Origin of the sequence: Paenibacillus sp. MABNR03 (genome assembly GCF_050455445.1) — a bacterium.
GTDB classification, from domain to species: Bacteria; Bacillota; Bacilli; order Paenibacillales; family Paenibacillaceae; genus Paenibacillus; species Paenibacillus xylanilyticus.
This window is the reverse complement of record NZ_JBCIYR010000004.1, coordinates 57,672-173,014: the sequence shown is the minus strand read 5'-3', so window position 1 is coordinate 173,014 and position 115,343 is coordinate 57,672. Positions and strand designations below refer to the sequence as shown.

Sequence of the window (115,343 nt, the reverse complement as noted above, 5' to 3'; positions counted from 1 at the left end):
GGCCGCAATGCTCATGCTGCCTGCAGATTCACCGAACACCGTAACGTTGCCCGGGTCACCTCCAAAGGCTCCGATGTTGTCCTTCACCCACTGCAGGGCAGCAACCTGATCCAGCAGACCCACATTGGTTGCAAAACCATCGCCCAGCGGTGCCATATGCATGAATCCGAGCGGCCCCAGACGGTAGTTCATTGTCACAACGATAACGTTCCCCCGGAGGACCAGTTGTGTACCATCATACAGGGGCTGGCTTCCCGCGCCCGAGGTGAATGATCCACCATGAATCCATACCATGACCGGGAGTGGATCGCTGCTTTCTTTTTCAGGTGCCCAGATGTTCAGGTAAAGACTGTCTTCCGATTCAACGGGAGGCTCTCCGGCCATCCCCTCCGCTTGGTGATTTCTTGGCTGTATATTTTCAGGACCGAATTTCCTGGCCTCTCGGATCCCGTCCCAGGACTCGGGCTGAACAGGGGCTTGGAAACGCAATTCACCCACGGGTGGTTTGGCATAAGGGATGCCTTTCCATACCCTTGTTCCATGCAGATGCTCACCCTGAACTATACCGTATCTCATGTTAACTTGAAGTTCTTCCATGTGGCGTATACATCCTCTCTTTTTTCAATTTTCTACTACTATTGAGTATAGAACTCCACAAGACCAATTTACAAGTTTACCCAAAAACAGCCCGGAGGATACGTTTCACGTGGAACTTTTACTTACACAGCGAAGACTCCGCTGCGAGTTTCGGCGAAGTCTTCTATGCCCAGCTAACATTTGAACATCGTATCCGCTGCATTCATCCATCTCAGATTGTTCACATGATTGGATGCTGTCTTACGAATCATTACCCTACATGTCGACCTTCACTTTCACTGGATACGGTATTGTATACTCTGCACCCTCGATCCAAGTCCCCGTCACATAATTCCGTCCCTTGACGACAACCCGATCAGCGTACACATCCACCTGCAAACCTTGACTTCCCTCCAGATGCTCATCCTCATCCGTCCACAAGTATGCTACGGAAGCGGCATTAAACATCGTTGGCAGCTGACCGCCGGCTTCAACCATGGTGCGGGGTGCCTCCAGTTGCCAATGGGTATGTCCTGAGAACAGAATCACCTGAGGATAGCGACTCAGAACAGACTTTACTTCGGCATCCTGGTTCACGCCATACCAGCCCTGATCTTTCATCGAACCGGCAACGGTATCCATCAGCGGCTGATGCAAAAAGACAAAAATCGGTCGGTCAGGAGAAGCCTGCTCGGACAATGTTGTTTCCAACCACGCTAGTTGTTCGGCAGACATATCACAATCCTTCGGATGGGGCTGCTCCGAACCCAGAAAGATATAATGATAACCATGGATCCAGTGGTCGTGATACGAACCCTTCATGCCTGTGGTGGCTGTGAAATCATTCAATCGTTTCTGCCAGATTCCCTCCGTTGTAATAGGAGCGTCACCAGTTGTATTATTTCCTTCACCCATACGCTCTGGATGACCCAGCACTTCACCAACCTCATACGGTGTCATCGTCGTGAGATTTAATGGAGGGTCCTGCCACAGAATGGCTCCGATATCATGATTGCCTACGGTATAACGTATCTCGGGCAGTGCATCCCGTTGAGTATCCAGGATACGCTGCAGCTCTTGGTATTCTTCCGGCAGACCGCGATCGGTCACATCGCCCACATGCATAATCCCACTGCTATCCTTCGCATACGATGTGATGTCAGCGAGCGCCTTCTCCAGATGACGATTGTAAATATGGTCAGCTTGATCTCTCACATGGGTGTCGGTGATAACCTGAAAGCTGACTAGTGGTTGTTCAAGATGATGTCCATTTTCCATTAGGAATCACTCCATTTCAGTCCGATAATACCAATCAGGATGAAGCCCATCCAGACCATTGACATTGCCTTCAGTCGTTCTCCCAGAAAGTAATGTCCCACAACCCCAATTAGCGTTATGCCTACCCCTGACCAGATCGCATAAGCGACACCAAGAGGCATATATTTCACTGCAAAATTCAATAGGGTAAAGCTTGCCCCATAACAGACAAACATAAAAATGGAAGGCCACAGGCGGGTAAAACCATCGGATACTCTCATCAGAATTGTGCCACTCAATTCCAGCCCTATGGCCAGTGCGAGCAATACCCATCCTGTGTAGGCATGGCTCGTCATCCAGTCACCCCAACTTCCAGCAGTTCATGAAATGAACGTACCGTACGGTCAGATAGTTGGATCTGTGCAGGGTCGCCTACAGCAATCTTCCATGCGGCTCTTGCAGCGCGTGCCATTTCCATATCACCATCGGTATCACCAATGACCACAGACCCGCTAACCGAGACACCCATACGCTCACAGGCCAGCATGAGCATGTCAGGAAACGGCTTGCCCCGTCCAACCTGATCTGTCCCCACGACCACGGTGAAAAAGGAGTCGATTCCCATCCACTGCAGATGGCGCAGAGCGCTCTCCGTCTCATCTGCAGTAACTACGCCCATCTTCAACCCCTTATCGCGACACTGCTCCAAAAATGCACGTACGCCGGGAAGCGGCTGAATGGGACGTGCCTTGTTCATGGCATATTCCGCCTGCAAAAGACACTCCCTCACGATGATTTTGGCTTCTGCCCAACTCAGTCCTGCACGGTACCCATGCCACGTCAGCACGGCATACACTTCCTCCATCGTACCCATGGCGAGGGGCCCCCGCACATCATATCCATTCATTCGGCCCTGCTCATCATGGAAGGTCCCCCAGATCTGGGGGACCTCTTCCTCAGCAAACAGAAGACCGCGGGCGGCAAGCTCTTCTCTGAAGTTTTCCATTATGCAATCTGTCCAGAAGCCCCACATAACCGTAAAATCCAGCAGGGTTCCATCCTTGTCAAACAGAATCGCCTCAATCGCGGTAGACGAAATCCCCAAATTCAATTCAGACATCGTTTAAGCTCCTTATTTCACCCGATCCAGTTCCTTCTGAGCCTTCTCTTTGGCTTCCTTGAGGGCCTGTTCAGCAGGCATATTGTTAATCTGCACCTGGTCTGCCGCATCCTTCAACGCTTCGTTGATCTTGCCGCCAGTCGGATCCTGGAATGGAGCGGAAGCATGCGCTGCTTGTTGAAGAGGGACCTTGATTTGTGGATTTTCTTCACTGAACGCTTTGAAATCCGGATCTTCCTGCGCAGACTGACGGACGGCAATGTATCCTGTGTTCATGGACCAAGCCGCTGTGTTGGCAGTCTCCGAGAAATACGTCAGCCATTGGTATGCCGCTTGCTGCTGTTCAGGACTTGCTTCAGCCGGGATGCCGGCCATGATTGCACTCGCTATCGGTTTGCCTTGTCCTACACCTTCCCAGCCTGGTTGCTCCATGGCTGCCACGATACTGAAGTCCAGGTCGCCCTGATCACCGCTGGAGCCGGTGTAGCCTGCTGCTTTATTTTTCATGACATCATCAATCGTTTTGTACCAATATTCCCAGCCCTGTCCGCCAAAGTGAATGCCCATAATCTTGTCCTCGTGAATCCATTTGCGGAACAGTTCCCACGTCTCTACCCACTCCGGTGAATCGATCATCACCGTCTTGCCGTCATCACTCAGAATCTGTCCGCCCTTCCCAAGCACGGCGTCGATCATGTTATCACTGCCCCACATCGGCTCCCAGCCGTAGAAGGTGGTTTTGCCATTCTCCTGCTTGGTCATCTTCGCGGCAGCATCCGCCAGCGCTTCCCATGTCGTCAGACTTGCAGGATCGATCCCATTCTCCTTCAGGGTATCCATACGGTAATACATCACTTGGGTGGTTCCGTACATCGGCAGGAAGTACTGCTTGCCATCCACTTTTCCCTGATCCAGGAACGTTTGGACATAGTCCTCTTTATTGAAGTCCTGATCCGCAGCAATCATCTCATCCATGGATGCATAATATCCTTTGCGGGCCCAGTCCATATTGGCACTAAGTACGGCTGCGGGTACCTTTTTGGAAGCAATCGCTGCCTGCAGCTTCTGTTCGGTTTCTGTATAATCCGCTTGCACAATACCTTTGACGACCACTTCGTTCTGGGAAGCATTGAAGGCGTCAATTGTTTTCTTCATGTTATCCCCCAGGTTACCCCCCAAGCCGTACCAGAATTCAATCTCTACCGGACCGCTGGACGCCGAATCCGCCCCGCTCGCCGCTGCATCTGATCCTGTGCCTGAGCCGCTGCCCGCTGTGGAACCACATGCTGTGATCAGAGCAAAGCTCGCCGCCAGAACCAGTGACATGCCTCCTTTCCACCTGAGTTTCCATTTTTTCTTCCACGCTGTACTCGCAAATTTCCAATTCATTTTGATTCCTCCTATATAGATATGTTGTGAAAATCAGTTTTTGTTCACGCCAGCTGTCATGTTTACACTTTGCATGATCGTTTTCTGGGTAAACAGGAAGAGAATGAGCAATGGTGCGATGGTAAACGCACTGGCTGCCATAATCTGCGGCCAAGCCAGTCCATAGGCTCCGCCCTCCACGAAAAAGCTGCGCAGCCCCGCTGAAACCAGCTGCAGATTCGGATCTTTTGTAATGAGCATCGGCCAGAAATAGTTGTTGTACTGGTCGATAAATGTAATCAATACCATCACGGCAAATGTTGAGCGAACCAGTGGGGCTATGATGGTCCACAAAATGCGGAAGTGAGACGCCCCATCCAGCTGCCCGGCTTCCACCAGCTCATGAGACACCTGCATGAACGCCTGACGAATCAGGAAAATGGAGAACACACTGACACAGTTGGATACAATCAAGCCTGTATAGGAATCCAGCAACCGAAGCTCGCTGAGTACCAGATAACTGGGCAGATAAACTGCCGTACTCGGAATCATATACCCGACCAGAATAAGTCCGGTGAGTACGCCCTTTATTCGAAAACGCATATGGGTCAAGGCGTAAGCCATCATGCTGGAGTTGATGATTTGGAACAGACAGATTGCAGCAGCTACACCTGTGCTGTTCAACATGTAACGGGCAAATGGCGCCGACTGCCATGCATCCACATAATTGTTCCAGCGGAACGTCTCCGGCCAGAAGGTCGGCGGGAACTGCCAGATCTCATCATTGGTCTTGAAGCCGCTGATCACCATCCAGTAAAAAGGGAAGGCCATGCCCAGGCTAATTAACGCGAGCAGCAGATAACGGATTGCGGTACCCCATAATTTCCCCGCACGGGGAACCTTCTTCTTTTGCGTCTTCTCACGACTCGAACCTCTACTTGTTTGTTGTTTACTTATTGCGGTCATGTCCATTAGTAGTGCACCAGGCGTCTGCTGAGCAGGAACGATATGCCCGACAGCAGTACGCAGATCAGAATAATGACAACAGCAATCGCCGATGCCTCGCCTACGTTGAAAGATTCAAACGCAGACTGATAATACATATAGAGCAGTGTTCTCGTTGATCCGGCGGGTCCCCCCTGCGTCATTACATTGATCTGATCATAGGCCTGAAGGGACTGGATTGTCAGAATGATAGACAGGAAGAACGTGGTTGGCGAGATCAATGGCAGTGTAATACTTCGAAACTTGTCCCAGCTCCCTGCCCCATCTATGGAAGCGGCTTCCAGCAGATCGGATGGCAGGTTGCGCAGGGCAACCAGATAGAACACCATGGACCAGCCAATGGACTTCCAAAGGGTGACGATGAGAACAGCCACAAGTGCCCAGTCCGCATCCCGAAGCCAGCCAATGGGGGATACGCCAACCCAACCCAGCATGAGGTTGGCAAGTCCAACCTCCGGTTCAAATATCCATGACCATGCAATGGATACGGCTACCGTTGGTGTCACCCAAGGGGAAAACAGCAGCGTCCTGAACACTCCGGATGATTTGATCCGGCTGTTCATGAGCAGTGCCAGCGCCAGTCCACCAACAATGGTTGGCACAACACTCCCTAATCCGAACAATAAGGTCACCTTCAGCGATTGGTAGAATTCGGAGTTGGTTAGCAGATAGCTGTAGTTCTCCAAACCAACGAACAGTTTGTCCGGACTCATGAAATCCCAATCCGTAAAACTCAGATAAACAATGTATCCCAGAGGCCCGAGCCAGAAAACGAGCAGCGGGACCAGAGCGGGAAGGGTGAACAGAATTGCCTCTGTTTCCCTCCATAATTTCACACGCAATTCACACACTCCTCATCGTTCAATTTTTATTTAACATTAAGGATAAACTCGTTTAAAATTGCTCTATATTCTCTTCCGTACAAAAATGATTGTATAATACATTTGAAAAAACAAATTCCGGGTTATGTTAAAATCTCGGGAAGTCATGTAAAATATGAAAACGTAAAAGGAAATCCCATCCATATACCAGAGGTGAGATTGTGGGAAAAGATGCAGCCGGGGACCAGGATCATGTTGCGATGTCCTATCGGCGTGAGCTGAGGGAGAAAGTCATCAACGCGATTGCCCATACCATGGATTTATACGGAGTGAATCATTCCTTTGGCCAATTGTATGGCATTATGTATTTCGAGGATCGACCCATGACACTGGAAGAAATGAAGAATTCCATGAACATGAGCAAGAGCAATATGAGCTATGCCGTACGTTCTCTTACAGAGTCACAGATGATTTACAAACTGGAGGAAAAGCGAGAGCGGCAGGATCTTTATTTGGCGGAAACAGACTTTTTCCGAACGTTCCAAAACTTCTTTGGAGCCAAACTCCAGCGGGAAATCGACGTCATGCAGGAAAGCCTTCAGGAGGTTATTCCGGAGTTATCCGAAATTATTCTCGCCAGAACGACGCTGCCTGAGGAGCGGGAGGAAGCTCTGCGGGATTTACACAAGCTTCAGCACGCGGAGCAGTATTATCAGTGGCTGCAGGGGTTTGTAAACCAGCTGCGGGATGGCGGTTTTTTTTGAAAATGCTCCACAAGAAAGCGGACAAAGCAGTTGAAATTGCAGAAACGTGCAAAAGTATACACAATGTGATGAATAAAGCACCTACAGTTCGTTGAAATGACGCACATGTAAAATTACCTCTATTCGTATGTGATAGTTCGTTAAAACCAAAAAAGGTCACCCCTTCGGGTGGCCCTTTTAGTGTTCACTTCTACTGACGCTTATTTGTGTGCTGCGGCTTCAATATCTGCATAAGCCCAGTGTGTTGCGGGTACATCGGTAAATGTAACACTGGACATTCCAGGTGCCGGTGTACGCTTGAACAGCACATTTAACACTTTTACTGCTTCAGCTCGAGTCAATTTGTTGTCCGGTTTGAACGTACCATCCGTGTATCCGGTCATCAAACCAGCAGATTGCACATACGCGATTGCTTCAGCAGCCCAGAAGTCTGTAGATACATCTGCAAAGGATGCGCCAGGTTCACTAGCTGCTGCAGCATTGGATTGCTGCTGCATCCAGCGGTAAGCAATGGCTGCCATTTGCGCACGAGTGATTGAACCTTCTGGCGCAAATAGAGTCGAACTCATACCATTCATGATGCCTGCAGCCTGGGTCTGTTCAATGTTGCTGGCAGCCCAGTGAGTTGCAGCTACATCCGTAAAGGTAACGGAGTTCGCTGTCTCTGTTCCCTCCGACAGGTTCCGCGCCAGCATGGCTGCCATTTGTGCACGGGTCACGAATGCATCTGGACGGAACTCATCCCCAAAGCCATTAATATATGGTTTGTGTGTATCTTGCGATGCTTTCAGACCATCCACAACAACCAGCGTGAACGTGCTGAATTTGCTTACTGTAAATTCAATGCCTTCGCTGCCATCATTCAGCTTGACCAGCTTGCCTTGAATCAGCTCTTTGGTACCGTCACTGTGCTCAATGTACACAGCCAGGTTGTCCAACGCCTGCTGACGTGCAGCTGCATCTGTCGGCAGACTATCGCGCAGCGGCAACGTCAGTGTGACTTCACGACTTTGCATATTCGTTTCAATCTCTACCGGACGAGCCAATACGTTTACGTCTGCATTAGGTTTAATTTGCTGAATCAGCTGCTCTTTCTTCGCGCGTTCTTCCACTTCTTGGCGCTGGGATTCCTGCTTCATCGGAACGATGCGGAAATACAAATCTTGGTCGAAGCCTGCGGTCGAACTCGTTGGAATCGAAATGATTGCATTCTCTGTTGAGATCTCCAGCTTAAGTCCGCCGTCATTCAGCAGTTTTACCGCTGCTTTTGGCAGTTCAATGCGAGTCTCGGATACGGAATCTTTGGCGTCCGGAATAACGATGCGCGCTGTATCCATGCCAAGCTGTTTCGCTTTTTCTACGGACTCTCTTGCAGTCGCTTCAGACATCGTTACAAGATCCTTCACCTTACCGTCTGTATTGGTTGTACGTGTAATCGTTGTTTTCACCAAATTGGTCCCATTGGTACCATTCACATCAACCGTAAGTGTTTCCTGGTTTGTTGCTGGCGCCGATGTTACAGGAGTGGATGAAGATCCGCCACCGGTGCTTCCACCACTGCTTGGCGGATTGGTAACCGGAGTTTTGGGTTCAAAAAACTCGTCAAATGCGGATTGAACCTCCGTATAGCTTACATAACCATTAGCCGGTCTCTTGTCCAGCATCCATTGTGCAAGCTTTTCGATCTTAGACTCATCGCTCGACAACTCTGTCAATCTCGAAAAGTTCAATGGGAAATCCTCAAATTTCCCCTCTCCTGCCTGGTTGTTGAATTCTTCAACCTCTTGTTGAATCATCAGAAGTGTAACCAAAGTCTGACTCATCTCGCCCGTAGTGTCTACATTAAAGGAAGGAGAAATGGTCAAGATCATAACCATGCCGAGCACAGCCTGATCCACTGACAACTCCTCTTGTTCCATCACAAGGCGGGCCAAATAAGCAATCATTTTCTGATCTACAACAGATCCATCCACATACTTTTTGCTGAGCATACGGAATTCTTCAAACTCTTCAATGGAGAAATAATCATCTACTTGAGAAAGCTTCAAATAGAAATTATCCAAGTGATTTTGCATCTCAGACTGACTGGTTGCCTTGTAGGCAAGCACGGCTTCATATGCAAGCTCAACTGTATACCTCACTTGTCCTTCAACATCATAATCATACTCATCTGGAAGCAAATCAATCACAGCTTGGGCTACAGCTAATTGCTCTTCAAGGGTAAGATCATTGAATCCCGCAGGAAGTGTTACAAGCTCAGGGCTGTTGCGGATAATAGATAGAACATCATATACATTTTCTGCATCCACCGCTTGGTTCAGTTGTTCCATTGGTGTCCGAAGCACATTTTCTGTAAAAGTTAACGTCGCCGATTCACCAGCAGGGACATTACCGTTAGCTTTAACCCGAACCAAGACGGTGTACGCCCCATCAATGCGCGGATTTTCTTCCGGCACGTAAGAGAACCACTGCGCACCACCATTCAATGAATATTCCATTGTAGAATCCGCACCGATTATAGTGTTATTGATATCATCCGCTTGAACATTAGGTGCAGGCGGTGAAACTGGTGGGGCAAAAAATGCATTAAAAGTTTCCTGGATTTCACTGTATCCGGTATATCCGCTTACGGGCCTTTTATCAATCATCCATTGGGCCAGTTCTTTGTATCTTGCAAATGTAATGCCATCTACTTTATCAAGATTGAGCGAGAATACTTCCATCAATTCTCCCGTAGATGCATCCAGGTTATACTGCGTTGATTCCTTCTGTAATAAACGTAGACGTACCAATGCATTGTACATTTTGGTTTGGTTCGTCAGAGTGTTGATTGGTCCATACGTCGATAATTCGGTAGATAGCTGCTCACTATACTGATATACAGGTATAGAACTGCGCATAATATCAAATTTAATGTTGTATGCTAAAATTTGCTTATCTACTGCTGACAAATCACGATACTTTTTCCCGATACTGTAGAAGCTCTGGATGCTGGAATCCATATTCGCACTAAATACCTCAGGCAGACCCATCAGCATGCCAAAATACGTTGTAACCTTCTGCTCTACGCTCAGTAAATCACGGGTTTGAAGAATACCGCGTGGGTAATTAACCAGATCAATCACATATTGTACTTGATCTTTACTTACATATTCCTTGCTTCCGTTCATATAAATTAAAAACTCAGCCATAGATTCTTTTTCGTTATTAGTCCAGCTGCTAAAATCGGCGGGGAGGTTAACTCCCAATTGGGGATTTTGAACTGCTGTGAGTACCCCAGCCACATTCTGAGCCGTTTTTGCCAGATTTATTGGCTCAAGTGGGTCTGTTCCACTGTTTTCTGTAAAATTCAAGGTTGCAGCAAGACCTGCCGGGGTATTCCCGTTCGTTTTCACACGTACTTTAACAGTTACATTACCGTTGAATACGGGTGGATTTGAGGAAATATATTCGCTCCAGTTCCCGTCATCATTCTGACTATACTCCATCGTACCGTCTGCACCCAAGATTACATTGGCTTCATCATCCGCAGTAACTAGTGGTGCGGCTGGTGCGAAGAATGTATCCAATGCAGTTTGTACTTCTGCTACAGTGTTATATCCACCAATTGGTCTTTGATCAATCATCCACTGTGCCAGCTCAGCTCTCTTTTGCGCATTATCTATCATGGCAGACATCATGCCCAGATGTACTGGGAGGGGCAGAGCGCCACTGTCTGGACTTGTTTCAATGAACTGATTAAACATAATCCCTGTGAGGTAGAGGTTAAATAGAACACTTTCCATCTCTACGGCATTAAGAGCTGCATTTATTCCATGATAATTTGACAGCTCACTTATCATGTAGTCAATCTGGGTTTCATAATTGATTGAATCCGCAGAACCTACCGTTGCATTTGAAAACTGCATCCAGCTTGCAAAGATCTGTTTATCGGCCCCCAATAACATGTCGTGCTTTACACCAGCATCATGCATCCGAATGGATAATTCACTTTGAAAGTTTTCTGTTGCTTGTCCAAATAAATGATACATATCGTTCAGCATTTGCTGCACAATGTTGTTATCTGTCTGTTTGGGATAAAGCACCAAGGAATTCAGTACGTTGAAGAAATATTGGGCCTGGCTAATACTATCGTAGCTATAATCTTGCGGAAGCAAGTAAACCATCCCTCTTGCGATTTCCCCTTTTTGATTCTCGTCCATGGATGTATATCCATCTGGTATCGTTAAAAAACCATTTTGATCAATAATGCGTTGGACCTCAGCAATGTCTGCGTTCCTCTTAGCTTCATTGAGATCCCCTAGTGGTGAAGCCGCATTCGCTACTCCTCCTACACTAAAAACCTGTAAAAACAGAACCGCAACTAATAAACAACTTACCAGCTTTCTATAAAGCATAAACCTGTATCCTCCCCTTCTCTATTCCATTCTAATGTCCTATAGTTTAGGCCTATTGTAGTACACAACTCTGAACGGATTCTGAACAATCAATCCAGTAAATGGAAAAAGATCCTTTCTGGAGGTAAAAATCAGGTCGAATCTTAAATATTTTTCGTCATTATTCATCATTTTTCGATTTATATGTAATGATAGAGACCTACATTGCCCTTCTTCCTTTGCATCCAATCAGCATCTTTCCACCTTGCAAAATCCACGTGCTGACAGATAAAAATAATGGTCAGTAATTACGTGAACGCAACCATTTGTGTAAGCCTTATCAATCATCTATAATTTCGTTCAGATGCACAATATTGAATAATTTTGGAACAGGTATAGGAAATTAGATGATCTACTCAGACTGAACGATGGAAAAGGAGGAACTGCATTGCTGCAGCTTACCGAGAAACAGGCACAGGAAATCGTCGACAAAATGATGCAGGACATCCCCTACAACATCAATATCATGAACGAGGAAGGCATTATTATAGGGAGCGGTCAGAAGGAGCGGGTCGGTACGGTTCATCAGGGGGCTGTTCGGGCACTAACTACAGGAAGTCGAATTGAGGTCTGGCAGGATGGTAGATTGGAGAAAATGGGCACCAATGAGCCGATTGGTATCAACAATCAGCATGTCGGTGTGATCGGAATTTCCGGCCATCCGGACGAAGTCCGTCCGTTCTGCAACATTGTGCGGACAACTGTTTCTCTCCTCATTGAACAACGGAATCAACTGGAGAACCTGGCCCATGAGGCCTCCCGCAAAAAGGCTTTCCTGGAACGTCTGTTGAATCATTCCGGTTCCTACTCCATGAAGTTCAGGAAAGAAGCATGGCAATATAATCTCGATCTGCAATTGCCAACGGTTCTTCTATATATGAGGGCCCTCGTGAATTCACCTGAATTTAATGAAGAGTTCGGCAAAGTTTTGCTGAAATTCCCCTCCTTCTCTATTGAGGACGAAGGCAATGCACACATCGTCATGATTCAGAGCGAATCAGACCTTGATCCCCTGGTTCAGCAATTACAACTGGAACAACCTCACTGCTTTATTTCTGTTAGCCGGAGAGAACCCAACATTGCCGTATGTTATGAACAGGCAAGGTCCGCCATGAATATTTTGTTGGCACTTCAGCCGGCTGCAACTCTTATCCGTTACGATGAGGTGCAATTTCTGGTGCAGTTCAGCAAAGCCCGCCTAACTTCTCAGGCCAATATCGTCAGCAGGCTGGAAGATCATGCGGATCTGCTGGACACTCTCCGCAGCTTTATCCATCATAATGGCAGCATGACCATAACAGCCACCGATCTTAATATTCATCGAAACACCCTGCAATATCGCCTCAAACGCATACAGAGCGTTACGGGCAGGGATCCACGAAACCTGCTTGAACTGATTGAACTTACCCATGGACTGCTCGCGTTCTATCAGTAGCACCAGCTCTAAACAGCAAAGAGACGGGCACACGATACCTGCACTCCTGCAGGAACCATCCCCCGTCTCAATCATTTTTTTCTTCAATTACAACATTTAGATCTAGAAACACAAGCCCAACTTCAGTACCCTCGCAATATTCTCCATGGTGCGCTCCACATTCTCCGGCCCTTCACAAAGCAGCTTACCCAGATCGGCTGCTCCCGGGACAATACCGAACACGGCATCGATCCCCTCACTATACAGTGTATCGATTCCTTCACCAACACATCCTGCGATGGCAATAACCGGTTTGCCTGCTTCCTTGGCTGCCTTTGCAACGCCGTATGGTGTTTTGCCGAATTTTGTTTGAAAATCGATTCCACCCTCGCCTGTAAACACCACATCTGCATGGTTCAGCTTACCCTGCAAACCTGTATATTCGATGACAATCTCAATGCCTTTACGCAGAACAGCCTGGGTGAAAATCAGCAATCCTGCACCCAGTCCACCTGCTGCTCCTGCGCCTGGAACATCCCGAATATCTTTATCCAGCTGCTGCTTCACCACCTCCGCATAATGGGAGAGGTTGGCATCCAGCAGCTGTACCATTTCCGGTGTAGCCCCCTTCTGCGGTCCAAACACCCTTGAAGCACCATGCTCCCCGTACAGCGGATTGGTCACATCACAAGCGACAATGAGCTCCACTTCCTGCAGACGTGGGTCCAAGCCGGATACATCGATATGGGCTAACTGGTTCAGAGCACCGCCACCACGGGCAAGCGGCTGACCTTGAGCATCCAGAAACTTCGCCCCCAGCGCTTCGGCCATGCCAGTACCGCCATCGTTGGTGGCACTGCCGCCGATTCCGATAATAATTTTGCGAATTCCGAGGTTCAGACATTCCCGAATGAGCTCTCCTGTTCCATATGTCGTCGTACGGAGCGGATCTCGGGTGTCCTTGGTTACCAGATGAATCCCACTGGCCGAAGCCATCTCGATGGCTGCCGTTTTACCGTCACCCAGAATGCCGTACTGTGCAATGACCGGCTGACCAAGCGGCCCACTCACCTCTTTACGGTGAATGGCACCACTGGAGGCATCTACCAGCGATTGCACCGTCCCTTCGCCGCCATCCGCCATAGGCACATGGACGTAACTCGCTGCCGGATAGATTTTACGCAATCCTTTTTCCATCGCGATACAGACTTCCTTCGCCGTCATGCTCTCCTTAAATGAATCCGGTGCCAGTACAAATGTCTTCTCTCCCATTCTTCTCACCCCATCCTAGTTATTAGAGAATAAATCCGTATAATAATGTGGCTAAAATCGCCATCGTTCCACCTACAATTGCTTCATATGGAATGACGCCCATCCGCTGCCGAATGGTCATCTTCATGCTGTCTGCCGAAACATGGAAGTAGTTACCCTCCCATGCACTTGTTGAATACGCTCTCATTATAGACGCTGGAACATTTAATAAATATTGATTAAAGGACGAAATTCATTATGCAAACGCACAACACCGGAGATATAGGGCAATATCGAGGCTGATTTTGACCAGTCGGCGAAAACCTTCCCGTGAAATACAGAAACAGCCTGTTGCCCAATATCTGCGGCAGCAGGCTGTTCAGCATTTATGCACCCGGCTTATAGTCACTTAATTTTCCTTCATAAACCAGCTTCAATCGATCACTCTGCCGGAAATCATCCGGGGTTACGAGCGCGGGCAGCTTGTTCCACAGCTTGATGCCAGAACGCTGGAGAATTTCAGCCACGAACTGGGAGCAGAAGTAGGAGTTGCTGAATTCCACGGGTTCCTTCAAGGTAATGCCGATCACACCCAGCAGATTGTACATGTATTTCTGCCGGCTGCGAATAAAGATCTGCAGCACCCGCTTCATCTTTTCCACTTCACGATCCGTAACCTGAAGCTCGTAAATGACACATGTCGTATTCGGATATTTGCTATATGTACCTGTCTGTATGTCTTCCTTCACGAAACCACCATTCAGTGGATTGTTCGGGTGCTTGCGGCCGAAGCTGTACAGCTCGGATAATTCCCGGTTAAAGGAAATCGAGGCATGATTATATGGTGCTCTCGTGTAGCTTTGAATGACTTTGGTAAACAATGTCCCTGTATTCGTAAGCAGGATATAGATCGAGTGTTCAGCTGTCATGACGAAATTTCCCCTTATCAAGTTGGCACTATTCCTTCATAATAACATAGGTACCCTATTATGGGATCTTACTTCTGGAATAAGCAGGTGATCGGTACGTGAGCAGTTCGCTCTTCACATTAACTCTCATTTTCACAGCACTACTCGTCATACATATCGTGTACAAAATCATTGCAAAGCTTCAGCCGGACAAGGATTATTCGGGCATCGGCAACAAAATCAAAACCTGGTGGGGCATGCTCGTCATTTTCTGTCTTGCCACCCTCTTCAATCCGATTGTCTCCCTAATCTCGCTGATGGTGCTCGCGTTCTTTGCGCTCAAGGAGTATTTCTCCATGATCCGCACCACACGCAAGGCGGATCGCAGACTTTTCCTGTGGGCGTATCTCGCCATACCGGTTCAGTTCTACTGGATCTATATTGGATGGTATGGAATGTTTATCGTCTTTATTCCACTGTACGTCTTCCTCGTATTGCCGCTGCCACGCCTGATTAACAAGGGAACGGTCGGCTTTCTGCGAAGCGTGAGTTCTACGCAGTGGGGGTTGATGCTGATGGTATTCGGGCTCAGCCATCTGGCCTACTTCCCGTTCGCAGCGCCGGAGTATGGGTCGAAGCTGGTGCTGTTTCTGGTTGTGTTAACACAGCTTAACGATGTGGTGCACTATCTGGTTTCTCTTTACCTGGGCAAACGAAAAGTGGTGCCAACAGCCAATCCCTTTTTGACGTGGGAAGGGTTCGCCTGTGCATTCATTGTAACCACCGCTGCCTCTTACTTCATTCACCCTTATCTGACTCCGTTTGATTGGCAATTCGGAATCTTCATCGGTGTGTTGATCAGCCTCGCCGGTTTCTTCGGAAGTCTGACGGTGTCTGTACTGAAGCGGGATTTGTTAATCGGGGACGACAACAAATTTGATGCACTCAAAAAAAGCTATTTGAGCCGGGTCGACAGCCTGACTTACACCTCTCCGGTCATGTTTCATGTGGTGCGTTATTTCTTTGACTTTATGTAGAACGACAAGGCTTATGATGTTAGGCACCTGTTTTGATATAACAAGAAAGCAGCCGTCTCCCGGCTGCTTGGACTTATTTTTTCAATTCAACTTCCTTCTCTGCCATGATCTCCTGACCCGCTTCGTTTTCGTATACAAGAGTGATTTTGCCCCGTTCACCCTTCATCTCATCCGTGTACTTAAATCCGGAGAATTGTCCGTTACCACTGATATAGAAGCCTTCTTTTCCATCTCCCCCGTGCTGAATGGCTTCTGCTGGCGTGTTCACAATGGTGATCTGGTTGGATGTCCACCGTAATTCAGATAGGGTGTACCCCTCAGGTACCTGATTCACGGAAAAATCAAAGCTCTTGTTGTTCTCCTTCGGCTTGTCCGACTGGTCAATGCTAATTGTAATGGGTTCGTCTGCGTTCGCAGATGAATCGGATTGAGCTGACAGTTTACCTTCATTCCCGTCAGCCGTATTCGCCGGGTCCTCTTTGCCCTGTTTGGCGTCCGAATTGGGAACCGAACTGTTCCCCGCTTCCTCAATAGGCTCCTTCGATTGCGGATAGGCGTGTTCCTGAACCGATTCATTGTTATTTTTCGCGCCACAGGCGCTGATCAGCAGCAGGATGCACAGCATCGACACCAATAGAGCAGATTTATTTATATTCTTTTTCATCACTGGAACTCCTTCCACCTTGGTCTAATAGATCGAAACAACACATGCCTTAATAATCACTACACCATATCGTCCCTCATGAAGCTCCATTATATGTAAATCATTAATAAATTCTTTACCGCACCTGCCTCGGCGAACCTAGAAATGGACATGTGTTACCTTAGTAAGGTCGGTCAAGAATTCAATTCCATGTATGTTCCTCAAATAAAAATATTAATGCCTGAATTTCGGCGATGCCTCATTCGTCGTTTTTTTATAATATCAAGGAAAGGTAGCCTTCTGAAGGAGTTACCTTCTGCCAACTGGAACAAAAATAGTAAGGACGTGCGATCAATGATCAATGCTGAACTGAAAGAACAATACTATCAGGCACTGGTGGCCAAAGATTCGGAATACGAAGGTTTATTTTATGTCGGCGTCAAAACGACGGGGGTGTTCTGTCGCCCAACCTGCCCTGCACGGAAGCCCAAATTCGAGAACTGTGAATTTTACGAAACCGCACAGCAGGCACTTCTTGCTTCATTTCGGCCTTGTCAGCGCTGTCGTCCCCTGTCCCATCCCAATCAGGTGTCTGATGTAGTACGTATATTGGTCGAAGCAGTCGAAAACAATCCGGAAAAGCGGTGGAAGGGCCAGGATTTCAGAAACCTGTCCATTGACGAGTCTACGGCCCGCCGGCAGTTCAAAAAGCGTTTCGGAATGACCTTTGTGGAATATGCCCGCGCACGTCGCATGGGGCTCGCCCTGAAGGACATCCGCTCTGGTCGCACGATCATTGATACTCAGTTATCCACTGGCTACGAATCCAGCAGCGGTTTCCGGGATGCCTTTTCCCGAATCATGGGTGCCGCCCCAACTCAAGTGGACGATGGGCAGGTGCTGAAGGCCTCCTGGATCGATACACGTCTTGGACCCATGATGGCCGTCGCAGATGATACTGCCCTATATCTGCTTGAATTTGTGGATCGAAGAGGCCTGGAACGGGAAGTCGAGCGGCTGCGAAAGCGAACCAAGTCAGCGATTGTGCCTGGTGTAACCGAACCCATTCGCTCCATAGAACGGGAACTGGAGCAGTATTTCGAAGGGACTCTATCTGCATTTCATACTCCGTTGTTCTGTTTAGGAACACCATTTCAAAAGAGCGTCTGGGAACAGCTTGTTGCGATTCCACCGGGCGAGACAAGGTCGTATCAGGATATCGCCGCAGCACTGGGCAAACCGTCCGCATGCCGTGCGGTAGCACAGGCGAATGGAGCCAATCAACTGGCCATTGTGATTCCGTGCCACAGGGTCATTAATGCAAGTGGTGATCTGGGTGGATACGGTGGTGGTCTAACTCGTAAGAACTGGCTGTTGATGCATGAGAAGTCTGGTTGTGACAGCAATCATTGAAACATGATCGGCAAAAGTAATTCAATTTGTAGAGATATAACGGAGGAGAGTCAACCTATGCAAACCCTTAAAGAGAAAGCAGAGCTGTTTCACCAGCTTCATGTAAAAGGTAATCCCCTTGTGTTGGTCAATGTTTGGGATGCCGGAAGCACACAAGCGATTGAGTCGACTGGAGCCAAAGCGATCGCTACCGGAAGCTGGTCCGTTGCCGCTGCCCACGGTGAACAGGATGGGGAAGAAATGCCCTTCTCATGGGTGCTTGCCAATCTGGCTCGCATCACATCAAGGACAAAACTGCCTGTTACAGTAGATATTGAGGGAGGACATGGAAGGTTTGCGTCAGAAGTGAAGGAAAATGTCCTTCGGGTAATCGAGCATGGAGCCATAGGCATCAACATTGAAGATCAACTCCCAGGGGGAACAGGTCTCTACTCGGTGGAAGAGCATGGTCAGCGTCTCAAAGCAGCTCGGGAAGCTGCAGAACTGGCAGACATTCCTTTGTTTATTAATGCCCGCACGGATATTTTTCTGCAAACTGCACCAGATCAGCATGCTCAATCCCACCTCGAAGAAGCAATCGTACGATCACTGGCTTATGCAGAAGCAGGAGCGAGCGGTCTATTCGTTCCAGGTCTGCAAAATCAACAACTGATTCAGGAGCTATGTGAGCGCTCCACGCTTCCAGTGAACGTGATGGTAACATCCGATGAGCCAACACCGAAACAACTCGCCAAACTGGGAGTATCCCGCGTAAGCTATGGACCTTATCCATATCAGCAAGCGATGGAATATTTGAAAGAACTAGGACGAAGCATCCTGCTTGAAACGAGCTGATAAGTTTCAGTGTCCTTAATGGTTTAAACACGCAGAAAAACACGAGGCACGGGTGCACTCGTGTTTGTTCGTATCCATATTACCCATAGAGTCTTCCTTACGAAAACCCTGATAACCCTCAATCTTTTCTGCCTTTCATCGTAAGGGGAGCATTCTTCATCATGGGATAGGTGCTTAAAATTAGTGCCCAACCAATCACTCCTGTGACAGTAAACAAAGCTAACCAGTTGACACTCGTGAACCACTGCACCCACACGCTGAGGTCAGATAGAACAATGGCCAATGTAAGGATCAAAGTCAACCCAAAGAACAAAATTAGAAAATTGCGCATTCCCAGCCTAATCCAGCAGACAGTTGAAAAGATGGACAATCCCAGCACGAGAAAGCCAGTCATCAGGTCAATCCACAGATAAGAGATAAAATGATACTCTTTGGAGTACAACGTGCCTAGTTGATAAAAGGTTACGCCGAGTGATCCATATGCCTGGAGAAGATGCATGATGAGATAGATCACATTCAGAATGACCATTGCCCCCACAACCATCCAGGCCGAGATAACATAAAAAGACTTCAGGAACTGAATTCGTGTACTGCCCAAACCGATCGCGACGGGATACAATGTGATGATTCCCGCTACGGCAAAAGCACAGATCCCTCCATACATGGGACCAAGCAATTGTGTGCTGTACGCAACATCAAATATGAATCCAATGGCCAGATATACTACAGTAAGCATAAGGGTGATGAATGAAAATATTTTTAAATACCAACCCATATCATCCAGAATCAGTCGATTTGTTCCTTTTACGGAGTTCATCCTTTAACCTCCTCGTGTTTCCGGGTCAAATTGACCAGATAATCCTGCAGTGTTGCTTTCTCGATGGAAAGACCATGTGCCTGCGCAATATCCTTCCATTCCCTGGAGTACGAAGCATCAATCATCACTTTCTTGGTTGACCCAAGTTGTGCAGATTCAATGATTTTCTCACCTTTGGTAACTAGATCAACGTCACTAATTAACCCTGTTAGCAGAACTCCTCTCTCGCGTATCTCTTCCATCTGCTGATGATACATGACATCACCCCGGTGGAGCACAATAAGTGACTCACATAAGGGCTGAATCTCCTCAATATGATGCGTAGAAATCAGAAACAAACGGGGATGATCTTCATAACTTTCCAATAAAGCATTGTAGAAATATTTGCGCTTCTCGGCATCAAGTCCGTTGGTCGGCTCATCCAGAATGGTAATATCAGCGTAACTTGCAAGGCCAAGAATCATCTGGGCGGCCGTTTTCATGCCTTTGGAAAATTTTACGATCTTTTTTTTGGACGGCAATTCAAACTGATCGATCAATCGCTCCGCGAATTCCTGATTCCACTGGGGATGGAAGTACTGCCCGAATCGTACCAAGTCATTCATGGTCCAGTTCCTGCCTAGAGGATGATTCTCCTGAATGTAGCAGAGATGTTTCTGAGCAGCCAGATTATTATACGGGTCTTCCCCCATCACTTGAATACGGCCGTCATCAGGACGGTTGTGCCCTGCAAGCAAGCTCATAAGTGTTGTTTTTCCGGCGCCATTCCTCCCCCAGATTGCACTAATAACCGGCTCATTTTCATGTAATGTAATGTTGTTCAAAACGGGCGTCTGATGATAACCATAGCTTACCTGATCAAAACGAATCATGAGTCACTCTCCTTATCTCTCTTGCCCTTAATCAGATCAATAATCATGTCTTCATTCATGTGAATCCGTCTGGCTTCCTCGAGCAATGGCTTAATATATTCTTCGTAAAAATGCTGTTTTCGCTCGATAAGCAGTGCATCTCTTGCCCCTTTGGCGACAAACATTCCAACACCTCGCTGTTTGTATATCATTCCTCTGTCCACAAGCTCCTGCAGCCCTTTGCGTGCTGTTGCAGGATTGATATTGTAGAACCGCGACAGCTCATTGGTCGATGGAACCTGCTCCTCCGCTTGTAATCTGCCTTCCACAATATCATCCATAATCATCATGGCAATCTGATGGAATATGGGCTGAGATTCATCCAAAGTCGATTTCATGCCAATCCAACTTTCATTATTTAGGTTAATTGGTTAGTTACTCGTGTAACTAACTATAGTACACAGAAATCCAAATGTAAATAGCCGAATAGCCTATAAATGCATTTTTTCTGGTTTGGTTTTCAAACACATGCAAAAAAACGCCTCTGAATGATTATTCAGAAGCGTTCTGATTTCTTATTGAACTAAGTACCAAATCCATGGTCAGCGGTTCTCATAATTGCGGGGTTTGGAGCGTCCGTACTTAAGTCAGGCTCACTTGCAGGAGTCAGTATGCTTACCACAATACTACATGTAGCTATCAGCAAAGCCAACGTTCTCTTCATTGAGTTTCTGCACCTCACTAATTATAATTTTGTACTGCTGCTTGGCAGCATCGGTCGCATAATCCCTATACTGTTCAAATAGTCCGATACCTCTAAGCATACCCCTGCCACTGCTAATTTCAATAGAAAACCTTAAACTATCGAGGACAAACCCCAACCCTTTATAATACTCGTCTTTCTTTAGATAATACGCTCCAAGATCAGCTAAAAGACGTAAATACCGATCATCTGTAACCTGCTTGCTTACCTTCCCGATCCGATTACTCTGCTCCTGATATGCGAAGTACGATTCATACTGTTCCAGCACATAATCAATATCTTCATCATAGCGATTAGCTGCAGTAACGATATCACAGAGCGCGGGAAATATTTCATTTTCTTTGGTGGATATATAATTTAAATATGAGGGCAGCACTTCAAACTGCCCAGCCATCAATTGATAGATATAACGATTCCCTTCAGCCCATTCCTGGAACTGATTAATCACTAGTATTTCATCCGGATTGGGATCTTTCACCCAACTGTTATCTGCATATAATGATACATATTTCAATGCATTATCATAGTCCTTGAGGTGATAACATGCACTCCCCGCAGCCAAATCTGAATAGAGAATATAGAAGACGATTGGCCGTTTCGTTTCTTCCTGTTTCCTTCTGCCATTCAATTCATAATGGATGGTTGCCTTCACCTTTAACTTTTCTGAAAGCTCTTGAACCTTGTTCCATCGGTGTAATGCGCCAAAAGCATTAATTAGCTCATTCAGAGCGTCCAGCTGATAACGCTCGTCCAGACGATCTACATAATATTCGAACTTGGCGGCGATGATCAGGTTTCTTTGCTGGTCATTGGTCAGCCCCAATTTGAAGAGACGATACTGACATAGAGCGAGACGCTCCGAATGCTGCATTTTCTCACTCTCAGCAATGGTTTCATATAAAAGAATGGCCGGTTTAAATCTACCTTCGTGATAGAACTCCTCAGCCAAATCAAATAACAAGGGAATATAAGATAGATTATCCATCATTAATTGGACAACCTCTTCAATACAGTTTAACTTATCTAGCTCAGCACAACGATGAAGGAAGGGGCCCAGTCTTCGCCAGTCAGGGGTAGCGTGGACGAAACACTCATCTATATACAATTCATAGAAGTAACCCTCTTCAAGTTTCATAGCTGAAGTGATTCGATCCAACTGCTGCATCGCGATCGGGCGGTTCTTGTTCAATATATTACTAAGCGTACCCGAATTAATTCCTGACGTTTCCGAAAAAAGACTAATGGACATCTGCTCGCGCTTCAAATAATTCTCTAAATGATCGCGTATCGTGGTTGTCGGCTCCAAACGAACACCACCCTCCAAAATAAAAGCCATATACAGGATTAACGGTATGCAAAAGTAATTATATGTAATCGGAAAGAATGGGTCAATATAATAAATTCAACTAATTTGTATTAATTACAATTTAATCCTTTTAAAAAATAAACCCCGTGTCCTTATTTTATACCGGGATTGAACGGGCAGCAAATCAGGAAAAAAACAAAAAACACGAGCCATATGGATGCTCGTGTTTTCATATATTACAGCAGATTCTGCTGCTCTACTTTGAAACTTAATTAAGGCAGGATGTTTCCAGCAGCACGATAGATCTCGTACCATTCCTGACGTGTAAGGTGAACATCACCGGCTTTGACACAATCTCTAAGACGCTCTATATTCATTGTGCCTGTCACAGGCTGCATATGGGCCGGGTGACGCAGCAGCCAGGCAATTGCGATGGTGGTGTTGCTCACTTCATATTTGGCTGCGATCTCATCGATCTTGGCATTCAGTTCAGGGAACTTGTCGCTGCCCAGGAATACGCCTTCGAAGAATCCATACTGGAACGGTGACCATGGCTGAATGGTGATATCGTGCAAACGGCAATAATCCAGAATACTGCCATCACGGTTCACGGCTGCATCGTTCTCCATGTTCACGTTGATTCCGCTGGAGATCATCGTTGTATTCGTAATACTCAGCTGCAGCTGGTTGGCTACCAGCGGCTGTTTTACGTATTTTTTCAACAGCTCAATCTGATTCGGATTCTGGTTGGATACCCCGAAGTGACGCACTTTACCTTCGCGCTCCAACTGATCAAACGCCTCAGCTACTTCTTCCGGTTCTACCAGTGCATCCGGACGGTGCAGCAGCAGAACATCAAGGTACTCGGTTTTCAGACGCTGCAGGATACCATCCACGGAGTTCAGGATATGCTCTTTGGAGAAATCAAACATGCCCTTGCGGATACCACATTTGGATTGAAGAATCATATTTTCACGAACCTGGGGATTCATCTGTACCGCCTCAGCAAAAATCTCTTCGCATGCCCCGTTTCCATAAATATCGGCATGGTCGAAGAAGTTTGCACCTACCTCCATAGCGGAACGAACAAATTGTTCTGCCTCTTTGCTGCTGAGTGAGTTGATGCGCATGCAGCCTACGGCTACAACTGGAACTTCGAGTGAGCTGCTGCCAAGTTTTATTGTTCTCAAGGTGATTTCCCTCCATATTCGAATAATTGGTATATACTTGTCTTCCAGCTTTGATTGTGACACAGATCTGCAATCGGTTTCAATGGATTTTTAGACATCTTATATGGAAAAATGGTCGTTTTTTTCAATCCTTCGATAATCTTACCGTTCTTCAGGCACAATGACTTCAATATGTTGAGGCAGGACACTGATCCGAATAGGCAATGCCGGGCCCTCTTCCCCATCCACATTGGTGCGAACGGATCCGCTGGAGCTTACACGAACCTCTTTTGCCGTAAAATAGTCGACGTCTTTATGGTCCTTCAGATGCCCGAACAACAAGGAGGTTCCCAGTGTCAAGCTGTTGAACACACTGATGTTGCGGATCACAAAACAATGAATCAGTCCATCATCCACCACTGCATCCGGAGACAGCTTCTCAAATCCTCCAACCGAGTTGGTCAGTGCCGCGAGAAACAAAGGGGAATCACCTTCCCACTTCAGCCCGTCATGTTCAATCTTCAGGGGATTGGCGGGTGAGTTCACAAGATCCTTCAAACCTTCCTTCAGATAGGCCAGCGAGCCCAGCTTCGACTTCTCTTCCGATGACACGGATGATAACGCTTCGGCCAAAGAGCCTGCTGCTACGACATTGGCGAAGAGACGATCATTGATTCTACCCAGATCCACCCGGCGTATCTGGTCTGAACCGAGCTGCTGTATGGCTTCTTGGGGATCGAGAGAAAGATGGAGCGCACGTGCAAAATCATTCACTGTGCCCAGTGGCACGATACCAAGCCTGGGACGATGATCCTGATCCATCATGCCATTAATGGTCTCATGCAGTGTGCCATCTCCGCCAATGGATATGACCAGATCACAGCCGCCTTGGCAGGCATCCAAACAATAGCTGGTTGCATCCCCTACCCCAGCTGTTTCATTAACTGTCACTTCAAACTGCTGTGATTCCAAAATGGCTTGAACTTGGGAAACGTACTGCTGTGCCTCTTCTTTTCCCGATGACGGATTGCTAATGATCATGGCTTGACGCATAACCGCCTCTCCCTCCACCTGCATATTTACTTCATTTATACCCCTTTCGGGGGGAAGTTGAATAAGGCACCAAGTAGACTCCGCATTTTTTTGGAAAATATCGCCTGAGGGAGTACAGATAGAGGCTTGTTTCATATAGAATAGATGTAGGGTTGTCAGCTTCCCCTTAATTTCTTGTTCCTTTTATCGGCTGACGGGTTAATAACTAGAGAAATGTTGATGATTCATTCCTGATCGTAACTGACCTTTACTATTCATTGATCTACATAGAAGCGAGAAGAATTTTGATTATCGGAGGGAATTCATGCAATGAGAAGAGTGACGCTATTATTACTAATATTCATTCTGAGTATCGGCGCGTCAGGCCAAGCCTTGGCCTACGCAACAGTGGACTCAGGCAAAGGCATCATTGAAGACCCTGCACTGGAGAACGGATTGAAACTGATCTTGAACAAACCGGTAGATCTACCCCTGACCTCCGCCGATCTGGAGCAGCTTACCGTTGTTGACCTGAGTAATGCAGGCATACAAAGTCTATCGGGACTGGAATATGCAACCAACCTGACCCACCTCCGCCTATACGGCAATGAGATTAGCGATCTGACACCGCTGCAGCACCTAAGCCAGCTTCGGGAAATCGACGTACGCAACAATTACATTACTTCCATCGATGCACTCGCTGAATTGAAAGAACTTGGACGGCTGTACATCAGCAACAACTCCATATCTTCCATAGAAGTGGTTCGTGGATTCACCCGTTTACATACGTTTCATGCTAGCGGCAATCAGATTAGCAGTCTCTCCGCTTTGTCTGATCTCGATGATCTGAAGTGGCTGGAGATCTCCAACAACGAGATTAGAGACCTGACTCCTGTAGCGAACCTATCCGGGCTGCAGAAGCTTAATGTAGCAAACAACCGGATTCAATCACTCGATGCGTTGACCGATCTGCCGAACACACTGTTGGAATTAAACATGGCAGGCAACGGGATTTCCGACCTGACCCCACTGGAGCATATGACGCGTCTTCGGGCACTTGACATCTCGGGTAACCAGATCCAGCACATTAAGTCGATTGAAGGACTGGTGAAGTTAGCCGAGCTCAATGCCGAATCCAATCAGATCTACGATCTGGAGCCACTACGTCAATTAAACAGGCTGGAAGTGCTGAAGCTCGCGAACAACCGGGTATGGGATCTGACACCGATTGCCGATATTACTTTCACGCAGGCTAATGCGATGAATACCGTACAGGACATCGGAGCTTCCACTTCTGTAGCTCCGAACGTGCAGACTCCAGTAACGGAGCCGGAATCTCCAGGATTGACTGTACAAAACAATTACCTCGACGTATCGGGTGGGAGCAGTACCATGGGTCTGCTTAACCAGATGAATGTGCGGGAGCAGAAGCGTACTCCGCAGGGCCGTTTCCAACGCCTGATTGAAGGGTCCACTACTGCTTATGTCGGTGATCGCACATATGCACTGGAAGCCGCACCTTTTATCCATGAAGGACGTACCTATGTACCCCTGCGGTTTGTGTCCGAGCAACTGGATGCCCGTGTAAACTGGGATCAGAGCAAAGAGGAAGCCGTGATCACACAAGGCGATAAAACCATCCGCTGGACCGTCCGCAACAAACAGGTGATTGTGGATGATGCACTCATGATGAATGATGCACCCTTGCTGATGGTAAACGGTACAGCATTCGTGCCTGTGCGCTTCGTTTCGGAGCAGCTTAACAGCACTGTCGGTTATATCGGAAGAAGCAAAACGATTCTGATTTTCGAAAATAGACAGATCGATAATAATGTACAGTCCTAGAGTTCAAAAAAAGCCTTCCTCATGTATTACTCGTACGAGATACATAAGGAAGGCTTTTTCTGTTTTGCTTTACATTGCGTTATATTAATATTCTTGATGCCCTAAAACAAGTTAATATAGTCATTCGGCTCAATCAAAAACTCAACAAGAAACCCTGAAATGGCTATCAGAACACCTATAAAAATATTAGTTTTTCGTTCACTTAATCCTGATTTCTCGCATAATAAAACAAACAATATTAGAAATAGTAAATACCATAAATTTTGCCTACCTACATTGCCTCCTAATATCTCCGAAAACCAGGTTGATAAGCTAAGTGCCAATAATATCAAAGGTATTCTTAATTTTATTTTTTTCAATGTTAACACTTCCTTTTTTTAAGCAATTACTTGGCTGTGTTAACGACCGGATTTACGAAGATTGAAGCAGTTTTACACGTGAACTAAGTCCTCTTTCCTGCTCCTTAATCCCGCCTTACATCCCAGTTTGCCAGCATACCTCTCGCCATTTCCATCGTCGATTCTTCCCCTGTGGTTAAAGCAAATTTGGCAACCAGTGCCGGGTAAGCAGCCCACTGTTCCCGAATATGCTCAAACATCTGAGGCCATGTCCTTCCCCCTGCCTTCTCGTATCGCTTCAGCAGATCGCGCAGCCCATCATCTTGGAAAAGTCCATATAGGATTACAAAATCCTTACCCGGATCAGCGATCTCCGCTTCCGTCCAGTCGATAAGTCCGGTTACCCGCTGTGTATCATTGACGATGATATGCGGTGGGTGCAGATCGCCATGATTAAACGTCGAGTGCTTCGGCCAATAGCTGCCTACAGACAGCCACACCGTCCAGCGTTCCGCCAGTTGGTCCGGTACCGTAAAATTCTTTTTAATCTCCTCTATATTTGCCGCAAATTCTTTGCGGGCCTCCATAGGGGTCTTGATCCGAACTCCGCCCTTGGCCGCCTCCTCAGGATCAATGTTGTGCAATGCGGCAAGTGCAGCAGCCAGTGAATCCAGGAACTCGTCAGACAAGGCCTCCTGCGGGAAGCGCCATGCGTATCCTGCGCCAGCAGGATCTACCACGGCAATCGGGTCACCATCCAGTAGTGGATAAGCGATCAGTTCGGGCGTGCAGATTCGCCAGTCCGGTACCTGTGCCGGAATACTCCCCCGGACCACGTCCAGCACTTTACGTTCATTCTGGGCTCGCTCCCATACGTCGTCACGCCGCGGCTGACGCAAAACCCACTTTTGTCCATCCTCATCTGTAGCGAAGGCAACCCTGAAATCCATCCCGGACTCGTTGATTTCCATCGATTCCTTACGGATTCGAAGCCCATTTTGTTCAGCCAGCAACCATATACTCTGTATAAAATCCACCTGTTCATATGACTTTGTCATATCCAAACCTCCCCTATTCCTTGGAAAAGTAAAAAACACAGACATTCCTGCCTGTGCCTTGATCTCGGATTAGGGGTACACCTAAATGTGTGCAGTCTCAGTAGTAGTACATCAAAGAACCACTCTCACGCAAAAGTGTCCACTACCATTAACGGCATACGTGTAAATAGGCAAACTTCTCCCGATGATCTGCACACAGGCAGTACAACAGCAAGCGCAAACAAGCGTTTCGCTACTATCTCAATCGGAAAAAATTTGCCACACGTATCCCTCCGTTCAGTAAGTTACTCCCATGGTAACACATTCCAATTCCTGGTTCCAGCATGTAATGGATTATTTTCGTTACATGAATTACAAGGAGCCTAATTGGGATGGTTCTAAGAACCCCCCCTCTTCCAAAGAATCCTATAAAAATCAATTGCTCCGTTAGCCTCCGTGCATATAGAGTATAATGAATAGGGTATACGATATATGTACGGTGCAATGCTTGTATATAAGCGTTTGTTTTCAATCCATCTCCCACTGATTGGGATACAATTCCGGGATTGATGCATTATGCTCCTGTATTCAAAACTAACGCAAAAGAGGTTAACGATGAGCAAGCAACAATTTAAAGATTATAAACTTAGTGAAGAAATTGTCAGAGCACTGGATAGCCTGGGCTATGAAACACCTACCGAGGTTCAGACTGAAGTTATTCCGGTAGCTCTGGAGAATAAGGACCTTGTAGTCAAATCCCAGACAGGTAGCGGTAAAACGGCCGCCTATGGCATTCCGATCTGTGAGCTGGTCGAATGGAATGAAAACAAACCCCAGGCTTTGATTCTCACACCAACCCGGGAACTAGCCTTGCAGGTAAACGAAGACATCACCAATATTGGGCGCTATAAGCGGATCAAATCCACTGCACTATACGGACAGTCTCCTTTCCATATCCAGAAGGCAGAGTTAAAACAAAGAACACATGTCGCCGTAGGAACACCGGGACGTGTGCTGGACCATATCGAACGCGGCACATTGCCGCTTGAACGCATTGCCTATCTCGTGATCGACGAGGCCGATGAAATGCTGAATATGGGCTTTATCGAGACAGTACAGGCCATTATTCAGGCCTTGCCTCGCGAGCGTGTGACGATGTTATTTTCCGCTACATTCCCTGAGGATGTTGCCCGTCTCTCACGCAAATACATGAATGATCCGGCAGAGATTGAGATCAAGGCAAGTGGTCTCACAACAGCAACAATAGAACATGAGGTTATTCGTGTGTCTGAAGTCAACAAAACCGCTGTACTGCAGGACCTGTTTATTGTGGAGAATCCGGACAGCTGCATTGTGTTCTGTCGTACGCAAGAGAACGTGGATAAACTGTTCCGGGTCATGGCTGACCTGGACTATCCAGCAGATCGGATCCATGGGGGCATGGAGCAGGATGAACGGATCGAAGTGATGAATGCGTTCCGAAGAGGACAGTTCCGTTATTTGGTCGCAACCGATGTAGCTGCGCGAGGGATTGATATCACGAATATCACCCATGTCATCAACTATGATATTCCGCTGGAAAAAGAGAGCTATGTGCATCGCACAGGCCGTACGGGACGTGCTGGCAAGACGGGTAAAGCCATTACGCTCGTTACCCCGAAGGATGGCAGACGCCTGACTGAGATTGAATCCTATATCGGATTCGAAATTCCGGTTGTTCCAGCGCCTTCCGAGGAGGCTGTCGATCGTTCCAGGGAAGAATTCGAGAAGCGCCTGAAAATTGTACCTGAACGCAAAAAGGACAAGCGCGAGCAGCTGAACCAGCAGATCATGAAGCTGAATTTCAATGGCGGCAAGAAGAAGAAGCTGCGTGCCGTGGACTTTGTAGGTACCATTGCCAAACTGGAAGGCGTCACCGCAGATGATATCGGGATTATTACGATTCTCGATAATGTAACCGATGTGGAGATTCTGAACGGCAAAGGCCCGCTTGTGCTGCAAATGATGCAAAATACAACGGTCAAGGGTAAACAGCTGAAGGTTCGTAAAGGTAAGCACGCGTAAGCTCGGCAAATATATCGACCGGAGTTTAAGAGGGAGTGCCATGTGGCACTCCCTCTTACTGATTTTTACTGTCCGGGATTGGTGACATTCGCCTGTACAAACGCTGCAATGTCATTTGAGTATTCATCCCACTGGCAGCCTATATTTCTGATCCACGGATATCGCTTCAATCGTACAGCCAACCCGGGTAACTACATCCGGCTTTGCATCGTACATCGTATCATGCTACTCTTTTACCTCATAAGCGATATTTTGCAGTTCTTTGATATTATAGGTGTCATCCTGAATGCGCCATTCGCCTTGGTCCTGTAAAAAGGTGATATCACCTGATAACGGTATGTTTTTCAACTGTTTGCCTTCACGATCTGCAAAGACCAGATTTAGTTTGTATTCTACAAGGATCCAATCGTTCTTGCTCTCTTTAATCTCAACCAGTATATTTTCCGGATGCAGTAGAGCCTTTTCCTTGTCTGCCACCAGTAAAGGTAACGTTGCATACCGATTAGCCATATAGGACTCATAGTTCTTCTCCGTCAAAAACGGCTTCATCGTCTCCCCTTTGGCCAAGAGCCCCTCCACAGTAAGTGTATCTTCATAATCCGCGTAATCCACAGTCAATTCCGTTTTTTTATACTCCAATGACATGTCCAGAGCCTTCTGTTCATCCTGGGCTGTAGCTTTCTGGTTCGTCTCCATACTCGGCTGATTGGTTGGAGGTGTAGTTTCTTGAGCATGATCGATCGTCTCGGATTCCGTACAACCCGTGATCATTGCCGATGAGAGCAGCACCGCACTCATAACACAGACTAACTTACGCATAGTTGATCAAACCCTTTCGCGTCTTCATTACTTCAATTATCACCTTTATTTGGTTAAAATGTCCAGTACTTTGGCACTTTCGAATGAATTACGCATCCGGTTGCATAAAGCTGGTTCTCCATATTAGGGTGTGTTATAGTCGACGTGAAGTGATTTGGAGGGGATAACTATGCTAAACACAATCATGACGTCTGGACCCATTTTTGAAGGATAGCGCCTGCTGGTCCAATAACTGCGTATTTCCTTCACCCGTGAAGGTGTGAATGCCATGTCAGCATATCAAATCGTTCCCATGATATATGATTCCAAGGAACAGATTCATTCAATTATTTTACTTGAACAACAATGTAAACAGCTCGATTCCATTCATCTGAAGGCAGACCTTGATCATATCAGCAAAAAAGATGGAGACCACGCTCTCCTATGTTATCGGGAAGGCAAACTGGTTGGACTCCTAAGTTGGTATCCCTCTGACGGTGTAACCGGAAACATCAATGCCATTGTGCATCCGCATAATCGCCGCAAAGGTGTGTTTCGCAGATTACTGATGCGTGCCATCGAAGATATGAAGCCACATGGAATTAACCGGCTCAGCTATCGCGTACCTCAGAGCTTACCCTCTGGGCTTCGTACCGCTCAGTCGCTTGGGGCTGTTCATGATCGTTCGGAGTATTCGATGCAGCTTGTGAACACATCCTTTCCGGGTGTCGGACGCGTTGAGCTCACCTTGTCTACTGCCGAAGCACAGGATTTTGAATTTATGGTCACCTGCTCAGCTCTAGCCTTTGGGGATTCGGAGGAATGGACACGTGACTATTTCACACAGACGGCAGAACCCAGCCGGGTAACCTATGTGGCCTGGAAAGATGGTTTGCCTGTTGGATTGATCCGAATCAATTCCATTAATGAGACAACCGCATTCATTCATAACTTCTGTATCCTGCCTGCATACCAAGGCCAGAAGCTGGGGCGTCAGGTTCTGACTCTGCTGGTGGAACTGCTTCTGAAGCAGAACTATACGGATATTCGCTTGTCCGTTGTAACTGAAAATGAACGTGCTCTGAATTTGTATCGCAGTGTTGGCTTCGAGGTGAATTCCGAGTATCAATATTTCATCGGCAGCTTCTAACGAGTGATGCAGCGAGACGGTTTTCCCACCAAGGGAAACGGTCTTTTTGCGCTGCTGTTCCTCAGCGATTTGTAAACTTGAAGATCAACTTATATCCATCAAACGTTTCTCCGTATAACTCTTCATGAATATATAAGGAACATTAATAATTGTTCTTTCCACAAAAAAAACCACATTAGACTTCTCTAATGTGGCTTGTCTTCCTTACCTTTTGGAATACACAATTTTCTTGATACTGTCGATGGATAAAAAGAACTTTTCGGTTAGTTCATCCATGGACACACCTGCAGCGAAAAGGCGGCGAATGTGCTCATTCCGCTTGTTTACAACGATTCTGCTGCCCGAGTTTTCGCCCCACTTTTTGTGCGCATCCTTGGGCTTCGGAATGTAGACCAATCCCCCTGGGATGTGTCGTTGTATTTCCTTCAATAATTCTTCTGGCAAAATGGCATCTGCATTTATATATTTCATGTTGCTCCGCTCCTTAAATTTGGTCTTTAAGGCAGCAGAGTCACACGATGCACTTATATACATTTTTTGCTGGCGGAAGAAAGATCAAGGCTCTATGCAAACAACCGCCGTTGTCCATCGCATGAACTCTGCATAGAGCGGATCGTAAAACCTCTTATGAATCGAATCATGGTAGCCCCCCATTCCGGCATTCCTGCATAGGTGCTGCTTCATCTGCACTCTTAACCATTCGATAAGTGCAATTGAATATCCTTTTAACGAAACTACCACCCTATAGGCATCATGAATACTGGTTCAAACTCTTCTCCAGCATCTCTCGGACAGCTTGCTGCAGTGCCGGTGGCGAGATTACCTTCACTTCGGGACCATAGGCAAGGAGCTTACGGGCTGTAAACGGGAATTCCTCTGGCGGAACCATCCCTCGCCATTCATTGCCTTGAATCGACTGGAACAGCACGTCTGAATGCGCAAGCCTCGTCCCAAACTCAGTGAAGTGCAGCACCACTTCTACAGCCTTCCTGTCATCTGAGGTCTTCAGCCACGCTTGAAGACTAGGAATTGACTCATCTATGGAGTCCAGCAATTTCAGCTGCTGCATACGGTCCACGCGATACAACAACACGCGCTCCTTATGACGAGCGGGCATGTACCAATATCCATCATCATAATAGATGCCAATGGGATAAGCCCCTGTTTTTTTATAACCGTTCCGGGAATGATACGTAAATTCAATCTCTCTTTTATCTATGGCTGCATTCAAGATCTCAGTCGTTAACGTCTCTGTATGCTCACCCGGATGCTGTACAAATGTCGCATGTTCCCTCATTCGCACAATCAGATCCTGTACATCCTGCGGCAGCGTGGAGAAATATTGTTCTGCCAGATGCTCGCGCATCGACCCATACGGAAAATCCGGCACCTGCTGCAAATATTCAATCATCATGAACAGACCCAGTGCCTCGTTCTGTGTAAGTTGCAGTGGTGGCAAAATTCGATTGGGCAGAACCTGGTAACCGCCATTGACACCCACCTCTGTATACAAAGGAAAACCCAGCGTCTGCAGCGCATCCAGGTCACGCTGAATGGTACGGATCGATACATCAAATCGCTCTGCCAGTTCACGGGCCGTAAATTTTTTTCTTGAATCCATCAATCTCATAATGGCGAGTTTCCGACTATTCATTATTCCAGCACCTAACTACGTCAATATTTGTCATAGTTCAAGTGTATCATATGAAACAGAAGGGAGCGATGAATAATGTCCAATAAAGTAGTGCTGTACATTGCGATGAGTCTGGATGGTTACATTGCAAGACGGGATGGTTCAGTGGATTGGCTGTTTGATGTGGAAGGCGATGGCGGAGATAACGGGTACGCTGCATTTTATCAAACGATCGGGACGGTAGTCATGGGGCGGACCACTTATGAAGAAGTGCTTACGCTGTCAGAGGATTTCCCTTATGCAGACCGGCCAACATATGTACTCTCCCGTTCGGAACAACCTCCCGCACCACATGTACAGTTTACGACCGAGTCCGTAGAAACCCTTATTCCCCGTTTAAAACAGGCGTCCGATGACGATCTATGGATTGTTGGCGGCGGTCTACTGGTTCAGGCTGTTCTGGAAAAGCAGCTGCTGGACGAGATTGAGGTTGCCATCATTCCCAAAATTCTTGGTGAAGGCATCCCCTTATTTCCAACGGGAACCGTACCGAGTCATCTGAAGATGATCGGGACTCAGACGTTGGGTCAGATCATATCCATCCGTTATCAAGTTCAGGTATAACAGAGATCCCGATAAGAAAAAGACCACGCTTTGCCGAAGGGCTTAAGGGTGGTCTTTGACTTATTGGAGCAATTTAGCATTCAGACTTCAGCCAGAATTCCTTGCAGGTAACCCACTAACGTCTCCGCCGCCCGTCGGTGGGACAATTCACCCGGATGCGTTCGAGCCCCTATGGTCTCTTCCGTTGTATCAGGAAGCTGTATAACAGAAACCTTCCGGTCACCTGTCCGCTTCGTATAGCAATCAACCGCACGATAGATGGCAGGCATCATGGGAAATCCAAGCATGCCATAGGCCCAGACAAGATGTGCCTTTGGATTGCTCTTTCGAAGTTTGACCAAAAAGGAGTCCACCGCATACTCAAAAGCTGTCAAATCCTCCTCATGATAGCTCCCGTCTTCATTCAAACGCTGCTTGTATACCTCACCCGTGACCGGATCTTTCCATTCAGGTGTATGGAAAGCTCCCCCATCGTTACTGCCGAGATTAATCACAACGACATCCGGCTGCCAGGACTCAAAATCATGCCTGTCTCCGGCACCGAGCGCCTGATTCTTCTCACCAGTGAGCAGACCACAGACTTGCTCATAATAAGCGGGAATATTTCCATTCGGGTTGTTATCCCAGCTCGTGAGTACGCCCCAACCACTCTGGGAGATCACCCTGTAGTCTGCGTCCAATGCCTCTGCTGTCTTAAATGTATAGTTATGTATGGCGCTGAACCACATCGGAATCCAGTCTTCTTCCGCTTTGGCGCCTATTGCGCCTTCTCCAGATGTAATACTGTCACCAATAAACTCAATCTTATATGGCTTCTCTGCCACTGGCAGGAATGCTCCATCCGATTTCACGGCATACATCTGCAACGAGCAGCCTGGGTCGGCACTCATCGCCTGCACATCTTTAACGATACGCACATTTTTCACTGTTCCTTCGCTCATGCCCCGAAACACACAGATCCAGTATCGTCCTTCCGTGAGCATCTGCCTGCTTACAGGGACACCATTGATCAGGATGCTGATCCAAGGTTCGTATATGTCGTACTCCGACTGCACCTCCACCCATAGCTCGGAGCCTGTGACCTGGAGTTCAATTGCACTGCCTGTCCAAAATAACGTTAAAGGCGCCCGTTGCCCTGTCGTTCTGCCATGCACTTTCAGATTCTCAATCTCTGACAGGGCATGCACCTGCAGCTTGTTATTTTCCTTCACCATGCATTCCTCCCTTATTCAGATTAATTCAGGGCATGCAAGATTTGAAGCGCTTCCTCTTTGGTTTTCACAAAGAAAACATGTTTGCCGTTATTGCATTCATAGATGAAATCCTTCAGGCTTTTGCTGTTGTATCCGTCGAAATCCCCAATGATGGCAAGCTTCACCTGATAGTTAACGTACTTTTGCAGAATATCACCCGCGAGCTTGGTCTTCAGATCGAAAAAAGCTTCCACAATGTTCGATTTGTCGATGATGAGCTTGTAAGCTTCATTCGAATAATTCACGGAGGCCATCAAATCCAGTGCATCTTGCACATTATTGATGACCATGTCATCGCTCTCGATTATTGCAACCTTGGAGGTACCCTGTTGATCCACCGTAATTTTCATTTCACACGCTCCTTCGTATCTGATTTCTCTATAATATCTCGCAATTCCCTCATGAAAAGCAATTCATTTTTAAGCGAGATTTATTCTTTTTGTGTCCAGCTTCCTTGGATTTTGTCCCTTATTTGTAATTATTCACTGGAATTCCTCTGCTATAATGGATTTATTTCCTATGCAGCTACCTATAGAAAGAGGGATCATAACATGGACATGAAGTGGTTGGAATGGGCGAAACAGATTCAGGCTATTGCACAGACCGGTTTAACCTATGGCAAAGATGTATACGATATCGAACGTTACGAGGAACTGAGACGGATCAGTATCGATATCCTGGCTAACTATACTTCTGTAAACAAGGAAAAGATATCACTCACCTTTGCAAGCGATTCCGGTTACGCCACACCCAAAGTAGATATTCGAGGTGTTGTTTTCAAGGAAAATAAAATCCTTTTGGTTCGGGAGAAAATCGATGGAGCGTGGGCTTTGCCAGGGGGATGGAGCGACATAGGCCTGTCACCTTCAGAAGTAGCTGTAAAAGAAATCAAGGAAGAATCCGGATTTGATGTTGCGCCCGTACGGCTTTTGGCTGTACTGGACAAAAAATTTCATGATCATCCGCCCGAACCTTATCATATATACAAGATGTTTATTCAATGCGAAATTACAGGAGGAAAAGCGGAAACGGGCGTGGAAACCAGCGCAGTCCAATTCTTCGAAAGGCATGATTTGCCTGAACTTTCGTTGGAAAGGAATACCCCTGAACAGGTAAAGACCATGTTTGAGTTTCTTGATCATCCGGCCAAAGAAGTCATACTAGACTGAACATGTCGATGCTAAAATAGCGATTCTTCCGTTGCAAGGAAAAGTCGCTATCTTAGCTTGCCTCATTCATCTCGGTGGAAAGAATCCTTCACTTCCGCGCCTTTAACCAGATTTCGTTTGGGAATAGAAACAACAAAGGTCGTCCCTTTTCCGCCTTGCTCTACAGATTCAATGGTAATATGACCTTCCAGAGATTGAACAATATCCCGCACATGGGATAAGCCGATGCCCGTCGCCGCAATGCCTACTTCATTAAATTTGGTGGTATAGCCAGGTTCGAAAATAATATTTCGTTTGGCTTCAGATACGCCTTGGCCGGAGTCCGTAACGACAAATTGCACATCCTCCTCCTGTTCCAGTACCTGTATCCGAATGGTCCCTTCGGACCCGATCGCCTCCACTGCATTAGCGATCAGGTTGTTCATCACGGTTAAAAGCGGAATGTAAAAAGGGGAATCGCAATCATACTGCTGCTCCAACTCGATCTCAATTCTTTTGTTCAGCATCTCGCTATATTTCCGGTTGCCTTTGGTTGCGAAGTTCAGAACCTCCGACAGGCTCATGTTGACCGCCTTTTCACTATCGTATAACTTCAGCAGTCCTGCCAAAATGCGCTGCGAGTCCTTCTTCACCTCATGGATCTGCTGGGCGATCCCCAGTGTCCGGTGGCTGTATTGATTCATGTCCTGTTCCCTGAGATCCCGATACAGGTCATAGCTGTCAGCCGTAATGCCTTCAATCGTCTTCATCGATTTCTTCAGATAAAAGACTTCGCCGTACAGGCCGGAGTTAACATTCAGCATCTGCTCCATCCGCTTCTCCTGCTCTGCATGCAGCACTCGCATCTGCCTTACCGCAAGGCTGTTATACAGGCCGCTGACAAAGTAGCTGCGAAGCCCGCCCACAACGAACAGATACAGCCATTCTTTCATATCAAGGATGCTTGTTCCATTCAACACGCCACGAATGAAAAGCTCAGCGAGATTGGAGGAAAAATCAACACACGTGATTAAGCCACCCAGAAGAAGCGGTTGTATCTCATGAAACCTGTCCTTAAACTTGCTAAGACCATAGGAGAACACGATATAATAAATACCCGCTCCAACATTGTCATGCAAACTTTCCAGAACCGACATGGAGTTCACATCGTACAGCAAATCTATAGATTGAACGATAAAGCTTGTAAAACCCGTCAGAATCCCCGTTTTAACATAAGACAGATGCGGCATGATCATGAGCAGAAACAAAAGGATGCTTACGCCCAAGCCAATTCGAAAATAATCTTCCTGGAAGGGATTAATCTTAAATTGTGCTCCTATGGCCGTAGCCAAAGCGATCGCTGTCATTTGCACATTTTCATTTTTAAACCAATTACGCATATCTTTCTCCTACCATGATCCCGATTAGCGCTGCTTCCACTCACCCTGCGCTTCTGATGCTCATTATACTAGCATTTATATTTTTTATTAATTCATAAGGAATGATCCACTTTGCAGTTGAGTTACAGGCCGTGATGCATCATCATCAGCCCATAAAAAAAGCAGCCCTTGGGGGCCGCTGGACATTCTTCATTTCAAAGTCTGCAGAATGTTTTTCATTTTGTTGTAATGTCCGCTTACCCGGTCAACCATGTAGTTATACATAAGCTGGTTCTCCGCAAGGTTCGCCATTTCAATATCAATGTCCACATTATTGCCATTGTTGTTCATCGTTGTCTCATTGTTTTCCACAATTCGGTATGGGACTACAGAAGAATTGAGATCCTTGGCAGGCAGGTGCTTCGGATGTGTCCGGTGCATGTCCAGCTCCCTGGTTGTACCGTTTTCAACGATACGTCTCAGCGCTTCCTCAAACTCCACCGATTTCTTTTTGTAATTGGGCGTGTCTGCATTGGCAATATTGTCAGTGGTGACCTTGTGCTGCACGTTCAGCACTTGCAAAAGAGATTCGTTGCGTCTTGACGTGTTGGTTTCAATCACGGCTCAGTCTCCTTCAGAGCATAATGATGCAGTCCCACTTATAATAAGAAAAAAAGTTGCCCTCTGTCAACATTCACTCAATTCTTACATATAAAACTCAACACAACATTAGCGATTCAGCTTCTCAAAAATCTCCGCTAACTTCTCACGGTCCTGTGCTGTTAACTTTTCAAATAACGCTCTGCGCAGCTTTTGTCCCTCCATGGATGCTCTGCCAAGTACTTCGGAGCCATCCTCGGTGATATCCAGGTAACTATTGCGGCGATCGGATTCATCAACGACCCTGACAGCCAATTTCTTCCCGACGAGCTTATCGGATAAATAACTGAGAGTCGGCGGGGTAAGCCCCAGTACTTTCGCAATATCCGATGGTCGACTTTTTCCGTTTTGCTTCAAATGGGAAAGCACAAGAACATGAGATACGCCGAGGTCCTCATTGAATGATTTGTTCCACTGTATAATCAACTTGTTGGTGAAGGTATCCATATTGTGTATGATTTCAAAAATTGTTTTCTCTTCCATAACTGCCTCCTCATCAAAAAGACAGCCCCTAATGAAAATTAAAGGCTGTCATTATTCTACACACTATTGTGCGGAGTATCCACCATCAATAACCAACTCGGAGCCGGTAATATAGGAGGAATCATCCGAAGCCAGGAACAGCGCCGCATTGGCAATATCAATAGCTTGTCCCAAACGCTGCAAAGGCGTTGCCTGGATCAGCCGACCCAGCAGTTCTTTGGACGTGTTCAAAGATTGGGTCATTGGTGTTTCTATAATCCCTGGGAACAGGGCATTCACACGAATTCCCTGACGACCAAAGGTCGTAGCAGCCGCTTTGGACAGCGCACGCACTGCACCCTTTGATGCAGAGTAGTGATTGAAGCCTTGTCCGATCATTGCAGTGTACGAAGAAATGTTGACGATTGAGCCTTTCTTTTGCGCTGCCATATAAGGAGTGACATGTTTGATACCTGCAAATGGACCAAAACCATTAATGGAGAGCATTTTCTCCCAATCTTGCGCATTGATATCCTCAAATGGTTTTTCGGATGAAATGCCGGCATTGTTGACCAGAATATCTATTTTGCCAAAGCGCTCGATGACTGCCTTCGCCAGTGCCTGCCAATTCTCATCCGAAGCCACGTTCAACTTCATCCCGTACACATTCTGCTTCTGACTGGCTGTCTCCAGCGCTGCATCATTAATATCCGCGGCAATAACGATAGCGCCTTCCTGTGCAAAAAGATCCACCATGCTTTCGCCTATTCCTGATGCTCCGCCTGTAATAATGGCTACTTTATTTTCTAATCTTCCCATGTCATTTGCTCCTCACTTTAATTGAATGAATTGGTGTTTAATAAGAAGCCTGCAGCGCACTTCAAATACTATTTAGATATAAAACTATTAGATGTCTAAATAATAGCACTGGATTACTCCTTATGCAACGTCCATGTCCCAATATACTTATATTGGAAGAGGCCGAAACTAAAAAATACCCACCCAACTCTCATTTCCATGAAAGGGTTGGATGGGTATTGGAATTAATTTATATTGAACCATCGATGTTGGGACGGTGATTGTCCTCAGCGACCAAACTACGGACAAAGGTGTCAAAGTCAGGAGCAAGCCAGGTGATTTTATAATTATCTTCCTTATCCACATGAACAACCTCGGGCTCACCCGCATTATCGGATGCACGGTAATCCAGCATGATGATTTCAGAATCCGATGGGCACTTGCATAGTACAACACCAATCTCCGGATATCCCCCCTGCTCAATGATGAACCTGCTGCCCTCTTCACCACACAGAGAATGCTTCTTCTCCTGGCCGATGCCGAGTATTCCCGAGATTTCAATGAGCCTCTGCTCTGCGGTTCCCGCTTCGCTAACAGGGATATACCGATAACGGGGTATCCCGCCATTATGTACTTTCATCATATCGACATAGGCTCTTGGCAATTTGAAGACCAGCCGCTCCTCTACCGACTCGATCTGCTCATCCGTAGGGGAAGGCAATACCCATTTCTCCAGTGCTTCGTTGTTATCGTCCCAAAAATCGGTGGATTCCGTATCGCTAATACTTAAGTGTAACTGTTCAACTGGGGATTCGGGAGCAGACGGAACTTCCTCCACAGCAGGCTTCTCAGCCGTTTTACTCTGGATCCAGCCAAGGAATTCCTGTGTATCTTCATCTCCCGGCTCCAGGCGGTCTGCCGTTTCAAAAGCTGTACGGGCATCCTCATATTGCTCCAAATAGTAGTAAGCCAGTCCGATGCGGTAATGCCACAGCGGGTCCTCCTTCCCTTCTTCCGCCACCGTCAAGAACTGCTCAACAGCCTCTTCATAACGTTCCAGATTGTTCAGCGCTCTCCCCAAATGATTGATCAGCACATAATCCCTGCTATCTGCAGGAATGTCTTGAACCGCATTCACGATCTCCAGGAATTCGTCCTCTTCATGCCACTCCTCCAGCTGTTCCAATAGCTCTTCTCTCATTCGGCTGCCTCCCGTTCATTCACTCTACATTACTTGTTGAAAATTATACCACTTATCCGATCACCTTCTCCAGCAATGTGCTGTCTACATATGCAGATCAAACAGGTGCCATTCAAGTCTTCTCAGTCGACTTGGATGGCACCTGTTTTTCCAGATGAATCATAGGAAGGATGGAACAACCGTTTATTGCTTCCGAATCGGTATCCATATCTCGCTTCTGTATTGCGGAGAAGTGGTATCCTTGTGCTCATTCCAAAGGATTTCCGGTCCCTCGCTCAGCTCATAGTCCGAGGAAGGAAACCACTCGGAGTAGATTCGTCCCCACACATCCTGAAGCGTCTCCGGAAAGGGACCGACAGAAGTAAACACGCCCCACGTCGAGGCAGGCACTTCCAGGCATGCCAGACCCTCAGGAGCGGCTTGAGTGGTCGCTGCACCGATATAATGATCCAGTTCCCCTTTCTCCTCCATCCGTCCTTCGCTAAAATGAGCCGAAGCACTAATGAGCCCAATCGGCTGGACATTGGATAGCCCTTTAATCGTCTCGATCAACTCCGGCGTAAGCAGCTGATACATCGCAGCGATGTCCGGGTTCACCCCGTTGAACACGATCGGCACCCTTTTGCTAATCCCTACAATCCGAAAGGCCTCTTTGTCTTCAATACGATAGTTCATTTCGCTTCCTCCTTGAATGGTCAATTGAAATGTCATCCGGGGGAAGGCCTTGAGCGATGGCCCATGATTCCGTGCTTCGGAGGGTGTGATACCATGCATGCCTTGAAACGCCCTGGCGAAAGAATCCGGCGAAGTATATCCATATTTAAGGGCAACATCAATGACCTTGCTGTCATTCCTGCTTAGTTCGAGTGCCGCCAGCGTCAAGCGCCGACGACGGATATATTCGGACAAGGTAATACCGCTAAGAAAGGAAAACATGCGTGTAAAATGATATTCCGAGCAGCAAGCGACTCGTGCTACCTCTTTCATATCCAGTGTTTCTGTCAGATTTGCCTCAATGTAGCTCAATCCCTCATTCAGTCGTGCCAGTGTATTCATGTCATTCCCTCCCCCGTTGATCCAAGCATAACAAAGCCTTTCTTCTCACATCCGACATTCCCTGCACCATTCTGCAGGCCTCGCTATTCATTGGCAGGCGTCCAAACAGGCGGCGAATTCTCCATTTTACAGTTATGCCGTTCCTCTTACTTGCCCTTCACATATTTTATAGAAAGATAGTTTTGAACATCACGGATAAGGAGAGCGATCGAATGGGAGCCAGTCTGAAAAACCTGATTAACAAGCAGGGCGTATCTATTATTGCCTGCACCAAACGCCAGAGCTATATCAAAAACCTGTTTCATAACTTCAGCCGACAGAAGCATCCCAAGAAAGAAATGATCATTATCGTTAACAACGATAACATCCCTCTTGCTCCCTATCAAAGCTTAGCCAAAAAAATTCGAAACGTACACGTTTCTCGTCTTCCGGAACGGACCTCTCTCGGTGCTTGCCTAAACTACGCGATCAAGAAAACAAAATTTAACTATATCGCCAAGTTTGATGATGACGATTATTATGCTCCTTATTATTTGACTGAAAGCCTGCAGACCTTTCAGCAAACCGATGCCGATGTCATTGGCAAGCGGTCACACTATCTGTATTTACGCGGCTCCAAGAATCTAATCCTTCGTTTTCCTCAGGATGAACATCGCCCTGTTACCCTGATCCCTGGCGCAACTCTTGTCTTCAAACGGGATGTACTCAGCCATGTGCAGTTTCCGAATCGAAACGTCGGTGAAGATGATCTGTTTTGCATAAGAAGTAAACGGAAGGGCTACAAAGTCTATTCGGCGGGGAGACATAACTTTGTTGCGATCCGCAGGAAAAACTCATCCGATCATACGTGGGTCATCAGCGATAAGGAGCTGCTCTCGCATAGCAAAAAAATTCGGACGGTTAAGCACTACAAGAAATTTGTACAGAAGAAACCAAAGGGCGTATTCTAATGGCTACTTCAGTTCGATCACATCGTCAGAATGCCGTTTCCATCTTGGTCTGTACCAAGCGGCGACAATGCATGCACAACCTTTTTCATAACTACAGCCGGCAAAATCACAAGAATAAGGAGCTTATCGTCATTTTAAATGATGACAAGCTGAAGATGAGCGAGTATATAAAGGCTGCCAATCAACATAAGAACGTAAGGGTACTTTCCTTGCCAGAAAATGTATCGCTGGGTCATTGCCTCAATCATGGGGCTGCACTGGCTAGACATGGCCTCATTGCCAAATTCGATGATGACGATTATTATGCGCCAGGTTATTTAACGGATAGTGTGCAGACCTTACTAAAGACCAACGCAGATATTGTAGGGAAACGGGCCCATTATATGTACCTAAACAGCAGGAAACTCCTTCTGCTTCGTTATCCTGCCAAGGCGAATCAATATGTTCCCCTAATTCAAGGTGCAACCCTTCTCGCCAAACGAGATGTAATCACCGATGTTGGTTTTCGTGATAAAAATCGAGGAGAATGCATAACATTTTGTTCCGACAGTCTGACAAAAGGCTACAAGATTTACGCGGGAAGTCCATCCAACTTCCTTGCGATCCGGAGGAGAAACTCCGCTGATCACACGTGGATTGTGAGTGATAGAAACCTTTTAACAAGAAATGTGAAGGTGCTGAAAGTGAAAAATCCGAGAAAGTTTGTATGTGAACGCTAGCTTGCATGAGCGGATAACAGGTTGGTTGCGGATCAAATAAAGAATAGAATGAAATCGCAAAAGAAGAGCAGCTAAGTGCTGCTCTTCTTCAACTTCTAATTTAATAAGCTATCTCTATTTTATTCATACCAGATACTCCGCCATAATCTGCTCCATATCAAAGGGTGTAACTCCTTGCCCTACGGAATAGACTGTATCAGCTTGATCCCGCGTATCCACCAATTCACCTCTTGCCTTGGCATGGAGCATAAAAAGGTCGTACAGATCTGGCTTGCGCAGTCCAGTCATGGCTTTGCCCATCAAGACCATTCCTTTTTCATTGCCTTCCACATTGTTGTAGTAATCCGGGTGTCTGGTTAGCGCCAGATCAGTCCAGATGACTGTACGGTCTACCAGATCAAGGATAACAGGAATCGCAATCTGCGTATCGGCAGTAATGTCGATTTTGTTAGCCACTGTAGAAGGCTCGAAAATCTCGCCCGATCCCGGCTTCTTGCGCATCATCCAGCCCACGAAGCACTCCGGAAGGTCACAATACGGATGACTGGTGAACGACAGCAACGAAGCAACTACATACCGGCCACCATAGTTAACGATCGACGGAATATGCAGATCAATGAACTCACATGCCCCCTTCGGTGCGGATACGATATCTCCGCTGTGGACCGCTTGGTACATGGCTGAACGCAGATTCGTATAGGATATGTGCTCGACGTAGTTCCAGTTCTCATCATACATCACTGCAGACAGGTCGATATCGACACGTCCCGTGTCCTGCCCGTTAACCTTGCCCTCTTTCCACCAGTTGAAGAAACGGATCGTATCTCCCTCTCCCATCGGTACCCGGCTCCCCCGAACAATAGTATGAAGAGCTTTGCTTGCTGATCTCTGGGAAAAGGGCACAAGGTAGTTGTGGAGCTGCGGATCGATATACGTTTTCCCTAAGGAAGGAAGGTCGGCAAAACGCTGAACCAGTGCCTGCTCACACAATAGCACAACCTCGCGACAGGTGGCCTCATCAATTACCTGAAGTTCATTCCGAATGGCGAAAGCTTTGGCGACATTTCCCTTCGGGAAGAACACTCGCATATCCTGCGGCTCATTACGCCGGGCAAAGTGATGTTTGACCTGTAACAAAACAGGGGTCGAGATGTTCTCCTGAACTTCAGCAAATGCCAGCAATACATATTCCTGCTCTTCCGTGGACCGCAACAAGTGATCGAGTCTTCTGGCGAACTCACCAGGGCGCTGGGACAACAGATCCATCAGACTCCAGATATTCTGATATTGAAAGGCAAGCTCCACACTCCCGTTAAAGGTCGAAAACGGCTTGTTATTGCGCAAAATATCAAAAGCTTCTTCACAGCGCGAATACCGGAGTTTATATTCGGAAGGGTGCAGAATCTCGCCCAAACGAATCCATCGGTCCTTATATCGCAGCATATCCTCGGTGATCTGTCCGCACTGCTCCAGCAGCCCAAGCAGCAGGCGTCTCTCACGCCGTTTGAACTTCCGGAAGGCAGTGGCTGCAGCCAGGCTGACATCCCCATCCGACCAGGCGACAGCCAGACGGAGCACGTCCGTTGCCGTTTTGAAATAGGGGCCAATTCGTTCTATCCCCGCCTTTTCATGCTTCAACAGAGCAGCCACCACAAATCCCACATTCTCCTTGAATGGAATTTCGGAAGGCAATATGGCATCCACTTCATCCGGGTCCGCTTGTTCCAGCACGGTATCAATATCTTCCTTGTCAGTTGGCGAAATGGAGCCCTTCGCTTCAATCAGTTGGCGGATCAAGGTTTGAAACTCCTCTTGGCTTCCCAGGCGGATTACTTTCAAGTCTTTCTTCTCGATGAAAGGCAATCGTTCCACAGGTTCACGATCGGGATAAACCAAGGTCAGATAGTGAATGATTGCGTTGAGATACAGATCCGCTTCATCTTCTTGCATCACCTGCATGGGGAATCCGGAATACATCGGTTTGTACTCCACATGTGCCCCAACCATAATTCTCAGATCAGCCACCAACTGCATATATAACGTTTCAAATTGTTCCTTGGATAGGCTTCGTACTGCTCGCATTAACTCATCCGAGAACGTATATCCGAGTGCTTCCATATTTTTAAGGGCAGTGGCCAGATAAGCCTTCGGCAGCTGTTTCTCCCCTTCTTGTTGTTCGATAATAAGTTTGTTCGCTCTTCGCAAATAAATGGTATTGTTCATGATAAAAGAGTCCAGGAAAGCCATACCCCTATTAAACATAATGGTTTTGGCTGAGAAGGAAGGAATATGATAGCCTGGACGCCTCCTCTCTGAAATGAAATCCTTCAGGGAAGCTGCGACCCTATTTCATCCAATTGAGTTAGAAGGAAGGATCGCAATAGCCTGAAGGCCAGAGGTCCGAAGTTCGTGACCCGAACCTTTGGTGAACCCATCATCTCAGATTCCACGATCTCCCAACAGGGTGAAAGTATTACGACTCCATAAATCCTTAGGCAATATAGCTTGTGAAGAGTACAGATCGCTTGATGAACTGCCGAATGTAGGAAAAGTCCGGTAGGCGTCGAATACCATTATGTAAGACTTAACGAGATAAGCGCACGAAGCGAGGTTATGACAGATGGAACTTCAAATCCTGTACAACGAGTATATGAATATCAAATTCAAACTTGGATTGCCGCCTGTAAGGACGGAGACCTTTGAATACGGCTTATATGAAGACAATAGTGCAGCACTATTCTTGGCGGGACATCCGGAGGAGACCTTTACTAGTTGGTTGTACGACTTACAACCGAGAGATCCCCATTATGTCCCTGAGCCAGATTGGGAGCCAGTTCTCGCAGATGTTTTTCACCAGATGGATGTATACGATGAATTGACCCTGTATTATCTGCTGTTTACCATGAATACCACGCTGTCCATCAACTCATACAACGCATACAGTGCGATGAATGATTTTATGAAAAGCTATAGCTACTTTCAGCTGTCTCAATTAAATGGGGTATCCAGCTTAAATGAGGGAGAGAAGCGCCAGTTAAGAGACTTTTTCTTCTTTTCCTACCTCTACGCGCATCCGGTTAATGAGAAGACTCTCCATGCTTGCTCATTCAGCGGGCAGGACTTGGTGCATACGAGAACCAATATTCAATTGGAGCCTTACTTCTCGGCATTTCATGACTACTATAGTGAAAACTATGATAAATACAGCAACCAGATCGTCATAGCGCCACATGAAATACAATCCTGTAAGCGCCTTACAGTGGAGCTCCTACGATCCATTGAAGGTAAAACAGCCAAGTTGAACATGCCTTCTGAGGAACGGTTAGAGGCTGTCGTACAATTGATTAATGACGTAGATCAGATGTTACGGATGTATACTGAAAATAAAACTGCTCTGTTCGACATCATGAGGGACTTTCTGGCTGAAGATCATTCCACGCCATATCGCGACCATTGCTTCACTATGCTGCTTCAGAATTATGGTTTGTATATTCTGTACTTTCGGTTTGAAGAGATCCATGCACTGGTGAATTATTTCAAAAGCACCCCGCAGTGGTGCGGGATCATCATCAATAAAATTTTCACGGACACCATTTTCATTCAGAGGATGATGAGACAGAAACAGATTGAGATCACGGCGTACCCGGATGTCATTTCATTCTTTGATGAGGAAGCAAAAAAAATCTACATATAGCCTCTTAATCATTGTACCTGATCCAAAATGAAACGCAGAAAAGCCCTCGCCGACTCGCAATGTCAGCAAAGGCTTTTTTAGTGGTATTACATATCGATCATATGGTTACTATCCGCATTTTTGCGATCCACGTCTCATTCGTTTACACAGAAGCAAATTTCTTCTCATCCGTTAGTCCAAGCGCCTTAGCGGTGGTCTTGTGAACTTTGCGAAGAAGCTCCGGATTCTCCACCAGTGACTCGCCGTACGAAGGAATCATTTCCTTGATCTTCGGCTCCCACGAGTCCATGTGCTGCGGGAAGCATCGCTGCAGAATCTCAAGCATGACCTGCACAGCAGTCGAAGCCCCTGGCGATGCGCCGAGCAATGCCGCAATTGAGCCATCGGCAGCAGTAACGACTTCTGTACCGAATTGAAGCGTTCCTTTGCCGCCTTGAACCGTATCCTTAATGACTTGCACGCGCTGGCCTGCCAGGACCATGTCCCAATCTTCGCTCTTGGCATCTGGAACAAAATCACGCAGTTCCTCCATACGCTGCTCTTTGGACAACATCAACTGTTGAATCAGATATTTGGTCAGTGAAATCTCTTTGACACCTGCCGCAAGCATGGTTAAGAGGTTATGTGTTTTGACCGACGTGATGAGGTCGGCATTCGAACCCGTCTTCAGGAATTTGGGCGAGAAGCCGGCAAACGGGCCAAACAGCAATGATTTCTGGTTGTCGATAAATCGGGTGTCCAGATGTGGAACAGACATCGGCGGAGCTCCCACCGAAGCTTTACCGTATACCTTGGCATGATGCTGCTCGACAACCTCCGGATTTTTGCATACCATGAAGAGCCCGCTAACCGGGAACCCGCCAATATGTTTGCCTTCCGGAATGCCGGATTTTTGCAGCAAATGCAGGCTTCCTCCACCCGCACCGATAAAGACAAACTTGGCCGTATGGCGCTCAACTGCGCCACTGCGCAGATTTTTCACCGTTAACTCCCAGGCTCCATCGCTCTTGCGTTTTATATTTTTCACACTATGTTGGTAGTGGATATCCACGTTATGATCTTTCAGGTGATCCAGCAGCATGCGCGTTAAAGCACCAAAGTTAACATCCGTACCGGAGTCGATTTTGGTTACCGCGATCGGCTCTTTTCCCTTACGTCCCTTCATCATGAGAGGAATCCATTTCCGCAGTTTCGCTGGGTCATCCGAGAATTCCATACCCTCAAATAGAGGATGGTTTGATAAAGCTTCAAAACGTCTTTTCAAAAACAGGACATTGCTCTCTCCGTGTACATAACTCAAATGGGGGAGCGGCATAATGAAGTCCCGCGGATTACGAATCAGATTGCTATTGACGAGATAGGACCAAAATTGTCTTGAGACTTGAAAATGCTCATTCACCTTAATGGCTTTGCTAATATCTACGGTTCCGTCCGGTCGTTCAACGGTATAGTTCAATTCGCATAGTGCAGAATGGCCGGTTCCGGCATTATTCCATTCATTGGAGCTTTCCTCTCCTGCACTGGCGAGTTTCTCATAAACCTTAATATTCCAATCTGGTGCCAATTCTTTCAGCAAGGTCCCCAAAGTTGCACTCATAATTCCGGCACCAATCAAGATAACATCTGTACTCGTTTGTCCCTGGCTCATGTCTACCGTCCTTATATCCTATATTTGCCAAAAGGATGTAAGCGTTATCGATTTGGCATTTGCAGCGAGCCCGTCCTTGAACTGGCCCAAACCTCTCTGAACGAAATTAACCTTGGTCATAGTGTATCAATATTACGGTTAGATTGAAATATGCAATTTTAAGTGACTTGATCTACATGTTAGTATACTTTAGTTTCATTCTTACCGCTAACCCGCTTATAGGGGTGAAAGATTTATTTTTTCAAGATAATAGAAAACATGGCAGAGCGTAACGCGTTCTCTGATGAAAGACTTTAATTCAAGCTACACCTTTACCTTGAGAAAAGATTACACCTTTTACCTGCTTTAATTATGGAAAAAGCTTATTTCGCATGATGATATCATGGAAATAAGCTATTTACATCCGTTGTTCTCCCTCGCATCACGTCTTTTCTTCCATTTTCCTTGGTCATTCGGGAAGCCACCTTTGAATCAAAGTTTGCCTATTCAGAAGATCGAAATGAGTTCCTTGGTATATGGATGGCGCTCTTCTGCAAGTAGCATGTCCGCACCAAAGCGGTCAACGATCTGTCCTTCTCGCATTACGATGATGTGCTGGCTCATTCGGTGAACGGCAGCCAGATCATGTGAGATAAATAGATACGACAGGCCGAGTGATGTCCGAAGGTCGGTTAACAATTGCAGAACAGCACCCTGCGAGATCACATCCAAGCTGGCTGTCGGTTCATCGAGGACGACTACTTCCGGCTCAATACCAATGGCACGCGCAATGGTGACACGCTGACGTTGTCCACCGCTCAGCTCATGCGGATAACGTTCAGCCAACTCACTTGGAAGCTCGACAGCATCAAGCAGCTGCCGCACATAAGCGTCCTTTGAGGTATAGGCAAAGTGGGATAGCTTGATATCCCTCCCGAGCTGCTCATAAGGATCAATCAGTGAATCTGCAATCTTGAGCTTCGGGTTCAGCGCAGCAGCAGGGTTCTGGAATACGATCTGGATCTTCCGACGATGAGGACGCAAGCGGCGGCCACTCAGGCGCGCAATGTCTTGTCCACCGAGCATAATCGAGCCGGTATCCGAATCCTCTATCCGCAACAGACAACGTGCCAGCGTACTCTTGCCACATCCGCTCTCACCTACGAGACCGAGGCACTCGCCTCGACTCAGGGCAAAGGAGACGTCGTTCACAGCTGGATGGTCCGCGCCAGCATAGGTTCGGCTAAGACGTCCCACCTCCAGTACTGGCGTTGTAGACGACTTGGAATGTTCCTGATCCTTCATAAAGGAGACACCCTCCTGAAATAATTCGGTCCGTTCTTCATGTTCAGGCATATTCATTGCGTTCCGTCTCCTTCAGTCCCGATTTCAATGAGCAGCTCAAAACGGGAGCCGCCTCGATCAGCTGACGGGTATATTCATGCTGCGGATGATCGAGAATCCGGTGCTTTCCACCGGATTCAACGATCTGCCCTTCCTTCATAACCGCCAATCGGCTGGCATATCTGCGCACATGACGCCAGTCATGCGTTATGAATAGGATGGCGCAGCCGGTCTCCGCCTGTTTGCGCACAAGAAGTTCCAGTACACGGTGACCCGAGACACTGTCGAGCGCCGTGGTCGCCTCATCTGCAATCAGCAGACGGGGAGACAGCAGTAGCGATGTCGCAATTGAAGCACGCTGAAGCTGCCCACCACTTAGCTGGAACGGATAACGGCGGAGCAGCTCTGCACCGAGGCCAACCGATTCCAACGCTTCGGCAGCACGGTCACGGCGGACGGCAGAAGATTTTTCTCCGTGGACTCTCTGGTATTCGTCAAAATGTCCGCCAATGCTGCGGAACGGCGTAAACGCCCCCTGGTAGTCCTGAAAAATATACGAGATGCGGCTTCCCCGCAGGGCGCGCATCTCCTTCGGCTTCCGTTCAAGTAGATTGCTACCTTCAAACATGATCCGTCCCGATGCATGCAGGTTTGGCGGAAGCAGTCGACCGATTGCCTGTGAGAGTAGACTTTTGCCGCTGCCGCTCTGCCCGACCAGTGCCATGAATTCGCCTTCGCGAACGGCTAGCGAGACGTTATTTACAATCGTACGGTCACGGTTGGCGATGCTCAGTTCCTCAATGGAGAGAATCATGGCTGCACCTCCTTTTTCACATCGAATCGGTCTCTAAAATAGTCACCCAGCATGTTGGCGAGCAGTACCACCGAGACAATCGCAAGACCCGGATAAACCATCAGCTCCGGTCTGGACTGAAAGTACGGCCTGGAGTCATTCAGCATCGCCCCCCACTCCGGTGTTGGTGGCTGAGCCCCCAGCCCGATGTAGGACAATGAGGAGATTAGCAATATAATCTTGCCTAGATCGAGGCTTGCCAGCACGAGAACATGCCCCGCAATATGTGGAAGAAGATGCTTGGTCATGATTCTTGCGTCTGACAGCCCGTTCGTCCGGGCAATGCGGATGTAATCCTTTTGTGACTCGGACAGGACGGTACTGCGAACAAGGCGTGCATAGCTGACCCACTTGACGATAACGATTGCCAGCACCAGATTTCCGATTCCCGCACCAAGCAGACCGCTCAGCACGATCGCAACGATGGTGTCGGGAAAAGCGAGGAAGCCGTCAGCGATCCGCATAAACAACTTGTCGATCCACCCTCGCTTGTAGCCTGCTATCAGACCAAATGGTATCCCGATGAGCAGCGCTGCTGCGAGCGCCAGCAAACTGTAGCCGAGTGTCTGCCCACCGCCAAGCAGCAAGCGTGTCAGGACGTCGCGGCCCAAATGATCGGTGCCGAGCGGGTGCAGTGCGCTTGCTGCCTGCAATCTTCCCCGCAGATCGGTCAGTGTAGGGTCATGTTTCAGATATACGAAGGTATACAAGGAGGCTCCGATGACGAGAAGCGCGAAGAGCAGGGCGATTGTTGCCTGCCAATTATGTTTTTTGGATTTAGCGACCAAAGGACGCAAGAGCATCGTTTTCATCGGTGAGCCTCCTTTTCCTTGAGTTTCATTTCTGGATTCAAATATCGATAAGACAGATCTACTGCTGTATTCACGAGGAATACGATGATTGCCATAATCAAAATGTAACCTTGAATCAGCGGGTAATCGCGCTGGCGAATGGCGTCGACAACGAGCTTGCCGATGCCCGGATAGGCGAACAGCACCTCGATAACGACGACTCCGCCAATCAGGCTGCCGAGGCTGACGCCGAATACGGTAATGACCGGCGGCAGACTATGCCGGAAAGCGTGCAGCAGGAAGATGCGGCCTTCGGACAGTCCCCTCGCCCGGGCCGACCGCACGAACTCTTGACTCAGTGAATCGAGCAGACTGGAGCGCAAAAGACGCACATAAACGCTGGAGATGGCAAGTCCCAGCGTCAGAGATGGCAAAATAAGTGAACTGAATCCATCCCGACCCATCGTTGGCAGATTACCAAATCGCACACCGAACAGGTCGATTAGAATCAGACCCAGCCAGAAGCTTGGCACGGCCGCCCCGACAATGGAGAGCATACGACTGCCCCGGTCGATCCAGCTGCCACGATGGAGCGCAGACAGTGATCCGAGCGGGATCGCTACAGCCAGCATGACCAGCAGCGCGCCGATTGTCAGTTCCGCCGTACCCGGCAGTGCATGCATCAAAGTCTGCATAACAGGCTGCCCCGTTGAATACGATACACCGAAATCCAGCCGGACGAAGTCAAGCAGCCAGTTCCCGAACTGGACCGGCAGTGAATCATTGAAGCCCATTTCCTCCCGCACGGCCTCAACCTGCTCCTGACTGACGGACAGTTCGTCCACATTGAGAATGGTCAGCACCGGATCGCCGGGAGCAAGGCGGAGGAACAGGAAGCTCACAAACATAATGAAGAGCAGAAATATAAACACTTCAAGAAACTTGCGAAGCAAAATGCGAAACATTACATCACATCCAGCTTATTGGTAATCATGTAATACTCACTGCGCGTTGTAACCCAGTTCTTGATCTTCTTGCCGTTATAGGCAACGATCGTACCAGGATGCAGCACGAATGAATTCAGCACATTGTCATGCACGTAGTTGGCTGCCTTCTCGGCAAGCTCTGCGCGCTTCTCCGGATCAACCGTAAGGTTCAGCTCATCAATAATTGCAGTCAGTTCCGGATCTTCTGATCCGCTGAAGTTAAGAGCACCCTTAGGGTGGTATGTCGCATTCAGGTAATAGCCTGCATCCCCACGCGGAGCTGTCAAGTTACTGTACGTCGCAATATCCCAGTCGCGGTTGGACGCCATATAATCTTCTGGCGTGTCAATCTGGCGAATCTGGACATCGATACCGATCTTCTTCGCATCAGACTGGAACACTTGAGCAATCAGTGGCAGATCTGCACGAGCTGAATACGTCAGCAACGTCAATTGCAGCGGCTTGCCATCTTTCGTCATCACGCCATTTTGCTGCTCGTATCCAGCTTCCTTAAGATAGTTCACTGCGGCGTCAGGCCCAGATTGCTTAGCAGTCTCTGCATAAGTTGGCGCGAATGGTAGAGACCGCAGAAACGGTCCGATAGCCGCCTCGCCATAACCGAGCAAGATCGTTTCGACTATACTCTGACGGTCAATCAGTGCATCCAGCGCACGGCGAACATTCAAATCCTTGATGCTCTCACGCTCCATGTTCATCGTCATCTGGTGGACACGAAACGTGGATGTGGATTCAACAGTCATGCCGTCGATCGCTTTCAGAGAATCCAGACTTTCAACTTCCGGGCGATAAACGATATCGACCTGTCCGGATTTAAGCGCAAGCGTGCGGGCATTGGCATCTTCGTTGAACGAGAACGTTACCGAGTCGAGTGGTGAAGCACCGTCCCAATATTCATCGTAGCGGTCCAGTTCAAGCTTGCTGCCCGGGGTAAATGAAGTCAGCTTGAACGGCCCGGTGCCGATCGGCTTATTTACGATGTCCGGCTCGCTTACATCGATAATCGCCGTATTCGGATTGACCAGCTCGGACGCAAATTCCGGGAATGGCTGGGTCGTTGTGATTTCCAGTTTGTCACCTTCAGCTTCAATGGTGTCGATCTTGAGTGCATTCTGAATTGCAGGGCTTTCCTGCAGTGCACGTTCCAGTGATGCCTTGACGGAGTCTCCAGTCATTGGCTTACCGTTCTGGAACGTCACATCATCACGCAGGTCAATCGTCCAATGCTGGCCGTCTTCACTCTCCCAGCTCTCGGCGAGCCATGGGGCGACGGTCAGATTCTCTTCGTCGAGACGAACCAACGTTTCCGTGATGCCCGCACGAAGTGGAACATAGCTGGAATCAACATGCGGGTCCAGTGAGCTGGTGGAGAAGTTATATAGGAAGTGAACGTTTTTGTCGGTGGAAGGCTGCGCAGCGGGACTCGTTTCGGAAGATCCACAGGCACTCAGCAGTCCGGCGCCTAGGACCAGGGAGGTCAGCGCCAGCAGCGGCGTCTTTTTATTCAAGGTAATGCCCCTCTCTATGTATCATTTTCTTAATCGTAATTATTATTATTTAAACAATGAGTTTTATCATATCGTAATGATTACGTTTTGACAAGATATATATCACAGGGCCAACGCAAAAAGAAACCCTACTCTCCGAAGAGAGTGGGGTTTCGGGTTTCTAAACGGATGTTCCCTATTCCACATAAATGGTAGGAGTCCCCATCCATTTACCCTATTTCATTTGATAAGGCCGGTTCTAAGTTAAGAAAAGAATTGCCTACGTTCTAATATGGTCGGGGAAGCTCATGCAAACTTAGTTATACCTATTATCCTTCCTTATCAACACTCTCTAAGGCAACATCGCTGATATCCTGAATAGGGATATTCAAATTTCTCCAATACGTTAGAGGATACGCTGAACTACCTACAATCATTTCGCCTTGTCTTATCGTGAAGCTCCCGCCTCTTTCTAAGAATTTTATCATTGGCTCATACAAATCAATATGCTTAATTGCTTCATGAACTACCTGGTCTGCTAATTCAGAAATTTCTAAATAGCAGTAACCGATTGCCTTAATATAAGGATTTTGAATAAAATCAAGTTTAGGACAGGCCCGATATATTCCATTTACAGATTTCCCAAGAACTTTAGCGAAACTAAATATGGGATATCGATCTACAGAAGCATCCATTTCATCTAAATATTGATTAGCCCGTCTAAAATACTCTTTAATCAGAACGTGATATGACTCTCGTGAATCAATCCCTATATCCTGAAATGGAATGGACGATAAACGTTTAATAGCACTATTTAATAATGCCCCATATAATCCCCTCGCTTATTTAAACATTTTATTAAAGAAATATTCTTCATATCCCGGGAACACTCCACATTCATAAGGTCTTGCATGATGCAAATCCAATGCGAAGATACTCATAATCTCAATTTGGAAATTCTAGTAAAATGGTTACACATAAATAGAACTATCGCTCCTCACAAACAGCATCTAACATAGATTAAACTATAGTATAGATCAAGAACTGAGGGCTGAGACGATGACTAAGATACAGATCCCTGTGGATCAGATGACACATACGGTTGGACTGTTTAAATTAGGACACGGGCACTTGCAGCAAATTCTGGCTAGATTAAACGGCCAACTTACTCCCTTACTCGGGGGTTTTGAAGGCGAGACAGCTGAGCGTTTTGCTCACCTATACCGTTATGCGGAGAAAAACCTGAATACCACCCTGGAGTTGCTCCACACGATATCCCTTCGTCTGGAACAGATTCGTGATCGCTTTGTGGATACCGATTCGACTATGGTTAATATCTCTGCGCTTCTCGATTATCAGGCAAACCCGGGTACACCCCGTACCAATGATCTGGTATGCGGCCCCAATGATCCACCTCCTAAACGAAGTGTCGAAGAACATGTGAATGCCTTCTTCAATCAGGCTGGGGAGAATGCAGTAGCAATTGGTGATTCTGTCCTACAACTAGGCAAAGATTTCATCGAACATCCTCTGGATACCGCGGGGGACCTTTTGTATGATAATACCATTGGTACCATTACGGACATAGGTAATGGAATCGCATTTACTTGGAACTATGCTTGGGATAACGGAGATACCCGAGAACAGGCAGAGAAGCAAATTGCAGCTGAGTTCAATAAAATGAAGCACGAAGGCGGAGCAGAATACGCTGCAAATATCACAACTTCCATGCTCCTTGGAGTTTTCGGGAGAAAAGTTGGAATAAAGTCAATCGATGGCAGACAGCATCATTCGCCTCATACCGATTCGAGTGGAGGAGATAGTAAGAATGCAGAGCATAATAAAGACGAAAAACATGCTCAATATGGAGAAGACTTAGGTAAAATGGGAACCTATGTGGAGAATCCAAGTATTCAAGTCAACTGGAGCGAGTTTGCTGAACATGGATTGGCAAGAATGGAAAAACGCGGTGTGACTCAGGATATGGTTGATAATTGGGTAAAAACCGGAAAATCGCTATCCCAAAATGAAGGCGCTAAATATGCCTTTGTAACAAGAGAAGGTGTAGCTATCGTTAGCAAGGAGGGCAAATTAGTTACTACATGGGGTAAAAATAATTTTGATGAAGGCATGTTAGAAATCGTTGAAAAACTATATGGTGAATAAGAGGTGATACACATTTTAGTCAAAAGAATAATAGACGAATGGGATCCCATTGATCTATTTCCCTACGCTCCTGAGGATGAATATGAGGAAGAAATAAAGCAAATTGAAGATTGTATTGTTAACAGCAGTTTGGAAAAAGACAACTTAGGTAAAGAAATATATGAGATGTTCAGGAGAAGATTTGGGAGCGACATATTCACTCAAAGTCTAGAATCATGTATAAATATAGCAAACAAAATTCTTAATGCTTCTCATGATAACTAAACAAACTTTACGTACCCATTTTGTAGAATCTAATTCGAGTATGAACAAATGAAATAAAAAAAGAAAGAGGCAGTTCGTTAACCAGTAGAGAAGGTTGGACGTACCAGTCCATTCAAGAGAACATTACGACTTAAAACGTATTTTGGGAAAAGATACAATGAAATTTGCGAAATGGGTATTGAGGCTATACCAAACCCTAAATGATCATATAGAGAATTGGTTCAATTTAGAGAATAAAATGCCGATTTCCCCTGATCTTGACTAAGTATTACGACTAAAACTTAGGTAAATAAAAGACTGTCTATGATCAATACAATCATAGGCAGTCCTTTCAACGCTGAGAGTATATCTATTTAATCAACTTAGCATCACCAAGAACAATATCAATTTGCTCTCCTTTATCTAAAGCTGCTTCAAAGACAATCTGAAGTTTTAAAACACCTGTAACATCAACATTAATGCTTTCAGGCATGTCTCCGCCCTTCATTTCATCTTTTCTAAATAATTCTTCTCCATCACCTTTTATCACTAAGGAACCTGAATTTTTAGAATTACGTGTGTAATCATCAATTCCGATATATCCAGTCAACTTTTTATATGCACCATTTAAGTTGTAATCTACAGATACTATTTCCTCATCGTTGTAAAACGAATAACTATCTAGTATAGCACCCATCCCATGTAAATATTTTTGATTAGCTATAGTGAATTTTAAACCTTCAGGATTTTTCCAATTTTTAAAATAAACACTATCTACTTTACCATCAATTCTAGCATAAGAAACCTCGTCTAAATATTTAAATGTTCCAGCTTTAGTACCGAATGAAGCTGTCTTACTTTTACCATCATACGCGAAGGATTCCCCCATGGTTTGAGCTGCTGTTTTGGCAGGTACGTACAAATTACCGTTATACACGATTGATTGGGCTGTGTACCCCGTTGAACATCATTTTAACGTTCTCCATAACTACACTAATCTTAGTATTGGTTCCTGCAAAGGCTGTTGCTCCTGTTAATAATGAACCTAGTAATACACCTACAACCAATCCTTTGACCTTGTCTTTCATGTCTTCTCTCCTTTTTAGAAATATTAGTGAAATTGATAAGCGTTCCAATAATACCCAAAAAGGAGGTGGTTGTATATAGTATTGTTGTTAGATGAGACTCTCTTTTACGCCAATTCCCATCTCTTAAAACGTTAAGCCATATTTCGGGCTTAACTTCATCCTCCTATTCAAGGAGTTCCTTCGTTTTTTTAAATCAAGAAACTCCCCGCTCCAGCTCCGCAAACTCAATCCGATTACGCCCATTCTGCTTCGCCTGGTACAGAGCCTTATCTACCGTAGCGAACAGCTGAGTCAAATACCCCTCGGGATTATCCGGTACATGCTCAACTTCAAAATCCTCAATGGAGAGTATCCCAATACTGATCGTAATGGCCACCTGCCCAATCTCATGATTCACCATCATGTGGTTGGACTCTACAGATAACCTCACGCGTTCCGCTATTTTCTGAGCTAACTGGCGTTCGGTGTGCGGCAGATAGATCATGAATTCCTCTCCACCATAGCGGGTTAGAATATCGGTACCCCGAATGGATTGTTTAATTGCCTGAGCCGTACGGTACAGCACTTCATCCCCAATGACATGACCATAGCGGTCATTAATCGCTTTGAAGTAATCGATATCCAGGAGCAGGAGTGAAAACGGGGTCTTATAATGAACATTCGTAATCACCTCGTGCGTCAACTGCTGTGTCAGATAACGGCGATTGTAACAGTCGGTCAAACTGTCCGTAAGGGCCAGCTCCTCCAGTTTACGATTGGCCTCGGATAACTCCTGCCGAATGCGATCCAGGGCATGGTTGCGTTCCTGAAGCATTTCATTCTGCCGGTTCATTTCCTTTACATAGTAGCGCTCTTGCGAGACATCCTGAAGCGTAAGGATATAACCAATAGGCAGCTGGAACGTATCAACGATTGGAGACGTTTGGAGTATGAAATGACGCTCGATGTCACGCTCCACGATAACTTCTATCTGAGACAACTTATTTTCTTTTTTCTTATACTGATCCAGAAACGGCTGGCTGCTGCCGCCCTCTACGCGAACAGACCCCAGAAACGCCTCCATATCAAAACAATCCCCGACATGCAAATCCATAACGGATTTTGAGGCCTTGTTAGCTTCAATAATGGTATCATTCTCATCCAATACAAGGATGCCATATGGAATCGTATTAATTACATCCTCATGGGCGATAGAAACCAGATCGAAGACATTGTACCGCTTAATGACATAGACAAAAAATAAATCCGACAGAAAAATCCCCAGCGAAGTCAGTCCGGGAATAATGAATGGTATCCATGCTCTCAAAACCACATTTAAAAGGGCATCGATTGCCGCGAAAATAGCCAGCACGAATATGCCCCACAGCGTAATTTTCACCTGTTTTTTAATCGTTGGAGATTTATCGGAGGCACGAAGTGCCCCGAACAAAATAAAGAGGGAAGCCACAAAATAGCTTACGAGAACAATCATTACAAACCAGAACCATGGTCCATATGCCCGTTCGACATAACCTCCCTCCAAAGGGGTTACAAACCAATTGAGCGGGTTTATCATCACTCCTACGGCTGCAACAATTGCTGGAGTAAACAGCAGGAAGGATCTTTTTTTACCTAATCGATCAGCATATCCTGTGATAAAGATGGTCAACAGAAGCCAACCACTCCCAAGCAGTGAGACGGCGACGAAAGATAGGGTCACATAAAATAACTGCCAACCTGGATTATCCGACAACACGATGGCAAATTGACAGAAGGGCCAGAGCATCATCAAACCATGAAATAAAAAGTAAACCTTATGTAAATTCGTAATTCTAGCGGTAGCGAAAACATAGACGTATACACCAAACAACAGGACGAATAAAAAAAGATCATACCATACTAATGGGCTCACAAATCTTCTCCTTCTTGGTTGCGACTACTACGATATCATTGAGCTAGGCCGTTTCGTAACCCTTAAGTGATGCTCCATTAAAACTATAACTGCTATTCCTCTACAAAAACTTCTGGTTAAATTAACCATATCTTATCACACAGCTAAAAGGGTGAGTAGGCCATACAATGGAAATACAGCCAAGCACTGATTTATTTTTGCAACTATTTTTGCCGATTTGTGAATGGTTTTGAACGTTTAGCATAGAAAAACACAAGGCAATCTCCCCGCCCGTTACCGAGCGGCATTGAGTTGTGCCTAAGCTTGCGCCAGCGGCAGGTTATCCGAGAATAAATCCGGATTCTCCTTAAGCATATCTGTGATGATCTCTGCCACCTTGGCCGCATCACACACTCTTACGACTGCATCGCCAAGCTTTCCTTGACGAATCGCCCCCTTACGCTCCAGCACTTCATCTACTTTCCAAAAATGTTCTGACCACGATAACCCACAATGCCTGCGGGAAGGCACCGAAATCTCTGTTCCATCAGGCAGTATGGTAACTAACTGCTCATGCTCATCCGTTAACCGTCCCGGAATATCCACCCATTCTTCAACGCCATGGATAAACGTGTTTCGTTTCAGGTCAACGCCGACCAGGAGAATGGTCGCTTTACGATCGAGCAGCTTCCCCCAGGCCGATCCTCTCGCACAGGGTGTGTCATATAGGTGATCGTCCTTGGTGAAAGTCTCTGCATCAAAGCCCTTTGCTGCAACTGAATGTGTAGGGTGCCATGACCGCACCACGCCTGGCCGTTTACGGAAAAGCTCGGGTAAGATCCCAACACAGCACGGCGAGGATTCCACGTGGAACATCGGGTTACTCGCATTGATGGTGGACCATGTATGCGTTGGCAGCACCAGCAGTCCATCCTTCATATAGTCAGTAAAGGCATCCAACACGGTGTCTGCTCCACCTTCGACCTCCCCCAAACTTTTCATCGAAGAGTGCACGAGCAGCGTGCCTTGTCCGTCAATGCCAAGCTCGTGCAGTTGATCAAGCAAGCTTTCTTGAGTATGCATGGTTAATGGATAACCTCCTTTGGGCTATTATAGCAAAATAAAGCGAGCTCTCAGGTAGACGGAGCCCCCTCCTGAGATTGACACTAACATGGATTGCAGTTTGCCACACCTTCTGTCTCACTGCATGACAAAGGGCCGAGGGAAATCCCCCGGCCGCTAGGCATAATGGATATGAGTCCAATTACAATAAATTATTCCACGCTTATTTAATGATAACATACTCCAGGTTAACCAGCTTCGCGTACGTTACAATCTGATCTGTAGTCAGGTTCAAGGATACAACCGTATGGTGACCACCACCATTTTCAATCCACGCTTTCACTCCATCCTGGAAGTTCGGCTTCACGCTCCACAATACACGTGCTACCGGCAGGTTAGGTGCTGGAACAGTTGGTTCAAAAGCAGATACTTCGTTGATCAGCAGTTTGTAATGGGTACCGAAGTCTGCCATGGATACCACGACACCTTCTCCTGCTTTACCATCGAATACAAGACGTGCCGGATCTTCACGATCGCCAATGCCCAGTGGGGACACGATAATTCTCGGTTTCGTGCTGGCAAGTGTCGGATCTACTTCAAGCATGTGAGATTGCAGGATAGCTTCCTGTCCGGCAGCCATCTCGTATGTGTAATCTTCCATGAAGCCTGTGTTCTCGTTATGGGCCATGATTTTCAGCAAGCGATCCAGCGCAGCCGTTTTCCAGTCACCCTCACCGGCAAATCCGTACCCTTGAGCCATCAGGCGCTGCACAGCCAGACCCGGAAGTTGTTTCATGCCATGCAGATCTTCGAAGTTTGTAGTGAAGGCACTGTATCCACCTTCGTCCAGGAAACGTTTGATCGCAATTTCATAACTCGCTTGTACACGTACGCTGGCTTCCCAAGCTTCCTTGCTGTTCGTGCCATAATCGAATTCGTAGAGGTCTCCATACTGAGCGATCAAATCATCGATTTCCTGCTCTGTTACAGCGTTCACGTATTGAACGAGGTCGCCAATGCCGAAGTAATCAACGGTCCATCCGAATTGGATCTGTGCTTCCACTTTATCACCTTCGGTTACGCCCACGTTGCGCATGTTATCACCGAAGCGCGCTACTTTGATGTTAAAGCTTTCATTATAAGCTACCGCTACGTCCATCCAGTCTGCAACCTGCTGTTGCACTTCTGGGCGCTCCCAGTAGCCAACAACGATTTTATTTTGTTTTCTCAGACGGGCATTAATGAAACCATATTCGCGGTCACCATGTGCCGCTTGGTTCAAGTTCATGAAGTCCATATCGATGGTTGCCCAAGGAATGCTTTCGTTGAATTGGGTTGCCAAGTGCAGCAAAGGTTTTTGCAGCAATTTCGTACCACGAATCCACATTTTCGCCGGAGAGAACGTATGCATCCATGTGATGACACCTGCGACTTCATCGCGATAGTTGACTTCTTTCATGATACTCGTGATTTTATCTGCGCTTACGGCCAGATCCTGCAATACGAGTGGGTATGGAAGAACGCCGCTTGCATTCAGAGCATCCGTGATTTTCTGTGCATTGGCTTTTACCTCGCCCAGTGCTTCTTCACCATAGAGATGCTGCGAACCAACGACAAACCAAAATTCTTTAGCTGCTGTTGCTGACATGTAATCATCTTCTTTCCTATATAGTTTGTTTAACTCCATTACACTTGATCACTCCAACTGCAGTACTATCTTACGATCGCTGGTTATCCCCGGATTTTTTTTATTCCCTTTTTTAAAGGGAAAATCCTGTGATAAACGCGAACGCTTCGCTTCTCCAGATTGGTTCTGCACTCTCCGTTATCGTGTAAATCTTAAATCCTAATATAGATCACTCAGTAACCAGAACAATCTTCAAATCGCTGTTTTCTGCTCGTATTATTTCTGTCCGTAATACGCATCTTTTCCGTGTTTTCGCAGATAGTGTTTATCCAAAATGCCTTGTGGCAGTTCTTTTGCAAAGTTATTCAATTGCCGCGCGTACAGGTTCATTTTGCACACTTCCTCCAGCACGACACTGTTCACCACCGCAGACTTGGCATCTTTCCCCCACGTAAACGGTGCATGACCATGGAGTAATACTGCTGGAACTGCCATAACATCAATGCCACGCTGTTCAAACGTTTCAATAATGACGCGTCCTGTCTCCGCTTCGTATCCGCGATCCACCTCGTCCTGGTTCAGGAAACGTGCACAAGGCACCGCCCCATAGAACGTGTCCGCATGTGTCGTTCCCATCACAGGTACGTCCAGTCCGGCTTGCGCCCAGATGGTCGCCCATGTGGAGTGTGTGTGCACGATGCCGCCAATCTCCGAGTAATGCTTATATAGTACGGCATGTGTTGCGGTATCCGAGGAAGGCCTCATCTCACCCTCCACCACGTTACCGTCCAGATCGACCACAACCATGTCGCTTGCTTTCATCGTATCGTAGCTGACGCCACTTGGTTTGATTACGAACAGACCGCTTTCCCGATCGATTGCACTGACGTTACCCCACGTGAATTTTACAAGTCCATGCTTTGGCAGTTCCAGATTCGCCTGGAATACCTCTTCTTTCAATTGTTCTAACATGTTATTCCCTCCCGTTCTCTACCAAATGGTCGACAGCCGCCTGCTCAATGGCCAAGCCCCTCCGGTAGCGTTCGATAAATGCTTCAAACCCTTTGACATCTGATGGATCCGGGGCAACCTCTTCCCCAGCAACTTCGCTAAAGACTTTCTGCTCCAGGAACACATCCAGACTCTCCTGCTCATCCTTGTTGATCATGTACGAAGCGAGAAGCGCCATGCCCCAGGCTCCGCCTTCACCCGCTGTGGACATGACGGATACCGGTACATTCATGGCGGCGGCTACGATTCGCTGTCCGACGACTGGCGTTTTGAACAATCCACCATGGGCCAAAATGCTGTCGATGGCAACATGCTCGTTCTTCGTCAAAATATCCATCCCGATCTTCAGCGCGCCGAATGCAGTAAATAGATGCGTGCGCATAAAGTTCGCCAGGTTGAAGCGGCTTTCCGGTGAGCGGACGAACAATGGACGGCCTTTGTCGATCCCCGTAATGTTCTCGCCGGAGTAATATCCGTAGCTCAGAAGGCCACCACCATCCGGGTCTGCTTCAAGCGCTTTGTTAAACAGGACACTGAACAGCTTGCCGTTGTCAGCTTCGTATCCCATTGCTTCAGAGAATTCACGGAACAATCCGATCCAGGCGTTGATGTCGCTGGAGCAGTTGTTGGCATGCACCATGCCCACCGGACTGCCATCTGGCGTCGTGACCATGTCGATCTCGGGATACACTTTGGACAGCTCATTCTCCAGCACAATCATGGCAAAAACAGACGTGCCAACTGATATATTGCCTGTGCGTTTTCTGACGCTGTTCGTTGCGACCATACCTGTCCCGGCATCGCCTTCCGGCGGACATAGCGGAATGCCTGCTTGCAGGTCTCCTGCAGGGTCGAGCAGCTTCGCTCCTGCCTCCGTTAATGCACCTGCTTGCTCGCCAGCGAGATGTACCTTCGGAAGAAGGTCCTCTACTTTCCATGGAAAACCTTTATCTGCGATCAACTCATCGAACTGCCCAATCATGGATGGGTGATAGTTATGTGTAGATTCGTCAATTGGGAAAATGCCCGAAGCGTCACCAATCCCGATCGCTTTATTGCCGGTCAACAACCAGTGAATATATCCTGCCAGGGTGGTCAGGTGATCGATGTGAGGCACATGCTCCTCTTCGTTTAAAATCGCTTGGTACAAGTGCGCAATACTCCAGCGTTCCGGAATGTTGAATTGAAGGAGATCCGTCAGCTTTCTGGCAGCAACCCCCGTGGTTGCGTTACGCCACGTCCGGAACGGTACCAGCAGTTCACCCTTGCGATCCAATGCAACATATCCGTGCATCATGGCTGAAAATCCGATTGAACCGATAGTTTGCAGCGTGATGCCGTATTTCTGTTCCACATCCTGCTTCATCTCGCGATATGCCGTTTGCATGCCTGCAATAATATCCTCTTGGTTGTATGTCCAATATCCGTCTTTCAGGAGATTCTCCCACTCATAACTCCCGGATGCGATCGTGTCGAAACGTTCGTTAATCAATACCGCTTTGATCCGTGTCGATCCGAATTCGATGCCAAGTGAAGTGGTTCCCTTCGCAATCGCCTCTTTCGTCTCCTCATGACTCATAACCATGGTTGTCCCCTCTCTGATCGCAGTTTTATGTCCGAAGGCTGATCGTTATGTTGAAGCTCCAAAACTGCAGTGACTTTATGATGAATTCATGAATTCGTATAAAAATGTTTCCTGCTGTTACGTCCCTCATGTGAGAGAAAAGTAACAATCCTATTTAAGAAGGCGCTTTCCTTTTCTGACAGCCTTAGTATATTTTTTGTACGTACATTTGTCAATAATATATAATAGTTATACTTACAATAAACACGATATTGCCTATTACTGTGCTAATCATCACTTGATTATAGGTATGCTGTAGGGTACAGTTTCATGTAATCAGTCCGGAATTGTACGGTTCTTTTCGAAAAATATGCAGTTTCATTTTCATTGAAACAGAATCATGATAAAATATGTGCGTACAACTATTTGAACAATACCGTTTCTATAGATGAGTAATGATGAAAGAAGTGGATTACGTGAAGCCAAAATACCAGGTCATTATTGACGATATAAAGAGCCATATCCTTTCGGGGACATATAATGTAGGCGAACAGATTCCGACGGAGTCCGCTCTGCAGGAGAGTTACAACGTGAGCCGCCAGACGGTTCGGAAGGCCATTTTGGAGCTATCGAACGAAGGTTTTTTGAGAAGTGAAAAGGGTTCGGGCACCTATGTCAGCAATCAATACCGATCCAGAGTCGGCGGAAGTACGATGAAAAAAACGATCGGTGTTATCACAACGTACATCTCCGATTACATCTTCCCCTCGATCATTCGCGGCATTGAGAGCCGATTGAATGAAGATAATTATTCGTTGCTGTTGGCCAGCACCAATAATGATGTGGCACAAGAAAAAAAGGCGCTGGAAATGATGCTCTCCTATGGCGTCGATGGCCTGATTGTGGAGCCGACCAAGAGCAATCTGTACAACCCCAACATTGCGTACTATCTGTCGTTTAAGGAGCAGGATGTCCCGTTCACCATGATCAATGCCTTTTACGAAGAGCTGGAGGTTCCCTTCTTCTGTCTGGATGACGTGCAGTCCAGTTATCTTGCCACCCGGGAACTCATTGCCAAAGGACACACCCAGATTGGGCTTATTGCAAAAATGGATGATTTACAAGGAAAGTACCGGATGAAGGGGTACATCAAAGCGTTAGGCGAAGCCAAACTACGGTTTCATCCCGAGCAGGTGCTTTCGTTCGATACAGCGTCGAAGCCGGATCTGTCCACCAATGTGGAAACGTTTCTGAACGAAAACAGGGAGGCGCTAACTGCCATTGTGTGCTATAACGACGAGGTTGGGCTGGAAGTCGTTCATGCTTGCCGGAGACTAAGCATATCCATTCCGGATGAGTTATCCATTATTGGACAGGACAATTCATACATCGCCAAGAATGCCAACATTCAACTCACGACACTAACCCATCCCCAGGAGCAAATGGGCCGCGACGCCGCCGACTGGGTCATCAAGAAGCTGCAAGGCAAAAAGGATCTGCACACCAATACCTATTACCAGCCTGTCCTGATTGAGGGCGAAACGGTGAAGGAGATTGAAGTGGAATAACAGAGTCGTAGATGCGCGGTATTAACGTAAATTTATTTCGCCATGCACAAAGAAGGCCGTTGATTTTATCTACGGCCTTTTTTGTCCTTTATAAAGAGCGAGGTAATTAAATAATTAACTATTTTCTAAATTTTTCTTCTCAATCCGAATTTATTCCGACTGATCCACTTCATCATTTTCCAAACTTACAATCACACCGTTCCTCTCCAAGTTTTCCACAACCTGCTCAGCATGCTCATTCAGTGGGTTGTTGGCCAAATATACCTCAGTTAGATGAGGAATGGTTTCGAGCACTGCAATATCCTGGATAAGGTTATTTTCCAGATAAAGATGTTCTAATGTTGGATGGTTCTTTAACGGTGTCAAATCCTGAATTTTATTATGGTCCATAATAATCCATTCAAGATTTGTCTTCTGGAGAGGTCTTAGGTCCGATACTTGATTGCCGCTTGCAAGCAAACTTGTAAGATTGCGTAAATTTTTTAACGGTTCCAGACTTTTGATATGGTTATCGCTAATCAATAAACTCTCCAGTTTACTTAATCCTGAGAGTGGAGATAAATCTGTAATTTGATTCCCATCTAAAGCCAAGAAATTTATTTTTTTCAGCTTGGTGAGTGGTTTTATATTTTTGATGTTATGACCGGGCAGAACTAACTCCGCTATGTTAACCGCATATTCAAGCCCTTGGAGATTAGAAATCTTACTTTTTGCATCCATAGCGTACAAGGATTTTAATTTTTTCAAATCGCTTGCCTTTAGTTCTTTTTTAGCCGACAGCTTCAGATCTGCTCGAATGATTTTTGCCAAAACTGGATCTTTGATAACCGATGCTGCCAAAATTGTTGTTGTCGGTAATAATAAAAGAACCAAACAAAATACGATGATACTTTTTGCGAATTGATTAGGCATAGGAATCTCCTTAAAATTAGTTTCTCAAACTTCATATCTTTCGCTGATACTTGCAGATCTTCATTGCTTTGTTCATCACTAAGGTCATTACTTACTTCACTTTTTCTTAGTCCGTTTGTTTTTGGTGAACCTAATTATGTACGATTCATCGCTATCTCCTTACATGATTTAATAATAAAAATATACCATGATCTGGAATGTAATACATTAAATAAATTGCTTTTCATAATTGAAGAAATCCCTGTCTCCTTTCGATACAGCATTTCGGTATAACCAAAACTCTACTTGTTTAAGGTATTTGATCATATAACGTACCCAAAATGTAATATAGCCGTACGGTCTACTATCCCGTACGGCTATAACTCGATGTATTCTACTTTCGTAATTCAGATAGACTAGTTCCAGATCTCTTCGGCAATTTCCTTAATGAACGCCAGCTTGCGCCATTGCTGTTCCTCTGTCAGATGGTTGCCTTCCTCCGTGGAAGCAAAGCCGCATTGTGGACTCAGGCAGATTCGGTTCAGATCAACGTATTGCTTCGCTTCCTCAATCCGCTTCAGAATGTCTTCCTTGTTTTCCAGCTCACCGAATTTGGAAGAGAACAGACCCAGAACGACCTGCTGATTATCCTTCAGGAAACGAAGCGGTTTGAAATCACCTGCCCGTTCGGTATCAAACTCCAGATAAAAGCCGGAGTAGTTATCAATACTTAGAAGGGTTTGTGCAATTGGCTCGTAACCCCCACCTACACCGGCAAATGTCGAAACATAATTACCACGGCAGACATGTGTCGTTACCACGAGGTCTTCCGGCAGGCCGGATACAACGGCTTCATTCAGCTTCGCAAGCTCGTTGGCGTACTCAGCTACATTCACACCAATCTGCTCCATGAACGCCATGAACTGCTCATCGCATAGCGCTCCCCACGTGCAGTCGTCAATTTGAATACTGCGGCAGCCCGCTTCATAGAAAGCAAGAATAGCTGCTTTGTATGCTTGGGCAATGTCTGAAAGAAGCTCTTCCCGATTTGGATAAATGGCTTGTGTGCTTTCCTTGTTTTCCGCCCGGTCCAACTCAAACAGGAACTGCGCAGCCGCAGGGATCGATTGCCGTGCAACCACATCCTCACCTGCAATACCTTTCAGGAATGCAAAATGGGATACAAAAGGATGATTACTATAACTAATTTTGCCGGTCAAACGGGCTGTTTCCGGTCTGGACTCTGCGCCGTTGAATTGATAACCTTGGTCGATAATTGCCCGCTCTACTCCATCAAGTCCCCAGAAAAAGTCGAGATGCCACCAGGAACGGCGGAATTCTCCATCAGTTACCGCTTGAAGGCCAACCTCTTTTTGTTTCTGTACGAGCTTCACAATTTCCGCATTCTCCACTTCCTTCAACTGCTCAGCGGTGATTTCACCGTTATGAAATTGTAATCTAGCCTCTTTCAATGTGCTGGGGCGAAGAAAGCTGCCAACGACATCATATCGAAATGGGGTAACCGTACGCTGCTTAGGTTCAGTTTGAATGCTCATAGGTTAATCTCCTCGTCGTAAAAGAATTGTAGGATTAATATAGCACATCCCTCCTCTTATACTGTTCTACGAATGAGTTATAGCCGGTTATAGCTATTAACTATAGCCCATTAGATAATGAGCCAACGGAACGCTAGCTTTTCGCATTAAGAGGCTGTATCCAAACTGACCTAATTTTATATAGAGTTGACTTAAACTATGGTTTAAGTCGTATGATGTTCCTGTCGACAAAGTAAGTAACAATTTGGAGGTCTCCAGATGAAGTATTGTTCCATTAGCGAAGCTTCTGCCCGATTCAGTATTCCAGAGTCCACGCTGCGCTATTATGAAAAAAGAGGACTTCTCCCATTAATCGAGCGCGATGAAGCTGGAAGGCGATTATTCTCAGAAAACCAGATGGCACTTCTTGAAACGGTTATCTGTTTAAAAAACACACATATGTCCATTAGCAATATCAAACAATATATGGATTGGATAATTGAAGGAAGCAGCACCCTCGAAACAAGGCTCAACATGATGAAAGAACACAAGCAGGCTGTACTCGATGAAATTGCAATCATGACAAATTCCCTAGAGGGAATTGATTTTAAAATTACACGCTATACTAATCAAATTCAGGAAAACACTAAAGGTGAACAGGAGAGAACATAGAATGAAACTTACAGGCAATACTATACTCATTACAGGTGGAAGTTCTGGAATCGGATTGGCTTTTGCAGAGCGATTTATCAAAGCTGGAAATACAGTCATTGTTACGGGACGACGAGAGCAGGTACTTCAGCAGGCCCAAGAAAAACTCCCTACACTTATCACGCGCGTAAATGATGTGAATATGGAATCCGACCGGATCGCATTGTTCGATTGGGTAACAGCTAACTATCCAGAGGTCAATGTGTTAGTGAATAATGCCGGTATTCAACAACGCTTTAATGTACTCAAAACGGATGCGAAGCATCAATGGGACTACTTCAGCAAAGAAATTACGACGAACATTGAAGCTCCTTTCCATTTATCCATGTTGTTTGCTCCCTACTTGGCAAAAAAAGATGAAGCAACGATCATTAACGTTACTTCCGGGCTCGCTTTTACACCGTTTGCAATTGCTCCAATTTATTCGGCAACCAAAGCAGCCCTCCATTCGTTTACAATCAGCCTGAGGCACCAGCTTTCAGATACATCTGTAGAGGTAATTGAAGTTGCTCCTCCAGCAGTAAGTACCGATTTAGGCGGAGCAGGACTGCATACACATGGAGAACCATTGGATGCTTTTGCAGATGGAATTTTCAAGGGATTGGAAGAGGGTAAACAGGAGATCGGATATGGCACTTCTGTCGCTCGGTTCCGCATGTCACGAGATGAAGTGGACCAGTACGTAGAAAATATGTATAACGCAACGAAAGACTCTATCGAATAACTTGCTTCTGGAGTAAAGCACTGCGTTTAATAGTGAAAACTCGCCAGTGTAATAGGCGAGTTTTCTTTCCTTTTAATAATGGTTTCCTTACATTAATTTGTTTTTGTTCCTCAGCAGTATATTTCAAAATTCGCCCTTGTCGAAATAATCATCTGGCAAATGCAGTTCTCGCAAACAATGGATAAACTTCTCTCTGAAACTCGGATTGTTTTTATACTCCGGCCATATGGCCTTATAGTAAGGCAGCAACTTCTCATGCGGAATAAGACCCCAGTATAGAATTAAGTTATTCACAACCTGTTGGTTGCCTCCCAACATCATCTGTTCAATGATCTGCCAGCTTCCGATCTTGTTCTTGCAACTGCGTGCGGCATAGATCGCAATAGTTTGCATACTCGGGTCAGCGTGGCACAAGAAGGGTGCAAAGTTGTGGAGAGTAACCTCATCACAATCTTCCAAGAGATATCCTGCATAACGAAGGGTCTCCCTGTCACTAATCCTGTCAATCCTTTGCAAAATCACTGGATAAAACTCTGTTAAATCTGCGGTTTTACGGTGAGCGTTCAGAATCTTTAAAGCATCCGAAAAATCCTCATGCCCTTCCGATTGCAATAGTCCCAAAAGATATTTCGCACCCGTATCAAAAGAAGTTTTGCAAATGAGCTGAATTGCTGTATTGCGATGTTTTACGCTTTGCTCCGCAATATCTCTCAAGAAACCAAGGGTTTCTTCAGAGACTTTTTTAAATTTAAACATTCCATCCAGTGCTTTGGTTTGAATCTCTTCGTTCGGAGCACTCTGATACATCTGGATTAAAACGTCCTCATTCCCCTGCATCAAAACGCCAAACCACGAACCCTCATAATCCAAAATAATCTCATCCAGCCAGCGCTCATACCAGTCCAGAAAGCTGTCTTCATAAACAAAGAAAAAAGGATGATCTGGATGGAAATCAGAGGTGTACACAATCCTCCCCCTGTATTTCCCCTCAAGCACGAGATACATATCGTATTCGCAGCCTTGGGTACCTATGCACAACATGCCGCCTAGCACTTTATTACGGGCTTCATCATATTCTTCATCGGAAATATCCTCATCCTTGGTCAGAGGCTCAATCAGATGGTTCCACTCCTCTTTGGCCATCCCGGGATGCAGAATAGATTTCGCAAGGAGCACCTCTCGCTCGGTATAGGTAGTGGCCTTTTCAAGCGAATAAACTCCATAATAAGGTCCAGCGCCGCCATTGCCAACTTCCATCAAAAACTGCGCAAAAGAATCAGGTAGCGTTACCTGATTAAGACTTTCCCAGTCCGCCAGCTATTTTGCTTTGAGCTTCTCTCTAACCCTATATTGATGGGAGGATGCTCCAAACAAGGAGAAATCCGCGTCTTTATGCATAGCTTGATTTAGCTTGCTTTTTATTCGATCCAGTTGTGTTTCCATTACCTCAGACCCCATATTTGGACTCTCCTTCAATTGTAGCCTAGTTTCCATTTTTTGCTTCTCTAGTCATTTTAGCAGATGCGGAAAGCTGTCACTAAAAATCTTGGGGTACCGTTTGATACAATTTCTGTAACAGCAAGTTTACGAATAAGGACCATCCCGCTAAAAAGACGACTCTTGAAACTCTCGAACGTCGTTCTACTCGGCGAGAGATGCAGGGCATTGTAAGGACAAGCATGTAAAGCCACAGCGTTTTGGGCAAAAAAAATCACGTCCTCCTAGGGGAGAACGCGATATGAAGCTGACTGCTTTCGTGTTTCAGCATCGTCATTAACGCTTTCGGGCGACCACCGCAAGCCTGCCGTTTTCGGTCGAGTACTCGCACGTGGACAGTACAATAAGCTTGTCGCCATACTGGGCTGTTACACCCGTGTCATAAAGAGCGAGTTTCTTGATGTTCTGAACATACGAATCGAACTCGGCGGCTGTACTTACATTCCCAATTTGATAATATTTAAAAACGTCGTCCGATTTGCGATAAACTTGTGATTGAATAACAGCAACAATCTCATACTCTTCCTTTTCGTAAAGCGTGCTGAATTGGAACGTAGCATGCTCTTTATAAAAGCTTTCGTTTTTGTACTTCATTAAATCTTTAAACATCCAGCCGCTTTTCATGTGATGTCCATGAATCAGCAAAATGTCCGAACTGTTGGCCCGGCTATGCTCGTCCAAAAAAGGGAGGCCGCCTTTGTTTTCATTTTTATCAAAGTCATGATTGAGATAGTACTCCGCATCCTGTGGGTTCTGCATGACCGGGTACTCAATGCGGGTGCCGTCAACCTTCAGCCAGCCGACGATGTCCGAATTCCTCTCGTAAAGATCCCGGAATTCGGGTAGCATGACCTGCTCATTCGCCTTATTGGACAAAAAGGAGGGGAATGCATCCCCTCCTCCTTTGTCTGACCCTTCCTCCCAAACTTTTGTCAGTTCTTCGATCTTCTGCTGCTCAGCATAATCCCGCAGGAGAGTTCTCCCAACACTGAAGAGAGAAAATACCAAAACAAGGGAGGAAACGGCGATAAGAATTTTTCTGGTTTTGCTCATTTTCTTACCGCCTTTCCGGTCATTGGATGTGCTTTTTCTTCTTGTTGCCGAGTAGACAGAATCCGATTGTCACCAAGGACATCAGTGCCAAAACCATATAGAAGAGTGGCGATACGCTGTTGTCTCCGGTTTGCGGAACATCGTCGAGCTCATTATCTCCATTACCCGCACCCTTATCGGCTAAGTCGCTGACATTACCAATTCCGTTGTCATTGTTATCAATCACGTTGTCGGTGTTGTTAGTCTCATTGTTGACGTTGCCAGGCTCGGAATTGTCAGGTTGGTCAGGTACAGGGCTGACAGGTTCTGGATTTACCGGCTCCGGTGCAGGACTGACAGGACCCGGATTCACCGGCTCTGGTGCAGGATTGACAGGTCCTGGATTCACCGGCTCTGGTGCAGGACTGACAGGACCCGGATTCACCGGCTCTGGTGCAGGATTGACAGGTCCTGGATTCACCGGCTCTGGTGCAGGGTTGACAGGACCCGGTACGCCACCGGTGTTTATCGGCTTCATTGGCACATCGTATTTTACAATGTCAAAATCGACAGAAATCGTATCGCTCCTGTACGTTTCGTATCCATCCTTCGTTACGATTAAATAGTAATCCGCTTCAGGAAATACCATGTATGCATAGAGGCCATTTGCATCGCTATCCTGCTCAGGGCTCTCGTTGTCATGCGGTGGGAAATTCGGAACTGAAGGAAGTGTTACTTTCGTATCCGGAATGCGGCCGTTATCTCTGTTCCGCTGCGTATCCGCATAATACAGTGTAACTTTGGCTCCATCAATTTTCTTCCCAGTGCTGGCATCTCTAGTCGTTTCATCATAAACCGTACCGTAAGGGTCAACTAATGCCTCGGAGATATTCAGCTCCCCGTCAGCTTTCACGTTCAGTTCTGTTACTTTGAAGAGCAATTCCTCACCGGTCTCAGCTTTATAGCGAACTTCCATTGTGTACTTCTGCTCGCTTAGCCCCTCCACGGAGAAAGTGCCGTTCGAAGCCATCGGGAACGCCTTGGGATGGCCGTTCTCCTCAACATACTTGCCGTCCTTATCCTTCAAGTAGATGTGCATCTGGCTGGTGAATGACTCGTTGAACAGTTCTGTTGTTCCATCCAGCTGCTTGAACAGAACGATCCCTACCGCTGTAATGTCCGCCGGAACCGTCTCGTCTTTCACGCTGCTATCCACATTTGCTTTTTGCGTGAACTCGACAGGGACATCCTTCCCGCCTACCTGATACCACTTTGTATATGTGATTGTGTAGTCCGTATCCGCTGTGGCTGGGATTGCATATTCACCCTTCTCATTTGTTTCCGTTTGAAGCTCCTTGCCGGTCTTTAGGTCGGTTATCGTAATGGGTGCATTTGGAATAACTTCTCCTGTGTTGTTGTTACGCAGAACACCTTCCAGATATGGGCGAGTATTGACGAAATGCGCTTCGGCCGCTTTCTTCTCCGGAATGGTGCCTGTGTGAATGAAACTTTCAGGATCTGTTACATAACCGTCTTCCGTATAATCATCCTGGATCACTGTATACTCGAGATACGTTGGGAGTCCTTGCACAACCAGTGTCTGGCCGTCTGTAAGCTCAAAGGTCTCTCCGTTTTGGATTGTGCCGTTGCTTCCGTCTGATTTCTCATAGACGTAAGATTCGCTTGCGCCCTCTCCTGTGAAGTTGAGGGTGTACTTGAACGATTTCTTTTTATCATCGTCTTTGCCTTTAACTGTATTGCTGATGAACAGGCCGCCCTTCAAGACTCTCACGTTCGTGAACGGGGCATCTTCATCATTGCCTTTCATGACTCCGGTATGGTACCGCTCCTCAGGAGTAGTCACGTATTCATCGATTGTATAGTCTTTCTGGGTAACTGTGTATTTAAGATTCTTAGGCAGATCCAAAATATCCAGTGTATCTCCATTCTTGAGCCAGAAGGTATCGCCGGACTGGATCGTACCTTTGCTGCCGTCTGACTTCTCATAGGAGTAGCTTTTCTCCTTGCCTGCATCCTCAAAGATAACGGTGTATTCGAACTCCTTCGTTTTATCGCCGCCATTACCCATGACCGTATTGCTGATGGTCAGCTTGCTGACCATCCGTTCATTGATGAAGTCCGCCTTGTGATCGCCTTTATTCACGATTGTGTCAGTCAGCTCTCTCGTCTCCGGCGTGGTCGTGTAACCGTCAACGGTCGTATAATCGGCCTCAGTCACGGTGTAGACCAGATCCGCAGGCAATGCAGGCAGCGTCACTGATTCGCCGTCCTTGAGGGTAATCTTGCCACCGCTTTTGATTGTGCCAAACGTATCATCCGACTTCTTATAGGTATACTCTCCGTCCTTACCTTCGCCGGTGAAAGTCACGGTGTATTCAAAATCCTTGGAAGAATCGCTGCCGTTTCCTTCCACCTTATTGGTAATGGTCAGCTTTCCTTGCGCCGGCGTAGGTACGACCAGCGGATTTTCAGAGGTTACTTTCACGCCATCTACCCAGATGGGCTTTCCAGGCGTATTGCCTACATAAACCTGATAAATTCTTGTAGTCGGCAACCATGTCGTTGTGTCGATATACGTTTCCTTCAACTCATAGTATCCTGGATCGGGGAATAACAGATTGAGTTTCCCTTCGCTGTCGGTTGTTCCTTTCGCAACTTGAGTCCCGCCGTCTTTTTTATAGAGTGTAAACTCCACACCTTTTAGCGGATTGTTGTCGGGATCCACCTTCCTCAGAGGCAGAAGGGCATTGGAGCTTGAACTTCCGGCAACGTCTGAATTGTCCAGCGTGCTTTCACTTCTGGCACTGACTGTTTTCAGCTTGTCATCGCCCATCAGCTTTACTTCGTTGCCCATTTTGTCGCCAGCTTTTGCTTTGGAAGGGTCAACCTCCGTTTGGTAGACAAACTGGTAAAACTGATTAGGGTCATCCATTTTAAATGTTAGCACCGTCGTGCCGTCCGCACCTGGGACAGCTTCTACCTGAACTTCACTATTCGGGTTGCTGAGATCCAGCGCTTCTCCCTCTCGTTCCAGTGCTCCGCTGGCAGATAGCTTAGCCCGATAGACGGCCATACTTGGTGCTGTTAGCACAAGCTGCCCATTTTCTTCATAGCGCAGATCCATACCTGCACCTATGGTATCCTGCAAATATACACCCTGTGTCATGTTGAATGGAGGGGTATAGTTTACTGTCCATTCGAGTACTCCTGGAACTGGCTTCGTTACTGACTTGCTAAGGGTTTGAACTGGTACAATAACTTTGCGCTGTTCAGTGAGAACCTTTTCCACACCACCCCATGTCATATGGAGATCGGCTTTGTTATACAGTACCTGCTTGTCTATGCCGCTTGTGGTGTATTCATCCAAATACTTCTGCAGGGCAGCGTTGGAAGGTCTCGCCTTCACCAGAATGATGTATGGACTCTCCAACTTCGAGAAAGTGAACGTCCCCTCGTTTCCTTGATGTGAAAAACTGACTACATGAGCACTGGTACCTGGTTCAATACGTGTTCTGGCATCATTTCGGACACCATACTCTGTACCTGATCCATTGTCCGAAAGTCCTTTCCAAAGCTCAAAGTCCTCATCTTCAGAAAACGGAACGAATTCCCAGCCTTCGGGCAGTGTGTCCACCAGCTTGATATTGCTAATGACTCGATTACCGCCATCTTTGGCCATTACTTCCGTGTTATATCCGGGCATGTTTACCCCTAAACGGAATGTGACCGTCTTGGTTGTTCTGTCATAAGCAGAAATGGTCCATGCTTCATTGTTATCGTTTCTAATATAGTTGCTAACGTTATTCGGGCTCACATTTTCAAGTGTACCATCTGCCTTCAATGGCTTCGAGGCAAAGAGCATATCCTTGTTCAGCATGCGCAGGTGAAGATTAACAGCGTTTTCCGCCATTTTTACGGTATCACCATCTAACAGCAGAGCCCGATTCCGAATCGTTTTTCCGGAATCGATATTTTGCCTGAAGAGGATATCCGGGTTGGTCTCCAGTGTACGGAAGCTGAAAGATGCAGCCTTATCCGTATACCCAGTCACCTTGATTAAATCTGCCACCACTTTACCGTCTACGGTTAAAGGAATAGCTTTTGTCGTAAGTCCGGTTGCTGTGGTCTTCAAAGTCCCCTCATGATACTGCTTCCACAGCTGGTACGAGTTAACATTGGCTTTGATTTTTGCAATGGTTTCCTTGCTCACTTCGCCGGTTGCATCCACCGCGTTGTCCAAGACGTTCAAATCTCCGCCATGTACCAGCACATCGTATACGGCTGCATCAGGCAGGTTATACTGCGGTGTCAGATTCACGGTCCAGGTAACGCCACCCAGGCTGTAATCCTCGGTTGAAACGGCGCCTGTTTTGGTAAAAGTGTGCGCGCCGATGCTGACAATGGCCTCATCAGTCACTGCATTAGGCCTTGTACCGGTTATGACATCGTTGTTTTGTATGCCATTAAGTGTATCCAGACTCCAGTTGGCACGAGGATCTATTCTGAAGCTTGAACCGCTTGTTACCTTGCTCTTAATCACTAATTCTACTTTACCGTTGATATCCCCAAAGGAATACATGCTGTTTGCATCTGGTGTAATCGGCTGTACCTCAGATGCAGTGTTATCCTCCCACGCCTGCCATTCAGCTGATATAAAGTCCAGCCCGGCAGGTAATACATTTGTAATAGTAAAGTCCTTTAACCCTTTTTTGTTATATTGGTTAACTGTGACCTTCCATGTAATAGTTTCATTCGCGTGGTCATAGGAGGCACTGGCTTGAATCCAGTCGGGAGCAAAAGAAATCTCCTGACTTGCCTGGACCAACATATTATTGTCCTGTCTCAGTTCCACTTTGCCATTCATATCCCGGTGACCGCGACCAAGATTGCCTGGCGGATTCTTATACTCGTAATAATAAGCTTCCTTGGGAATCCATGTTTTATATTCAACCTTTGGATCCAGACCTGTCCCCTCTGGGAATAGGTAAGTCAGCGATCCGTCGGCCCCAATAACTGGAGTTGCGTCCTGCCCATTGACTTTGAATGAACCCTCCATATAGATGCCGCGGACGTTACCAAAACCCGTATTATATGTGGAGGGATTGGTATAAAATATCTTCCCGTCCAGCGGCAATTGTACTGTTTTATCAAACTGATCGAATGCAGATACGGTTGACTCCCAGGTTATTGCACCCTCTACCAATTGAGCTGGTTGAATTCCGCGGTAACCATACTGATCCCATCTAATCATTCCAGGCGAGCTTACAGTTATGCTATACGCTGCTGTAACATCCGGGTTTACTAATTCATACGCTCCCCCGAAAATTGTGATAGGCTTCGTATCACCGTAATTCATGCCTGTTATATCCGAATTGGCAGTGGTTTCGAAGCCAAAGGTAACCCCTCGTCCGACACCGTTAAAAAACCAATCATCACCATTAAACACAATTTTGATGCTATCCGGGGTGAAGTAGGCAGTACCGAGCTGCTTCACACCCGTATCGGTTGTTGCCATTAACGGCTTGGTAGCTGTCGGCAGCACCACTTCGTTGAAGTAGGCATCCCGTTTTAACTCGATTGAGTCGCCCTTCTGAATGTACTTGGTCGTGTCATTCTCATCTGGCGTGTTTGCATAATCCCCTTTTACCGGCACCTTGAGGCCCTCTGATTTGAGGGTAAATGCCTGTCTGCCTTGGATTGTACCGCCTGGAGCAATGTCAGTTCCCTGCGTCACCTTCAGCGGAAAGGTTGAATTAGCATCCATGAACACCGCCGTTTTGTTCGTCGGAGCCGCAGTCAGCGTGACGGGATCGTTCGGCACATCGTACACTGCGTCAGTCACTGGTACCGGTTCATCTGTGCCCGGCAAATCAGTTTCGCTAATGACCGCTGCCCCAGCATCGCTTGGCTCGCTATCCGCATATGCAGTGACAGAGAACGCCACCGTCTGTAAAACGAGCATCATTGCCAGGAAGCAAGAGAGTATTGCCTTACCCATGTTGCGTTTTCGTTTCAAAATACCTTTCTCCTCCATTTCCAAAACTACCAAAATTCATTACCAGCAGCCTGATCGTCCCGATCACACTAAACCGAATGAATTTCTTCTATTTCCTTGATCCCAGTAGCCCTTTGCCTCATCGAAATCTTGCAGAGTTCCCTCCTGTTCACCTCCTCCATAGATCGTTGGCTCGTAAAAAATACACTTCGGTCCGAGTTTCCACTCTTTCTTGTTTAGTTTAAAAAACGAGTCTCTACAAAATCTCAACAAACATGACTTGAATAATGACATCGAACTATCCGAGGATCTGTTTTAATAGAAAAGTGATTTTTCCTTAATATATTAGGGGGGGATGATTGATGAAGAAAATTTATGGAGTGATGGTATCCAGTGAAGTACAACCAGCCGTAGATTAGTTTTTAATCAATAAAGGAAATAAAAGCATAAAAAAACACACCCTCGTTTGGGATATAGCTACTCTCCTAGATAAACCCCTTCATAAATTGGAGGTTTATCAGTAGAAGAAAGCTATTTTCCAAAAGGATGTGCTCTCCTGTTTTAATATATGGTCTGAATAAGTTCTATACTATGAAGCTTTTGCTGCAACAGCTTTTTGAATTAGAGCTTTTGCATCGTTAGTGGACAGAACTTGTTTAGGCTCGAGCAAATTGCCCTCTGCTGCTCCAAGAATTCCTTTGTCAATCAGGTTAGCCAACGATTTAACCGCATAGGCAGACACGGTTTTGCCATCTTCGAAACCTGCAATGATTGCAGCAGCTTCTTTATCTGAGGCTGGATTGTTCAACAATTTAGCAAGGATGGTAGCCGCTTCTTCACGAGTGATATCACGATCAGGATTGAAGTTGCCACTGTATCCTTGAATGAATCCAGCGTGAGTCGCTTCAGCGATTGCATCCGCATATGCAGCATCAGCAGCAACATCCTTGAATGTAGGTGCTGTAGCAACTTCGTTTAGTTTCAACATGTCTACCAGAGCACTTACAAAGTCAGCACGGGAGATGAATTCTGTTGTTACCGGCGTCTCTGGTTGTTCTGTAGGCGCAGCTACATTCGTAATACGTGCTTCTGTTTCAGCTTGAATAGCGCCGCCTTTATACGTATCTACAATGTACTCATAGAAAACATCCAAATCGATAGGACCTGCCAAGGATGATTTGGCATCCACCAGCACTTTATAGTTGTCTCCACCTGCAGCCATAAAGTTGTTAACTACAGCTGTGTATGTTTTTGCAGGATCAATAGGTGTGCCATCTTCAAGACTAAGACTCGTCACACGTTCTGCAACTGGCTTATTGAAATCTGCCGTATATTTCAGGCCAGAGATTTGTAGTGTTTTGGTGTTTGGTGTACCGTCCGCATTGGTTCCCCATTGCTGCTCCAACAAGGTTTGAATTTGTTCACCAGTCAGCTCAAGTTTCACTAACGTATTTCCAAAAGGTTGGATTTTGGCAAGATCAGCAAAGGTCACATCGCCTTCTGGCAGATCGGCACGAATACCACCTGGGTTCATAAATGCAAAGTCAGCTTCGCTTGCTTGATCACCAAAGTCTGCTTGACGCATAGCATCTGCAATGAGGTTTCCCAGAGGTGCTTCGTTATTGTAAGCATCTGTGCGAGTGACAGAACCATCTGTTGTACCTACCGGCTTGGTTAGCTCAGGATGCTTGTCCAACGATTTTTTAATAATAGCCAAAGATTCAGGGTCTTCTTTTACACCCTCTTGGAAAGTCGTTGTAACTGTAGCTGATTTTTCGGTTACATCCCCCGTAGTCGGGTCAATCATCAGCTTGATATCTTCAAATGCCGTACCATAAGAATACGCTTGAACGACCAATTTTCCATTCACTTCACCGTTAGCCAAAGCGTGATTGTCACCTGCAACGATAACATCAACAGGGGAATCTGCTGGCAAAGCCTTTGCCAAATCAGCTGCTTCTCCAGTGGTTACGCCTTCTTTGGTCGTTGCTGGATCATGCGCCAGGACGATGATCGTCTCCACACCTTGATCTTGCAATTCTTTTGAATATTTATTAACGGCTTCAACTTCTTCTTCTGCGCTTAGGAAGCGCACGCCTGCTGTACCCGATGGGGAAACTTTAGCCGGTGTAGATTTCGTCACCAATCCGATAAATCCAATTTTGACGCCGCCCACTTCTTTGATCACGTATGGCTTAATCAATGTTTTGCCCGTGGCAGTTTCGATCACATTTGCATTCACATAATCAAATTTTGCACCAGCATGAGTGACCTTGCCTTCTTTTGGATCAAGGCCGCCAAAAATCTGTGCTTTTAATGCAGCAATCCCTTGGTCAAATTCATGATTGCCCAGAGAACCTACATCGAAGTCCATCATATTCATCCACTCCATGGTAGGCTCATCCCGATCAAGAGACGAAACTGGAGCAGATGCACCAACAGAGTCCCCATTATGGAAGAGTAGGGAGTGTTCATATTTGGCCTGAGCTTCTTTTAGATATGTAGCGAGAATTGGAGCCGTTCCTGCCTTTTTATCACCAACCATTGATGTGGTATCGAGCTGACCGTGCAGGTCATTGATTCCGATCAAGTGTACTTCTACATCTGTGCCTGCAGCAGAAACAGGACCTACCGCACCGAATAGTTGAGAAAGTAACAGTGCAGTAGTAGCCACACGAATGGTGCTTTTACCCAGAACTTTTTTCCATGACATGAGTTATAAAACCCCTCTCCAATTTCTGATCCTGAGATATTTTACCATAGATCAAGTCAGGAAAATCGCGAAATATATCAAATGGATGTAAAAAATTTTAGGATTGATAGAGAAGGGACATACCTGTATCCGGTTCTATAACAAAGTTAGTGCCTCGGGTTTCGATCTAAAGGGATTCAACGCTTAGAAGACGTGGGCTTCAGGCTCGATGTATCATTGATAAGGTAATGTTAAGGTACCTATTTAGTGCCCTCTGACCTTACTATCTATTTCTCTTGCACTTTTCCAATATCCCGGACTTAACATCATGTTTAATATCTTATATTTGTATGTAATAACTTCGAACAGTCAATCCGATCAATCCAGAATTGCCGTGCCTGCGGCACTTCCTTCGATACGGTGGAAAATGCACCCTTGAAACCATTAGCAACTAAGGTCGGCGTTAATTGCTCTTTCATCGCTTTATGTTGAACACCTCCACCAAAAGCAGGGGTGTACCACTCAGGATAAGCCCCTAATACTTTCTTGAGATAGTCACGGCAAGGCTTAATTTCCTTGTCGTAGAATTGTTGAGGATTTCCACTGTAAGGCTGATGCTTGTGGCAGTGTACCCCTATTGTCATTCCTTCACAGTGCATATGTTTTATTTCCTGCTCCGTCAAGTAAAAGTTTTCAATAAATTTAACTCTATCCGGAAACAAAGTGTCAAATACTGACCCCAGAATTTCAGTTGCTTCTTCTGTTGTTAACTTTACATTCAACATATACTTATTATACCTACGTAATCTATCATGCTCATAAGAATAGATTGTGCTTGCTTCTTCTATACCATTCGTATCGTGCTTTAAGCGAATCAGTTCCCAGATTTCCGCATCAGTTACAAACGAGAGAACGGTATGTACAAGATGCATTACAGGAATAATTCCAGAGAGTAAAGGCCCTGACATCACTGTAAAATAAGCAGGTACTCCTTTACGCTTTAAAATTTCAAACGCATTTGCATATTGATCCTTAGTACCATCATCAAAGGTTAAGACACACCATGGTCTTGATCTGGGCATATCCATCTGATCCAGTGAAATGATGTCATAAGTCTTGCTCAGCGTATCAATTTGATGAGAGAAATCCTGAGGCGACAAAGGAACAATACCTCTCCAATTATCTTGCTCCCGGACATAATGGTACATTACGGCAACATTGTTCATAAGAATTCCTTTCCTTCAGGCAGTAGCCAAATATTCAATCGAAACCTTTTATAGTCCAATTTTTGAAGTGTTTTTGTAATAATTTCTGTGATTGATCTATATAGTTTTTATCGGTTATTTTAAGGTCTTAATAAAGGGTTGAGATGCTCTACATAATAGTGAATTATATTAAATTATTGATATGATTCGTCGATAATCAATTAATAGAGAAAGTATTCGAGTAAAATTAATACAAGTTGCTTGATTTTTAATTTTCAAAATAATTTCACAAGGGGATGACATTTGCTATGGAAATACGGCTTTTTAGAAGAGATGAGTCTGATTTATATATGCAAGCAATACATGAAATATGGAAGGAGGGCCATATCTTAAGTCGGGATAAGGCTCTGGCTGATTTCATGTTTTATAACACCCCGCAGCATGAGAAATATATTGGGAAAGAAAACTATGGAGCTATCGGTGTTTGGGAAGATGGTAAAATTGTCGGGCTGGGTGGCTTAATGCTATTTGAGTTTAACTTAAATGGCGAAACAGAGGCAGCATGTAACGTAACCAATTCTATCGTACTAGAGGAATATCGAAGCTCCATGGCAGGCCTATTATTATATGCTAAACCTCTTGATCTCTATCCATTCTTCTGTAATTTCGGGATAGGTCTCAGTAATTTTTCAATGCGTGTTTCGCCAGCCACTATTTCAAGAGATGCTGTCACACAACCTATCCATAAAATGGACCGGATGGTCGGTATTTTTGATAAGAAGCAAGCAAGTGAAGTTTTACTAAATGGGAATGAGAACTATCTAAGAAATTATGATACTGTTCGTAAGGTCAAGCAATACGGTGATAAAACAGTTAAACATGAACTAGAAAAAGATAAATGGAATAACTTTTATTACACACATATTGCCCCAAAAACGATTAGTATCTCGCGTAATTATGAATTCCTAAGTTGGAGATATTTAAATCATCCAACTTTTAATTATTTGGTGTACAGTGCTCAAGATCAGGCTGGAAATTATGAAGGATTATTTGTCGCAAGGGTTGAATATATCATCAATGGTACCGCTAAAATTTTGCGTATTGTTGAGTTTATTTCCAAGAACCAGGATGCTTCCATCGCACTTGCAAACAAAATCGTGGAAATCGGAACTGAAGAGGCTATCCTTTTCGCCGATTTCTATTGCACGACCGATATGTTCAACTTTGGACTGGAATCAGTTGGCTTTAAGAAAGAATTCACTTCAGATGATGATAAAATCGTCCTGCCGTCAAGATTCCAGCCTGTAGATTTATCAGTTGTTAATCTGAATGCAAGCCTATCTTTTTACGGGAAGAAAGTAAAAAAATTAAATTTATTAAAAAATAACATCTATTTTACTAAAGGCGATTCAGATCAGGATAGACCTAATTAGGGTAATTAAACAACTTGAATAGAAATCGTTTATACAAAATAAAAGGGCCATTTGACTTCAGATATACTTAGTCATTGGCCCTTTTATTTTGACTCACTAGGAATATAAATATTTTAGTGAGATGTTACTCCTGCATCAACAATAAAATCTGTACCCGTAATAAATTCAGCAGGTTTTGAAAGTAAATATGCAACTGCATTTGCAATACTTTCAGCAGGAATGTAGCCTCCATATTGTTTTTCCAGCATTTTAGTTCTTGCTTCTTCGCCGGCCACAATTATATATTCCTCAAACATGTCAGTTTCAACAAAAGCAGGGCACACTGTATTTACACGTATTTTTTTATCGGCTAGCTCCACTGCCATTGATTTTACAGCACTATTTAATGCACCTTTTGATGCACTATATGCTATTTTCGTTTTATCACCTTGAAAAGAAGCAGTAGATGATATAACGACTATGCTTGAATTAGAATTGAAGTTACCTTTTTTAGAAAATAACCTAGATAATTCAATGAACGAAAAAAAATTGATCTTAAATAGATCATTTGTGAATTTATACGTTGTCATATTTAATGGCCGCATTGGAGAAATCCCTGCACAATGCACCAAGCCATCCAGAGGTCCTGTTTTTGAAATCACTTTCTTCATTAAAGCTTCAATACCATCGATATCTTGAAGATCATAAACATAAGAAAGATGGTTCCCGTCTTCCATTTGCTCCAAAGTTGTAATTAAATTCTGCTCATTTCTAGCCACCATAACAACTTCAGCCCCTAAACGGCTTAGTTGAATACAAGTAGCTCTTCCAATACCAGAAGAACCACCTGTAACTAATACCTTCTTGCCAGTTAAGTCCATAGGATTAATCAACCACAATTCCTCCATCTTCGAAATAATCATCGGTCTTGATAATCGGCAAGCAGTTTTCTGCTAATACATCAAAGTAATTGGTTCCCCAAGATAAGCCTATCCCAAATCCGGGCGCCAACACTTTTTTATTCCCCTGTTCTTTGCCCCCATAAGCATCGCAAATTGTTATAGGTATCGATGTTACACTCGTGTTTCCATATCGGTCCATGGAAACTCCAAGCTTCTCAAGTGGGATTTTTGCTTTTTTAGCAATATGCTTGAGCATAAATACATTTGCCTGATGAGGTGCGAATAGATCATAGTCATTATGAGATATATTATGTTCGGCTGTAAAACTTTTCAACATATTTGGTACTTCATTTATAGTAAAATCGAATACCTCTGCCCCATTCATATATAGTTCATAATCAGAGCGAATCACACCTTCACCAAACTCTCTACGTTCATGACTCCCTTTTGGATTGCGACATGCACCAGCCGGTGTGATTATAGATTTATATCCTGTACCATCAGTATAATAACAGTATGGAATTTGCGACGACTTATCATACTCAAGTGCTGTAGCAAATCCAGAATCACCAAATAGCATATAAGCGGATTTGTCGAAAGGCGATATAGCTTTTGTTGATGTATCTCCTCCCATGAACAAAACACGCTTTGTATCTCCGGTCTGCATCAATGAGCCTGCAATATATACACCATACACAAAACCGGAACAACCCAAATTTACATCAAACGCAATACAATTATTTTTTAAGCCTAACCGTCCGTGCAACACACATGCAGTGGCTGGGGCAGTATAATCAGGGCTTTGTGTTACAAAAATCAAACCGTCAATGCTGTCAATATCCCATTTCAAGTGATCAATAAGTTTCTTCGCTGCTACAAAAGCTAAATCAGAAGCGGTTTGTTTTTCTAATGCTACACGGCGTTGCTCAACACCAGTCATTTTGATAAATTTCGAAACATTCTCTTCTCCGAATAATTCATTACTTTCTGATGTTTCTACAACATTTTTAGGAACTGCGCATGCAATACCTCGTACCGCTACATTTTTCAAAATGCCTTTTGGCATATATTCTTCCTCATTCCATAAAGTTTAGGATGTCTTGTACTGTTTTGAACTCTTTAATCTGTACCGCGGTTAATCTCTTTTCAAAATGTTCATCAACAAGCGCAATTAATGAAATTGCTGCAAGCGAATCCCAGCTTTCTACAGATTCAAGACTGGTGGTTACCTCTAACGATCCTTCCTCAAGCTCCAACATATCTTCCAATAAACTCAATTTTTCTTGTGCTTCCATATTCATTTCCCCCTATAAATTAAAATATTTATATTTACCATACAATAATGGTTGAACCCCAGGATAGTCCTACACCAAAGCCTACGAGAAGTACAGTGTCACCTCTGTTAATGCGACCTTCCTTTTCTGCCTGATGAAGTGCAATTGGTATTGTTGATGATACCGTATTTCCTGTATCAATCATATTAACGTAAAATTTATGCTCTGGAATGTTACACTTTTTCCTTAAGTGATTTAACATATAACTGTTTGCTTGATGAAAAACAAAAAAATCGATATCATCATAGGTTAGATTGTTTTTCTTCAAAACGTTATCTATAGACTTCGGAACAACATCTATTGTAAAGTTGAATATTTCTGGCCCATTCATGTACAGATCTTTTTGAATATTGGTTTCTTTGCTTTTTGACCTAACTCCACTTGAGGAAGCTATCAAATGTTCCGCCCCGCTTCCATTAGTGCCCAAGTCGAATTCCTTAATTTGTGAAATTTCATCATACGAAATTAGAGCCGCTGCTGCTCCGTCACCAAAAATAGTTAAAACACTTTTGTCGCCTGGATTGATATATTTTGAATAGGTTTCTGCAGTAATTAATAGTATATTTTTTGCTATATTCGTATTAATTAATGACTTTGCCACAGCTAGTCCATATATAAAAGCTGAACAACCCAAATTAATATCAAAAGCACCAGCAGATTTAGGAATATCTAATCGGTCTTGTAGTATACAAGCTGTTGTTGGAAGATTGTAATCTGGACTCTGCGTAAAAAGAATTACAAAATCTATGTCTTTCGGTTCAATTGAATGGTTCTCAAATAACTTCTTGGCAGCATAGTAAGCAAGATCAGATACATATTCATCATCATTTGCAATGTGCCTATTCACTATTCCTGTTTTATTATAAATTTTTTCCTCTGTCCAACCCGAGAAAGTTATTGCCAGATCTGCGTTTGAGAGAATCTTTTGAGGAAGAAAATATTCAATTGCTTTTATACCTATGTTCATTCCAAGTCCTCCTCAGAATTTACCTAAAACCACTTATTATCGAAGTTTTCCCTTACACTTTAATATCGACAGTTATCGATGATTTTTTTACACTATCATTCATTAAAGTTCAAATAAATTTTCTATTAAATAGTATTCATTTGAAGGGATGCCAATTAAGTAGAGATTGATGAGTTGATTCCTGAACTTACATTAGATAGTCCTCTGTTATTTTGCTCCATCCCTCCCGAAAGATTCCAATATAAATCCAGTTTACTAAGTGAGATAGCTAATCGTTCTCTTGATTGATTCAAGTTTAGTAATACATTAAGGGGAAAATAGATCTTATTGGAAAATAAACAAGTCTCTTAACTTCCTCCTGGATATTCGGGCTTGGTCGCTTAAAAACCTCTCCAATTGAGTCATTACCCGAGCGACAATCCGACACCTTCATCGGAGGACATCCAGCTTACAAAACTCCTGGCAGCATGTAACTCGAAAAATTTCGCGTCATTTATGATACGGTTCTCCGTATCATTCTACAGGCGAAAGTCTTTAAAAAGTCTTCGGTGTTATCGGGCGGTGTTTGTCCAGTCCATCTCAATCGTGCTTTGGTAATACCAGAAGGCTCGCCTTTGAAGAGCGGAAGGGCTATTTTCCCATGACCCCATCAACCTGTCCTCTGTCGGCGTGGCGAAGGAGATTGCTGCCCTCGATTTTCCCGCTCTCCTTGTACGAGCGATTCGGTGAACATAGCTTTCGTTTTCTTGGGGAAAATCATAGACTGATAGGACTGTATATTCTCCCATATCGATCCTTCTCGCAGTAAGATAAGCTTATTTTCATATATTGACAATTAAATGTGTTAGACTACAAAAGGAAGAATTGCCGATCTATAATAAAGAACGCCACACAACTGGATGCAGGCAGTTATTACGATAAACACACCATGAATAGTTCCCTCAAGCAACTAATGAAATCATTATTAGCACCAGCGTTCCCAGGTGGAATCATAACCATTCTTATATTTTATCTTGATTACTTCCAATTCGAGCTTGTTGAAAAATTTCTACTGTTTGCGGCTTTCGTCATTGTTCCTCTTGTGATTTTACTTTTGAACCATGACGCAAAGAATACACATCAACGAATGATTTATGGTGCTATTAAATGGCTTCAATATCCCGCTGCGCTTCTTACCCTGGCCTCGGTAATGAGTAGTAAGATGTGGGGGTTAGAAAGTACGACAATCCCAGGGATACTGTCCCTTGGGTGGCTATTGTTCACACTGCTGCTTGGCATCTATGGCTTGACCACTATTGTGATCTCTAAAGGAAAAGCAGCGGAGATAGCGATTGGCGCCGGGCTCGTTTATTTTTTTATAGGGGGCATTTGGTTTACCTTATATCAATATCAATTTGACCTCTTTGAAGCTAATGTGGCAACACACGCGTTAAGCTCTGTCCATTTTCATTTTTCATCTGCAATCGTTCCGATTTTTATTGGCGCACTGGGACGGATCATGACGAAAAAAAGCTGGTATCCCTGGATTGTTGCCATCGATATCATCGGACCCATATTGATTGCTTTCGGTATGATTTTCTCCAAGCCGATCGAGTACATTGGTGTCACTTTGTTCGCCTGCAATATTGTGGTTTACACCGCTTATCTCCTTGCTTACTTGAAGAAAAACGCACTGGATATTAAGGCAGCCTTCTTGTTAGGCCTTTCTTGCCTAGCCTTTTACACGGTTGTTGTCATTTCCATCTTCTATCCGTTACTGAAAAATATGTACTCCTTGACCATACTCGATTTTATTCCCATTTATGGATCTCTGCATGCGTTTGGTTTTGTCTTATGTGGACTGATTGGTTGGGTGTATATGGTAGACTTCATTAAGAAAAAAAGATCGTCAAGTGGTGAATGTGATTTTCAGGCAAACCAATCGTCTTTAATGAAGTAGTTTAACCAGGTTCGTGCTATAATGGTGTTTACCTGATTAACATTCATCATTCTGCCGAGATGGCGATGATTAAGGAGATTGAACTTTGACGAACAACCATGATATTGGAGCAGTGAACGAACTACCGGAAAACTTTGAAGAGCTCAAACGAGCGGCTAATCGGTCGGCAAGCTGGAGAGACAGACTGAATGCGGTGAACGAATTGGGAAACTGGGATACAGTCCCTACTATACAGTTGCTACATTATGTTTTGAAAAGTGATCAAGTGTTTCAAGTGCGCGAAGCCGCATATCTCAAGCTCAAGCAGTTGGATGAAGATGTACAAATGCCTGCCAAAAACAAAGGCGATCTGTTTAAAGGTCTTAACAAAATTTTGCTACGGATTAAAAAAAGCCTTCCTGAAGGTCACACATTCGAGCAATTTAAGGAAAAACTGCAAAAGACACGTCTGGATATCTATGATACTTACGAGGGCGACAAAGCTGCTGAGTTCGACTCCTGGCTCCATGGAATTTGGGAGACACTAGGTAGAAAATAGCCGCCGTTCACCGTATAATAGCTGAGTACAAAGCCACTCCAAAAAAATGGAGTGGCTTCTTTATTTCTTCTTCAGGGTCACCTTATTAACCGGACCTACCGTCGTATTCGAATCAGCGATTCGCCGCTTCTATATATTTTTCCACAATTCATCATAAATAGAACGGTGTACATACATACGTTTGGCGATCATATAGATCTGGCCTGACGGTTCCTCGTAATGTATCTAAGTACAAAGTACAGTTTGACCACAAGATATAACATATCAGTAGTAGTATTTCTATCATCTTTCATTCCAACTCTGAAACTGATTCGCCACTAATTATCGTACCGTTATTCTTACCTTCACAAATTTCTTTCATCGAGCCTGGTTTATCGAAGTTAAATACATGCATTGGCAGACTATAGTCTCTTGCTAAAATGAAAGCTGATTGGTCCATTACCTTTAAGTTGTGTTTTAAAACGTCGTTGTAATGAAGCGAACGAAATTTCCTCGCATCTTTATCAAACTTAGGGTCTGCATTAAGAACACCATCAACACCTTGCTTTGCAACTAATAAAGCGTCACAATTAACCTCGATGGCTCTTTGTACTGAAGGATAGTCTGTTGTAACGTAAGGTTGACCGTTCCCCCCTGCAAAAATTACAATATAGCCTTTTTCTAGATGGTGGATTGCTCTTAGACGGATGTATGGTTCTGCAACTGAAGTAATAGGTATTGCCGTCATTACTCGTACTTCCTTTTTGGTCTTGGCTTTAAGAACTCCACGAAGCATTAAACTATTTACTACAGTCGCAAGCGTCCCAATGTTATCGGCTTCTGCCCTTTCTATCCCCCAGCTTTCCGCCATCTTACCTCTGAAAATGTTACCCCCACCTATAACTAACGATACTTCAACGCCTAAATTTACTACTGACATAATTTCATCCGCAATATGGTCTAACATTTCTGGCTCAAAACCAAATTCAGATGTTCCTGCTACTGCTCCACCACTTAGCTTAACGAGAACTCTTTTGTACCTTGACAATTATTACACCCCCATAAAATAAAAACACTAAAGCAATAAATGCTTTAGTGTCCTAATGGAATGGAAATATGAAATTACGCAAGTCGACTGAATGTAAGTCTTCCGCTTCCACCTCATGCTCCCACCCCTTCATGTTTTTTCCATCAAGTAATTTTACATTACGTGAAGGTAAATTTCAATTACCATAACCTACATATTTTACTTGTTATCGTATCGCTTTAAATTATATTCAAAGTCGGTCGATGGATGTGCTAACGCCATTTCTGAAAGTGCCAAGCACAAATGATGTAAACTCCCCCCCACCCTTCGACACCCCACCAGACCGCTCCAGACTCCAGAAGCCATGATGGGTATGAACGAACGCGCAAAACAAGGTAAATGGAATGGTGGTATTGTACTAGGCTACAAATCAGTAAACAAACAACTTGTTACTGACGAAAAAGAAGCCTCACTTGTACGGTATATCTCTGACCTCTACATTAATGGTAAAGGCTATAAAGTAAATTGCTAACCAATTAAACAAAGAGGGGTACAAAACAAAAAAAGAAAGCCTTCTTTGCAATCCCAACAGTACGGACAATTATTACTAATCCTTTGTATGCGGGCTTCATACAGTACAATCAAGTTGAAAATTGAAGCGAAAAGAGACGGGGGGGGGGGGTAAAAATGAAAACTTTACTCTTGTCCAAGGTGAGCATGAACCTGGTAGGAGGGGTTAACCACAGTATATCTATTCTATAAACGGGAGTAACAGTATCGGTACTCGTTATGGTTCTCTTTTGTGGCAACCGACAATTAACAGAGATTATAATGAATGTGTAGGAAGTGCTTTTGATCCATTTGGTACTAGCAATCTGCATCTTCCCTATGAGTAAATAGATAAGTAAATAGAGGTGACCCACTTGAAAAAGAATCATTCTCCATCCGCATTGGGTGACTTCCTTAAATCGCGCAGGGAACGGTTACAGCCTTCAGAGGCAGGGATCCAGCCGCTGCCCGGACGAAGACGCACTCCGGGACTTCGAAGAGAAGAAGTCTCTTATCTTGCCAATATAAGCGTGACTTACTATGCCTGGCTGGAGCAAGGCAAGGAGGTTAATCCTTCGCCGGAAGTGCTGCTCAGTATCGGCAAAGCACTTCAGCTTGACGATGATGAGCAGAAGCATCTGTTCGATCTGGCCAATGTAGACAAGACAAGCGTCGTCACAGTGCCAAATAGCGAAGGGCCGGATATGAGAGTTTTGCAGCAAATCATAGATCAGCTGCATTATCCTTCTTTTATCACGGATGAAGGTACGGACGTTATCGTCTGGAATCGAGCGGCAGAACTGATCGTAGCCGATTTCGGCAGTCTGCCGGACAACGAACGGAATATGATGGACATTATGTTTTTAAAGCCGGATTACCGCAACAGACTGGTGAATTGGGAAGGCGCTGCCCGTTACTCTGTAGCCGTTCTGCGGGCAGGCTTCGATCTTTACAAGAACAACCCGTTATATATGGAACGGTTTGAACGCTTGACGCGGGAAAGCGTGGAGTTCGTACATTTCTGGGAGCTATATGAAATCAAACAAAAACACGTAGCCACCGCTTTATTCCGTGTTCCTGACGCACAGGAGATGGAGTTCGAGCTCCACTCCGCGGCTGTAATCGATAATGACCCGGGACTGCACTGGTGTTTCTTTGTTCCGGTGCCCGGTTCAGGTACGGAGGAGAATTTATTACGTTTACTTGAGCAGGACAGGCAGCTACCGTAGACTGTTACTCCCGTTAATAGAATAGACATGCTGTGGCTAGCTCCCTCCAGTTGCTTGTATGATTCAGTGGAAGACAACGATTGGAGGGTGTTTAGCATGCAAACATGGTTCATTACAGGAGCATCAGGAGGCTTGGCTTCACGTATAACTCACCGGTTGCTTGATAGGGGGGACCGTGTAGCCGCAACGATACGCAAGCCGGGTCTGCTGGATGATCTGCAGGCACAGTATGGCTCCCAACTATGGCAGGCTAATTTAGATCTGACAAACTCTCAGCAAATTGCTGAAGTGGTGGAACGTGCATTTTCAGAGTTGGGTACGATCGATGTGTTTGTCAATAACGCAGCCTATGGATTGTATGGCGCAGTGGAAGAAGCAAGCGACAGGCAAATTGAGCATCAGTTTATGACCAATGTGCTTGGCTCCCTACGTGTAGCGCGTGCAGTCCTACCCTTTTTCCGTAAGCAGGGCGGCGGTCACATGGTACAGATTTCGAGTATGGCGGGTCATTATTCTATTCCGGGTATGGGACTGTATTGCTCTTCGAAATGGGCGGTCGAAGGAGCCTTTGAAGCGCTGGCTAAGGAAGTGGCTCCGTTCAATATTAAGACCACTATGGTGGAGCCCGGCGGAATCCGAACGAATTTCATTACAAGCAACGCCGTATTCGGCGAGCGGATGGACGAATACCGGGATACGGAGGCGGGCCAATTCGTTAGCCTGATGAAGGGAGAACTGCCGGGTATAGATATGAGCATGTTCAATCAAATGGTTGTCGGCGATCCGGATAAAATGGCGCAGCAGATTATCCGTCGTGTCGACCAGGGAAAGGGTCCGATACGTATGGCGTTGGGCAGTGACGCCTATGAGCAAATCCGAGCAGCCCTGCTGGACAGACTGGCCGCTCTGGAAGCACAGAAAGAGCTGGCTTACTCCACTGATTCAGATGATGTGGTAAAACCATTTTAAAGGATACCCAAGCATTCGACATTCACGACAACTGATATGCTCCTCTGAAGTAGCCGGTTTATTTATTAATCCTGCCTACTTAAAGGGGAGCTTGTTTAGGGCTTTTCGTTATTTGTGATACGGTTCACCGTATCACTTTAAAAGCGAAATAGAATACGCACATACTTCCCTAAAATAAAAGTCGTTTACATTTAAATATTATTTTGAGATTTTACATAAAACCTTCGGAGAAATTCTCAACTGATTCAAAATACAAAGCCACCTTATCTCAAAGGATAAGGTGGCTAGGGACTTTTAGCAAGCTACGCAAGCTTGACACGCCGTCTTGGCTATTCGTTATTATATGTATTAATTTTAACCTATATTCGCGCTGAAGTCAATCCATTCTAGATCCATTCATTTATTTTTGAATTTCCCATCCTCTCAAACAATGCCAGAGTAATATCATCATTACCATACTTAGTTTCATTAATCCAAAAATCGTGTAAAAATAACTTTATTTCTGATAAATCAATATACATTTTTAATACTTTTAATACATCGAATAATTTAATTACATATTGTGATCTCATAGGTGATAGGTGCAAGTCAGAGATCAGATGGTTATTTACTTTTAAACTTTGGGACGTTCTGAACCGATTAACCAGTTCAAAATGCGCACAGGAGTTTCGTAGCTCTCTAATTATCTCTAAAGAGTTTAAGAACTTCTCCTTCTCGTAGGGCTTCAAATGAAAGTCTCTTAAGACCGCATCAAGTGTACGTTTTTTTAATCCATACATTAAGACAATCAAATCGTTTAACATTAAAGTTTTAATAACAACCCAGAACGGTGGATTATTATATTCATTAATATATGAAAATTTCAACTTACAATCGTCAATATAGTTTAAACCTTGTATTGTTTCTTCTCTTTGTATATTTAAATTGAGGGATACAGTTGACCCAGAGGTTGTACTTACTGTATGCAGTGCAGCTAAAAGTGTTCTTTGGTTTGAATTATAGAACATACAGTTGCCCGCTTTTACTTCTCTTATCGAAGAAGATCCAAAGCGACCAGTAAAGACTCCTTTTAATATAGTCTTCGAAGGTAGATACGTTACAATTCCATTAAATGTACCTCTAAATTTCCCTCTATACTTATAATTACTTCTAAATAATTTATGAGTTTTATCTTGGTTATTGGAATCGTAAAAATAATTCACATATTGTTTTGGTCCATCAGTTGATCCCGGTATATTATAATAATTTATATCTATATAATTATTATTTTCTGCTAAAGTTGAGCAATGATTCTTACAAAAGTGATATGAGATTGTTGTTTTTAATTTTGTTTCAAACTCTGATATTTTCTTTAATATTAAACTTGAGAATTGTTTGTCAAAATCATATAATCTTAAAAAATTATCAAATGACTTTTTAGTATATTTCTTAGGCAAATGTTTCGAGTCATCAAGTAATAATGTCTCATGACCATTTATAAGATCAAAATAATTCTTTTCTTTAAGATGTTCTTTAGCAGAACCAAAATTATTAATCTGCAAACCTCTATTTTTTAATAATCGAATCTGATCAAAGATAGTATTAAATGCTTTGTCACTTGGCACCAAATCCCCCCCTTCTACCTATTTTACAAAACTTTATTGTCTATTAATAGACAATATAAGTTTAACAATAATTTTCGCCCTACTTATGGTACGGTTCATTCCGATTTATCTTCACCGCACGATAAATCTGCTCCACCAGCACCAGCCGCATCAACTGGTGCGGCAGGGTCATGCGCCCGAAGCTCAAGCGCTGCTTCGCGCGGCGCAGTACCTCATCGGAGAGCCCATGGCTTCCTCCGATGACAAACACGACATGGCTCGTCCCATACGTGCCGAGCTTGTCGATCTCTGCTGCCAGCTCCTCGGAACTCCAGAGCTGGCCGTCCAATGCGAGCGCAACGACATGCGCCTCGCTCTTCACATGCGCGAGGATGCGTTCACCCTCGCGCTCCTTCACCGCCCGCACCTCAGCTTCGCTCAGGGTGTCGGGCGCCTTCTCATCTGCGACCTCGATCATCTGAAACTTGATGTACGGGGCAAGTCGCTTGGCATATTCCTGAATGCCGAGCGTCAGATATTTTTCCTTCAATTTGCCTACGCCAATAATCTGAATGAACATAAAACCATTTCCTCCTCATGATCCAATCCTGTATGTATCTATTTATGAACGGTGCTTCCCCGCACCTATGATCTCAATGATGAAACCCGCATCCACTACCGAACCTCTCACACCTTATACAGCCTCATGTACATGTTTTGTCCAGCTAGCAAACCTCACGCACCTTAATACGAGGAAGTAAGGGCTCTATACAGTTCATTTCTGGCAAATAGCGTGTATACGGTTCGTTAACCCCGCATATTGGCCCAAATCAACCCATTTAAAATGTCTCAGGTTCCTTACATTACGCTTCAAAGAATGACTCTCCCTACCCGACTTCACCCACAGACAGCAGATACCGCCATCTCCTCATTCCCCGAAAACACAAAAAGAGCGCTCCGACACGCTCTCCTTGCTTCTTGCCTGTGATGTTCATACCGGATGGCAGGCGAGCGAGTGCATCCATAAGGGACGCCTCTGCTGCGGATGCCTACTCAGTACGCTAGACGACGAGATACTCGGCCTTTTGTTCGCACTCGGCGCACTTCGCAGGCGGGTCCCAATCGGCAAATTCCGTCTCCTTCAGATCAACAATATCCGGAGCGTCCTCATACTCATCGACAAACATGTCAATGGCAATGTCCACGTGTTCTTTGCATACAACGTACATCCGTTCAAGCATCCTTTCTGTAACCAGCTATGCTCCCGATTCACAACCGCTTATCCATATAGGATAGCCACTTCTCTGTTCTATCACACCTGGGGTGGAAAAGAAACCCCTATCCCTCATTTATCGTGTTTAACCCCCAATAATCTTCCCCAACCGGCACGAATCAAACCAAAAAAGCGTTCCTTTTTCGACACTATTCCATGTCCCTAAGAAACGCTCCTATGATTCCATACAACAACGCTTATTTACGCTTCAGACACATTCGTTCTCCAGTCCAAGTTCCTTACTTCAATCCCGATTGTGCCTTGGTCAGCAGCTTGCCGCTATGGAACGCCAGAACTGCGTTGGCGCCCAAATCACCAGAACCCTTATAATTATAAACCACTGAATTTTCCGCCTCACTCAGGGCCTCACCTTCACCGCCAACGATCTCTTTCACTTCATCATACGTCATACCCACCTCAATCTTTTCGTATTGGGCAAACGTAATAAGCACGCCATCTCCCTTGCCTGCAGATCCGTTGTCTCCTGCAAGAGCAGATTCAGTTCCACCCGCATCATTTACCGCTGTCACCGTGCTGTTCAGCTCGTCCAGCTTCTTCTCCAGCTCTGCAATCTTCTCATCCTGTTCTACGCTCTTCTCACCTTGTGAGGCAAGCTGCTTCTCCAGACCTGCAACTCGTCCCTCCAAACCGCTGTTATCCGCAGATCCGGATGAAGACACCTCAGACCCACACGCAGACAGTACGGACAATGACAGCAGTAATGCCGCTCCTCCGAGCGATTTTTTCACCAAATGTTTCATCGAAATAAGCTCCCCTCTTCCAAACTGGTCATTCCAATCCAGCCACGACAAATGCATGTTACTCGCATAATCGAACAACTTGGCACGTATTGAAATAGTCTATCATAGCCTTCACCTGCTGTAACTGAGACTTTGGCTCTGGTTCAATCCGCTTATGGATAGGAAAATAAAAAAGTCCCCGATTCATGTCAGAAGGTTCTACCATTCCAATGAATGATGTGCCGCTTCTTCCACAAGCAGAGGACTTCTTAGCAAATCTATTTCCGATTACCTTTACTCCGGTTTATCCGTCAGCTTCACCGACACCTTCTCGGCATTGCCGTCCCGGTAAAAGGTCACTTCAATGGTATCGCCGATCTTCTTCTCATCGTACAGATATTTCCGCAGATCGAGCGTAGAGGTAATTTTTTGCCCGTCAAATTCCGTAATGACGTCATTGAGCTTCAAGCCCGCTTCAGATGCCGGACCAGATGCTTCAAGCACCACCACACCGCTGTCGACGTGAGATGGCAGCTTCAGATCTTTGCGCTGCTCGTCATCCAGTGGAGCATATGGATTGCTGAGATCGACGGTGTACACGCCCAGGTATGGACGGGATACTTTGCCGTTCAGCAGCAGCGAATCCACGGTTTTCATCACTTCGTTCATCGGAATCGCGAAGCCCAGGCCCTCAACACCTGTGTCCGAGATTTTCATCGTGTTGATGCCGACCACTTTCCCATTCAGATCGACCAGCGCACCTCCGCTGTTTCCTTCGTTGATCGCTGCATCGGTCTGGATCACATTCTGCTCCCAGTCATATACACCATCCTGATTAATGGATACCGGCAGAATGCGGTCGGTATAACTGACAATACCGGATGTCAGCGTGCCACCCAGACCAAGCGGATTCCCGATCGCGAGTACTGTCTGACCACGCTGAAGCTTGCTGGAATCACCAATCTCCGCTACTGGTCCAATGCCTTTGGCGTCTTCTACCGACATCACTGCAATGTCACTTACGCGGTCTTTGCCGACCAGTTTCGCCTTGTGCGTTTCGCCTTCGACGGTCACGATCTCCAAATCACTTGCCCCTTCGACTACGTGATGGTTGGTCATGATATAGGCCTTGCCATCTTCCTTCTTGAAAATGACACCTGACCCGAGCGCCGAGTCTTCCATGGACAGGCTGCCACCTGTCTTATGGTTCACAATGCTCACCACCGAAGGACGTACCTCAGCTGCCGCCTGAATAATCCGGTCGTATGGGTCAGCGGTCTGCGCCGCCTGCACATTACTCCCGTTTCCACCATTGCCTGTCGCGTTAGCAAGAGGGATGGATGCAGGCTGCATAATGAAGCTGAACAGCGTAACGGTCACGATGGAACTGATTACCGAACTAATCACTGCTACCTTCACGGTGGAGCTGATGCCTGAGCGCGATCTGCGCGGATTTTGCCAGCGGTCCCGCCCACCGGGACGGATAATCTGAAGTTTGCCTTTCTGTACAGGCTCGGCGCGTCTTGATACTTTGGTTGAATAAAAATCGTCTCCGAACAATCCCATCGTGATCCTCTCCCCTTCGTTGTCACGCATCCAGATCCTGACTGCCGCCTGAACATTCTGGCATGGCCAACGATGGTGTTCTCACATAGCCTACTCCGCCGACAGATGAACCTTTCGAGCGCTGTTACTCAAATTTCCTTATTCCAAGGTGAAAATTTGTTCACAGCCGTATGCTCCCCAACCAGCTTTCTTTCAGAAAACTTTCAGGCGAACACTTCGTTTCTCCAGGTCCCTTCTGTCGTCTCCGTTACGTGAAGACCCCAACGGTTTTCCATGCTCTCTAGCATTTTTCAAGGTTGTTTTGCATATCGCTGCATCCCCGCTATCCCGAAATGAAGCGTCTATGTACAACAGAACGGGCACTCCCATCCTGTCCGTGACTCTATCAGCAACGTTCTCGTATTCTACGACATGCCAACTTCCCGAACAAACAAGCCTATTTCCAAGGCTCCATATATACTAAACACGCCAAATTCAAAAAAGTTGCATATTTACGAAGATTGACGCAAATTTCTGCTAAAACGGACTTACCAATAACGGACCTACAATAAAACGTCCATAGTAACTATCACCACAAAATCCGGTTCGCTAAGCGCACTTTTACCAATTTCCTAAGAACTTTTTCAGTTCATGAAGCTACAGATTTCAGCATACACGCCTAGCAATTCAAATTATAGCGGCAAAAAGAGGAATGTTTTCCATCCAGCCTGACTACAATAATAGTAAAAGACCAATTCGAAGGTTCATAGAAGGAGGTTTTACTTATGGAACGCACACGTACCCTCACAGCCATGGATGAGGTTCATATGGCGGCCAAGCTGGCCGATCTCAAAGAAGAACATTACCGTAACACTCTAGCGCTAAGCACCATCATCGAGCTGTTGATTGACAAAGGCATTCTGACCCGCGAGGAAGTGGAACGCAAAGCCGCCGAGCTCGACAGCTTTATGGCTCACCCACCCTATCCCATGGCGTAGGACGGTCATAATACGTATCACAGAGTTTGAATTCATGATCCTTATAAAAACAACCCCGGCTCTCCATGGCTTCACGCACGGTCATTTTCGCCAAATCCATCATATTGTGATCCCGGCTGAGATGTGCCAGATACGTGCGCTTGATGCGTCCGTTCATCAGCTCACTGAGCGCTGCCCCTGCCGCTTCGTTCGACAAATGCCCGATGTCGCTCAGAATGCGGCGCTTGGTGTTCCATGGATACCGCCCCATGCGCAGCAATTCGACATCATGATTTGCCTCCAGCACCAGCACATCGGAATCTGCGATCGCATCGCGAACCTTGTCGCTCATATATCCGAGGTCTGTTGCAACGGACAGCTTTTCACTCCCATCATCGAACGTGTACCCCACCGGTTCCGCTGCATCATGGGAGATGCCGAAAGACTCCACGCGCAGAGAGCCAAAATCATGCTGCTCCCCCGTCTCAAACACCCTCCGGTTTTCCTCTGGAATCGCCCCAACCGACTTCTCCAGCGCCGCCCACGTATTCGTATTCGCATAGATTGGTAAATTATATTTCCGAGACATCGCGCCTAGTCCTTTAATGTGATCGGAATGTTCATGTGTAACCAGAATCCCGTCCAACTCGGTTCCTGAAATCTCCCGTTCCAGAAACAATGCCTCTAGCCGCTTCGCACTAAGGCCCGCGTCAATCATGAGTGATGTGCCCCCATGCTGTATGACCGTGGCGTTCCCTGTCGAACCGCTGGATAACACCGTAAAATATATCCCCATAACGCATTACTCCCCTGATTTGTCTGTCTTGGGACTGAATACATCCCCACTGATGCCCTGCACGTACAACACTTCGCCACTTTCCAGCACGAACCGCCATGCCGGCATCGCTACCTGCATATCTGAATTAAACAACTGGCCGTAATAGCCCAGCTGAATGTCTTTGACAATCGCATCGTTTGGCAAAAAGTTCTCGATCAGCGTTCCCAGCGCTTTGGGCGCCGGAAGCACCTGCTGATCGCTCTCCTCTGCGGTTGTAATCCGCACCGGAGTCTGACGATAACCCGTAATTTTCTGATCGCTGTAGAACAGCTCCAGACTGACATTGAAGAGCGGCCATTTCCCATCGACAAGCGGATGAAGCACAAAGGCCCCATCCTCTGTCATCAGCTGATCCAGCCGATATGTGCCGATCTGCGGAATTTCGCTCGCCAGCACGTCCTCCAGCTCCCTCTGCGAGAAGATCAGCTTACTGTCCACCGGCTGCTCAAGCTCGACCTGAATCCCTGTCTTGTCCTCTTCAACAAACTCATAGGACAGCTTCGGCAGCTTCGGCGTTTCGTTCGGAATGGGAGCCAGCACCTGGATGCCCTTCTCTTCCATCGCCTGCTGCGTATTATCTGCCAGCGAGGTGAAGTCCAGATTGGCTCCGGCCGTCTCCCGCGCATCCATCCAGATCTGATAACCCAATACCAGATTCAGCAGCAGGAAGGCATAGATCAACACATTTTTCGCCCGTCCCCAATCCAAAACGTTCACCTCCCTAAGTCATATATCTGAAATACTTTTTAAATTGGCCTACACTTTCACCGGATTTGGCCCGTTCATAGCCTTTGCACTTTGAAGTTACAGGATCTAGCGAATCTAGCGCATGCTATTAGATCCCATTTTCACAGATCTGTGGTTTAACGAATTACAGAGATGTTATTTCGTATATCTGCAGATTTTAACGCTGTTTTCTACCGTATAACGCCACTAAGATTCGTTAAACTTTGCATTCCGTAATAATCGGCCTTTTAAGGTGCTGTCGATTCGTTAACGCTTGATCCGAGGAAATGTTACTTCCAAGGCAGCCTTGTAACAGCGATCGGAAGGTTGTTCTGACCGCGTAGTCGCCCAGTGTAGCAAACTTGATGTTTAATGGCTATAACCTATCAAGATACGGTAGTCTCCTCTCCATTGCTGAAGCGGATAACCCATACCGGGATCAGCTTCAGCCCACCCTCAATGGTCGATGGGCGATACGCCGGGTACACATCTACTACCTGGCGGCTCTCACCAGCTACCTTCTGGATCAGTGCCTTCAGCTTGTCCCCACCAGGCAGCTTCACGGACTTCTTCGTCTCGGCACCTTCATTCAGGTATTCCAGCGAGCGTTCATAGCTGGACACCGTTTCTTGCTGCATCTCCATACTTATTGTGCCGAAGCGGAACTGCACCGAATCCATGATCGGGAAGCTGCCGTAATATTGCTGGAACTGAAGCTGCGTCTTGTTGTCCGCAGTGTCCAGCATCATGCGCGAACGGCCCTTCCAGCCGCCATGCTGATTTACAAAATCCACGGCAGACAGTGCGTCCTTCGCCGCATCAATCTGTCCTGCAGGCGGAGCCGCCGGATCAGTATAGCTGATCCAGCGCTGATCCTGCTTCACTTGCAGACTTCGTTTACTGTCCGTATAAATCTCCGATCCATCCTTTTCCCGAATATTCCGGGTCATGCTGGGATCGAAGAACAGGCTGCGCTGCATCTGCTCCACAGTGAACTGTCCTGTCGGCACATCTGCCTCAACCGCATCCAGCGCTTCCGCCGGAATGTAATATCCACCGTCCATCAACGTATATGGCGTCCAGTTCGTACCGAAGTCGACATGCTGCTGCACGTCCTGTACCGTCAGGTCGGCCTGAGTTGCTTCGTAGACTACATCACCTTTGGCGCTGAAGAACAGCGCATGGGCTTTCGTTTCATTTTTCGCCGTATAGATCGAGATCCGATTAATCGTTTCCCCTTGGAACAGGGAGTCCGTACCAAGCCGCATCACGCGCTGCAGCAGGGCAACCGGAATGCCTTCCTTGAACGACAGCTCAATGCCGGGGTTGTCCTTGCGGATTTGATCCCAGTTTACAGACTGTACGGTACGCCGCTGAAAATCATCGAACGTCCGACCTTGCAGACGTGAATAGATCAGCTGATAGAAGGTATTCCCTGGGTAAAACACGGTATGTTTGTCCTCTCCGAGATGAATCATCATCTGATCGGGGAAGATCAGCTCTTCAATATCGCGCTCCTGACCCATGTTCTCGGTCTTCACATAGTTCGTCTCTGACGTCACAATTGAATCCCCGCCACCAGGCAAACGATAGATCAGGAAGTAACTCTGCACCAGACTGGCAGCAACGAGAGAAGCGAGCACCAGGGATTTAATCCGTTCCTTCAAGGTGCTCACCTCCTTCTTCACGCATTGGCAGTGTGAATGTTACGGTTGTACCCACATCCACCTCGGACTCCAGAGAAATGGTCCCATCATGAGCCCTGACAATTTCCCGGGCAATGGATAGCCCTAATCCTGTACCACCCATACTGCGGGAGCGAGCCTTGTCCACCCGATAAAACCGTTCAAAAATACGATCCAAATCCCGCTGCGGGATTCCCATTCCCGTATCCGATACCGAGATGGCAAGTGTATGTGCATCGCTGCGTCTGGCAGCAATCGTAATCGTTCCGCCCTCCAGCGTATACTTCAGCGCATTGGACACGACATTGTCCAGAACCTGATCAATCTGGTCCCGATCGAGCGGCACTTCAGGAATGCCATTCTCCACCGATAACACGGGTTGAATATCTTTCTGATGCATCTGGAACGAGAATCGGTCTGTTACCTCCTCCAGCATGTCCATAATGTCTGTTGGCTGTTTGCGCAGCAGGGCTTCCTTGGAGTCGAGCCGGGACAGATGCAGCAGATCGGTAACCAGCCGTATCATACGCTCCGTCTCATTCTGAATCACGCCAACGAATCTCCCCGCCAGCTGCGGATCTTCAAGTGCTCCATCATCGAGCGCTTCTGCATAACTCTTAATCGTCGTCAGCGGGGTGCGCAATTCATGCGATACATTCGCAACAAACTCGCGCCGGGATGCCTCCAGCTCTTCCTGCTCGGTGACATCCTGAAGCACGGCAATCGTTCCGGTAATACCCAGCTCACGACGATGAACCGGCGTAAATGTCATGCGAATGACTACAGGGTCCTCCTGTCCGGCTGGTGCGATCTGCAGCAGCGTTGAACCCGTAAAACCACTCGCAAGAGCTTCCGCATCCTCCGGATCAATACCGAGCAGGACGGCAAAATGCCTTCCTTCAATATCCACAGGGCGCATACCCAGAATGCTGCTGGCGCGGCGGTTGACCAGAATGACTTTGCCATACTCGTCGGTCGCAACCACACCATCACTCATGTTCGTCAAAATGGACGTCAGCTTCTCTTTCTCCTCTTCGTTCTGAGAAAGTGCGTCCCGCAAGCGACTGGTCATGTAGTTGAAGGCCCGACTCAGCTGTCCAATCTCATCCGTGCCGAATACTGGGGTCTGCTGATCGAAGTTGCCTTCCGCAACCGCTGTTGCCCTGCGGGTGACTTCCTTGATGGGCTGCGTGATCGTATGCGACAAAATGACGCCGAGCACCGCGGTTAACACCAGGGCGATCAGAATGCCGGAGATAAAAATTTTATTGATTCCCTCCATGGTGGAATACAGTTCATTCATGGAGGCGGCAATGTAGACCGCGCCGATGATCTTGCCGCCGGACATGACCGGCTTGGCAACGACCTTTTTGCGGACATTGTCCTCATCTACAATGTATTCCTCGTTATCCCGGATGCCTTGCAGCGCACGGCTGACAACGGTCTGGGTATTTTTGCGACCCACATAATCGGAATGTGAACTCAGGGAAGTGGTTAACACTTTGCCACTGGCATCAAGCACCTGAATCTCGGCACCGTTAATGTTGAACAGATTGTTCACCAGTACGCGCAGATTTTCCGTTTTGTCCTCACCAGCCTCTGCTTCTCCGCCGGCCATGGTCTCACCCACGAGAACAGACAGCATCTCCGCTCGTGCCTGTAAATCCTCAGTGAAGTTGCTCGTCAGTGAGTTCTTCATCGCACTTACAAAATAAACGCCGATCAATTGCATCGCAATCAGAATCAGCAGTACATAGATAATAATCAGTTTCGCCTGAATCGTTCGGAAGAACGAGAATCGCGAGAATCGCCCCATTATATCCCCACGCTTTTGGGACTGCGCACGAGATAACCCAGCCCGCGGCGAGTCAGAATCGTTTCCGGTTTGCTCGGATTCTCCTCAATCTTCTCGCGCAGACGACGGATCGTGACATCCACGGTACGTACATCCCCGAAATATTCATACCCCCATACTGCCTGCAGCAGGTGCTCCCGTGTCATGACTTTGCCGGAGTTCTTCGCCATATAATAAAGAAGCTCATACTCACGGTGAGTCAGATCGAGCGGTTCTCCGCCTTTGTAAGCTGTATACATGTCCATATCAAATGCCAGATCAAACAGCCGCATGACCTGCTTCTCATCGTCCTCCGGTGCTTCGGCGGTCATCGCAGGCTTTTGCCGTCTGCGCATCTGTGCCTTTACCCGTGCGAGCAGCTCGCGCGTACTGAAAGGCTTGGTCACATAATCGTCCGCACCCAGTTCCAGCCCGAGCACTTTGTCGATCTCTCCGTCCTTTGCCGTCAGCATAATAATCGGCATCTCCAGATGAGTTCGTACCTCGCGGCACACATCCATGCCGTCTTTACCTGGCAGCATCAAGTCCAGCAGCATCAGATCCGGTTTCTCGGATAACGCCAGTTCAACTGCACGAATGCCATCAAAAGCGCAGATGACCTCGTACCCCTCTTTTTCCAAATTAAACTTCAGAATGTCCGCAATGGGCTGTTCATCGTCCACCACCAAAATCTTCCCCTGCATCGGCTGTATTCACCCCTATATCCTGCTTGATCCGCCCTGGCGGTCTTTATCTCTTTTTGAACTTATCTTATATAGAATATGACTCTAACTATTTTATCTGTAATGATACCTTTACTGTATAGTTTAACATACCTGAAGGACACTCACATCCCGATCCGTCGATCCAAATGCTACAAATTGAAAATATTTTACAGCATGAAAAAACAAGGCCGGCATCTCAGCCAACCTTGCTTCTGATTACTTGTATTTAATTGAGGTAAGTCATCGGATTCTCTGGCGTTCCGTTCTTGATGATCTCGAAATGCAGATGCGTTCCGGTCGAACGACCCGTGTTGCCCATAACGCCGATGCTCTCCCCTTTTTCAACCACTTGTCCAACCTTCACGCCAATGCTGTCGAGGTGGCCATACAGTGTTTCATATCCGTTACGATGGTTAATGATAATGACATTGCCATACCCGCTCTTCTGTCCTGCAAAAGTAACCACGCCTTCATCGGCCGATTTTACATCCCGGTTACCTACCAGATCGACACCTTTGTGCTGACGACCCCAGCGTTGTCCGAAGCTGCTGCTCATGGTTGCGTTCGATACCGGCCAGGCAAATTCGCCTGTACCCTCACCGACCACTTTGGTTCCGCTCAGCACCACTTCCGTAACAGCTGCCTTGATCACTTCCTGGCCCAGCCATTCTTCCTTGATGACTTCACCATTTTCCTTGGTTACACGATATTGCATGCTTTTTAATCCGCTTTGTCCAGGACGTACCACTTTCGTTGTGCCCGCTTTTAACTCAGCACTCTTCCGCACTTCGACCTGTGGTTTAATCTCGATTTGCTCCACAACCTGCTCTACCGATTTAACCGTAACTGCCGGTTTAGGCACGGTCAGCGTAAGCTCGTCCCCGATTTGCAGCGACGTTTCCTTGATGCCCGGATTGTTTGCGCGAATCTCACTTTGTGTAATCTCATACTTTGCAGCGATGGAAGAGATCGTATCTCCTTCACGCACGACATAAGTTACGGGCGCATCTTTACCAACGGTTAAAGCTTTAACCGCCTCGGATACATCCCATATTTTGTTTGGATCCGCTTTGACTGCCTCTGTCGCCACATCTTCCTTGATGTCCACCGACTTCAGCGTTGTGCTTGGCCCCTCCGCTTTGCTGGATGAGTTTGCCGATACCGACTTCGTCTTGAGCGAACTGCGCACAGCCGATGCCGATATGTATTTGTTCTGCACCTGTTCAAGAATAGCATCTGCTGTTGCCTGGTCTTTCACAATGCCAATAACTTCGCCATCGATCTTGAGTTCCACACCTTTTGCATATGCAGTCAGCATGTCATCCAGTTTGTCCAGCGTCTCTTCGCTGTTCACTTCAGGCTTGTACGCTTTTACCGTTTCGGTCGTGATGCCATCTGTGTTCAGCACCATTTCCGCTTCAGGATATTTATTTTGGTATTCCTCGGTTTTGTCTGCAAATAGTTTCTGGAGCTGCGCTTCATCCGTAATGCTGCCAATCTCGTTCCCTTTGACCATTACCTTATAATAGGGAACCGTGTTTGCAGCAACGTACTGCTTGCCTGCGAATCCGATCGATGCAGCGATGATCACACCGCATGCCGCTGTTATGATCCATTTACGCGAGGCCAGAACGCGCTTTTTATTCACACTGAAGTTGGACATGCTCATGTTGTTTTTGTCTTCGGCCGTCCGGTGTTCTCCGGATTGTTCGTGTACCCGGTTTTTGCCCGGTTGGCGTATGCCTCTGAAACCTTTCATGATTCTCTCCTTTTCAGCACTTCTCAGTTCGCATTTCTGTCAAGACACACCCATCCGTGTCTGTCTCATGTCTGTCGATATTTGTACTTGGGTGTCCGCAAATCAGGACTTTAGCTGCGCTCATAAAAGTGTCAAAATTTTAACCTTTTATCACACCCGTATACTTTAACACAGGTTTTACATTCATTTCAACTCTACCCGTCACACCTTAAAACCAAGCCCCGCTTGGTTTTCCTGGATTACCCATAACATGGCAGCAAAATATTCTTACCCATTATGCCTCCGATTCAGGTATACTATGTAGTTTCGATCTAGTTTTAAGACTAGGTTCTAAGACCCACAATAAGGTGAAATTATTTTCATAAAAACACAATCAAAAATCCCTCACCAGATGTTCTCCAGTAGGGATTTTGTAAACTTGAAATAGGTAGATGAACTTGATTGCTCTCTTAGTCTCTTAGCGTGAGAATGGTGGAACTATATAAACTCACTTTAATGAGTATTAGTGACGATCACTTATTCAGCTTGGAGTACTTCCATCAGGTTATCGTATTCCTCACTGGTCAGATACTTCGAAATTACTTGTTCAATGTCACGTAATTCCTGCTCGGTCAGGCCATCTTCCATGGCTCCCGAGATTTGCTGCATTTCATTTTGGGGCAGCTTGGCCATAAGCAGACTGAAGATCTTCTCCTTTTCCTCCAGTGGCAGCTTGTCTTTTGTTCCCGTAATATCATCTGGTGATACCACTATCGTATCATTGCCTGAAGAAGCAGAATCGCTGGAGCTTTCGCTTGTACCATTGCCAGCAGCTGTACTACTTCCACTATCGGTAACACCTTCTGAAGGCTTATTGGTTTTTGCATCTACGCTGTCTGTCCCCGTGCTATTGCTCTCGTTTCCACCCGCAGAGGCAGATCCCTCTGCTTCATTTGAAGCATCATCTGTATTAGATGCACCATTTCCGGTACCTGTACCACTACTGTCTGTTCCATTCCCCATCACCGAAATGGCGTCCTCTGGAACCTGTTCTTCTTCGGCTCCGGCCGGCTGATCGGTTGTTCCTGAGCCGGGTTTGTTCTCCTCGCTCGCTTTGCCACCCAAGGCACCCTGGAACATGGCTGTTAACCCCAGCGGCTGACCTTCCCACTCAATATTGAAGCTCGCCAGCAGCGATTTTACATATGACTGTACAATTAATCCGGTCGTCAGTAAGGTCAATGAGCTAACCAGCATGACGGTAAGTACAATTTTGACAAACCATTGAAGCAACTTCATCCCTGTTCTCCTCCTCCGATTTTCCAACCTGCCTGCAGTGAGCACGCCAGGTCGTGACTATACTGTTAATCAGTATTGACGGAAATCTCGGGATTATATCAGGAAATATGCGAAAAACCCCAGTCATCGCTATTCAGGCGACAACTGGGGTTCTATGAATTCACTCTACATTACACGTAAATTGGAAGAACTTGATTCGTTTGCTCACGGTTACGACCTACGGAGAAGATGGCGATGGGAATGCCTGTCAGCTCGGAAACACGTTTCACATAGTTCTGTGTGTTCACAGGCAGATCTTCGAGTTTCTTCGCTCCAGTGATATCTTCGCTCCAGCCAGGCATCTCTTCGTATACCGCTTCACATTCAGCCAGCATTTTCAGACTAGCCGGGTAGTGTGTGATAATCTCTCCGCGGTATTTGTATCCTGTGCAAATTTTCACCGTTTCAAGACCCGTCATAACGTCCAGCGAGTTCAGGGACAATCCCGTAATTCCGCTGACCCGACGAGCATGACGAACAACAACACTGTCAAACCAACCAACACGACGCGGACGTCCGGTTACCGTACCGTACTCATGTCCTGTCTCACGGATTTGGTCACCCACTGCATCATGCAGCTCGGTTGGGAATGGGCCGTCTCCTACACGTGTTGTGTAAGCTTTCGCTACCCCAATAACTTGCTGAATACGAGCAGGGCCTACACCGGAACCGATACATACACCACCTGCAGATGGGTTCGATGAAGTAACATATGGATACGTTCCTTGGTCCAGGTCCAACATCACACCTTGTGCACCCTCAAACAATACCTTTTTGTCCTCATCAATGTAATCGTTGAGTACAACCGAAGTATCACGTACGTAAGGACGCAGAATTTCCGCATATCCCAGGTAATCTTTCAGAATTTCCTCTACATCTACAGGCTCACCGCCATAGACTTGCTCGATGATGCGGTTCTTTTCTTTTACCAGATGACGCAGTTTCAGTTCGAACTCATCCGCATCAAGAAGGTCAACCATCCGGATGCCTGTCCGAGCCGATTTGTCCATGTAAGCCGGGCCAATGCCTTTGCCGGTTGTACCGATTTTGTTCGGACCTTTGCTCTCTTCTTCCAGTGCATCCAAAACCATGTGGTATGGCAGAATAATATGCGCACGTTCACTGATGGATAGGTTTTTCGTTGTAAAGTCATTATCATGAATATAGTTAATTTCTTCAATAAGTGCCTTCGGGTTGATAACCATACCGTTACCGATTACACAAGCTTTATCCGTGTAGAAGATACCCGATGGAATCATCGTCAGTTTATATTTTTTGTTGTCGATCAGAATCGTGTGTCCTGCGTTATTACCACCTTGGTAACGAGCGACCACGTCTGCGCTTTCAGCCAAATAATCCGTAATCTTACCTTTACCTTCGTCTCCCCATTGCGTTCCCACTACAACTACCGTTGACATCGTACATACCTCCGTGGGTGCCTTGCGCACCTTTGTATTGGTCTGTCCGTCCTCTATCTCGGCAGGAATTTGAAGTGAAAATACCGGCGGAGAAGCGTGCTAACGGACAGTGAAAATCTCCCCCCGTGTTACATTGAAAGGAAGGTTTTCGCTGCTTTAACGCAGCAGTTCTAGTGTACCAGTCCCCTTTTTCAAAGTCAAATGAAATGGCGAACAATTGGTAATGGCCATACTTTAATGTTCGGAATTTGCCCTATATTCCGACGCAAAAAACCGGCGAAGCCATCAAATCTTGCTTGACGGCTAACCCCGGTTTAATTGCACGATTGGAGCTCAGGCACCATATATCGTATTTCCAACCTATTTATAAGTTTATATCAACTAGTTATTGATGATAGCAAATTCTTCTCTATGATCTAACAAAAGATACCGAATCTATCTTCTACATAGCAAAGGCATCATTATGCGCCCTCTCATAGTTAACGAACTTATTGAAGTTTTTGAGGAACACCAGCTCAACCGTGCCTACCGGACCATTACGCTGTTTGGCGATAATAATCTCGATAATATTTTTCTTCTCGGTCTCCTGGTTATAGTAGTCATCCCGGTACAGGAAAGCTACGATATCAGCATCTTGCTCGATCGAACCCGATTCCCGCAAGTCACTCATCATCGGACGTTTATCCTGACGCTGCTCTACACCCCGGCTCAGCTGGGACAAGGCAATAACCGGAACTTCCAGTTCCCGGCCAATCTGTTTCAGTGTACGCGAGATTTCCGATACTTCCTGCTGACGGTTCTCGCCCGCTTTGCCACGGCCACTGATCAGTTGGAGGTAATCGATCAGGATCATGCCAAGGCCTTTTTCTTTCTTAAGACGACGGCATTTGGCACGGATATCCGCCACCGTAATCCCTGGTGTATCATCGATGAAGATGTTTGCTTCGTTCAAGGCTGCAATGCCCATCGTCAGCTTCTGCCAATCTTCATCCCCTTTGAAATCACCCATACGCATGACACCCGCATCCAGATTGGCCTCTGCACAGATCATACGCTGAACAAGCTGCGCGGCTGACATCTCCAGACTGAATATCGCAACCGTCTCCTGCGCCCGAATGGCTACGTTCTGGGCGATATTCAGGGCGAAGGCAGTCTTCCCTACAGACGGACGTGCCGCTACAATGATCAAGTCACTCCGCTGGAATCCGGCCGTCATCTTGTCCAGATCGATAAACCCGGACGGAATACCCGTTGTGGTGCCCCTGTTCTGATGCAGTGTCTCCACACGATCGAATACTTCCATCAGTACATCCTGAATGGCAATAAAACCGCTACTGGAACGTCGGTTGGAGATCTCCAGAATACGACGCTCAGCTTCACCAAGCATGGCTGCAACATCTTCGCCGCCTGTATATCCTTCGCTGACGATCTGTGTAGCTGTACGGATCAAACGCCGCAGCATTGATTTCTCTTCAATAATCTGTGCGTAATAATCCACGTTGGCAGCTGTCGGTACACCATGAGCCAGCTTCGCCAAATAACTGACGCCGCCGATGTCCTCCAGCTCGCCTTTATCCTTCAGACGCGAAGTCAGCGTGACGAGGTCAATCGGCTGATTTTCCTCTCCAAGCTGAATCATCGCTTCAAAGATTAATTGATGGGGCTTATCATAGAAATCCTCGGTTTGCACCCGTTCCATCGCTGTAATCAGGGCCTCGCCCTGCAACAGGATTGCACCCAGCACTGCCTGTTCGGCTTCCAGGTTCTGTGGGGGAATCCGGTCGAATAACATTTCGCCGCCCATCTTACTCCTCCGTTACCTGTACCTTCAAGGTAGCCTTCACTTCAGGGTGAACCTTGACGGTTACTTGTGTTACGCCGAGTGTACGAATAGGCTCGTCCAGCTCAATTTTGCGTTTGTCCACTTTCAGCCCTTTTGCTGCCAGAGCCTCCGCAATTTGTTTGCTTGTGATTGCACCGAACAGTCGGCCGCCTTCGCCGGATTTTGCTTTCAGTTCAGTCACTTCTGCTTCCAGCTTTTTGCCGAGGGCTTCCGCTTCTGCTTTCTCTTCCTGCTTGCGTCTCTCTTCAGCCGCATTCTGGTTGTCCAGCGTCTTCATGTTGCCATCCGTAGCCGGACGTGCCATTCCCCGTGGCAGAAGGAAATTCTGTGCGTATCCCTCGGATACTTCCTTCACTTGTCCTTTTTTCCCTTGACCTTTTACATCTTTTATAAAAATGACTTTCATTCGAACAGCCCCTCTTCCTTTTCGATTTCAGCCAGTACGTCCATCAGCCGTTTTTCTGCCTCTCCAAGCGTTCCTTCCAACTGTACGGCAGCATTGGTTAAATGTCCGCCGCCACCAAGTCGTTCCATGACGACCTGAACATTCATGCGCCCCAGCGATCTCGCGCTGATGCCAATCAGTCCATCCGGTCTCTCGCTAATGACAAACGAAGCGACAACATCCGTCATGTTCAGCAATGTGTCCGCCACCTGGGCGATCATCATCTGTGAAATCTTGCTGCCAGGGTCCGTGACCGCCAGCGCAATGTTCCCGTATACCATTTTAGCATGCTTTATGATTTCTGCCTTAGCAATATATTCTGACAAATCTTCTTTCATGAGACGCTGGATCATTATGGTGTCTGCACCACTGCGACGCAGGAATCCTGCAGCCTCAAATGTCCTCGATCCAGTATGCAGTGCAAAATGCTTCGTATCCACGGTAATCCCGGCAAGCAAAGCCGTTGCTTCAAGCGGAGTAAATTGTACCTTGTCATGAATATACTGCAGGAGCTCAGTCACAAGCTCTGCCGCAGAAGAAGCGTACGGCTCCAAATAAATCAATACTGCATCATTAATAAATTCTTCCCCGCGGCGATGGTGATCCACCACCACCACGCGAGTCGCCGATTGCACAAGCTTTGGCTCCATGGTCATCGAGGCCTTATGGGTATCCACGACAACAAGCAACGTATGCTCGGTCATCATCTGGGTCGCCTGCTCGGGTGACACAAAGGCTTTGGATAATTTCTCATCCTTGTTCACCTGTTCCATCATTCGTTCAATGGACGGGTTGGGTCCATCAAGCACAATGCGTGCCTCTACATTGTATAAGCTGGCAGCCTTCCATACCCCGATGGAGGCTCCGATCGCGTCCATATCAGGCATCTTATGTCCCATGATAAGCACTCGATCGCTCTCCTGCATCAAATCACGCAAAGCGTGGGCGATAACCCGTGCTCTAACCCGTGTGCGTTTCTCCACGGCATTGGATTTCCCGCCATAGAAGGATAGGCGCTGCCCCGACTTCACAGCAGCCTGATCGCCACCGCGTCCAAGCGCCATATCCAAACTCGACTGTGCCAGCTCTCCCATCTCACTGATGGTATCCGAGCCAAATGCGAGTCCTATACTTAGGGTCATTGGAACTTTGAGATCTGCCGTCATTTCCCGCACTTCATCCAGAATGACAAAACGGCTCTGTTCCAGCTCCTGCAGCGACTTATGATTCAGCATCATCAGATAGCGGTCCGAAGACAGACGGCGTAAATATACTTCATACCTTTTCGCCCAGGAGGTAATCTCGCTCGTTACACGCGCGATAAGCGCAGTCCGCTGCTGATCATCCATCCCTTGTGCTGCCTCGTCCAGGTTATCCAGCACAAGAATACCCAGTGCAATGCGTTCATTTTCATATTTGTCGCGCAAAATTGCGAGCTCTGTGATCTCGTAAACATATACATACCGCTCCTGCGGATTATGGATAACGCCATAGAACCGGTCATCCAACTGGAACTCGTCATGAAGCTCCTTGGCCGGTTCCTTGGTTCCATCTTTTTTTTCTTTGGGCTGAGGAAGTTTTGGGAAAAGGTTCTGCAGCGGATTGCCCACCATTGTCTTTTCCTGAAACATTTCCCCGACGAAGCGGTTATGCCACTCTACCGTACGATCCTCGCTGTACAGCACAATCCCGAACGGGAGCATGCTGATCGCTTCCCCCTCCATTCGCTTGATCCGAATGGACAGGCCGTTAATATAGTCGTTAAGCTCACGGCGGAACGCCAGCTCCGCCTTTATCATGACGATTCCCAGCGCCGAAGCCAGTATCAGACTAATCAAACCAAGCGCCCAGTTATAGATGGTTACGAACATAACAAGCAGAAGCAGCAGTATGAACGCCCATACGGTATAGTAGCCGTGCCAGCGTTTCTTCAGAAATTTAGGCATGACTGATCCACCCTATCGTTTTGGTCTCGATATTGCCTCGCGAAGCGGGAACGCCAGATCGATAATCCCGATAATCCGAAGCGGCCCAATGAAGAAGACCGCAACCGCCAGCAAATACGGTATAACCGGATTCCACTTCTTCGCATGTGCCAAAAAGAAGAAGAAGCCGATGGCTTGAATCATGAAGCCCAGATTGATCAGGGGCGACAAATTCATCGCAATCATGGTCCAGTACGTTCCGTCACTCTGTCTGGAGATGACCTCGAAGAGCAGTGCCAGGAAATAATACCAGATCAGGGCACGGGGCATACGCCATTCGCGTGCAGGCGGCAGCTTCGATACGGTTACACCCATCACATTCAGAATAGGACGAGCAATAACATGTGTAATAAGCGACATCACCATCGATGTCACAACCAAAGCAAACGGAATCATGAGCTGTGTCTGCCTAGCAACATCCTGAGTCATTTCAGGCGTCCACACAAACCCATTGACCATTTGGTTGGACGTGTTGGAAAGTGGTTCAATCGTAAGCCTAACCACATCATCAATGTAACTCGACAGATCGAATTGGAAGATGACACTTCCGATCAGTAAGAGCAGCAGGTACTCTGCCAGCATGGCCCCGGTACCCGACAATAA

The 115,343-nt window shown here is 46.2% G+C and carries 99 protein-coding genes and 1 pseudogene (2 of these 100 cut by a window edge); 25 read left to right on the top strand and 75 right to left on the bottom strand.

The features are described 5' to 3' along the window. The 7 genes from AAIH57_RS20540 to AAIH57_RS20510 all read right to left on the bottom strand — a co-directional run. Positions 1-597: the start of a carboxylesterase/lipase family protein gene (locus AAIH57_RS20540; RefSeq protein WP_430022819.1), read on the bottom strand. Its footprint begins 864 nt before the window's first position; the window shows 597 of its 1,461 coding nt (coding positions 1-597); the start codon lies at positions 595-597; its stop codon lies beyond the left edge, outside the window. Positions 598-852: 255 nt separating this feature from the next. Next, positions 853-1,854, bottom strand: a complete 1,002-nt coding sequence (locus AAIH57_RS20535; RefSeq protein WP_430022818.1) for a metallophosphoesterase family protein — start codon at positions 1,852-1,854, stop codon at positions 853-855. Continuing rightward, positions 1,854-2,189: a DMT family transporter gene (locus tag AAIH57_RS20530; protein WP_175396966.1), complete on the bottom strand. Its 336-nt coding sequence runs from the start codon at positions 2,187-2,189 to the stop codon at positions 1,854-1,856. The genes AAIH57_RS20535 and AAIH57_RS20530 overlap by 1 nt, the downstream gene beginning before the upstream one ends. Further along, positions 2,186-2,953, bottom strand: a complete 768-nt coding sequence (locus AAIH57_RS20525) for an HAD family hydrolase (RefSeq protein WP_430022817.1) — start codon at positions 2,951-2,953, stop codon at positions 2,186-2,188. Before AAIH57_RS20525 ends, AAIH57_RS20530 begins: the two co-directional genes overlap by 4 nt. 12 nt (positions 2,954-2,965) lie before the next feature. Then, positions 2,966-4,342: an ABC transporter substrate-binding protein gene (locus tag AAIH57_RS20520; RefSeq protein WP_430022816.1), complete on the bottom strand. Its 1,377-nt coding sequence runs from the start codon at positions 4,340-4,342 to the stop codon at positions 2,966-2,968. Between the two features lie 33 nt (positions 4,343-4,375). Beyond that, the gene (locus AAIH57_RS20515) at positions 4,376-5,293 is read right to left on the bottom strand and encodes a carbohydrate ABC transporter permease (RefSeq protein WP_246310956.1); all 918 of its coding nucleotides are present in this window, start codon (positions 5,291-5,293) and stop codon (positions 4,376-4,378) included. Further along, positions 5,293-6,168 carry a carbohydrate ABC transporter permease gene (locus tag AAIH57_RS20510; RefSeq protein ID WP_175396969.1) on the bottom strand — a complete coding sequence of 292 codons (876 nt, stop codon included), beginning with the start codon at positions 6,166-6,168 and terminating at the stop codon, positions 5,293-5,295. The genes AAIH57_RS20515 and AAIH57_RS20510 overlap by 1 nt, the downstream gene beginning before the upstream one ends. Positions 6,169-6,407: 239 nt before the next feature. Between AAIH57_RS20510 and AAIH57_RS20505 the strand changes: the two genes are divergently transcribed. Continuing rightward, the gene (locus AAIH57_RS20505; protein ID WP_175397093.1) at positions 6,408-6,911 is read left to right on the top strand and encodes a GbsR/MarR family transcriptional regulator; all 504 of its coding nucleotides are present in this window, start codon (positions 6,408-6,410) and stop codon (positions 6,909-6,911) included. Between the two features lie 200 nt (positions 6,912-7,111). Here the strand turns inward: AAIH57_RS20505 and AAIH57_RS20500 are convergent, their stop codons facing one another. Beyond that, a complete protein-coding gene (locus AAIH57_RS20500) occupies positions 7,112-11,308 on the bottom strand; it encodes a DUF4073 domain-containing protein (RefSeq protein WP_430022815.1) in 4,197 nt (1,398 codons plus the stop codon). Positions 11,309-11,735: 427 nt separating this feature from the next. Between AAIH57_RS20500 and AAIH57_RS20495 the strand changes: the two genes are divergently transcribed. After that, the gene (locus AAIH57_RS20495) at positions 11,736-12,782 is read left to right on the top strand and encodes a CdaR family transcriptional regulator (protein WP_430022814.1); all 1,047 of its coding nucleotides are present in this window, start codon (positions 11,736-11,738) and stop codon (positions 12,780-12,782) included. A 102-nt stretch (positions 12,783-12,884) separates the two neighbouring features. On the opposite strand, the gene AAIH57_RS20490 is transcribed toward AAIH57_RS20495, so the two are convergent. The 3 genes and pseudogenes from AAIH57_RS20490 to AAIH57_RS20480 form a co-directional block, all read right to left on the bottom strand. Next, on the bottom strand, positions 12,885-14,033 hold the full coding sequence (locus tag AAIH57_RS20490) for a glycerate kinase family protein (RefSeq protein ID WP_430022813.1): 1,149 nt from the start codon (positions 14,031-14,033) through the stop codon (positions 12,885-12,887). A gap of 22 nt (positions 14,034-14,055) precedes the next feature. Then, a pseudogene (locus AAIH57_RS20485) lies at positions 14,056-14,193 on the bottom strand (GntP family permease); the annotation flags it as partial. Positions 14,194-14,398: 205 nt separating this feature from the next. After that, complete coding sequence (locus AAIH57_RS20480; RefSeq protein ID WP_175396973.1) at positions 14,399-14,941, bottom strand: hypothetical protein; 543 nt, start codon at positions 14,939-14,941, stop codon at positions 14,399-14,401. A gap of 98 nt (positions 14,942-15,039) precedes the next feature. Between AAIH57_RS20480 and AAIH57_RS20475 the strand changes: the two genes are divergently transcribed. Continuing rightward, complete coding sequence (locus tag AAIH57_RS20475) at positions 15,040-15,957, top strand: phosphatidate cytidylyltransferase (RefSeq protein WP_175396974.1); 918 nt, start codon at positions 15,040-15,042, stop codon at positions 15,955-15,957. Between the two features lie 73 nt (positions 15,958-16,030). Here AAIH57_RS20475 and AAIH57_RS20470 read toward each other — a convergent pair whose 3' ends face one another. Next, positions 16,031-16,621 carry a hypothetical protein gene (locus AAIH57_RS20470; protein ID WP_175396975.1) on the bottom strand — a complete coding sequence of 197 codons (591 nt, stop codon included), beginning with the start codon at positions 16,619-16,621 and terminating at the stop codon, positions 16,031-16,033. Positions 16,622-16,954: 333 nt separating this feature from the next. On the opposite strand from AAIH57_RS20470, the gene AAIH57_RS20465 reads away from it, so the two are divergent. Next, on the top strand, positions 16,955-18,013 hold the full coding sequence (locus AAIH57_RS20465; RefSeq protein ID WP_430022812.1) for a bifunctional transcriptional activator/DNA repair enzyme AdaA: 1,059 nt from the start codon (positions 16,955-16,957) through the stop codon (positions 18,011-18,013). Between the two features lie 57 nt (positions 18,014-18,070). After that, complete coding sequence (locus AAIH57_RS20460) at positions 18,071-18,847, top strand: isocitrate lyase/PEP mutase family protein (protein ID WP_430022811.1); 777 nt, start codon at positions 18,071-18,073, stop codon at positions 18,845-18,847. Between the two features lie 118 nt (positions 18,848-18,965). Here the strand turns inward: AAIH57_RS20460 and AAIH57_RS20455 are convergent, their stop codons facing one another. From AAIH57_RS20455 to AAIH57_RS20430, 6 genes are all read right to left on the bottom strand, one after another. Continuing rightward, complete coding sequence (locus AAIH57_RS20455; protein ID WP_175396978.1) at positions 18,966-19,664, bottom strand: hypothetical protein; 699 nt, start codon at positions 19,662-19,664, stop codon at positions 18,966-18,968. Next, a complete protein-coding gene (locus AAIH57_RS20450) occupies positions 19,661-20,536 on the bottom strand; it encodes an ATP-binding cassette domain-containing protein (RefSeq protein WP_430022810.1) in 876 nt (291 codons plus the stop codon). The genes AAIH57_RS20455 and AAIH57_RS20450 overlap by 4 nt, the downstream gene beginning before the upstream one ends. Further along, complete coding sequence (locus AAIH57_RS20445; RefSeq protein ID WP_175396980.1) at positions 20,533-20,913, bottom strand: GntR family transcriptional regulator; 381 nt, start codon at positions 20,911-20,913, stop codon at positions 20,533-20,535. The genes AAIH57_RS20450 and AAIH57_RS20445 overlap by 4 nt, the downstream gene beginning before the upstream one ends. A 288-nt stretch (positions 20,914-21,201) precedes the next feature. Next, the gene (locus AAIH57_RS20440) at positions 21,202-22,584 is read right to left on the bottom strand and encodes a transcriptional regulator (protein WP_430022809.1); all 1,383 of its coding nucleotides are present in this window, start codon (positions 22,582-22,584) and stop codon (positions 21,202-21,204) included. Between the two features lie 272 nt (positions 22,585-22,856). Beyond that, positions 22,857-23,774, bottom strand: a complete 918-nt coding sequence (locus AAIH57_RS20435) for an aldo/keto reductase (RefSeq protein ID WP_175396982.1) — start codon at positions 23,772-23,774, stop codon at positions 22,857-22,859. A gap of 141 nt (positions 23,775-23,915) precedes the next feature. Continuing rightward, on the bottom strand, positions 23,916-24,806 hold the full coding sequence (locus tag AAIH57_RS20430) for a diacylglycerol/lipid kinase family protein (RefSeq protein WP_175396983.1): 891 nt from the start codon (positions 24,804-24,806) through the stop codon (positions 23,916-23,918). Positions 24,807-25,115: 309 nt separating this feature from the next. Here AAIH57_RS20430 and AAIH57_RS20425 point away from each other — a divergent pair, with 309 nt between their 5' ends. After that, the gene (locus AAIH57_RS20425) at positions 25,116-26,630 is read left to right on the top strand and encodes a leucine-rich repeat domain-containing protein (RefSeq protein ID WP_430022808.1); all 1,515 of its coding nucleotides are present in this window, start codon (positions 25,116-25,118) and stop codon (positions 26,628-26,630) included. 463 nt (positions 26,631-27,093) lie between these two features. Here AAIH57_RS20425 and AAIH57_RS20420 read toward each other — a convergent pair whose 3' ends face one another. Then, positions 27,094-28,026, bottom strand: coding sequence for a macrolide 2'-phosphotransferase (locus AAIH57_RS20420; protein WP_430022807.1), 933 nt, complete (start codon positions 28,024-28,026; stop codon positions 27,094-27,096). Between the two features lie 594 nt (positions 28,027-28,620). Between AAIH57_RS20420 and AAIH57_RS20415 the strand changes: the two genes are divergently transcribed. Beyond that, entirely contained in the window at positions 28,621-30,069 is a 1,449-nt protein-coding gene (locus AAIH57_RS20415; protein ID WP_430022806.1) for a DEAD/DEAH box helicase, read from the top strand. A 225-nt stretch (positions 30,070-30,294) separates the two neighbouring features. Here AAIH57_RS20415 and AAIH57_RS20410 read toward each other — a convergent pair whose 3' ends face one another. Then, positions 30,295-30,888 carry a hypothetical protein gene (locus tag AAIH57_RS20410; RefSeq protein ID WP_430022805.1) on the bottom strand — a complete coding sequence of 198 codons (594 nt, stop codon included), beginning with the start codon at positions 30,886-30,888 and terminating at the stop codon, positions 30,295-30,297. Positions 30,889-31,156: 268 nt separating this feature from the next. On the opposite strand from AAIH57_RS20410, the gene AAIH57_RS20405 reads away from it, so the two are divergent. After that, on the top strand, positions 31,157-32,017 hold the full coding sequence (locus AAIH57_RS20405; RefSeq protein WP_430022804.1) for a GNAT family N-acetyltransferase: 861 nt from the start codon (positions 31,157-31,159) through the stop codon (positions 32,015-32,017). Between the two features lie 204 nt (positions 32,018-32,221). Here AAIH57_RS20405 and AAIH57_RS20400 read toward each other — a convergent pair whose 3' ends face one another. Together AAIH57_RS20400 and AAIH57_RS20395 are read right to left on the bottom strand one after the other, a co-directional pair. Next, positions 32,222-32,488: a CD3324 family protein gene (locus tag AAIH57_RS20400; protein ID WP_175396989.1), complete on the bottom strand. Its 267-nt coding sequence runs from the start codon at positions 32,486-32,488 to the stop codon at positions 32,222-32,224. A 280-nt stretch (positions 32,489-32,768) separates the two neighbouring features. Continuing rightward, on the bottom strand, positions 32,769-33,671 hold the full coding sequence (locus AAIH57_RS20395; RefSeq protein ID WP_430022803.1) for a helix-turn-helix transcriptional regulator: 903 nt from the start codon (positions 33,669-33,671) through the stop codon (positions 32,769-32,771). A gap of 75 nt (positions 33,672-33,746) precedes the next feature. Here AAIH57_RS20395 and AAIH57_RS20390 point away from each other — a divergent pair, with 75 nt between their 5' ends. After that, positions 33,747-34,274, top strand: coding sequence for a dihydrofolate reductase family protein (locus AAIH57_RS20390; RefSeq protein WP_430022802.1), 528 nt, complete (start codon positions 33,747-33,749; stop codon positions 34,272-34,274). 80 nt (positions 34,275-34,354) lie between these two features. On the opposite strand, the gene AAIH57_RS20385 is transcribed toward AAIH57_RS20390, so the two are convergent. After that, positions 34,355-35,488: an SGNH/GDSL hydrolase family protein gene (locus tag AAIH57_RS20385; RefSeq protein WP_430022801.1), complete on the bottom strand. Its 1,134-nt coding sequence runs from the start codon at positions 35,486-35,488 to the stop codon at positions 34,355-34,357. 20 nt (positions 35,489-35,508) lie between these two features. Then, positions 35,509-35,877, bottom strand: coding sequence for a DUF4180 domain-containing protein (locus AAIH57_RS20380; protein ID WP_430022800.1), 369 nt, complete (start codon positions 35,875-35,877; stop codon positions 35,509-35,511). 201 nt (positions 35,878-36,078) lie between these two features. On the opposite strand from AAIH57_RS20380, the gene AAIH57_RS20375 reads away from it, so the two are divergent. Then, the gene (locus AAIH57_RS20375) at positions 36,079-36,696 is read left to right on the top strand and encodes an NUDIX hydrolase (protein ID WP_430022799.1); all 618 of its coding nucleotides are present in this window, start codon (positions 36,079-36,081) and stop codon (positions 36,694-36,696) included. Positions 36,697-36,758: 62 nt separating this feature from the next. On the opposite strand, the gene AAIH57_RS20370 is transcribed toward AAIH57_RS20375, so the two are convergent. The 6 genes from AAIH57_RS20370 to AAIH57_RS20345 form a co-directional block, all read right to left on the bottom strand. Then, on the bottom strand, positions 36,759-38,075 hold the full coding sequence (locus tag AAIH57_RS20370; protein WP_430022798.1) for a sensor histidine kinase: 1,317 nt from the start codon (positions 38,073-38,075) through the stop codon (positions 36,759-36,761). Positions 38,076-38,264: 189 nt separating this feature from the next. Next, a complete protein-coding gene (gene flgB / locus AAIH57_RS20365) occupies positions 38,265-38,675 on the bottom strand; it encodes a flagellar basal body rod protein FlgB (protein WP_430022797.1) in 411 nt (136 codons plus the stop codon). A gap of 108 nt (positions 38,676-38,783) precedes the next feature. Next, a complete protein-coding gene (locus AAIH57_RS20360) occupies positions 38,784-39,197 on the bottom strand; it encodes a MarR family winged helix-turn-helix transcriptional regulator (RefSeq protein WP_095360297.1) in 414 nt (137 codons plus the stop codon). 63 nt (positions 39,198-39,260) lie between these two features. Then, complete coding sequence (locus AAIH57_RS20355; protein WP_430022796.1) at positions 39,261-39,995, bottom strand: SDR family NAD(P)-dependent oxidoreductase; 735 nt, start codon at positions 39,993-39,995, stop codon at positions 39,261-39,263. 229 nt (positions 39,996-40,224) lie between these two features. Further along, complete coding sequence (locus AAIH57_RS20350) at positions 40,225-41,175, bottom strand: SMI1/KNR4 family protein (RefSeq protein ID WP_430022795.1); 951 nt, start codon at positions 41,173-41,175, stop codon at positions 40,225-40,227. Positions 41,176-41,358: 183 nt separating this feature from the next. After that, positions 41,359-42,231: an AraC family transcriptional regulator gene (locus AAIH57_RS20345; protein ID WP_430022794.1), complete on the bottom strand. Its 873-nt coding sequence runs from the start codon at positions 42,229-42,231 to the stop codon at positions 41,359-41,361. Positions 42,232-42,443: 212 nt separating this feature from the next. Between AAIH57_RS20345 and AAIH57_RS20340 the strand changes: the two genes are divergently transcribed. Continuing rightward, positions 42,444-43,181: a glycosyltransferase gene (locus AAIH57_RS20340; RefSeq protein ID WP_430022793.1), complete on the top strand. Its 738-nt coding sequence runs from the start codon at positions 42,444-42,446 to the stop codon at positions 43,179-43,181. Beyond that, positions 43,181-43,900, top strand: coding sequence for a glycosyltransferase (locus AAIH57_RS20335; RefSeq protein ID WP_430022792.1), 720 nt, complete (start codon positions 43,181-43,183; stop codon positions 43,898-43,900). The genes AAIH57_RS20340 and AAIH57_RS20335 overlap by 1 nt, the downstream gene beginning before the upstream one ends. 123 nt (positions 43,901-44,023) lie before the next feature. Here AAIH57_RS20335 and AAIH57_RS20330 read toward each other — a convergent pair whose 3' ends face one another. Beyond that, positions 44,024-46,123 (bottom strand): TerD family protein, encoded by a 2,100-nt coding sequence (locus tag AAIH57_RS20330; RefSeq protein WP_430022791.1) that lies wholly within the window; start codon positions 46,121-46,123, stop codon positions 44,024-44,026. A 397-nt stretch (positions 46,124-46,520) separates the two neighbouring features. On the opposite strand from AAIH57_RS20330, the gene AAIH57_RS20325 reads away from it, so the two are divergent. Next, the gene (locus tag AAIH57_RS20325; RefSeq protein WP_430022790.1) at positions 46,521-47,594 is read left to right on the top strand and encodes a hypothetical protein; all 1,074 of its coding nucleotides are present in this window, start codon (positions 46,521-46,523) and stop codon (positions 47,592-47,594) included. A 142-nt stretch (positions 47,595-47,736) separates the two neighbouring features. Here the strand turns inward: AAIH57_RS20325 and AAIH57_RS20320 are convergent, their stop codons facing one another. The 7 genes from AAIH57_RS20320 to AAIH57_RS20290 form a co-directional block, all read right to left on the bottom strand. Beyond that, positions 47,737-49,242, bottom strand: coding sequence for a malate:quinone oxidoreductase (locus AAIH57_RS20320; RefSeq protein WP_175397004.1), 1,506 nt, complete (start codon positions 49,240-49,242; stop codon positions 47,737-47,739). A gap of 486 nt (positions 49,243-49,728) precedes the next feature. After that, on the bottom strand, positions 49,729-50,526 hold the full coding sequence (locus AAIH57_RS20315; RefSeq protein ID WP_430023106.1) for an ABC transporter ATP-binding protein: 798 nt from the start codon (positions 50,524-50,526) through the stop codon (positions 49,729-49,731). A gap of 43 nt (positions 50,527-50,569) precedes the next feature. Next, a complete protein-coding gene (locus tag AAIH57_RS20310) occupies positions 50,570-51,379 on the bottom strand; it encodes an ABC transporter ATP-binding protein (RefSeq protein ID WP_430022789.1) in 810 nt (269 codons plus the stop codon). Beyond that, a complete protein-coding gene (gene nikC, locus AAIH57_RS20305; RefSeq protein ID WP_430022788.1) occupies positions 51,376-52,230 on the bottom strand; it encodes a nickel transporter permease in 855 nt (284 codons plus the stop codon). The genes AAIH57_RS20310 and nikC overlap by 4 nt, the downstream gene beginning before the upstream one ends. Next, positions 52,227-53,174: a nickel ABC transporter permease gene (nikB, locus tag AAIH57_RS20300; RefSeq protein ID WP_430022787.1), complete on the bottom strand. Its 948-nt coding sequence runs from the start codon at positions 53,172-53,174 to the stop codon at positions 52,227-52,229. Before nikB ends, nikC begins: the two co-directional genes overlap by 4 nt. Next, positions 53,174-54,721 carry a nickel ABC transporter substrate-binding protein gene (gene nikA / locus AAIH57_RS20295; RefSeq protein ID WP_430022786.1) on the bottom strand — a complete coding sequence of 516 codons (1,548 nt, stop codon included), beginning with the start codon at positions 54,719-54,721 and terminating at the stop codon, positions 53,174-53,176. The genes nikB and nikA overlap by 1 nt, the downstream gene beginning before the upstream one ends. A 308-nt stretch (positions 54,722-55,029) precedes the next feature. Next, positions 55,030-55,395 carry a hypothetical protein gene (locus AAIH57_RS20290; protein WP_430022785.1) on the bottom strand — a complete coding sequence of 122 codons (366 nt, stop codon included), beginning with the start codon at positions 55,393-55,395 and terminating at the stop codon, positions 55,030-55,032. A 364-nt stretch (positions 55,396-55,759) separates the two neighbouring features. Here AAIH57_RS20290 and AAIH57_RS20285 point away from each other — a divergent pair, with 364 nt between their 5' ends. Both AAIH57_RS20285 and AAIH57_RS20280 read left to right on the top strand, forming a co-directional pair. Continuing rightward, on the top strand, positions 55,760-56,866 hold the full coding sequence (locus AAIH57_RS20285) for a WXG100 family type VII secretion target (RefSeq protein ID WP_430022784.1): 1,107 nt from the start codon (positions 55,760-55,762) through the stop codon (positions 56,864-56,866). Positions 56,867-56,869: 3 nt separating this feature from the next. Beyond that, a complete protein-coding gene (locus tag AAIH57_RS20280; RefSeq protein WP_430022783.1) occupies positions 56,870-57,130 on the top strand; it encodes a DUF1871 family protein in 261 nt (86 codons plus the stop codon). 349 nt (positions 57,131-57,479) lie between these two features. Here AAIH57_RS20280 and AAIH57_RS20275 read toward each other — a convergent pair whose 3' ends face one another. The 7 genes from AAIH57_RS20275 to AAIH57_RS20245 all read right to left on the bottom strand — a co-directional run bounded on the left by AAIH57_RS20275 (position 57,480) and on the right by AAIH57_RS20245 (position 65,346). Beyond that, entirely contained in the window at positions 57,480-57,998 is a 519-nt protein-coding gene (locus tag AAIH57_RS20275) for an NPCBM/NEW2 domain-containing protein (RefSeq protein WP_430022782.1), read from the bottom strand. Between the two features lie 40 nt (positions 57,999-58,038). Then, positions 58,039-58,197, bottom strand: a complete 159-nt coding sequence (locus AAIH57_RS20270) for a hypothetical protein (protein WP_430022781.1) — start codon at positions 58,195-58,197, stop codon at positions 58,039-58,041. A 193-nt stretch (positions 58,198-58,390) separates the two neighbouring features. Next, complete coding sequence (locus tag AAIH57_RS20265) at positions 58,391-60,088, bottom strand: diguanylate cyclase (protein ID WP_430022780.1); 1,698 nt, start codon at positions 60,086-60,088, stop codon at positions 58,391-58,393. 297 nt (positions 60,089-60,385) lie between these two features. After that, complete coding sequence (locus tag AAIH57_RS20260) at positions 60,386-61,150, bottom strand: AAC(3) family N-acetyltransferase (RefSeq protein ID WP_430022779.1); 765 nt, start codon at positions 61,148-61,150, stop codon at positions 60,386-60,388. 202 nt (positions 61,151-61,352) lie between these two features. Beyond that, on the bottom strand, positions 61,353-62,777 hold the full coding sequence (araA, locus tag AAIH57_RS20255; RefSeq protein WP_430022778.1) for an L-arabinose isomerase: 1,425 nt from the start codon (positions 62,775-62,777) through the stop codon (positions 61,353-61,355). A gap of 255 nt (positions 62,778-63,032) precedes the next feature. Continuing rightward, positions 63,033-63,728, bottom strand: a complete 696-nt coding sequence (locus AAIH57_RS20250; protein WP_036611813.1) for an L-ribulose-5-phosphate 4-epimerase — start codon at positions 63,726-63,728, stop codon at positions 63,033-63,035. 1 nt (position 63,729) lies between these two features. Further along, positions 63,730-65,346: a xylulokinase gene (locus tag AAIH57_RS20245; RefSeq protein WP_430023105.1), complete on the bottom strand. Its 1,617-nt coding sequence runs from the start codon at positions 65,344-65,346 to the stop codon at positions 63,730-63,732. Between the two features lie 461 nt (positions 65,347-65,807). Between AAIH57_RS20245 and AAIH57_RS20240 the strand changes: the two genes are divergently transcribed. Beyond that, positions 65,808-66,899: a GntR family transcriptional regulator gene (locus AAIH57_RS20240; RefSeq protein ID WP_430022777.1), complete on the top strand. Its 1,092-nt coding sequence runs from the start codon at positions 65,808-65,810 to the stop codon at positions 66,897-66,899. A gap of 150 nt (positions 66,900-67,049) precedes the next feature. Here AAIH57_RS20240 and AAIH57_RS20235 read toward each other — a convergent pair whose 3' ends face one another. Next, entirely contained in the window at positions 67,050-67,811 is a 762-nt protein-coding gene (locus AAIH57_RS20235; protein ID WP_430022776.1) for a leucine-rich repeat domain-containing protein, read from the bottom strand. A gap of 395 nt (positions 67,812-68,206) precedes the next feature. Beyond that, positions 68,207-69,346 carry a 5-methyltetrahydropteroyltriglutamate--homocysteine S-methyltransferase gene (locus tag AAIH57_RS20230; protein WP_430022775.1) on the bottom strand — a complete coding sequence of 380 codons (1,140 nt, stop codon included), beginning with the start codon at positions 69,344-69,346 and terminating at the stop codon, positions 68,207-68,209. A 258-nt stretch (positions 69,347-69,604) separates the two neighbouring features. Here AAIH57_RS20230 and AAIH57_RS20225 point away from each other — a divergent pair, with 258 nt between their 5' ends. Continuing rightward, the gene (locus AAIH57_RS20225) at positions 69,605-69,997 is read left to right on the top strand and encodes a MerR family transcriptional regulator (RefSeq protein ID WP_430022774.1); all 393 of its coding nucleotides are present in this window, start codon (positions 69,605-69,607) and stop codon (positions 69,995-69,997) included. Between the two features lies 1 nt (position 69,998). Continuing rightward, positions 69,999-70,760: an SDR family oxidoreductase gene (locus tag AAIH57_RS20220; protein WP_430022773.1), complete on the top strand. Its 762-nt coding sequence runs from the start codon at positions 69,999-70,001 to the stop codon at positions 70,758-70,760. A 123-nt stretch (positions 70,761-70,883) separates the two neighbouring features. Here AAIH57_RS20220 and AAIH57_RS20215 read toward each other — a convergent pair whose 3' ends face one another. From AAIH57_RS20215 to AAIH57_RS20195, 5 genes are all read right to left on the bottom strand, one after another. Then, positions 70,884-72,017: an SMI1/KNR4 family protein gene (locus AAIH57_RS20215; protein ID WP_430022772.1), complete on the bottom strand. Its 1,134-nt coding sequence runs from the start codon at positions 72,015-72,017 to the stop codon at positions 70,884-70,886. Positions 72,018-72,533: 516 nt separating this feature from the next. Next, positions 72,534-73,310 (bottom strand): class B sortase, encoded by a 777-nt coding sequence (gene srtB / locus AAIH57_RS20210; protein WP_175397024.1) that lies wholly within the window; start codon positions 73,308-73,310, stop codon positions 72,534-72,536. A 19-nt stretch (positions 73,311-73,329) separates the two neighbouring features. After that, a complete protein-coding gene (locus AAIH57_RS20205; protein WP_430022771.1) occupies positions 73,330-79,326 on the bottom strand; it encodes a DUF7601 domain-containing protein in 5,997 nt (1,998 codons plus the stop codon). A 568-nt stretch (positions 79,327-79,894) separates the two neighbouring features. Continuing rightward, positions 79,895-82,018, bottom strand: a complete 2,124-nt coding sequence (locus AAIH57_RS20200; protein ID WP_430022770.1) for a bifunctional metallophosphatase/5'-nucleotidase — start codon at positions 82,016-82,018, stop codon at positions 79,895-79,897. A 311-nt stretch (positions 82,019-82,329) separates the two neighbouring features. After that, positions 82,330-83,223: a polysaccharide deacetylase family protein gene (locus AAIH57_RS20195; protein WP_430022769.1), complete on the bottom strand. Its 894-nt coding sequence runs from the start codon at positions 83,221-83,223 to the stop codon at positions 82,330-82,332. A gap of 287 nt (positions 83,224-83,510) precedes the next feature. Between AAIH57_RS20195 and AAIH57_RS20190 the strand changes: the two genes are divergently transcribed. Continuing rightward, positions 83,511-84,635, top strand: coding sequence for a hypothetical protein (locus AAIH57_RS20190; RefSeq protein WP_430022768.1), 1,125 nt, complete (start codon positions 83,511-83,513; stop codon positions 84,633-84,635). Positions 84,636-84,748: 113 nt separating this feature from the next. Here AAIH57_RS20190 and AAIH57_RS20185 read toward each other — a convergent pair whose 3' ends face one another. Genes AAIH57_RS20185 through AAIH57_RS20170 form a run of 4 tightly spaced genes read right to left on the bottom strand, consistent with a single transcriptional unit; the run spans position 84,749 to position 87,817 of the window. Beyond that, positions 84,749-85,507: an SDR family NAD(P)-dependent oxidoreductase gene (locus tag AAIH57_RS20185; RefSeq protein WP_430022767.1), complete on the bottom strand. Its 759-nt coding sequence runs from the start codon at positions 85,505-85,507 to the stop codon at positions 84,749-84,751. Then, entirely contained in the window at positions 85,500-86,582 is a 1,083-nt protein-coding gene (locus tag AAIH57_RS20180; protein WP_430022766.1) for a 3-oxoacyl-ACP synthase III family protein, read from the bottom strand. Before AAIH57_RS20180 ends, AAIH57_RS20185 begins: the two co-directional genes overlap by 8 nt. A 10-nt stretch (positions 86,583-86,592) precedes the next feature. Beyond that, entirely contained in the window at positions 86,593-86,811 is a 219-nt protein-coding gene (locus tag AAIH57_RS20175) for a phosphopantetheine-binding protein (RefSeq protein ID WP_430022765.1), read from the bottom strand. A gap of 34 nt (positions 86,812-86,845) precedes the next feature. Then, positions 86,846-87,817 (bottom strand): 3-oxoacyl-ACP synthase III family protein, encoded by a 972-nt coding sequence (locus AAIH57_RS20170; protein WP_430022764.1) that lies wholly within the window; start codon positions 87,815-87,817, stop codon positions 86,846-86,848. Positions 87,818-88,745: 928 nt separating this feature from the next. On the opposite strand from AAIH57_RS20170, the gene AAIH57_RS20165 reads away from it, so the two are divergent. Further along, a complete protein-coding gene (locus tag AAIH57_RS20165) occupies positions 88,746-89,756 on the top strand; it encodes a YndJ family transporter (RefSeq protein WP_430022763.1) in 1,011 nt (336 codons plus the stop codon). An 85-nt stretch (positions 89,757-89,841) separates the two neighbouring features. After that, complete coding sequence (locus tag AAIH57_RS20160) at positions 89,842-90,294, top strand: HEAT repeat domain-containing protein (RefSeq protein ID WP_430022762.1); 453 nt, start codon at positions 89,842-89,844, stop codon at positions 90,292-90,294. A 289-nt stretch (positions 90,295-90,583) separates the two neighbouring features. Here the strand turns inward: AAIH57_RS20160 and pyrH are convergent, their stop codons facing one another. Continuing rightward, the gene (pyrH, locus tag AAIH57_RS20155; protein WP_430022761.1) at positions 90,584-91,321 is read right to left on the bottom strand and encodes a UMP kinase; all 738 of its coding nucleotides are present in this window, start codon (positions 91,319-91,321) and stop codon (positions 90,584-90,586) included. A 561-nt stretch (positions 91,322-91,882) separates the two neighbouring features. On the opposite strand from pyrH, the gene AAIH57_RS20150 reads away from it, so the two are divergent. The 3 genes from AAIH57_RS20150 to AAIH57_RS20140 all read left to right on the top strand — a co-directional run bounded on the left by AAIH57_RS20150 (position 91,883) and on the right by AAIH57_RS20140 (position 94,047). After that, entirely contained in the window at positions 91,883-91,957 is a 75-nt protein-coding gene (locus tag AAIH57_RS20150) for a hypothetical protein (protein WP_430023104.1), read from the top strand. 266 nt (positions 91,958-92,223) lie between these two features. After that, complete coding sequence (locus AAIH57_RS20145) at positions 92,224-93,078, top strand: helix-turn-helix transcriptional regulator (protein WP_175397031.1); 855 nt, start codon at positions 92,224-92,226, stop codon at positions 93,076-93,078. A 96-nt stretch (positions 93,079-93,174) separates the two neighbouring features. Then, positions 93,175-94,047, top strand: coding sequence for an SDR family oxidoreductase (locus AAIH57_RS20140; protein ID WP_430022760.1), 873 nt, complete (start codon positions 93,175-93,177; stop codon positions 94,045-94,047). Positions 94,048-94,433: 386 nt separating this feature from the next. Here AAIH57_RS20140 and AAIH57_RS20135 read toward each other — a convergent pair whose 3' ends face one another. From AAIH57_RS20135 to AAIH57_RS20110, 6 genes are all read right to left on the bottom strand, one after another. After that, a complete protein-coding gene (locus tag AAIH57_RS20135) occupies positions 94,434-95,651 on the bottom strand; it encodes an Abi family protein (RefSeq protein WP_175397033.1) in 1,218 nt (405 codons plus the stop codon). 79 nt (positions 95,652-95,730) lie between these two features. Next, entirely contained in the window at positions 95,731-96,210 is a 480-nt protein-coding gene (rlmH, locus tag AAIH57_RS20130; RefSeq protein WP_095362209.1) for a 23S rRNA (pseudouridine(1915)-N(3))-methyltransferase RlmH, read from the bottom strand. A 307-nt stretch (positions 96,211-96,517) separates the two neighbouring features. Beyond that, positions 96,518-96,655 carry a hypothetical protein gene (locus AAIH57_RS20125; RefSeq protein ID WP_430022759.1) on the bottom strand — a complete coding sequence of 46 codons (138 nt, stop codon included), beginning with the start codon at positions 96,653-96,655 and terminating at the stop codon, positions 96,518-96,520. 36 nt (positions 96,656-96,691) lie between these two features. Then, positions 96,692-96,859, bottom strand: coding sequence for a CxxH/CxxC protein (locus tag AAIH57_RS20120; protein WP_063870633.1), 168 nt, complete (start codon positions 96,857-96,859; stop codon positions 96,692-96,694). 283 nt (positions 96,860-97,142) lie between these two features. Then, positions 97,143-97,664, bottom strand: coding sequence for a hypothetical protein (locus AAIH57_RS20115; RefSeq protein ID WP_430022758.1), 522 nt, complete (start codon positions 97,662-97,664; stop codon positions 97,143-97,145). Between the two features lie 273 nt (positions 97,665-97,937). Further along, on the bottom strand, positions 97,938-99,209 hold the full coding sequence (locus tag AAIH57_RS20110) for a S1C family serine protease (RefSeq protein ID WP_175397034.1): 1,272 nt from the start codon (positions 99,207-99,209) through the stop codon (positions 97,938-97,940). A 764-nt stretch (positions 99,210-99,973) separates the two neighbouring features. Between AAIH57_RS20110 and AAIH57_RS20105 the strand changes: the two genes are divergently transcribed. Next, positions 99,974-100,186 (top strand): hypothetical protein, encoded by a 213-nt coding sequence (locus AAIH57_RS20105; RefSeq protein ID WP_095290595.1) that lies wholly within the window; start codon positions 99,974-99,976, stop codon positions 100,184-100,186. Here AAIH57_RS20105 and AAIH57_RS20100 read toward each other — a convergent pair. From AAIH57_RS20100 to AAIH57_RS20045, 12 genes are all read right to left on the bottom strand, one after another. Continuing rightward, on the bottom strand, positions 100,155-100,961 hold the full coding sequence (locus AAIH57_RS20100; protein WP_175397035.1) for an MBL fold metallo-hydrolase: 807 nt from the start codon (positions 100,959-100,961) through the stop codon (positions 100,155-100,157). The genes AAIH57_RS20105 and AAIH57_RS20100 overlap by 32 nt on opposite strands. 6 nt (positions 100,962-100,967) lie before the next feature. After that, the gene (gene yycI, locus AAIH57_RS20095; RefSeq protein ID WP_175397036.1) at positions 100,968-101,711 is read right to left on the bottom strand and encodes a two-component system regulatory protein YycI; all 744 of its coding nucleotides are present in this window, start codon (positions 101,709-101,711) and stop codon (positions 100,968-100,970) included. 404 nt (positions 101,712-102,115) lie between these two features. Beyond that, on the bottom strand, positions 102,116-103,396 hold the full coding sequence (locus tag AAIH57_RS20090) for a YycH family regulatory protein (protein ID WP_175397037.1): 1,281 nt from the start codon (positions 103,394-103,396) through the stop codon (positions 102,116-102,118). After that, entirely contained in the window at positions 103,380-105,230 is a 1,851-nt protein-coding gene (gene walK, locus AAIH57_RS20085; RefSeq protein ID WP_430022757.1) for a cell wall metabolism sensor histidine kinase WalK, read from the bottom strand. Before walK ends, AAIH57_RS20090 begins: the two co-directional genes overlap by 17 nt. Then, positions 105,230-105,952: a response regulator YycF gene (gene yycF, locus AAIH57_RS20080; protein ID WP_175397039.1), complete on the bottom strand. Its 723-nt coding sequence runs from the start codon at positions 105,950-105,952 to the stop codon at positions 105,230-105,232. The genes walK and yycF overlap by 1 nt, the downstream gene beginning before the upstream one ends. Before the next feature lie 247 nt (positions 105,953-106,199). Further along, positions 106,200-107,732 (bottom strand): peptidoglycan DD-metalloendopeptidase family protein, encoded by a 1,533-nt coding sequence (locus AAIH57_RS20075; protein WP_430022756.1) that lies wholly within the window; start codon positions 107,730-107,732, stop codon positions 106,200-106,202. Between the two features lie 516 nt (positions 107,733-108,248). Beyond that, positions 108,249-109,010, bottom strand: a complete 762-nt coding sequence (locus tag AAIH57_RS20070) for a hypothetical protein (RefSeq protein ID WP_175397041.1) — start codon at positions 109,008-109,010, stop codon at positions 108,249-108,251. 170 nt (positions 109,011-109,180) lie between these two features. Continuing rightward, positions 109,181-110,467, bottom strand: coding sequence for an adenylosuccinate synthase (locus tag AAIH57_RS20065; protein ID WP_175397042.1), 1,287 nt, complete (start codon positions 110,465-110,467; stop codon positions 109,181-109,183). A gap of 442 nt (positions 110,468-110,909) precedes the next feature. After that, the gene (gene dnaB, locus AAIH57_RS20060) at positions 110,910-112,271 is read right to left on the bottom strand and encodes a replicative DNA helicase (RefSeq protein WP_175397043.1); all 1,362 of its coding nucleotides are present in this window, start codon (positions 112,269-112,271) and stop codon (positions 110,910-110,912) included. Between the two features lies 1 nt (position 112,272). Continuing rightward, on the bottom strand, positions 112,273-112,716 hold the full coding sequence (gene rplI / locus AAIH57_RS20055) for a 50S ribosomal protein L9 (RefSeq protein ID WP_175397044.1): 444 nt from the start codon (positions 112,714-112,716) through the stop codon (positions 112,273-112,275). Then, complete coding sequence (locus tag AAIH57_RS20050; RefSeq protein ID WP_413036561.1) at positions 112,713-114,701, bottom strand: DHH family phosphoesterase; 1,989 nt, start codon at positions 114,699-114,701, stop codon at positions 112,713-112,715. Before AAIH57_RS20050 ends, rplI begins: the two co-directional genes overlap by 4 nt. A 12-nt stretch (positions 114,702-114,713) precedes the next feature. Then, on the bottom strand, positions 114,714-115,343 hold the 3' portion of the coding sequence (locus AAIH57_RS20045; RefSeq protein ID WP_430022755.1) for a DUF2232 domain-containing protein. It continues 291 nt past the right edge of the window; the window shows 630 of its 921 coding nt (coding positions 292-921); its start codon lies beyond the right edge, outside the window — the gene reads right to left on this strand; its stop codon occupies positions 114,714-114,716.

Excerpts from the sequence above, each read along its gene's own strand:
- AAIH57_RS20535 (WP_430022818.1), bottom strand. The coding sequence starts at position 1,854 with ATGGAAAATGGACATCATCTTGAACAACCACTAGTCAGCTTTCAGGTT.
- AAIH57_RS20530 (WP_175396966.1), bottom strand. The coding sequence starts at position 2,189 with ATGACGAGCCATGCCTACACAGGATGGGTATTGCTCGCACTGGCCATA.
- AAIH57_RS20525 (WP_430022817.1), bottom strand. The coding sequence starts at position 2,953 with ATGTCTGAATTGAATTTGGGGATTTCGTCTACCGCGATTGAGGCGATT.
- AAIH57_RS20520 (WP_430022816.1), bottom strand. The coding sequence starts at position 4,342 with ATGAATTGGAAATTTGCGAGTACAGCGTGGAAGAAAAAATGGAAACTC.
- AAIH57_RS20515 (WP_246310956.1), bottom strand. The coding sequence starts at position 5,293 with ATGGACATGACCGCAATAAGTAAACAACAAACAAGTAGAGGTTCGAGT.
- AAIH57_RS20505 (WP_175397093.1), top strand. The coding sequence starts at position 6,408 with ATGTCCTATCGGCGTGAGCTGAGGGAGAAAGTCATCAACGCGATTGCC.
- AAIH57_RS20500 (WP_430022815.1), bottom strand. The coding sequence starts at position 11,308 with ATGCTTTATAGAAAGCTGGTAAGTTGTTTATTAGTTGCGGTTCTGTTT.
- AAIH57_RS20490 (WP_430022813.1), bottom strand. The coding sequence starts at position 14,033 with ATGGGAGAGAAGACATTTGTACTGGCACCGGATTCATTTAAGGAGAGC.
- AAIH57_RS20480 (WP_175396973.1), bottom strand. The coding sequence starts at position 14,941 with ATGACAGCTGAACACTCGATCTATATCCTGCTTACGAATACAGGGACA.
- AAIH57_RS20470 (WP_175396975.1), bottom strand. The coding sequence starts at position 16,621 with ATGAAAAAGAATATAAATAAATCTGCTCTATTGGTGTCGATGCTGTGC.
- AAIH57_RS20465 (WP_430022812.1), top strand. The coding sequence starts at position 16,955 with ATGATCAATGCTGAACTGAAAGAACAATACTATCAGGCACTGGTGGCC.
- AAIH57_RS20460 (WP_430022811.1), top strand. The coding sequence starts at position 18,071 with ATGCAAACCCTTAAAGAGAAAGCAGAGCTGTTTCACCAGCTTCATGTA.
- AAIH57_RS20455 (WP_175396978.1), bottom strand. The coding sequence starts at position 19,664 with ATGAACTCCGTAAAAGGAACAAATCGACTGATTCTGGATGATATGGGT.
- AAIH57_RS20450 (WP_430022810.1), bottom strand. The coding sequence starts at position 20,536 with ATGATTCGTTTTGATCAGGTAAGCTATGGTTATCATCAGACGCCCGTT.
- AAIH57_RS20445 (WP_175396980.1), bottom strand. The coding sequence starts at position 20,913 with ATGAAATCGACTTTGGATGAATCTCAGCCCATATTCCATCAGATTGCC.
- AAIH57_RS20430 (WP_175396983.1), bottom strand. The coding sequence starts at position 24,806 with ATGCGTCAAGCCATGATCATTAGCAATCCGTCATCGGGAAAAGAAGAG.
- AAIH57_RS20425 (WP_430022808.1), top strand. The coding sequence starts at position 25,116 with ATGAGAAGAGTGACGCTATTATTACTAATATTCATTCTGAGTATCGGC.
- AAIH57_RS20420 (WP_430022807.1), bottom strand. The coding sequence starts at position 28,026 with ATGACAAAGTCATATGAACAGGTGGATTTTATACAGAGTATATGGTTG.
- AAIH57_RS20415 (WP_430022806.1), top strand. The coding sequence starts at position 28,621 with ATGAGCAAGCAACAATTTAAAGATTATAAACTTAGTGAAGAAATTGTC.
- AAIH57_RS20410 (WP_430022805.1), bottom strand. The coding sequence starts at position 30,888 with ATGCGTAAGTTAGTCTGTGTTATGAGTGCGGTGCTGCTCTCATCGGCA.
- AAIH57_RS20405 (WP_430022804.1), top strand. The coding sequence starts at position 31,157 with ATGTCAGCATATCAAATCGTTCCCATGATATATGATTCCAAGGAACAG.
- AAIH57_RS20400 (WP_175396989.1), bottom strand. The coding sequence starts at position 32,488 with ATGAAATATATAAATGCAGATGCCATTTTGCCAGAAGAATTATTGAAG.
- AAIH57_RS20395 (WP_430022803.1), bottom strand. The coding sequence starts at position 33,671 with ATGAATAGTCGGAAACTCGCCATTATGAGATTGATGGATTCAAGAAAA.
- AAIH57_RS20390 (WP_430022802.1), top strand. The coding sequence starts at position 33,747 with ATGTCCAATAAAGTAGTGCTGTACATTGCGATGAGTCTGGATGGTTAC.
- AAIH57_RS20385 (WP_430022801.1), bottom strand. The coding sequence starts at position 35,488 with ATGGTGAAGGAAAATAACAAGCTGCAGGTGCATGCCCTGTCAGAGATT.
- AAIH57_RS20380 (WP_430022800.1), bottom strand. The coding sequence starts at position 35,877 with ATGAAAATTACGGTGGATCAACAGGGTACCTCCAAGGTTGCAATAATC.
- AAIH57_RS20375 (WP_430022799.1), top strand. The coding sequence starts at position 36,079 with ATGGACATGAAGTGGTTGGAATGGGCGAAACAGATTCAGGCTATTGCA.
- AAIH57_RS20370 (WP_430022798.1), bottom strand. The coding sequence starts at position 38,075 with ATGCGTAATTGGTTTAAAAATGAAAATGTGCAAATGACAGCGATCGCT.
- AAIH57_RS20360 (WP_095360297.1), bottom strand. The coding sequence starts at position 39,197 with ATGGAAGAGAAAACAATTTTTGAAATCATACACAATATGGATACCTTC.
- AAIH57_RS20355 (WP_430022796.1), bottom strand. The coding sequence starts at position 39,995 with ATGGGAAGATTAGAAAATAAAGTAGCCATTATTACAGGCGGAGCATCA.
- AAIH57_RS20350 (WP_430022795.1), bottom strand. The coding sequence starts at position 41,175 with ATGAGAGAAGAGCTATTGGAACAGCTGGAGGAGTGGCATGAAGAGGAC.
- AAIH57_RS20345 (WP_430022794.1), bottom strand. The coding sequence starts at position 42,231 with ATGAATACACTGGCACGACTGAATGAGGGATTGAGCTACATTGAGGCA.
- AAIH57_RS20340 (WP_430022793.1), top strand. The coding sequence starts at position 42,444 with ATGGGAGCCAGTCTGAAAAACCTGATTAACAAGCAGGGCGTATCTATT.
- AAIH57_RS20335 (WP_430022792.1), top strand. The coding sequence starts at position 43,181 with ATGGCTACTTCAGTTCGATCACATCGTCAGAATGCCGTTTCCATCTTG.
- AAIH57_RS20330 (WP_430022791.1), bottom strand. The coding sequence starts at position 46,123 with ATGAACAATACCATTTATTTGCGAAGAGCGAACAAACTTATTATCGAA.
- AAIH57_RS20325 (WP_430022790.1), top strand. The coding sequence starts at position 46,521 with ATGGAACTTCAAATCCTGTACAACGAGTATATGAATATCAAATTCAAA.
- AAIH57_RS20320 (WP_175397004.1), bottom strand. The coding sequence starts at position 49,242 with ATGAGCCAGGGACAAACGAGTACAGATGTTATCTTGATTGGTGCCGGA.
- AAIH57_RS20315 (WP_430023106.1), bottom strand. The coding sequence starts at position 50,526 with ATGAAGGATCAGGAACATTCCAAGTCGTCTACAACGCCAGTACTGGAG.
- AAIH57_RS20310 (WP_430022789.1), bottom strand. The coding sequence starts at position 51,379 with ATGATTCTCTCCATTGAGGAACTGAGCATCGCCAACCGTGACCGTACG.
- nikC (WP_430022788.1), bottom strand. The coding sequence starts at position 52,230 with ATGAAAACGATGCTCTTGCGTCCTTTGGTCGCTAAATCCAAAAAACAT.
- nikB (WP_430022787.1), bottom strand. The coding sequence starts at position 53,174 with ATGTTTCGCATTTTGCTTCGCAAGTTTCTTGAAGTGTTTATATTTCTG.
- AAIH57_RS20290 (WP_430022785.1), bottom strand. The coding sequence starts at position 55,395 with ATGGATGCTTCTGTAGATCGATATCCCATATTTAGTTTCGCTAAAGTT.
- AAIH57_RS20285 (WP_430022784.1), top strand. The coding sequence starts at position 55,760 with ATGACTAAGATACAGATCCCTGTGGATCAGATGACACATACGGTTGGA.
- AAIH57_RS20275 (WP_430022782.1), bottom strand. The coding sequence starts at position 57,998 with ATGGGGGAATCCTTCGCGTATGATGGTAAAAGTAAGACAGCTTCATTC.
- AAIH57_RS20270 (WP_430022781.1), bottom strand. The coding sequence starts at position 58,197 with ATGAAAGACAAGGTCAAAGGATTGGTTGTAGGTGTATTACTAGGTTCA.
- AAIH57_RS20260 (WP_430022779.1), bottom strand. The coding sequence starts at position 61,150 with ATGCATACTCAAGAAAGCTTGCTTGATCAACTGCACGAGCTTGGCATT.
- araA (WP_430022778.1), bottom strand. The coding sequence starts at position 62,777 with ATGTCAGCAACAGCAGCTAAAGAATTTTGGTTTGTCGTTGGTTCGCAG.
- AAIH57_RS20250 (WP_036611813.1), bottom strand. The coding sequence starts at position 63,728 with ATGTTAGAACAATTGAAAGAAGAGGTATTCCAGGCGAATCTGGAACTG.
- AAIH57_RS20245 (WP_430023105.1), bottom strand. The coding sequence starts at position 65,346 with ATGAGTCATGAGGAGACGAAAGAGGCGATTGCGAAGGGAACCACTTCA.
- AAIH57_RS20235 (WP_430022776.1), bottom strand. The coding sequence starts at position 67,811 with ATGCCTAATCAATTCGCAAAAAGTATCATCGTATTTTGTTTGGTTCTT.
- AAIH57_RS20230 (WP_430022775.1), bottom strand. The coding sequence starts at position 69,346 with ATGAGCATTCAAACTGAACCTAAGCAGCGTACGGTTACCCCATTTCGA.
- AAIH57_RS20225 (WP_430022774.1), top strand. The coding sequence starts at position 69,605 with ATGAAGTATTGTTCCATTAGCGAAGCTTCTGCCCGATTCAGTATTCCA.
- AAIH57_RS20220 (WP_430022773.1), top strand. The coding sequence starts at position 69,999 with ATGAAACTTACAGGCAATACTATACTCATTACAGGTGGAAGTTCTGGA.
- AAIH57_RS20215 (WP_430022772.1), bottom strand. The coding sequence starts at position 72,017 with ATGGAAGTTGGCAATGGCGGCGCTGGACCTTATTATGGAGTTTATTCG.
- srtB (WP_175397024.1), bottom strand. The coding sequence starts at position 73,310 with ATGAGCAAAACCAGAAAAATTCTTATCGCCGTTTCCTCCCTTGTTTTG.
- AAIH57_RS20200 (WP_430022770.1), bottom strand. The coding sequence starts at position 82,018 with ATGTCATGGAAAAAAGTTCTGGGTAAAAGCACCATTCGTGTGGCTACT.
- AAIH57_RS20195 (WP_430022769.1), bottom strand. The coding sequence starts at position 83,223 with ATGAACAATGTTGCCGTAATGTACCATTATGTCCGGGAGCAAGATAAT.
- AAIH57_RS20190 (WP_430022768.1), top strand. The coding sequence starts at position 83,511 with ATGGAAATACGGCTTTTTAGAAGAGATGAGTCTGATTTATATATGCAA.
- AAIH57_RS20180 (WP_430022766.1), bottom strand. The coding sequence starts at position 86,582 with ATGCCAAAAGGCATTTTGAAAAATGTAGCGGTACGAGGTATTGCATGC.
- AAIH57_RS20175 (WP_430022765.1), bottom strand. The coding sequence starts at position 86,811 with ATGGAAGCACAAGAAAAATTGAGTTTATTGGAAGATATGTTGGAGCTT.
- AAIH57_RS20170 (WP_430022764.1), bottom strand. The coding sequence starts at position 87,817 with ATGAACATAGGTATAAAAGCAATTGAATATTTTCTTCCTCAAAAGATT.
- AAIH57_RS20165 (WP_430022763.1), top strand. The coding sequence starts at position 88,746 with ATGAATAGTTCCCTCAAGCAACTAATGAAATCATTATTAGCACCAGCG.
- AAIH57_RS20140 (WP_430022760.1), top strand. The coding sequence starts at position 93,175 with ATGCAAACATGGTTCATTACAGGAGCATCAGGAGGCTTGGCTTCACGT.
- rlmH (WP_095362209.1), bottom strand. The coding sequence starts at position 96,210 with ATGTTCATTCAGATTATTGGCGTAGGCAAATTGAAGGAAAAATATCTG.
- AAIH57_RS20125 (WP_430022759.1), bottom strand. The coding sequence starts at position 96,655 with ATGGATGCACTCGCTCGCCTGCCATCCGGTATGAACATCACAGGCAAG.
- AAIH57_RS20120 (WP_063870633.1), bottom strand. The coding sequence starts at position 96,859 with ATGTACGTTGTATGCAAAGAACACGTGGACATTGCCATTGACATGTTT.
- AAIH57_RS20115 (WP_430022758.1), bottom strand. The coding sequence starts at position 97,664 with ATGAAACATTTGGTGAAAAAATCGCTCGGAGGAGCGGCATTACTGCTG.
- AAIH57_RS20110 (WP_175397034.1), bottom strand. The coding sequence starts at position 99,209 with ATGGGATTGTTCGGAGACGATTTTTATTCAACCAAAGTATCAAGACGC.
- AAIH57_RS20105 (WP_095290595.1), top strand. The coding sequence starts at position 99,974 with ATGGAACGCACACGTACCCTCACAGCCATGGATGAGGTTCATATGGCG.
- AAIH57_RS20100 (WP_175397035.1), bottom strand. The coding sequence starts at position 100,961 with ATGGGGATATATTTTACGGTGTTATCCAGCGGTTCGACAGGGAACGCC.
- walK (WP_430022757.1), bottom strand. The coding sequence starts at position 105,230 with ATGGGGCGATTCTCGCGATTCTCGTTCTTCCGAACGATTCAGGCGAAA.
- yycF (WP_175397039.1), bottom strand. The coding sequence starts at position 105,952 with ATGCAGGGGAAGATTTTGGTGGTGGACGATGAACAGCCCATTGCGGAC.
- AAIH57_RS20075 (WP_430022756.1), bottom strand. The coding sequence starts at position 107,732 with ATGAAAGGTTTCAGAGGCATACGCCAACCGGGCAAAAACCGGGTACAC.
- AAIH57_RS20070 (WP_175397041.1), bottom strand. The coding sequence starts at position 109,010 with ATGAAGTTGCTTCAATGGTTTGTCAAAATTGTACTTACCGTCATGCTG.
- AAIH57_RS20065 (WP_175397042.1), bottom strand. The coding sequence starts at position 110,467 with ATGTCAACGGTAGTTGTAGTGGGAACGCAATGGGGAGACGAAGGTAAA.
- dnaB (WP_175397043.1), bottom strand. The coding sequence starts at position 112,271 with ATGGGCGGCGAAATGTTATTCGACCGGATTCCCCCACAGAACCTGGAA.
- rplI (WP_175397044.1), bottom strand. The coding sequence starts at position 112,716 with ATGAAAGTCATTTTTATAAAAGATGTAAAAGGTCAAGGGAAAAAAGGA.
- AAIH57_RS20050 (WP_413036561.1), bottom strand. The coding sequence starts at position 114,701 with ATGCCTAAATTTCTGAAGAAACGCTGGCACGGCTACTATACCGTATGG.